At 70.8% G+C, this 111643-nt stretch carries 104 protein-coding genes, 4 tRNA genes and 6 pseudogenes (1 of these 114 cut by a window edge); 42 read left to right on the top strand and 72 right to left on the bottom strand.

What is annotated here, in order from left to right; genetic code table 11:
• The 12 genes from ABD340_RS30355 to ABD340_RS30300 all read right to left on the bottom strand — a co-directional run.
• A protein-coding gene (locus ABD340_RS30355; protein WP_344593563.1) for a hypothetical protein crosses the window boundary here: on the bottom strand, nucleotides 1-1067 show its 5' portion. The gene continues 1 nt to the left of window position 1, outside the view; 1067 of the gene's 1068 nt are visible here — the first part of the coding sequence; it begins with the start codon at nucleotides 1065-1067; only part of the stop codon is in view: it crosses the left edge, with 2 bases visible at nucleotides 1-2.
• Entirely contained in the window at nucleotides 1055-1792 is a 738-nt protein-coding gene (locus ABD340_RS30350; protein WP_344593562.1) for a 4'-phosphopantetheinyl transferase family protein, read from the bottom strand. Before ABD340_RS30350 ends, ABD340_RS30355 begins: the two co-directional genes overlap by 13 nt.
• Nucleotides 1789-2808: an LLM class flavin-dependent oxidoreductase gene (locus ABD340_RS30345; RefSeq protein WP_344593560.1), complete on the bottom strand. Its 1020-nt coding sequence runs from the start codon at nucleotides 2806-2808 to the stop codon at nucleotides 1789-1791. The genes ABD340_RS30350 and ABD340_RS30345 overlap by 4 nt, the downstream gene beginning before the upstream one ends.
• A gap of 4 nt (nucleotides 2809-2812) precedes the next feature.
• Entirely contained in the window at nucleotides 2813-4000 is a 1188-nt protein-coding gene (locus ABD340_RS30340; protein ID WP_344593558.1) for an acyl-CoA dehydrogenase family protein, read from the bottom strand.
• Complete coding sequence (locus tag ABD340_RS30335; RefSeq protein ID WP_344593557.1) at nucleotides 3997-4257, bottom strand: phosphopantetheine-binding protein; 261 nt, start codon at nucleotides 4255-4257, stop codon at nucleotides 3997-3999. The genes ABD340_RS30340 and ABD340_RS30335 overlap by 4 nt, the downstream gene beginning before the upstream one ends.
• Nucleotides 4254-5585, bottom strand: coding sequence for a type III PLP-dependent enzyme domain-containing protein (locus tag ABD340_RS30330; protein ID WP_344593556.1), 1332 nt, complete (start codon nucleotides 5583-5585; stop codon nucleotides 4254-4256). Before ABD340_RS30330 ends, ABD340_RS30335 begins: the two co-directional genes overlap by 4 nt.
• Nucleotides 5582-7168 (bottom strand): class I adenylate-forming enzyme family protein, encoded by a 1587-nt coding sequence (locus ABD340_RS30325; RefSeq protein ID WP_344593555.1) that lies wholly within the window; start codon nucleotides 7166-7168, stop codon nucleotides 5582-5584. Before ABD340_RS30325 ends, ABD340_RS30330 begins: the two co-directional genes overlap by 4 nt.
• On the bottom strand, nucleotides 7165-7446 hold the full coding sequence (locus ABD340_RS30320) for an acyl carrier protein (protein WP_344593554.1): 282 nt from the start codon (nucleotides 7444-7446) through the stop codon (nucleotides 7165-7167). The genes ABD340_RS30325 and ABD340_RS30320 overlap by 4 nt, the downstream gene beginning before the upstream one ends.
• Complete coding sequence (locus tag ABD340_RS30315) at nucleotides 7443-9032, bottom strand: amino acid adenylation domain-containing protein (protein WP_344593553.1); 1590 nt, start codon at nucleotides 9030-9032, stop codon at nucleotides 7443-7445. The genes ABD340_RS30320 and ABD340_RS30315 overlap by 4 nt, the downstream gene beginning before the upstream one ends.
• Nucleotides 9029-10048, bottom strand: coding sequence for a hypothetical protein (locus ABD340_RS30310; RefSeq protein WP_344593551.1), 1020 nt, complete (start codon nucleotides 10046-10048; stop codon nucleotides 9029-9031). The genes ABD340_RS30315 and ABD340_RS30310 overlap by 4 nt, the downstream gene beginning before the upstream one ends.
• 61 nt (nucleotides 10049-10109) lie before the next feature.
• On the bottom strand, nucleotides 10110-11417 hold the full coding sequence (locus ABD340_RS30305) for a methylaspartate mutase (protein ID WP_344593549.1): 1308 nt from the start codon (nucleotides 11415-11417) through the stop codon (nucleotides 10110-10112).
• Entirely contained in the window at nucleotides 11407-11883 is a 477-nt protein-coding gene (locus ABD340_RS30300; RefSeq protein ID WP_344593548.1) for a cobalamin B12-binding domain-containing protein, read from the bottom strand. The genes ABD340_RS30305 and ABD340_RS30300 overlap by 11 nt, the downstream gene beginning before the upstream one ends.
• Before the next feature lie 239 nt (nucleotides 11884-12122).
• Between ABD340_RS30300 and ABD340_RS30295 the strand changes: the two genes are divergently transcribed.
• Entirely contained in the window at nucleotides 12123-13088 is a 966-nt protein-coding gene (locus tag ABD340_RS30295) for a LysR family transcriptional regulator (protein ID WP_344593546.1), read from the top strand.
• Between the two features lie 534 nt (nucleotides 13089-13622).
• On the opposite strand, the gene ABD340_RS30290 is transcribed toward ABD340_RS30295, so the two are convergent.
• Nucleotides 13623-14213: a peptidoglycan DD-metalloendopeptidase family protein gene (locus ABD340_RS30290; RefSeq protein WP_344593545.1), complete on the bottom strand. Its 591-nt coding sequence runs from the start codon at nucleotides 14211-14213 to the stop codon at nucleotides 13623-13625.
• A 304-nt stretch (nucleotides 14214-14517) separates the two neighbouring features.
• A complete protein-coding gene (locus ABD340_RS30285) occupies nucleotides 14518-15252 on the bottom strand; it encodes a hypothetical protein (RefSeq protein ID WP_344593544.1) in 735 nt (244 codons plus the stop codon).
• Nucleotides 15253-15524: 272 nt separating this feature from the next.
• Here ABD340_RS30285 and ABD340_RS30280 point away from each other — a divergent pair, with 272 nt between their 5' ends.
• Nucleotides 15525-19016, top strand: a complete 3492-nt coding sequence (locus ABD340_RS30280; RefSeq protein ID WP_344593542.1) for a protein kinase domain-containing protein — start codon at nucleotides 15525-15527, stop codon at nucleotides 19014-19016.
• A gap of 44 nt (nucleotides 19017-19060) precedes the next feature.
• On the opposite strand, the pseudogene ABD340_RS48130 reads toward ABD340_RS30280, so the two are convergent.
• A pseudogene (locus tag ABD340_RS48130) lies at nucleotides 19061-19171 on the bottom strand (DUF4126 family protein); the annotation flags it as partial.
• 325 nt (nucleotides 19172-19496) lie between these two features.
• On the opposite strand from ABD340_RS48130, the gene ABD340_RS30275 reads away from it, so the two are divergent.
• Nucleotides 19497-19958, top strand: a complete 462-nt coding sequence (locus ABD340_RS30275; protein WP_344593540.1) for a tyrosine-type recombinase/integrase — start codon at nucleotides 19497-19499, stop codon at nucleotides 19956-19958.
• A 25-nt stretch (nucleotides 19959-19983) separates the two neighbouring features.
• On the opposite strand, the pseudogene ABD340_RS30270 reads toward ABD340_RS30275, so the two are convergent.
• From ABD340_RS30270 to ABD340_RS30260, 3 genes and pseudogenes are all read right to left on the bottom strand, one after another.
• Nucleotides 19984-20764 (bottom strand): annotated as a pseudogene (locus ABD340_RS30270) (IS5 family transposase); the annotation flags it as partial.
• 47 nt (nucleotides 20765-20811) lie between these two features.
• A pseudogene (locus ABD340_RS30265) lies at nucleotides 20812-20919 on the bottom strand (IS481 family transposase); the annotation flags it as partial.
• Nucleotides 20920-20950: 31 nt separating this feature from the next.
• Nucleotides 20951-21517 (bottom strand): RBBP9/YdeN family alpha/beta hydrolase, encoded by a 567-nt coding sequence (locus ABD340_RS30260; protein WP_344593538.1) that lies wholly within the window; start codon nucleotides 21515-21517, stop codon nucleotides 20951-20953.
• Between the two features lie 29 nt (nucleotides 21518-21546).
• On the opposite strand from ABD340_RS30260, the gene ABD340_RS30255 reads away from it, so the two are divergent.
• Complete coding sequence (locus tag ABD340_RS30255; protein ID WP_344593536.1) at nucleotides 21547-21927, top strand: MerR family transcriptional regulator; 381 nt, start codon at nucleotides 21547-21549, stop codon at nucleotides 21925-21927.
• Between the two features lie 582 nt (nucleotides 21928-22509).
• On the opposite strand, the gene ABD340_RS30250 is transcribed toward ABD340_RS30255, so the two are convergent.
• Entirely contained in the window at nucleotides 22510-23217 is a 708-nt protein-coding gene (locus ABD340_RS30250) for an HAD-IC family P-type ATPase (protein ID WP_344593534.1), read from the bottom strand.
• A 232-nt stretch (nucleotides 23218-23449) separates the two neighbouring features.
• Between ABD340_RS30250 and ABD340_RS30245 the strand changes: the two genes are divergently transcribed.
• Both ABD340_RS30245 and ABD340_RS30240 read left to right on the top strand, forming a co-directional pair.
• Nucleotides 23450-23773, top strand: coding sequence for an SHOCT domain-containing protein (locus ABD340_RS30245; RefSeq protein ID WP_344593533.1), 324 nt, complete (start codon nucleotides 23450-23452; stop codon nucleotides 23771-23773).
• A 111-nt stretch (nucleotides 23774-23884) separates the two neighbouring features.
• Nucleotides 23885-24469 (top strand): Rv1733c family protein, encoded by a 585-nt coding sequence (locus ABD340_RS30240; RefSeq protein ID WP_344593531.1) that lies wholly within the window; start codon nucleotides 23885-23887, stop codon nucleotides 24467-24469.
• A 568-nt stretch (nucleotides 24470-25037) separates the two neighbouring features.
• Here ABD340_RS30240 and ABD340_RS30235 read toward each other — a convergent pair.
• The 4 genes from ABD340_RS30235 to ABD340_RS30220 form a co-directional block, all read right to left on the bottom strand.
• The gene (locus tag ABD340_RS30235; RefSeq protein WP_344593529.1) at nucleotides 25038-25412 is read right to left on the bottom strand and encodes a CBS domain-containing protein; all 375 of its coding nucleotides are present in this window, start codon (nucleotides 25410-25412) and stop codon (nucleotides 25038-25040) included.
• A gap of 43 nt (nucleotides 25413-25455) precedes the next feature.
• Entirely contained in the window at nucleotides 25456-25659 is a 204-nt protein-coding gene (locus ABD340_RS30230; RefSeq protein ID WP_344593528.1) for a DUF1918 domain-containing protein, read from the bottom strand.
• Nucleotides 25660-25830: 171 nt separating this feature from the next.
• Nucleotides 25831-26685, bottom strand: a complete 855-nt coding sequence (locus ABD340_RS30225; protein ID WP_344593527.1) for a universal stress protein — start codon at nucleotides 26683-26685, stop codon at nucleotides 25831-25833.
• Nucleotides 26686-26850: 165 nt separating this feature from the next.
• Nucleotides 26851-28584 (bottom strand): GAF domain-containing sensor histidine kinase, encoded by a 1734-nt coding sequence (locus ABD340_RS30220; protein ID WP_344593525.1) that lies wholly within the window; start codon nucleotides 28582-28584, stop codon nucleotides 26851-26853.
• 129 nt (nucleotides 28585-28713) lie between these two features.
• Between ABD340_RS30220 and ABD340_RS30215 the strand changes: the two genes are divergently transcribed.
• Nucleotides 28714-29400, top strand: coding sequence for a response regulator (locus ABD340_RS30215; RefSeq protein WP_344593523.1), 687 nt, complete (start codon nucleotides 28714-28716; stop codon nucleotides 29398-29400).
• Nucleotides 29401-29569: 169 nt separating this feature from the next.
• Nucleotides 29570-30019 carry an Hsp20/alpha crystallin family protein gene (locus ABD340_RS30210; RefSeq protein ID WP_344593521.1) on the top strand — a complete coding sequence of 150 codons (450 nt, stop codon included), beginning with the start codon at nucleotides 29570-29572 and terminating at the stop codon, nucleotides 30017-30019.
• Between the two features lie 197 nt (nucleotides 30020-30216).
• Here ABD340_RS30210 and ABD340_RS30205 read toward each other — a convergent pair whose 3' ends face one another.
• From ABD340_RS30205 to ABD340_RS30195, 3 genes are read right to left on the bottom strand one after another with little or no spacing between them, the layout of a single operon-like run.
• Nucleotides 30217-32127 (bottom strand): GNAT family N-acetyltransferase, encoded by a 1911-nt coding sequence (locus ABD340_RS30205; protein ID WP_344593520.1) that lies wholly within the window; start codon nucleotides 32125-32127, stop codon nucleotides 30217-30219.
• A 47-nt stretch (nucleotides 32128-32174) separates the two neighbouring features.
• Nucleotides 32175-32888, bottom strand: a complete 714-nt coding sequence (locus ABD340_RS30200) for a universal stress protein (protein WP_344593518.1) — start codon at nucleotides 32886-32888, stop codon at nucleotides 32175-32177.
• A 36-nt stretch (nucleotides 32889-32924) separates the two neighbouring features.
• Complete coding sequence (locus ABD340_RS30195) at nucleotides 32925-33965, bottom strand: Acg family FMN-binding oxidoreductase (protein WP_344593517.1); 1041 nt, start codon at nucleotides 33963-33965, stop codon at nucleotides 32925-32927.
• A 199-nt stretch (nucleotides 33966-34164) separates the two neighbouring features.
• Between ABD340_RS30195 and ABD340_RS30190 the strand changes: the two genes are divergently transcribed.
• Complete coding sequence (locus tag ABD340_RS30190; RefSeq protein WP_344593515.1) at nucleotides 34165-34719, top strand: flavodoxin domain-containing protein; 555 nt, start codon at nucleotides 34165-34167, stop codon at nucleotides 34717-34719.
• Nucleotides 34720-34825: 106 nt separating this feature from the next.
• Here ABD340_RS30190 and sulP read toward each other — a convergent pair whose 3' ends face one another.
• The 5 genes from sulP to ABD340_RS30165 form a co-directional block, all read right to left on the bottom strand.
• Nucleotides 34826-36529, bottom strand: coding sequence for a sulfate permease (gene sulP / locus ABD340_RS30185; RefSeq protein ID WP_344593513.1), 1704 nt, complete (start codon nucleotides 36527-36529; stop codon nucleotides 34826-34828).
• Nucleotides 36530-36729: 200 nt separating this feature from the next.
• The gene (locus ABD340_RS30180) at nucleotides 36730-37584 is read right to left on the bottom strand and encodes a universal stress protein (RefSeq protein WP_344593512.1); all 855 of its coding nucleotides are present in this window, start codon (nucleotides 37582-37584) and stop codon (nucleotides 36730-36732) included.
• 152 nt (nucleotides 37585-37736) lie between these two features.
• Nucleotides 37737-38150, bottom strand: a complete 414-nt coding sequence (locus tag ABD340_RS30175; RefSeq protein WP_344593510.1) for an OsmC family protein — start codon at nucleotides 38148-38150, stop codon at nucleotides 37737-37739.
• A gap of 40 nt (nucleotides 38151-38190) precedes the next feature.
• The gene (locus tag ABD340_RS30170) at nucleotides 38191-38658 is read right to left on the bottom strand and encodes a Crp/Fnr family transcriptional regulator (RefSeq protein ID WP_344593508.1); all 468 of its coding nucleotides are present in this window, start codon (nucleotides 38656-38658) and stop codon (nucleotides 38191-38193) included.
• A gap of 5 nt (nucleotides 38659-38663) precedes the next feature.
• Nucleotides 38664-39512 carry a universal stress protein gene (locus ABD340_RS30165; protein ID WP_344593507.1) on the bottom strand — a complete coding sequence of 283 codons (849 nt, stop codon included), beginning with the start codon at nucleotides 39510-39512 and terminating at the stop codon, nucleotides 38664-38666.
• 298 nt (nucleotides 39513-39810) lie between these two features.
• Here ABD340_RS30165 and ABD340_RS30160 point away from each other — a divergent pair, with 298 nt between their 5' ends.
• The 4 genes from ABD340_RS30160 (at nucleotide 39811) to ABD340_RS30145 (ending at nucleotide 44942) form a co-directional block, all read left to right on the top strand.
• Complete coding sequence (locus ABD340_RS30160) at nucleotides 39811-40263, top strand: universal stress protein (protein ID WP_344593505.1); 453 nt, start codon at nucleotides 39811-39813, stop codon at nucleotides 40261-40263.
• Nucleotides 40260-42665: a glycoside hydrolase family 65 protein gene (locus ABD340_RS30155; RefSeq protein ID WP_344593504.1), complete on the top strand. Its 2406-nt coding sequence runs from the start codon at nucleotides 40260-40262 to the stop codon at nucleotides 42663-42665. Before ABD340_RS30160 ends, ABD340_RS30155 begins: the two co-directional genes overlap by 4 nt.
• Before the next feature lie 88 nt (nucleotides 42666-42753).
• Nucleotides 42754-43437 carry a CBS domain-containing protein gene (locus ABD340_RS30150; RefSeq protein WP_344593502.1) on the top strand — a complete coding sequence of 228 codons (684 nt, stop codon included), beginning with the start codon at nucleotides 42754-42756 and terminating at the stop codon, nucleotides 43435-43437.
• A gap of 5 nt (nucleotides 43438-43442) precedes the next feature.
• A complete protein-coding gene (locus ABD340_RS30145; protein ID WP_344593501.1) occupies nucleotides 43443-44942 on the top strand; it encodes a bifunctional aminoglycoside phosphotransferase/ATP-binding protein in 1500 nt (499 codons plus the stop codon).
• 99 nt (nucleotides 44943-45041) lie between these two features.
• On the opposite strand, the gene ABD340_RS30140 is transcribed toward ABD340_RS30145, so the two are convergent.
• Nucleotides 45042-45611 carry a hypothetical protein gene (locus tag ABD340_RS30140; protein WP_344593500.1) on the bottom strand — a complete coding sequence of 190 codons (570 nt, stop codon included), beginning with the start codon at nucleotides 45609-45611 and terminating at the stop codon, nucleotides 45042-45044.
• Between the two features lie 308 nt (nucleotides 45612-45919).
• Here ABD340_RS30140 and ABD340_RS30135 point away from each other — a divergent pair, with 308 nt between their 5' ends.
• Nucleotides 45920-46564, top strand: a complete 645-nt coding sequence (locus ABD340_RS30135; protein ID WP_344593498.1) for a CBS domain-containing protein — start codon at nucleotides 45920-45922, stop codon at nucleotides 46562-46564.
• A gap of 195 nt (nucleotides 46565-46759) precedes the next feature.
• Nucleotides 46760-49429 carry an HAD-IC family P-type ATPase gene (locus ABD340_RS30130; protein WP_344593497.1) on the top strand — a complete coding sequence of 890 codons (2670 nt, stop codon included), beginning with the start codon at nucleotides 46760-46762 and terminating at the stop codon, nucleotides 49427-49429.
• 136 nt (nucleotides 49430-49565) lie between these two features.
• Here the strand turns inward: ABD340_RS30130 and ABD340_RS30125 are convergent, their stop codons facing one another.
• The 8 genes from ABD340_RS30125 to ABD340_RS30090 all read right to left on the bottom strand — a co-directional run bounded on the left by ABD340_RS30125 (nucleotide 49566) and on the right by ABD340_RS30090 (nucleotide 56814).
• Nucleotides 49566-50441 carry a universal stress protein gene (locus ABD340_RS30125; protein ID WP_344593495.1) on the bottom strand — a complete coding sequence of 292 codons (876 nt, stop codon included), beginning with the start codon at nucleotides 50439-50441 and terminating at the stop codon, nucleotides 49566-49568.
• Nucleotides 50442-50650: 209 nt separating this feature from the next.
• On the bottom strand, nucleotides 50651-51154 hold the full coding sequence (locus tag ABD340_RS30120) for a hydrogenase maturation protease (RefSeq protein ID WP_344593493.1): 504 nt from the start codon (nucleotides 51152-51154) through the stop codon (nucleotides 50651-50653).
• Nucleotides 51151-52449, bottom strand: a complete 1299-nt coding sequence (locus ABD340_RS30115) for a Ni/Fe hydrogenase subunit alpha (protein WP_344593492.1) — start codon at nucleotides 52447-52449, stop codon at nucleotides 51151-51153. Before ABD340_RS30115 ends, ABD340_RS30120 begins: the two co-directional genes overlap by 4 nt.
• Nucleotides 52433-53230: an NADH-quinone oxidoreductase subunit B family protein gene (locus tag ABD340_RS30110; RefSeq protein WP_344593490.1), complete on the bottom strand. Its 798-nt coding sequence runs from the start codon at nucleotides 53228-53230 to the stop codon at nucleotides 52433-52435. The genes ABD340_RS30115 and ABD340_RS30110 overlap by 17 nt, the downstream gene beginning before the upstream one ends.
• A gap of 27 nt (nucleotides 53231-53257) precedes the next feature.
• The gene (locus tag ABD340_RS30105; RefSeq protein WP_344593489.1) at nucleotides 53258-54058 is read right to left on the bottom strand and encodes an FAD/NAD(P)-binding protein; all 801 of its coding nucleotides are present in this window, start codon (nucleotides 54056-54058) and stop codon (nucleotides 53258-53260) included.
• 18 nt (nucleotides 54059-54076) lie between these two features.
• The gene (locus tag ABD340_RS30100; protein ID WP_344593488.1) at nucleotides 54077-54529 is read right to left on the bottom strand and encodes a universal stress protein; all 453 of its coding nucleotides are present in this window, start codon (nucleotides 54527-54529) and stop codon (nucleotides 54077-54079) included.
• A gap of 94 nt (nucleotides 54530-54623) precedes the next feature.
• Nucleotides 54624-55748, bottom strand: coding sequence for a 4Fe-4S dicluster domain-containing protein (locus ABD340_RS30095; RefSeq protein ID WP_344593487.1), 1125 nt, complete (start codon nucleotides 55746-55748; stop codon nucleotides 54624-54626).
• A gap of 214 nt (nucleotides 55749-55962) precedes the next feature.
• Complete coding sequence (locus ABD340_RS30090; protein WP_344593486.1) at nucleotides 55963-56814, bottom strand: universal stress protein; 852 nt, start codon at nucleotides 56812-56814, stop codon at nucleotides 55963-55965.
• A 320-nt stretch (nucleotides 56815-57134) separates the two neighbouring features.
• Here ABD340_RS30090 and ABD340_RS30085 point away from each other — a divergent pair, with 320 nt between their 5' ends.
• Nucleotides 57135-58478 carry a nicotinate phosphoribosyltransferase gene (locus tag ABD340_RS30085; RefSeq protein ID WP_344593485.1) on the top strand — a complete coding sequence of 448 codons (1344 nt, stop codon included), beginning with the start codon at nucleotides 57135-57137 and terminating at the stop codon, nucleotides 58476-58478.
• 94 nt (nucleotides 58479-58572) lie between these two features.
• Here the strand turns inward: ABD340_RS30085 and nhaA are convergent, their stop codons facing one another.
• The 3 genes from nhaA to ABD340_RS30070 form a co-directional block, all read right to left on the bottom strand.
• The gene (gene nhaA, locus ABD340_RS30080) at nucleotides 58573-59847 is read right to left on the bottom strand and encodes a Na+/H+ antiporter NhaA (protein ID WP_425547476.1); all 1275 of its coding nucleotides are present in this window, start codon (nucleotides 59845-59847) and stop codon (nucleotides 58573-58575) included.
• A 294-nt stretch (nucleotides 59848-60141) separates the two neighbouring features.
• Nucleotides 60142-60948 carry an ABC transporter permease subunit gene (locus ABD340_RS30075; RefSeq protein WP_344593482.1) on the bottom strand — a complete coding sequence of 269 codons (807 nt, stop codon included), beginning with the start codon at nucleotides 60946-60948 and terminating at the stop codon, nucleotides 60142-60144.
• On the bottom strand, nucleotides 60945-61163 hold the full coding sequence (locus tag ABD340_RS30070) for an acyl-CoA-like ligand-binding transcription factor (RefSeq protein ID WP_344593480.1): 219 nt from the start codon (nucleotides 61161-61163) through the stop codon (nucleotides 60945-60947). The genes ABD340_RS30075 and ABD340_RS30070 overlap by 4 nt, the downstream gene beginning before the upstream one ends.
• A 740-nt stretch (nucleotides 61164-61903) precedes the next feature.
• On the opposite strand from ABD340_RS30070, the gene ABD340_RS30065 reads away from it, so the two are divergent.
• Complete coding sequence (locus ABD340_RS30065) at nucleotides 61904-62113, top strand: 3,4-dihydroxy-2-butanone-4-phosphate synthase (protein WP_344593479.1); 210 nt, start codon at nucleotides 61904-61906, stop codon at nucleotides 62111-62113.
• Between the two features lie 138 nt (nucleotides 62114-62251).
• Here the strand turns inward: ABD340_RS30065 and ABD340_RS30060 are convergent, their stop codons facing one another.
• From ABD340_RS30060 to ABD340_RS30030, 9 genes and pseudogenes are all read right to left on the bottom strand, one after another.
• Entirely contained in the window at nucleotides 62252-63661 is a 1410-nt protein-coding gene (locus tag ABD340_RS30060) for a vWA domain-containing protein (protein WP_344593478.1), read from the bottom strand.
• Entirely contained in the window at nucleotides 63658-64815 is a 1158-nt protein-coding gene (locus tag ABD340_RS30055; protein ID WP_344593476.1) for a hypothetical protein, read from the bottom strand. The genes ABD340_RS30060 and ABD340_RS30055 overlap by 4 nt, the downstream gene beginning before the upstream one ends.
• A gap of 50 nt (nucleotides 64816-64865) precedes the next feature.
• Nucleotides 64866-65150 carry a hypothetical protein gene (locus ABD340_RS30050; RefSeq protein ID WP_344593475.1) on the bottom strand — a complete coding sequence of 95 codons (285 nt, stop codon included), beginning with the start codon at nucleotides 65148-65150 and terminating at the stop codon, nucleotides 64866-64868.
• Between the two features lie 449 nt (nucleotides 65151-65599).
• On the bottom strand, nucleotides 65600-65866 hold the full coding sequence (locus ABD340_RS48125; protein WP_425547471.1) for an alpha/beta hydrolase fold domain-containing protein: 267 nt from the start codon (nucleotides 65864-65866) through the stop codon (nucleotides 65600-65602).
• Nucleotides 65867-65908: 42 nt separating this feature from the next.
• Nucleotides 65909-66006: pseudogene (locus tag ABD340_RS48120) on the bottom strand (alpha/beta hydrolase fold domain-containing protein); the annotation flags it as partial.
• A 282-nt stretch (nucleotides 66007-66288) separates the two neighbouring features.
• Nucleotides 66289-66933, bottom strand: a complete 645-nt coding sequence (locus tag ABD340_RS30045) for a TetR/AcrR family transcriptional regulator (RefSeq protein ID WP_344593474.1) — start codon at nucleotides 66931-66933, stop codon at nucleotides 66289-66291.
• Between the two features lie 136 nt (nucleotides 66934-67069).
• Nucleotides 67070-67636, bottom strand: a complete 567-nt coding sequence (locus tag ABD340_RS30040; protein WP_344593473.1) for a nuclear transport factor 2 family protein — start codon at nucleotides 67634-67636, stop codon at nucleotides 67070-67072.
• Between the two features lie 10 nt (nucleotides 67637-67646).
• Nucleotides 67647-68621 carry a TIGR03621 family F420-dependent LLM class oxidoreductase gene (locus ABD340_RS30035; RefSeq protein WP_344593471.1) on the bottom strand — a complete coding sequence of 325 codons (975 nt, stop codon included), beginning with the start codon at nucleotides 68619-68621 and terminating at the stop codon, nucleotides 67647-67649.
• Nucleotide 68622: 1 nt separating this feature from the next.
• Nucleotides 68623-69372, bottom strand: a complete 750-nt coding sequence (locus tag ABD340_RS30030; RefSeq protein WP_344593469.1) for an SDR family NAD(P)-dependent oxidoreductase — start codon at nucleotides 69370-69372, stop codon at nucleotides 68623-68625.
• A gap of 155 nt (nucleotides 69373-69527) precedes the next feature.
• Here ABD340_RS30030 and ABD340_RS30025 point away from each other — a divergent pair.
• From ABD340_RS30025 to ABD340_RS30015, 3 genes and pseudogenes are all read left to right on the top strand, one after another.
• Nucleotides 69528-70363, top strand: a pseudogene (locus tag ABD340_RS30025) (TauD/TfdA dioxygenase family protein).
• Between the two features lie 34 nt (nucleotides 70364-70397).
• Nucleotides 70398-71279, top strand: a complete 882-nt coding sequence (locus ABD340_RS30020) for an SMP-30/gluconolactonase/LRE family protein (RefSeq protein ID WP_344593468.1) — start codon at nucleotides 70398-70400, stop codon at nucleotides 71277-71279.
• A gap of 27 nt (nucleotides 71280-71306) precedes the next feature.
• Nucleotides 71307-71783 (top strand): LLM class flavin-dependent oxidoreductase, encoded by a 477-nt coding sequence (locus tag ABD340_RS30015; protein WP_344593466.1) that lies wholly within the window; start codon nucleotides 71307-71309, stop codon nucleotides 71781-71783.
• On the opposite strand, the gene ABD340_RS30010 is transcribed toward ABD340_RS30015, so the two are convergent.
• Nucleotides 71766-72654, bottom strand: a protein-coding gene (locus ABD340_RS30010) for an IS5 family transposase (protein WP_425547475.1) whose coding sequence is annotated in 2 segments (ribosomal slippage) — nucleotides 71766-72287 and nucleotides 72289-72654 — 888 coding nt in all. Because the reading frame shifts where the segments join, the coding sequence is not laid out codon by codon here. The genes ABD340_RS30015 and ABD340_RS30010 overlap by 18 nt on opposite strands.
• Nucleotides 72655-72673: 19 nt before the next feature.
• Here ABD340_RS30010 and ABD340_RS30005 point away from each other — a divergent pair.
• Nucleotides 72674-73165: an LLM class flavin-dependent oxidoreductase gene (locus tag ABD340_RS30005; RefSeq protein WP_344593666.1), complete on the top strand. Its 492-nt coding sequence runs from the start codon at nucleotides 72674-72676 to the stop codon at nucleotides 73163-73165.
• 174 nt (nucleotides 73166-73339) lie between these two features.
• Here the strand turns inward: ABD340_RS30005 and ABD340_RS30000 are convergent.
• From ABD340_RS30000 to ABD340_RS29985, 4 genes and pseudogenes are all read right to left on the bottom strand, one after another.
• A pseudogene (locus tag ABD340_RS30000) lies at nucleotides 73340-73711 on the bottom strand (transposase family protein); the annotation flags it as partial.
• Between the two features lie 492 nt (nucleotides 73712-74203).
• Nucleotides 74204-75061 carry a hypothetical protein gene (locus tag ABD340_RS29995; protein WP_344593464.1) on the bottom strand — a complete coding sequence of 286 codons (858 nt, stop codon included), beginning with the start codon at nucleotides 75059-75061 and terminating at the stop codon, nucleotides 74204-74206.
• A gap of 645 nt (nucleotides 75062-75706) precedes the next feature.
• Nucleotides 75707-75778: transfer RNA gene (locus ABD340_RS29990), tRNA-Val, on the bottom strand.
• 85 nt (nucleotides 75779-75863) lie between these two features.
• A complete protein-coding gene (locus ABD340_RS29985) occupies nucleotides 75864-76244 on the bottom strand; it encodes a PGPGW domain-containing protein (RefSeq protein WP_344593462.1) in 381 nt (126 codons plus the stop codon).
• Nucleotides 76245-76635: 391 nt separating this feature from the next.
• On the opposite strand from ABD340_RS29985, the gene ABD340_RS29980 reads away from it, so the two are divergent.
• The gene (locus ABD340_RS29980; RefSeq protein ID WP_344593460.1) at nucleotides 76636-77052 is read left to right on the top strand and encodes an SsgA family sporulation/cell division regulator; all 417 of its coding nucleotides are present in this window, start codon (nucleotides 76636-76638) and stop codon (nucleotides 77050-77052) included.
• A 1-nt stretch (nucleotide 77053) separates the two neighbouring features.
• On the opposite strand, the gene sthA is transcribed toward ABD340_RS29980, so the two are convergent.
• Both sthA and ABD340_RS29970 read right to left on the bottom strand, forming a co-directional pair.
• Nucleotides 77054-78463, bottom strand: a complete 1410-nt coding sequence (gene sthA / locus ABD340_RS29975) for a Si-specific NAD(P)(+) transhydrogenase (RefSeq protein ID WP_344593458.1) — start codon at nucleotides 78461-78463, stop codon at nucleotides 77054-77056.
• A gap of 67 nt (nucleotides 78464-78530) precedes the next feature.
• On the bottom strand, nucleotides 78531-79163 hold the full coding sequence (locus ABD340_RS29970) for a TetR/AcrR family transcriptional regulator (RefSeq protein ID WP_344593457.1): 633 nt from the start codon (nucleotides 79161-79163) through the stop codon (nucleotides 78531-78533).
• Nucleotides 79164-79313: 150 nt separating this feature from the next.
• On the opposite strand from ABD340_RS29970, the gene ABD340_RS29965 reads away from it, so the two are divergent.
• The 4 genes from ABD340_RS29965 to ABD340_RS29950 all read left to right on the top strand — a co-directional run bounded on the left by ABD340_RS29965 (nucleotide 79314) and on the right by ABD340_RS29950 (nucleotide 84410).
• Nucleotides 79314-80060 (top strand): SDR family NAD(P)-dependent oxidoreductase, encoded by a 747-nt coding sequence (locus ABD340_RS29965; protein ID WP_344593455.1) that lies wholly within the window; start codon nucleotides 79314-79316, stop codon nucleotides 80058-80060.
• Nucleotides 80061-80063: 3 nt separating this feature from the next.
• Complete coding sequence (locus tag ABD340_RS29960) at nucleotides 80064-80381, top strand: DMT family transporter (protein ID WP_344593454.1); 318 nt, start codon at nucleotides 80064-80066, stop codon at nucleotides 80379-80381.
• Nucleotides 80382-80449: 68 nt separating this feature from the next.
• The gene (gene ppgK, locus ABD340_RS29955) at nucleotides 80450-81400 is read left to right on the top strand and encodes a polyphosphate--glucose phosphotransferase (protein ID WP_344593452.1); all 951 of its coding nucleotides are present in this window, start codon (nucleotides 80450-80452) and stop codon (nucleotides 81398-81400) included.
• A gap of 367 nt (nucleotides 81401-81767) precedes the next feature.
• Nucleotides 81768-84410, top strand: coding sequence for a tetratricopeptide repeat protein (locus tag ABD340_RS29950; protein WP_344593451.1), 2643 nt, complete (start codon nucleotides 81768-81770; stop codon nucleotides 84408-84410).
• Nucleotides 84411-84468: 58 nt separating this feature from the next.
• Here ABD340_RS29950 and ABD340_RS29945 read toward each other — a convergent pair whose 3' ends face one another.
• From ABD340_RS29945 to ABD340_RS29935, 3 genes are read right to left on the bottom strand one after another with little or no spacing between them, the layout of a single operon-like run.
• A complete protein-coding gene (locus ABD340_RS29945; RefSeq protein ID WP_344593450.1) occupies nucleotides 84469-85308 on the bottom strand; it encodes an aminotransferase class IV in 840 nt (279 codons plus the stop codon).
• Nucleotides 85256-86281, bottom strand: a complete 1026-nt coding sequence (locus tag ABD340_RS29940) for a chorismate-binding protein (RefSeq protein ID WP_344593449.1) — start codon at nucleotides 86279-86281, stop codon at nucleotides 85256-85258. Before ABD340_RS29940 ends, ABD340_RS29945 begins: the two co-directional genes overlap by 53 nt.
• Nucleotides 86278-86964 (bottom strand): ArsR/SmtB family transcription factor, encoded by a 687-nt coding sequence (locus ABD340_RS29935; RefSeq protein WP_344593448.1) that lies wholly within the window; start codon nucleotides 86962-86964, stop codon nucleotides 86278-86280. Before ABD340_RS29935 ends, ABD340_RS29940 begins: the two co-directional genes overlap by 4 nt.
• 156 nt (nucleotides 86965-87120) lie before the next feature.
• On the opposite strand from ABD340_RS29935, the gene ABD340_RS29930 reads away from it, so the two are divergent.
• The 3 genes from ABD340_RS29930 to ABD340_RS29920 all read left to right on the top strand — a co-directional run bounded on the left by ABD340_RS29930 (nucleotide 87121) and on the right by ABD340_RS29920 (nucleotide 87397).
• Nucleotides 87121-87192, top strand: a tRNA-Gly gene (locus ABD340_RS29930).
• 26 nt (nucleotides 87193-87218) lie between these two features.
• Nucleotides 87219-87289, top strand: a tRNA-Cys gene (locus ABD340_RS29925).
• A 33-nt stretch (nucleotides 87290-87322) separates the two neighbouring features.
• Nucleotides 87323-87397 (top strand) — tRNA-Val (locus ABD340_RS29920).
• 414 nt (nucleotides 87398-87811) lie between these two features.
• Here ABD340_RS29920 and ABD340_RS29915 read toward each other — a convergent pair.
• The 4 genes from ABD340_RS29915 to ABD340_RS29900 are packed head-to-tail and all read right to left on the bottom strand — an operon-like array spanning nucleotide 87812 to nucleotide 91441.
• Nucleotides 87812-89026: an MmgE/PrpD family protein gene (locus tag ABD340_RS29915; protein WP_344593446.1), complete on the bottom strand. Its 1215-nt coding sequence runs from the start codon at nucleotides 89024-89026 to the stop codon at nucleotides 87812-87814.
• Entirely contained in the window at nucleotides 89023-89562 is a 540-nt protein-coding gene (locus ABD340_RS29910; protein ID WP_344593445.1) for a LeuD/DmdB family oxidoreductase small subunit, read from the bottom strand. Before ABD340_RS29910 ends, ABD340_RS29915 begins: the two co-directional genes overlap by 4 nt.
• A complete protein-coding gene (locus ABD340_RS29905; RefSeq protein ID WP_344593444.1) occupies nucleotides 89559-90803 on the bottom strand; it encodes an aconitase/3-isopropylmalate dehydratase large subunit family protein in 1245 nt (414 codons plus the stop codon). Before ABD340_RS29905 ends, ABD340_RS29910 begins: the two co-directional genes overlap by 4 nt.
• On the bottom strand, nucleotides 90794-91441 hold the full coding sequence (locus ABD340_RS29900; RefSeq protein WP_344593443.1) for an isocitrate lyase/PEP mutase family protein: 648 nt from the start codon (nucleotides 91439-91441) through the stop codon (nucleotides 90794-90796). The genes ABD340_RS29905 and ABD340_RS29900 overlap by 10 nt, the downstream gene beginning before the upstream one ends.
• On the opposite strand from ABD340_RS29900, the gene ABD340_RS48115 reads away from it, so the two are divergent.
• Both ABD340_RS48115 and ABD340_RS29890 read left to right on the top strand, forming a co-directional pair.
• Entirely contained in the window at nucleotides 91330-92073 is a 744-nt protein-coding gene (locus ABD340_RS48115; protein ID WP_425547474.1) for an IclR family transcriptional regulator, read from the top strand. The genes ABD340_RS29900 and ABD340_RS48115 overlap by 112 nt on opposite strands.
• 69 nt (nucleotides 92074-92142) lie before the next feature.
• Nucleotides 92143-92757: an NIPSNAP family protein gene (locus tag ABD340_RS29890; protein ID WP_344593440.1), complete on the top strand. Its 615-nt coding sequence runs from the start codon at nucleotides 92143-92145 to the stop codon at nucleotides 92755-92757.
• A gap of 126 nt (nucleotides 92758-92883) precedes the next feature.
• Here ABD340_RS29890 and ABD340_RS29885 read toward each other — a convergent pair whose 3' ends face one another.
• The 4 genes from ABD340_RS29885 to ABD340_RS29870 all read right to left on the bottom strand — a co-directional run bounded on the left by ABD340_RS29885 (nucleotide 92884) and on the right by ABD340_RS29870 (nucleotide 97125).
• Nucleotides 92884-94221: an MFS transporter gene (locus ABD340_RS29885; RefSeq protein WP_344593439.1), complete on the bottom strand. Its 1338-nt coding sequence runs from the start codon at nucleotides 94219-94221 to the stop codon at nucleotides 92884-92886.
• Between the two features lie 68 nt (nucleotides 94222-94289).
• Entirely contained in the window at nucleotides 94290-95081 is a 792-nt protein-coding gene (locus tag ABD340_RS29880) for an inositol monophosphatase family protein (RefSeq protein ID WP_344593438.1), read from the bottom strand.
• Nucleotides 95078-96619, bottom strand: a complete 1542-nt coding sequence (locus ABD340_RS29875; RefSeq protein WP_344593436.1) for an acyl CoA:acetate/3-ketoacid CoA transferase — start codon at nucleotides 96617-96619, stop codon at nucleotides 95078-95080. Before ABD340_RS29875 ends, ABD340_RS29880 begins: the two co-directional genes overlap by 4 nt.
• Nucleotides 96616-97125: a MaoC family dehydratase gene (locus tag ABD340_RS29870; RefSeq protein WP_344593435.1), complete on the bottom strand. Its 510-nt coding sequence runs from the start codon at nucleotides 97123-97125 to the stop codon at nucleotides 96616-96618. The genes ABD340_RS29875 and ABD340_RS29870 overlap by 4 nt, the downstream gene beginning before the upstream one ends.
• Nucleotides 97126-97360: 235 nt before the next feature.
• Between ABD340_RS29870 and ABD340_RS29865 the strand changes: the two genes are divergently transcribed.
• From ABD340_RS29865 to ABD340_RS29835, 7 genes are all read left to right on the top strand, one after another.
• Nucleotides 97361-98296 (top strand): phosphotransferase enzyme family protein, encoded by a 936-nt coding sequence (locus tag ABD340_RS29865; RefSeq protein ID WP_344593433.1) that lies wholly within the window; start codon nucleotides 97361-97363, stop codon nucleotides 98294-98296.
• Between the two features lie 37 nt (nucleotides 98297-98333).
• Complete coding sequence (locus ABD340_RS29860) at nucleotides 98334-99164, top strand: DeoR/GlpR family DNA-binding transcription regulator (protein WP_344593432.1); 831 nt, start codon at nucleotides 98334-98336, stop codon at nucleotides 99162-99164.
• Complete coding sequence (locus ABD340_RS29855) at nucleotides 99161-100066, top strand: shikimate dehydrogenase (protein WP_344593431.1); 906 nt, start codon at nucleotides 99161-99163, stop codon at nucleotides 100064-100066. Before ABD340_RS29860 ends, ABD340_RS29855 begins: the two co-directional genes overlap by 4 nt.
• Nucleotides 100056-101936 carry a sugar phosphate isomerase/epimerase and 4-hydroxyphenylpyruvate domain-containing protein gene (locus ABD340_RS29850; protein WP_344593429.1) on the top strand — a complete coding sequence of 627 codons (1881 nt, stop codon included), beginning with the start codon at nucleotides 100056-100058 and terminating at the stop codon, nucleotides 101934-101936. The genes ABD340_RS29855 and ABD340_RS29850 overlap by 11 nt, the downstream gene beginning before the upstream one ends.
• Before the next feature lie 99 nt (nucleotides 101937-102035).
• Nucleotides 102036-103484 (top strand): argininosuccinate synthase, encoded by a 1449-nt coding sequence (gene argG, locus ABD340_RS29845; RefSeq protein WP_344593427.1) that lies wholly within the window; start codon nucleotides 102036-102038, stop codon nucleotides 103482-103484.
• A gap of 178 nt (nucleotides 103485-103662) precedes the next feature.
• Nucleotides 103663-104901 carry a PAS domain-containing sensor histidine kinase gene (locus ABD340_RS29840; protein ID WP_344593425.1) on the top strand — a complete coding sequence of 413 codons (1239 nt, stop codon included), beginning with the start codon at nucleotides 103663-103665 and terminating at the stop codon, nucleotides 104899-104901.
• Nucleotides 104902-105118: 217 nt separating this feature from the next.
• Entirely contained in the window at nucleotides 105119-106126 is a 1008-nt protein-coding gene (locus ABD340_RS29835) for a lysylphosphatidylglycerol synthase domain-containing protein (RefSeq protein WP_344593424.1), read from the top strand.
• A 3-nt stretch (nucleotides 106127-106129) separates the two neighbouring features.
• Here the strand turns inward: ABD340_RS29835 and ABD340_RS29830 are convergent, their stop codons facing one another.
• A complete protein-coding gene (locus tag ABD340_RS29830) occupies nucleotides 106130-107002 on the bottom strand; it encodes a helix-turn-helix domain-containing protein (protein ID WP_344593422.1) in 873 nt (290 codons plus the stop codon).
• A gap of 145 nt (nucleotides 107003-107147) precedes the next feature.
• Between ABD340_RS29830 and ABD340_RS29825 the strand changes: the two genes are divergently transcribed.
• From ABD340_RS29825 to ABD340_RS29810, 4 genes are all read left to right on the top strand, one after another.
• Nucleotides 107148-108176: an aldo/keto reductase gene (locus ABD340_RS29825; protein WP_344593420.1), complete on the top strand. Its 1029-nt coding sequence runs from the start codon at nucleotides 107148-107150 to the stop codon at nucleotides 108174-108176.
• Nucleotides 108177-108405: 229 nt separating this feature from the next.
• A complete protein-coding gene (locus tag ABD340_RS29820; protein ID WP_344593419.1) occupies nucleotides 108406-108789 on the top strand; it encodes an STAS domain-containing protein in 384 nt (127 codons plus the stop codon).
• A gap of 146 nt (nucleotides 108790-108935) precedes the next feature.
• Nucleotides 108936-110126, top strand: a complete 1191-nt coding sequence (locus tag ABD340_RS29815) for a family 2 encapsulin nanocompartment cargo protein terpene cyclase (protein WP_344593418.1) — start codon at nucleotides 108936-108938, stop codon at nucleotides 110124-110126.
• A 50-nt stretch (nucleotides 110127-110176) separates the two neighbouring features.
• Complete coding sequence (locus ABD340_RS29810) at nucleotides 110177-111031, top strand: geranyl diphosphate 2-C-methyltransferase (protein ID WP_344593416.1); 855 nt, start codon at nucleotides 110177-110179, stop codon at nucleotides 111029-111031.
• A 147-nt stretch (nucleotides 111032-111178) separates the two neighbouring features.
• Here ABD340_RS29810 and ABD340_RS29805 read toward each other — a convergent pair.
• The coding region (locus tag ABD340_RS29805) for an NADH-quinone oxidoreductase subunit H (RefSeq protein WP_344593415.1) at nucleotides 111179-111643 on the bottom strand (465 nt) is incomplete at its 5' end.

The raw sequence follows: 111643 nt of genomic DNA, 5'->3' as shown, positions 1-111643 counted from the left end.
TACAGGGCGTCGTCGAGTCGCGTACGGAAGTGGTCTTCCAGGTCGGCGACGGCGGTCAGCGCGGCCAGCGCGTCGGGGCGGGGACGGCCACCGGTGGCCACGCGCCGCGCGTTGTAGTGGAGCGCGCGGACGAGCGTCGTCCACGCCGGGACGAGGGTGGAGCCCGCCCATGCGCCCAGCTCACCCAGCGCTCCGTGGCGATCCTGCGGGAGACGAACGTGCGGCAGTGACGCCGCGACCATCTTCCGGTTGCGGGAGGCGACCCAGAAGTCGTTGTTGTGCCGGTAGGTCGCCGGGTCGGTCAGACCGTCCTCCAGCCAATTCTCCAGGGCGTCGAAGGCCGCCCGGCCGCACGCCCAGCCGTGCGCCGCGACCCGCGGGTCGGCGATCCGCGCCCGCGCGGTGCGGGCGAGCATGACGGCGGCGAGGTCGGCGGTACCCGGGACGTGCCGTCCGGTGAGCTCGAGCCACTGCCACGGGCGCCCCTCCGACCACGATGGCCGGTCCCTGCGGTCACCGAGCGCCCAGCGTTCGCGGCTGGCCTGCTCGGGGCCGGGCGGCGGGGGCGACCACGCGTACGCGCCGATCGCCGGGACGGGCACCGAACCGACGAAGCCCGCATGCAGCCCGGCGTCGTCGGTCCACAGGAACCGGTCGTCGACCTCCACCCTGCCCGGCGGCCCCGGCCTGACCAGGAACCAGTGCGGCGCGGGCTCGGCGCCGCCGGTCTCGATCCAGGGCAGGTGCGTGGTGCGGCCGGTGACGATCACCGCACCGGTCTCGCGCGCATGCCGGACGATCGCCTCCGCCGCCTCCTCCGGTCCGGTGGCGCCTCGGCGGTGAAGGTCCACGCGGTACAGCTCGCCGTGGCCGGTCAGCGGCGTGTGGTAGTGGAGGAACTCCATGATCGGCCCCGCGCGCCGGACGCCCAGGAAGAGCTGCGTCCCGAACACGACGACGTCGGGGACGCCGACCGCGCGCAGCAGGCCCGCGGTCGCCGTGCTGTAGCAGGACAGCAGGTCCCCCCGCACGTCGCCGGATTGGGTGGGCTGCGTCATCTCGTGCATCGGCTCTCCTGGAACGTCGTGCCCCGGCGCATCGCCGGGACAGAACTCGTGCGGGCGACGACGACCGGGCGGGTGAGCCAGTCCTGCCCGGACGCTCCCACCCAGGCGAGCGCTCCCGCGTACCCGTCCGGGACGGGCAGCTCCCGCCAGGTCACCCCGTCCAGCTGCCCGAAGGCCGCGTCCTCGACGGCGCCGGAGGACCGGAAACCCGCAAGACCCCGCCCGGTGGCCTTGCACCGCGCCTCCCGCACGGCCCACACGCGCGTGAACTCGCGCCGGGCCCCGGCGGGCGGCAGAGCGTCGATTCGCCGCCGCTCGTCGGGATGCAGCCAGCGCCGGGCGATCCGCTCCCAACCGGGGCGGGGCGCTTGCTGGACGTCCAGTCCCACCCTGCCGCCCACGCCGACCGCGACGCCGACGAGATCGCCGCTGTGCGAGATGTTGAAGTCGACGTCCCAGCGGCTCCCGTCCGGATGGGCCAGGTAGGGGCGGCCGTACGGCTCGCGCCGCACCGCGGGCGGTGCGCGCAGCCCGAGCCGTTCCACCGCCGCCTGCAGGATCGCCGGAAACCCGTCCTCCTGGGCGTCCGGGATTCCGGACGCGCAGAGCAGCACCACCGCCGCCACGTCGGCTGGCGCCACTGCGCCCAGGTCCGCGATGTCGTGCTCGACCGTCGGGGCCGCGCGCGGATGGGCGTCGCCGGCCTGACGCCGTGCCGGGCTCACGCTTCCAGGACCCTCGCCGCGTGCTCGTACTCGGCCGGCTCGTACGGCAGATCGAGCACGACGGTGCGCACGCCCAATTCCCGGTAGGCGTCGAGCGCCGCGGCCACGGTCTTGTACGAGCCGACCAGTTTCGGGCAGTCGATACCGATCCGGCCCGCCCCGTACCAGAGGCACTCGTCACGGAGCGTCCCTGCCTCGGCGAGGTCCAGGTTCGCGCGGTGCTGGGAGGAGGTGACCTGCCGGGCGAACAGGCGGCGGGTGAGCGCGTCCCGCCGGGTGGCCGCGTACCGGCGTTCCGCCGTCTCCCACGCCCGCTCGTCGGTGTCCCGGGCGACGAGGCCGACGATCATGGCGAGGCCCCCGGTCAGGCCCTGCGCCGCCAGCCGGTCGTGTTCGGCGGCGATGTCCGCGCGGGGCTTGGCCATCACCAGGGCGCGGTCGAGCCGGGGCAGGACCGCCGCGCTCTCGGGCGAGCGCGAGCCGGGCGCCAGCACACGCGGCGCCAGCGCGGGGTCCGGGACGGGCTCGGGCGGGGCGGCCCGCAGCCGGTAGCACGGGCCGGAGTGCGGCTCGCCGCGCAGGACGGCCCGCAGCCCGTCGATGAAGTCGGCCATCCGCTCGTACTTGTCGCCCTGAGCCGGTTCGAGACCGAGGGCCTCCAGCTCCGCCGCCTTCGCGCCGGCGACGACGTTCAGGTTGACGCGCCGTCCGTACAGGTGGCACAGCCCCGCGACGGCCCGCGCGGCGATCGCGGGGTGCGCCAGGGCGGGGTTCACCGCCACGATCGGTTCCAGGGTCGTGCTCCCGGCCAGCACGAGCTGCCCCGCGAGCCACGGGTCCAGCGACTGCCAGAAGTCGTAGATGAGCATGGCGGACGCGCCGAGCTTCTCTGCCGCCGCGCAGTGCGCGGCGACCGTCTCCACGTAGACCGCACCCCGATCCGTCTCCCGCGTCTGCGCGCCGAACACGTCGGCGTGGCTCGGGCACACCGTGAACGTCTCCACCCTGCCGCTCATACCGTCACCCCTCGTCCCGGTACAGCGGGCCCGACGCGGCGAACGAGCAGGCGGCGGAGTCCAGCAGGCCGAGTTTCCCGTTCGTGCGCACCAGACGGCGGTTGCCGTACATCAGGCTCGCCGACCGCAGGTCCCGGAAGAGGCGTTCGAGCACCAGGCCGTCGCCCTGCCGGTAGCCGAGGCCGAGCCCGGCGACCTCCAGCAGCCCGTCGGTCACCGCGAAGCAGCGTTCGGACGCCGCCACCTTCACGTTGTTGATCATGATCTGGAAGGCGGGACGGTCCCGTTCGGCGCCGGTGTGCGCCTCGTGCTCGCGCAGGCCCGCGGCCACCATCGCCTCGGCCATGTCCAGGTCGCGGCGGGCCAGTGCGATCCGGTCGAGCGCGTCGTCGTCGCGGCGGATCGAGGGGCCGCCGCCCGCGGGACGGCGCGCGTGGCCGACGACGTGCCGGAGCGCGGCGCGGGCCGCGCCGGTCCACGCCGCCGCCCAGCCGAGATGCCCCAGCGGCGCCATGGTCCGCGCGGCCACGCGGGCGAAGCCGCCGGCGGGATCGATGAGGTGGTCACGGGGGACCTCCACGTCCACGGTCATCGACACGTTGCAGGTGCCGCGCATCCCCAGCATCCGCAGCGGCGCGATCACCTTGGGGTCGGACAGCTCGCGGGGGCAGTGCACGAGTACGACGTCGTCGGCCGCGCCGTTCTCGGTGCGGCGCATCGTCACCAGGAACGCGCCCGCCTGGGCCCCGCCCGACACCACCGGAGCGTCGCGGTGGAAGCGGACGACACCGTCCCGTTCGTCCAGGGCCGCCGTGGCGGTGAGCATGTGGCCGCCCTTGCCCGCCTCGGTGGTGATGGACGCCAGCAGGATCTGCTCGTCGGCGACGGACCGCAGCACACGCGACCGCAGCGGCTCCGGGGCGTACTCGGCCAGCACCGCGACCTGCTGGCAGTGCATGACCCACAGCACCGCCAGGCCCAGGCAACGCCCGCCCAACTCGGCCGCGGCGTGCAGGAAGGCGGCGGTGCCGGCGCCCCCGCCGCCGCAGTCCGCGGGCACCGTGTACGCCATCAGGCCGTGGTCGCGCAGCACGCCGATGCCCCGGCCCTCCGGGTCGCCGGTGGCGTCGATCACCTCGGCCATGTCGGCGAGCCGCGCGGTCGCCCCGGCCAGGTCGGCGCGGATCGTCACGGCTCGGCCCGCCCGGACGCGTGCTCGGATACGACCGCCCAGATGCTGTCGGCGGTCGCGAACACCTCGTCGGTGAACGCCGAGTCGGGGAAGACGAATTCGAACGCGTCCTCCAGGTCCATCACCAGGTCGACGGCCCGCATCGAGTTGAGCCCGAGCCCCCGCAGGTTCGCGGTCGGGGCGATCTGGGAGGTGTCCTGGACCGCCCCCAGATGGCCGAGCAGCACGCGCAGGAACTCCTCACGCCGGTCTGTCATCGCGTCTCCGCCCTTTCGCCGGTGGCCCTATCGCCCGTGGGACTGCCGTTCACGCCGGATGGTGCGGCCTGGACCGGCCGGTACGCCGTCTCCAGCCGCAGGGCCGCCCGGACGCCGCCCGTGTCCACGGCCACCTCGGCCGGCGCGTCCCGGCCGAGGAACGCCACCAGGGCCGCCGTCAGCCCGTACGCGCCCACGTTCGGGACGGCCAGCAGGTCGCCGGGGGCGGCGCCGCGGAGCCTGGCGCGCTGGTTGAGCAGGTCCAGCGCGGTGCACAGCGGCCCGGCCAGCACGGCGTCGCCGTCGTCGTCCTGCCTGCCGTCCCCGGCGGGGACGGCGGCCCGGAGCGGCAGGGGCTCGGCCATGATCGGCGGGACGCGGCGCAGCCCCTGCATGCCGCCGAGTACATTGACGCCGCCGTCGGCGATCACGAACCGGGTGTCCTTGCTGTGCTTGACGTCCTGGACGCGCAGCACAAGCGTGCCGCTGCCACCGGCCAGGTAGCGGCCGGACTCGAACGCCACGACCGGTCCGCCCCGCGCCGGGGACGCCGCCGCGCCCGGGAGACGGGCGAGCAGGCCGGCGAGCCGCCGCGCGAGGCCGGACCAGGCCGGGCGGTCACCGGGCCGCGCGTAGGGGTGGCCGAAGCCGCCGCCGAGGTCGACGATCTCCACGTTCAGCCGCAGCGCCTCCTGCGCGTGCCGGACCGCGTCCACCGCCAGCTCGAACCAGTCCATGAGCCGGTCGGCGTCGTCGATGTTCGTCCCGACGTAGACGTGGTAGCCGACCAGCTCGACCCCGTCGGCGCGGAACCGTTCGGGCCGGTCGCGCACCCACGCGACGTCCGCGCCGAACTGCGACGGCGCGCCGCCCATCGCCAGGCCCGCGCCCCGCGGGTAGGCCGACGGGTTCAGCCGGAGGATGGCCTTGGCCCGCGCCCCGGCCTGCCGCGCGCACAGCCCCAGCCGGGCCAGGTCGGTCGGGGAGTCCACGGAGAAGACCCGCACCCCCCGGGCCAGGGCGTGCGCGAGCTCGGTCTCGGTCTTGGCCGGGCCGGTGTAGAGGCACCGGCGTGCCGGCGCGCCCGCGGCGAGCGCGGTTTCCAGTTCGCCGCGCGAGCAGACCTCGGCCCGCGCCCCGGCGTCCAGCAGCACGCCCACCAGGGGCGGGAACGGGTTGGCCTTGAGCGAGTAGTAGATGCGGCTGCCCGCGGGGACGGAACCCGCCAGCTCGGCGTGGGCCGCCCGTGCCTCGTCGAGGTCGTAGACGTACAACGGGGTGCCGTACTCGGCGGCCAGCTTCCGCAGCGTCCCGGCCGGCACGCTCATACCGATCTCCCCGCGTCGTCGAGGGATTCCGTTTTCCCGAAGCCTCCGGCGGGCTTTCCCGGGGTCGCCACGGCCTTGCCGAGAGCGCGCACCGCCTCGGGGGCGACCTTGCCGTTGCGGTTCAGCGGCAGCCGTTCGACCGGCACGATCAGATCGGGCACCTTGAACCACTCCAGATGCTTCTGCAGTTCGGTCCGCACCCGCAGGGCCGTCAGCTCGGTGACCACCGCGAGGACGGGTGGCTCGTCGCCCCGGGCGCCCACGCAGAACGCCTCCTGCACACCCGGGACCTCCTCCGCCGCCATGGCCACCTCGGTCGCCGACACGCGGAACCCGTTGGACTTGTAGATATCGTCGTCGCGGCCGTGGAAGTACAGGTAACCGTCCTCGTCCAGCCAGCACTGGTCCCCGGTGAACAGCGCCCGCTCGCCGAACGGACCCCAGGCCCGGAACCGCAGCGCGGTGCGCTCAGGGTCGCCCCAGTACCCCAGGGTCACGTGCGGGCCGCGCACGACCAGCTCGCCGAGCTCCCCCGGCGGCAGCGGCCGCCCGTCCGCGTCCACGATCACGCATTCGGTGTCGTCCAGCGGGCGGCCGACCGAGTCCGGCTTGTGCGGCAGTTCCTCCGGCAACAGGATCGATATGCGCTTGCACTCGGTGAGCCCGAACATCAGGTACACGCCGAGGTCCGGATAGCTCGCCCGTAGCCGTCCCAGCAGGTCGGCGGACATCGCCGCGCCCGTGTTGGTGAGGACCCGCAGAGGCGGCAGCGCGTGCGGGGTGCGCCGCGACAGCCGGTCGAGGTTGTGCGCCAGCCCGGGCACTGACGGCAGCACCGTGACCCGGTGCCGGTCGAGGAACGCCAGCAGCCCCGGCCCGGCGTCGGTGCCCTTGCCCCAGACCAGCGCGCAGCCCGACAGCATGCTCAGCAGGATCTGGTAAACGCCGTAGTCGAACGCGAGTGGCAGCACGCACCCGATCACGTCGTCCTCGCGCAGCCGCAGCCGCCGCGCGATCATCTGCGCGGCGAACACCATGTTCGCGTGCGTGCCCGCCACGCCCTTCGGACGGCCGGTCGACCCGGAGGTGTAGAGCACGCTGACCAGGTCCCACGAGACCGGCCGCGCCGCGTACGGCACCGGCTCGAGGGGCCCGTCCCGGGGCGGCGGGGCGGTGAAGCAGGGCAGGTGGGCGATGGGCAGGCCGAGCGCCTCGGCGCATCGCCGGGCCTCGGTGTCGCCGCCCGCCACCACCAGGACGGGCGCGCAGTCGCGCAGCACGTGCCCGGCGGCGTAGCCGGTGGTGTCGCCGTTCATGAGCACGTAGACGGCGCCGAGCCGGGACGCGCCGAACATCACCGCGATGGCGTCGGTGAACTCGTCGATCACCACCACGACGCGGTCGCCGCGCCGCACGCCGGCCCGCCGCAGTCCCGTCTCGGCGGCCAGCGAGGCGTCCCGCAGCTCGCCGAACGTGCCGCTCACCGGCCCGCTGACCAGCGCCGTACGGCCCGGCCAGCGGGCGGCGGCACGGTCGAGCAGGTCGTGCAGGAGCGAGACCTCCGGTTCCGGGCGGACGGTCATGACGGCCCCCTCCCTGCCGCGCGCAGCGCCGGAACGACGAGGACGGAGGCGATGTCGCCGGGCGTGGTGAACGACTCGGGGACGATCAGGTCGTCGGGCAGGACGGTTCCCAGCTCGTCCTCCAGTCGCTCCACGACGGCCGCGAGCGCCAGCGAGTCGAATCCGGGCACCTCGAACAGCGCCGTGCAGGCGGCCAGGGCGGGCTCCTCGCCCAGTACCCCGCGCAGCACCGTCAGGACCAGCCGCAGCGCGGCGTCGTCCTGGGCGTCGGTGGTCATCCGGCCGCACCTCCCACCGCCGAGCGGGCGATCTTCCCAGTGGACGTCACGGGCAGCTCCTCGTGGAACGCCACGGTCACCGGGACCATGTAGGCGGGCACCTGACCGGTGAGCCAGTGCCGCAGCGCGGAATCCCTCGGCGCCGCCGCCGAGCCGTCCGCCACCACGTGCGCCTCCAGGACCGTCCCGTGCTCGGGGTGCGGGACCGGCCGGACGACCGCCTGCGCGATCCCCGGGTGCGCCAGGATCGCGGCCTCCACCTCGCCCAGCTCGACACGGAAGCCCCGCGTCTTGACCATGCCGTCGCGGCGCCCCCGGAACCGCAGCACACCGGCCGCGTCCGCCTCGGCGAAGTCGCCCGTCCGGTAGTAGACGCGGCCGCGTCCGGCGGCGCCGTCGCCGCCGCCGCCGGGCAGGGTGAGCATGGCGTGTGCGGTGCGTTCGGGATCGTGGAGGTAGCCGGGGGTGACGGACGGGCCGGAGACGATCAGCTCGCCCTCGGCCGGGCCGGTGCGCGGCACGCCGTCGTCGCCGAGCAGCCGCACCTCCGTCCCGGGGACGGGCCCGCCGATCGGCATCCGGGTTCCGGCCAGCAGCTCCGGGGTCACATCGGCCCAGGTGACGACGTTGGTCTCGACCGGACCGTAGAGGTTGGCGACGCGCGTCCGCTCCGGCAGCGCCGAGACGAGCGTCCGCAACTGGGGCACGTGGTACTCCTCCCCCGCGTAGAGCAGCCGGCGCAACCGCGGGAGCCCGCTCTCCAGCAGACGGGAGCGACGGGTGAGCGCGTTGAGCGCCGAGGGCACCGCGTACAGCGCCGTGATGTCGCGGTCGCGCAGGAACCGGTAGGCGGCGGCGGGGAACATCACCGTGCGGTCGTCCATCAGGTGCAGGCACGCGCCGGACGTCAACGCCACGTAGATGTCGTAAACCGGCAGGTCGAAGTGCAGCGGGGCGTGCTGCGCCACGCGGTCGCCGGGGCCGAGGGGGAACGCGGCGGCGGCCCAGTCGACGAAGTACCCCGCGTTGACGGCACTGATCATCACGCCCTTGGGCACGCCGGTGGATCCGGACGTGTAGAGGACATACGCCAGTTCGTTGGCGGCGATGTCGGGCGATCCGGCCGCCTCGCGCCGCGCCACGAGCAGATCGCCCACCAGGATCTCCCCGGCCTCCCGCGACCACCCCCCGCCCGCGGGGGCCAGGCCGGTGAGGGCGCCGATGCCCTCGTCCGGCCAGTTCGCGGCGGTGTCGGCGGAGACGAACAGCAGCCGGGGGCCGGCGTCGGCGACGATCCGCCGCCGCCTCGGGGGCGGGGCGTGCGGGTCGATCGGAACGTACGGCACTCCGGCGAGCAGGCAGCCGAGCATCAGCACGATCGCCTGCGGGCTCTTGCGGACGCTCAGCCCCACGCAGTGCCCGGCACCGGCATGCGCGGCGACGACCTCGGCGACCTGCGAGGCCAGCGCGAGGCACTGCCCGTACGTCAGGCTCAGGTCCGTGGCGCCGTCCCGCACGGCGACCGCGCCCGGCCGTTCCCGCGCCGCCTCGGCGAACCGGCGCCCGATGTCGTGAACCGGCCTCATACGCGCTCTCCCTTTTCAGGCGTTCCCGGGGCGGGCAGGCCGGTGACCAGGGCGGTGGCCAACGTCCGCTCGGCCTCGGCGGCGGCGGTGAGCAGGTCCGCGAGGCCGCCCGGGGTGCGCCGGCCCGCGCGCAGACGGCGCAGGGCCAGGTAGGCGAAGCGGTTCACGTCAGACCACCGCGCGACGACCTCCTGGCGGAAGCGTTCGCCGAGTCCCGCGGGGACCGGGGCGCCGGGCTCGGCGGCGAGGTCGTCGAGCCATGTCGCGTACAGGCCCCGGCGGCGTTCGATCGTCCAGCACGCCTCGCAGAACCGGTCGAACGCCGCGGGGTCGACGTCGGCGCGGCAGTGTTCCTCGATGAACGCCTTGTACGGCTCGGACGCCGCCCAGTCCGCGAGCACGGCCAGGTTGAGGTCGAACAGCGCGGCCTGCCGGAGGGCTCCCGGGTCCAGCCGCGGCGGCTCCGGGACGAGGGTGACGAGCCGTGTCGCCGAGTCCCGCTCCAGGCCGGCCGTCAACGCGGCGTCCACGGTCGTCTCCAGGGGACGCGCGTCGCCCCACTCCGTGCGGTTGTCGTAGCCGTCCACCACGCGGAGCGTCGCGGGCGACCCGGTGACGGCGGTGACGACGAAGCTGTGCTCGACGTGCTTGCGGCCCGCGTACGGACACCACGGCAGCAGGTGCGCGTCGGTGACCACCATCGGGGCGCGGCCCAGCGCGAGCGCGCCCTCGCAGGCCGCCGCGAGACCGCCCTCCACGACGCGCTCGGAACGCGGGCGCAGCCCGGTCAGCGCCGCGCATCGCTCCTCCTGCGGCTCGAAGTCCAGGCGGGGCGCCGCCTCGCCGCCCGGCTCGTACGCGAACCACCACTGCGACCCCAGCACGGAACGGACGCCGCCGCCTCCCTGGGCGAGCAGCGCCATCGCCAGCGTCACCTCCCAGCAGTCCAGCAGCCCGGTGTCCAGTCCCGCCTCGGAGAGGACGGAGGCGGTGACGGCCGTGGGGGGACCTTCCATGATCTTTCTCCTGCGCCCGAGAGACGTTCGGTGAACGGTTGAGCGGTCCGGGTGGAACGGGTCATTTCCGCGGCCCGGACGGTGCGTTATCGAATCGTTCGCGTACCCAATGGAGCATTCGCAGCAGTTCGGTGGACTCCGGTGCGGTGCCACTCCCGTCCTGGACGCGCGGCGGGGGTTCCAGCGGCATTCTCCCGACCGACGCCCAACGCAGCCTGCCGTCCCGGTCAAGAAAGGTGCGGGCGCGGTTCCGGTTATCCGGATGAAGGCAATACGGCACGTCAAGGTAACCACGAGAAAAAGCAGAGACGAACGCGGCACCGATATCGTCGGAAAGGTCGAGGACGCATTCCAGGAGCGTCCGCGCCTCGCGGTACACCTCCGTACCCCGGACGACGTCCGGTCCGGGCGCGGGCCGGCGGGGCTCCGGGAGGCGCAGCGCGGCGGCATGGGCCTCCTCCAGCGCCACCACGTTGTCCTCGATGGTCGGGATGCGCGTCGCCTCCGCCCGGGTCTTCAGGATCAGCCGTTCCGCCCGGGTCGCCACCGCGAGCCGCACGCTCTCTTCGAGCAGCGCGGCCGCCCCCCGCGCGGTCCGCGGGAACACCCCCATGTAGGTGTAGAGGACGACATGCCAGTCCAGGTCGCCGAGAAACTCCTCCGCCAGCAGCCGCAGCGCCGCGACGGCCTCGGCGTCCTGGTCGTGGTTCGTCTGCTGCGCGTAGCTCAGCGACACGCTGCGCAGGCCGTGCCACCGGAAGAACAACCCCTCCAGCACGCTCAGCGCGACCGGTAGCGACGGCGGGCAGAGCTGGCCGAGCATGCAGCCGCCGAAGCTCTCCAGATGCGCGCCCGGCGTCCGCGCCAGCAGCTCGCAGGTCGTCCGCCAGTCGCCGATCGCGTCCGCGAGCGGTACCCGGCTGTAGGGCAGGCAATAGGAGACCGGGCCGCCCTCGGTCGCGGTGAGCCCGCAGCGCAGCGCGGTACGGACGATCGCCGACGGCAGCGCCGACCCGTGCCGCACCTGGACGGGGAAGCCGTCGCCCACGACGCCGTCCACGACCGCCAACGTCGCCTGCACGGTATGGGCGACCAGCGGATAGCCGTTGAGGTCGGCGCCCGTGGCGAGCGCGCGGGCCGCCCGGTCGTGCGCGCCGACGCGGGTGTAGCTGTCGAGGGTGATCGTTCCGGCGGCGCACGCGTCGGCGTCGCGCACCGCCAGCAGGCCGCGGCGCATCGCCTCCGGCGACCCGAACCCCATCCTCGGCTGGACCACCAGCCGTCCGGCGCGCGCATGCCCCGCCACGAACCCACCGAACGACGGAACGTACGAGGGCGGGGGCGCCTCCGGCGGCGCTTCAGCGCGCATGCGAATCCGCCGATGCCAGGTGGACGCGGAACCTCTGCAGCGCCTCGTCGCCGACGTACACGCCCGTGTAGCCGAGCGCGGTGAGCTCCGCCACGACCTCGCGATGGTCGGCCCCGCCCGTCGTCAGCATCCCGCCGATGACGACCGGAACGTCCGACAGGCCGGGCACGCGGCGGAACACGGAGATCAGGTCGGCGCCCTCGACCCGCCCGTGCCCGTTCACCGTGCTGATCGCGACCAGGTCCGGCGGGGCGGCACGGCATTCGCTCAGCAGCAGCGCGGCGGGACAGCACGCGCCCAGGTTCCGCACGAAGAAGCCCGCCTCCTCCAGCACGCACTGCAGGACGACCAGTCCCCAGGTGTGCGAGTCGGACGGCGTCGAGGCGACCACGGCGGTCTGCCCGGTCCGGCCGGACGGCCGCGGAGGAGAGGGCGGGACGCCGGTCCGCGCCGTGACCTCAGTCATCGCGGTCCCCGCGCCGCGGCGGCACGGCCCTGATCCGGTGGGCACGTTCCAACGCCGCACTGCAGAAAATCGGCTGGGCATGGAAAACACACTGCAGTGACATTGACAAGGAAACTCCTGCTCCATAACATCCGCTGTCACCACTCGTGGCACATAGCCAACCTGAGTCCGTTGGGCCCAGTCCAACAAAATTTCGCTGGCAGTCCTACAGCAAAGGCTTGTCAGGCCAGGTGAGAGACATGGATCTGGATATGGCCCACGTTCGGGCCTTCGTTAGAGCAGCCGATCGCCTTCATTTCGGGCAGGCCGCAAGGGATCTCTCCCTTTCCCAGCAGGCGCTGTCCGCACGGATCTCCCGGCTGGAGACCGGCCTCGGCGTGAAACTGTTCGTGCGCGGCGCGCGCGGGGTCAGCCTCACCTCCGCCGGACGTCGATTCCTCGCCCCGGCACGGCGGCTTCTCGTCGCGGGCGACCAGGCGGTCGCGTCCGCACGGCCCTCTGTCCGGCCCTTGCGCATGAGCGTCTGGGGCAGCCTGTTCTTCCCTGCGCAGACCATCCGGACCCTCACCGGAGGCGAGGAAGGCCCGCAACTGGAGGCCGGCGTCTGCCGCGACCTCCCGGACGCCGTCGCCGCACTGCGCGACAGCGTGATCAACGTGGCGTTGGGCCGGATCTCTCGCGGGGCGGACATCGCCTCCCTGGCGCGGCGCCTGATCCGGCTCGACGCCATGGCGGTCATCGTCAGCGTCGAACACCCGCTGGCCGAGCATGCCGAACTGACCCCGGACGACCTGCGCGGCACCCCGCTGTGGCTCCCGGCGCCCCTCGAATCGCTCGACTTCCTCCGCCAGTTCGTCGAACGCTTCGGGCTGGACGGCCGGTTCGGAGGCCTCGACCTCGGGCCGTACCACATCCCCTGGTTGCTGCACGAGGAGCCGCGCCAAGCCGCGGTCGTCCCGGCGCACCTGACGTCGCTCGGCGGCTCGTCCCTGCGGCTGATCCCGCTGGTCGACCCCACGCCGCTGTACGGCTCGTCCCTGCTGTGGAGCCCCGACCAGCGGCACGCCGAGTTAGACCGCCTGCTCCGCAGGGTCGACACCGCGATAGAGCAGCACGGCTGGCTCCGCTACGACAAGAACCGCCACTGGCTCCCGCAAGTCGAACAGGCCGACGTAGCGGCCCTGACCACCCCCCGCCACGGATGAGAGACGCACCGCGGCAAAGTAAGGTCCGACCTAGGGTCGCGTGACCACATCGAGGCCACGTGAAGTGTGGGAGCGTACGCGGCCGTCGGTCACACACCCTCACCCTTGATTGCAGATAGTGACGATCAAGAGGGCTCTTCTTGTGACCTCTTCGACAGGACCGCAGCGCACGAACAGGCCTGCCCTCAAGTGGCCCCCCTCACCTACAACCAAGCGATCACAGCCCTGACCATCGCCGAACGCGCCGCGCGTCCTCGACGTCATCAGCCCGCGCCCTGCGGAGCCGCACTCCGCTCGCCAGCACCTCCCCCTCCACCAAACCGAGGACGCCGCTCCCTCCTCGCGCGGTGCCCAGCGGAGGAGGGGAATGGCGACGGCGAGCGGACTTGTCCTTCTTGGGGGTGGGGCGTTTGGCGACCATGCCGGAAGCGTAAAGGCGCGGGCCCGCGCCGGGAGCGTGACCGAGAAGGACGCCGCCGGCGCCCCGTAGCGCACGCCCCGATCCGGGCGGGGTTGCTGCTGGAGGCCAGCGCGCTATCGGACGTTGTAGCCCTGAGAGTTCCAGAACGAGGCCGGGTTCGGGTTGTCCAGGCGTGGGTCGCCGACGCTCTTGGCCGCGTGCGTTCGGCGGCCGAGACGCATCTCGACGTGGGTGTGCGCGCTCGAACGTCTCGACACCCCATGCCACGACTCGTCCGCGATGATCTGCCCGCGGTTGATCGTCCGGCCCACGCGCAGGGAGGACCTTGGAGCGGTGTGCAGGTAGATCACCGTCTTGTTCAGCGAAGCGTTGTAGATGGAGATCGTGGAGAGCCCCGACCTGCCGGTGCGACCGCGCGCAATGTAGATGATCTTGCCGCCGACGAGGGCGTGGACGTCTGATCCGATGCTGCGGGCGATGTCGATGCCCTCGTGCCGTCCGGGGGTGCTGTGGTAGCCGTCGAAGCCGGTGGTGATCCGGCCGCCGCGGGCCTTGTACAGCGCGTACGACATGTTGGTGCGCGCTGACGAGGACGGTGACGCCACGTGCGCGGCGGGCGCGGTCTGCGCCAGGGCGGCGGACGCATGGCCGGCGAGGGCCATGGCCGCCGGGACGGCCGCCAGAGAGATGATCCCCGCAACCATCCGCTTCCTGGTATTGCTGCCCACTATTTCTCTCCTGTCTTTGGACCGCGTCCCCGAGGACTTGATTCGACTGTGCAGGCTTGCCGCTAGAGGCAGACGAAACCGGTGGAGAGCAGGGGCGGCGGAACGAAGCACCATGACTCCCCCCTCGCGACTCTTTGTAATTGAACGGATGCATAACGCTATTGCGGGGTGAGGTGCCGCGCTGTGCTCTCCGGGGTGACCTCCTGGTTCCGCCCACGCCAGTCGGACCGAACTCCGGCGGCCACGGATCTGGGCCGTGACGGCCCCCGGACGGCAGGTATCACCGGCACCGGCCACGAGGGCGCCCGACCGTAGGCAGGACCCGGCTCCGAAGTTCGGAGCCACCAGCGCCGCCCCGCCGTCTCCGGGCGTCGCCGGGCGCCGGGACGCCGCCGGTGTCGGCGTACAGGTCGTGGTAGAGCTCCCGCAGCCAGGTGATGTGCCGGTGGTCGTCGGCGGGGTCCTCCCACCCGTTGATCAGGAGGATCTTCATGATCTTGTCGCGGTGCGGCGTCGCCGTCGCGTCCGGGGCGACGGTGTTGACCCGGCCGCCGAAGGAGAAGAGGTTGGCCATGCCGCCCTGGTAGTCGTAGTCGGTCCGGGTGAGATGGTGGTGCAGGACGTCGATCTGCCGGTCGCTCAGGCGGCGGCGCAGGTAGGCCGACTTGGCCTTCAGCCGCCAGACGGGGCCGGGTTCGCCCGGCGGTCCGGCCAGGGCGGAGGCCAGCCAGGGCTGGTTCCTCACCTGGCGGACCGGGGTGACCGGGACGCCGCGGTTGATCACGGCCAGGTGATCGTCCAGCAGCCGTTCGGCGCCGGACGCGGCGGACACCTGGCCGATCATGCCGAGCGTCCCGAGCCGCCGGCGGTTGAGCTGGAGCTCGCTGTAGAGCCGGGTGGACGGGGAGTCCGGCGCGCTGTTGCGCTCGACCCATTCGCCGTAATTGCGCACCATCCGGGCGAAGGATGCCTTGTCGAACCCGTCCCAGTCCCAGGTGATGGTGAAGCTCAGCACGGTCGGCGGCGGCGCGGGCAGCAGCCGGGCGGGGTCGTCGCCGCGCGCGCCGGGCGTGCGGAACCAGAAGAATCAGTGGGCCTGGCTCCACCGGAGCGGTAGGCGTAGCTCCCCGATCCGGGAAGCCGCGCTCGCCGGACGGGCGGGCGCTCAGGCGGGAAGCTCGCAGGGTCGTTGTTCAAGTGGTCTGTATGCGCGCTGCCGAACAAACAGCCAGACACAAGTGTCTATATGAGATGATCACCGGTTCCACCGGCAGCGCGAGGAGACCCATGGCCGAACCGCTCCACCCCGGCGACCCCCGCCAGCTCGGCTCCTTCTATCTTGACGGACGGCTCGGCGCAGGCGGCCAGGGCGTCGTCTACGAGGGCTACGGGCCCGACGGCGAACGGGTCGCCGTCAAGGCCCTGCACGGGGTCCGCGACCGCGACCGCGAGATGCTCCGCAAGGAGACCTGGGCCTGGCGGAAGGTCGCCGCCTACTGCACCGCGAAGGTCCTGCACGCCGACCTCGACGGCCCGATCCCGTTCGTCGTCAGCGAGCACGTCGCCGGGCCGAACCTCCGGCAGGCCGTCGAGCGCGCCGGGCCGTACGGGCCGGACGAGCTGCGCCGCCTGGCGATCGGGCTGGCCACCGCGCTGGTGGGCGTGCACCGCGCGCGGGTCGTGCACCGCGACCTCAAGCCCGAGAACATTCTGCTGGCCCCGGACGGGCCGCGCCTCATCGACTTCGGGATCGCCCGGATCGAGGAGCAGCCCACCACGACCGGCCTGCTCAAGGGCACCCTGCGGTACATGCCGCCGGAGCGGTACCGGGGCGAGCACGGCGACGCCAAGGTGGACGTGTGGGGCTGGGGCGCGGTCGTCCTGTTCGCCGCGACCGGACGGCACGCCTTCACCGGCGACACCACGCCCGTGATCGCGCGCCAGGTGGAGACCCACCACCCCGACACCTCCGTGCTGGAGGAGCCGCTGCGCTCGCTGGTGACGGCGTCGCTGGCGAAGGATCCGGCCGACCGTCCCGACGCCGAGGACCTGCTCCTCGGCCTGGTCGGAGCGATCGACCTGAAGGAGGCCACCCGCAGGGCCGTCCCCGACGACCGGCCCGAGCCGCCCGAGCCCTCCCGCGCCGAACTCGCGGAGGTCGTGTTCACGGGCCTGGGCGTCCGCGAGCAGGAGGCCGTGCCGCAACTGCTGCTGCGGTTGGTCGCGCCTGGCGAGCGCGCCGAGGACACGCTGCGCTCGGCGCGCCGGGACGAGTTCTCCGACGGCCAGGTCGACGACCGGGTCGTCGACCGCGTCCTGCGCGACTTCACCGGCGCGGGCGTCCTGGTCTGGACGGACGGGACCGTCACGCTGTCCAGCGCCGCGCTCATCCGCGCGTGGCCGAGGCTGCGCGAGTGGGCCGACGGCGAGCGCGCGGGACTAGGCGTCCACCAGGACCTCGTGGACGCCTCCCGGCTCTGGCACGGCCACGGCCGCAAGCGCAGCGACCTCTACCAGGGGACGGCCCTGGAACGCGCCCAGTCGTGGGCCGCGACCGGCCGCCGCCACCTGACCCTCAACCTGGTCGAGCGCGGCTTCCTGGACGCGGCCGCCGCCCTGTCGCTGCGCCGGGGACGGTTGCGCGCGCTGATCAGCATCGGGCTGTCGGTCCTGCTGGTCATCGCGATCGGCGCGGCCGTCGTCGCGATCGACCAGCGGCGGACCGTCGTCGGGCAGCGCGACCGCGCCGCGTCCGCGCAGGTCGCGGGGCTGGCGCAGTCGCTGCGCCGCAGCCGTCCGGACCTGGCGCGCAGGCTCGCCGTCGCGGCCGGGGCGATCGCCGACACCCCCGAGTCGTGGTCGGCGCTGGCCGCGGTCCGGCACCAGGTGGAGCGGCGGTCCGTCCGGCTGCCCGACTTCGACGCGATCTGGTCCGACCTGGACGGCTCCGGACGGCTGCTGGCGGCTGCCGGCGGGAACCAGGCCGGGCTGTGGGAGGCCGACAGCGGACGCAAGGTCGGCTCCTTCCGCGCCGCCGCCAGGGTCGGCGGCGTCGATGTGTCCGACGACGGCAAGACCGTCGCCGTCCAGGTCCTGGACGGGACGGTCGTCATCCTGTCCGCGCCCGGCCTCCGCGTCCGCAACGTGATCCGCTACCAGGCCCAGGGTCTGGTCAACGCGGCCGAACTCCAGCTCAGCCCGGCGGGCACCTACCTGGCGGCGTCCGAGACGGGCGCCAGCCGCAACGGGATCACCGTCTGGGACACGCGCACCGGCCGGCAGGCGTTCCACGACCCGCGCATCACCGGTTTCGTGTCGTTCTCCCCGCAGGAGACGGTGCTGTCGATCAAGTCCCTCAAGACGGTCACCTGGACCGACCTGCGGACCCGCAGAAAGCTCTCCACGCCCGACTTCCACATCGGCGACGAGCCCAGCTTCCAGGCGGTCCGTTTCAGCCCGGACGGTCGGACCGCGGCGCTGCCGGGCAAGAACGGCGTGCGCCTGGTGTCGCTCGACACCAACACCTCCCAGGAGGTGGAGGGCGACAAGGACGTCACGCGGGCGGACCAGACCTTCAGCCACTCGGGCGAGTTCCTGGCGACACAGCTGAATCTGTGGCGGGTGTCGCCGGACGACGGCGTGGTCATGCGCTACCCGACCACGATGGACGAGTGCGCGTCCGGGACCTTCCGGTTCACCGCGGGCGACACCGAACTGCGGTGCACGAGCGGCGACGGCGTGCTGTTCTCCCTCGACGTCACGCGCTACACCCAGCGGCCCGCGAGCGCGCCCGTCGAGTACAACCTGGCGACCTCCAGCCGCGACGGTTCCACGATGGCGGTGCTCAGGGACGACGAGGCCGTCGAGATCTGGTCGACCAGCCCGCTCGCCAAGCGGTTCGAGCTGCCGAAGGAGCGGTTCAGCACGGGATCGGGTCTCAAGCTCAGCCCGAACGGCCGGATGCTGGCGGTCGGGACCGGCATGGGCGACGGAAAGATCGACGTCTGGGACCTGTCGAAGCGGACCCGGATCGGCTCCCTCCCCGGTGCCGTCACCCAGTACTCGGACCCGGTCGTCGAGAACGTGGACTTCGCGCCGGACGGACGGTCGCTCGTCCGGAACCGTCCCGACGACGCGGGCAGGTCCCTGTCCTTCTGGGATCTCTCCCCAATGCGGCAGATCCGGGAGGTGCGCGGGGAGCCGTGGGGGGCGGTGGCGTTCCGTCCGGACGGCGGGGCGGTGCTCTCGGGCCACACGCTCGTGGAGTTCCCGTCCGGGAAGGTGCTGCGGCGCGGCTCGACGGGCCTGGAGGCGGGCCGGTACAGCGCGGACGGGAAGATGGTCTTCGACGGCCCGTCCGAGCTCCGGGCCAGCGTCTCCTTCTACGATCCGGCCACGCTCGCCCGCACGGGGTACGTCCTGCGCACCGGGGACCTCACCCCGACCGGCGGCTACTCCCTGCCCGTGCACGACGCGGGGGACCGGGTGCTGGCCGTCGCCTACGGCGAGTCCGGCTCCGACGGCGAGATCAAGCTGTGGGACCTGCGCACCCGCACCCCGCTCGGCATCCCGTTCACCGGCCACCGCCGCACGGTGCTGGCGATGGCGTTCACGCCGGACGGCCAGTCGCTGGTCAGCGTGGACTCCACCGGCGGGTTCCGCACCCACTCGGTCGGGCCGGGGCTGCTGCGGGCCGAACTCTGCGAAACGACCGGCGCGCTGACGGAGACGGAGTGGAAGGCCAACATCCCCGACGTCCCGTACCGGAAGACCTGCTGACCGGGGTCAGGCGGCGGCGACGCGCCGCCGCCTGATTCGGACGATCACCGCAGCGCCACGGCCGCCAGCACCACCAGTACGGTCAGCGCGAGCACCGGCGCGCTGATCGCGAGCAGGCTCATGCCGACCGCGGCGAGGTCCTCGGCGGTGCTGACGACGGGCGCGCCGGTTTACCGGTAAGGCAGCTGCCACCACACGTCATCTGACATCCGTCCGCCGTCTTCGAGGTGGTCACGACCGGTAGCCATGGCTGGTTCGGTGACTCCTCGTGACCCTGGTTTCGGGGTGCCGGTAAGGCTTGGCGACCGCCGCCGGGACGAATGGGGGCCTCGATGGCGCGGGCCGCCCTGCCCATCGCCGCCTCGGCCCTCATGATCGGCATCCGTACCGAGGAGGCGCGTGCTCTCCAGTGGGATCACGTCGTGGCATGGGTGGACGGCGAGCCCGCGTGGCAGCCGGTGAGCAAGGTCGGCTTCGACCATGACCGGGTTCGCGGTCTACGTCTGGCGTTCCGTGCGTACGCACGGCGACACCAAGACGAAGGGGTCCCGCCGCACGCTGGAACTGCCGGACGAGGCGGTAGATGCTCCCCGCAAGCATCACGCGCGCCAGGCGTCCCAGCGACTCAAGGCCGGAGAGGCGTGGAAGAACACCAACCTCGTCTTCTGCTCCCGGACTAGGACGCCCCTTGATCCCGGGCACGTACGGCGGGGATTCCGGCTGATCACCAAGAAGGCGGACATCGGAGAGAACTGGACTCCCCGGGGACTCCGTCACTCGTTCGTCTCGATCATGAGTGACAGCGGCGTGCCGATCGCCGATCTCGTCGGGCACGCCGGTACGGCGGTCACCGAGAAGGTGTACCGGCACCAACTGAGGCCGGTCATCAACGAGGGTGCCGCCACGATGAACGCCGTCTTCGGTCGGCACAAGTCCGCGTAAGAAGCCATCTCATTTGGTGAGTCGGGCGGTGGCAGATGAGGGTGGCGGCGATGCCGACGAAGGCCGGAAAGTGCTCGGGCTTGCGTTCGTAGCGGCGGTGCAATCGGCGGCAGCCGTTCAGCCAGGACACCGTGCGTTCCACCACCCAGCGGTGTCGGCCCAGCCGGTCGGAGGACTCGATGCCGCGGCGGGCGATGCGCGGGACGATGCCGCGGCTGCGCAGCCAGTGGCGCAGATCGGTGAAGTCGTAGCCCTTGTCACCATGCAGTTTGGCGGGGCGGCGCCGGCGCGGACCGCGCCGCGAGCGAACCGGCGCAATGCCCCGCACCAGGGGCTGCAGCGCCAGCTTGTCGTGGGTGTTGGCCGCCGAGATCCCGACAGACAAGGGCAGTCCGGCACGGTCGGTGAGCAGGTGGATTTCGACCCGGGCTTGCCGCGATCAACAGGATTCGGACCCATCAGCTGCCCCCTTTGCTCGCCCGGACGCTGACCGAGTCGATCGCACACCGCGACCAGTCCAGCTCACCGCGCGCACCCAGCTCGTCCAGCACCAGCCGGTGCAACTTGGCCCAGACCCGCGCGGCGCTCCACTCGGTGAAGCGGCGGTGCGCGGTGGGACCGGACGGGCCGAACACCGGCGGCAACTGCTGCCAGGTGCAACCGGTGGTGGCCACGAAGATGATCGCCGCCAGCACCTCGCGGTCCCCGTACCGGCGCCGGCCACCACCTTGGGGCCGCGTCGGTGCAGGTGGCACCACCCGTTGGAACAGCTCCCACAACTCCTCGGGCACCAACCGTTCGACCATCTCCACGAACGCAGGCTACCGCCACACCACCAAATGAGATGGCTTCTTACCCATTTCGATGCGCAAGCACGTGAAATCCCCATCTCGTCAGCGACGTGTGAGATCGGCCGGGTACGGCACCTCTCCACGAGGCGCCGTCGTCCTTCAACGGACAGGGGGGATTGCCGTGCAGACCAATTTCACCCATTACGACGCGATGGCTGTAAGAACTTCGCCTAGCGAAGTGACGCCGTCAGAAGCAAGGAAGTGACCGGCTCCGGGGACCACTTCTGTGGAGACTCCGAGCAGGCCGGCAAGGCGGTCGGTGTGACCGGGCGGTACGTACGGGTCTGCGTCTGACCGGATGATCGTGAGTCGGCCGATGTGGTTGCTGAGCCCCTCCACCTCACAGCCGTCTCCGATGTAGGAGTCCAGGTCCGGGAGCGCGGGGAGTGGGTCGACGAATCCGGAGACCAGCACGAGCACGCCAAGGTGCCAGGGGCCCGGAAGGGAGCGCAGATAGCGGAGCACGGTCAGACAGCCCAGGCTGTGCGCGACGATGACCGAGTCCTCGTCGGGGGTGCCTACGTCGGCGCGTACGGCTTCCGTCCACTGCGCGGGGTCTGGAGCCAGTGAGTTCGGAAGAGTAGGGATCGTCGTCGGTATGCCGTCTGCTGTGAGCTGCTCAGCAAGCCAGCCAAACCAATGGTCCTCGGGGGACGCGCCGTAACCGTGGATGATCGAGGCACGCCGCTGGGTTGTTCCAGTTGTCATGCCGAAGGACGGTATGGGTTCACGCCAGCGTGAAGGTCAAGTCGACAAGGGGAATCCAGGTGCTGATCAGCGAACTCGCCGAGCTGACTGGTGTGAGCGCGCGGGCACTCCGCCACTACGAGGACTGTGGACTGTTGGTCCCGGCTCGCACCAGCAACGGGTACCGGGATTACGCCGAGTCCGATGTCACGCGTGTTGCGCAGATCCGGACGATGATCTCCGCTGGTTTGGGAACCTCGACCATCCAGAGGTATCTCGACTGCGCTCGCACCGGCGATCACGGCACGTCCCTTGAGCTGTGCCCAGACCTGCGGGCTGAACTGGACTCCTTGGCCAGACGACTTGACGCCAGGCAAGCCGAACTCCGCAAGACACGACGACGATTGAGCAGGCTGTCATCAGTCGGTTGAGACGCGTCAACAACGTCATGGCCAGCAACAACTAGGTCGACGGCCCGTGTGGCTCGAGGCCATACTCACGGGTCCAGATCCCTGCAGCCGGAGCTCTGGTCAGGACCCACGGGGCTCATTGTGACCGATCTGATGGCACCTCGACACGACCTTGAACAGAATGCAGTCGAGAAGTTACCTAGTGTGAGAATATGGAGCGCAACGGTAGTCAAACCATGTGAGCAACGTTCTATGACCACATAGAACGAGGGCCGTACGGCGTCACAGTGACCCCTGCGGTCAGGAGACCCTGCAAATGGATCGGGATCGCAGAGGACGCGGGCTCGCCGGGCCGTCTTCCGTCCAGTCCGATGCGGCGCGGCGAAACGAGCAGCCTCGGCTGTTCACACCAGCCGAGGCGGCGGAGATGCTGCAAGTGCGTGAGTCCTGGCTGCGCAAGAAGGCCAGCGCTCGCGCGATCCCATGCACGTTCATCGGCAACCATACGGACCGCACGATTGCGCAGCTCAGGGGGATAACGGGACGGACGTGCCATGACTCGATCCTCTCAGGGAATCGAGCCTCCATCAGACCCGGGGCGCATCACGCCGCGATACGGCCGAGTTCTGTGTGCCCGCCGGTGGCGAACACGATGCCGACCGCCCGGCCTCCGACGCAGGTGGTGCCCGAGAAGACCAGGTTGGGCTCGCGCAGCAGCGCCAGCCCCTCCTCCGCGGGCGCGGCCACCCGCTCCACCGGCATCGACTCGCCGGTCAGCATCGACAGGTCGACCTCCACCGCTCCCTCGACCAGCCGGGCGTCGGCAGGGATCTTGTCGCCCTCCTCCAGCACCACCAGGTCACCGGGGGCCACCTCGGCGACATCCACCGCCCGCGATTCGCCGTCACGGATGACCTTGGCCCGTTCAGGGAGGTAGGCCTCGAGCGCCTCCACCGCCCGCTCGGCCTGCCGTTCCTGAAGCAGCGCGAACCCGGCGTTCACCATGATCACCGCCAGGATCGCCCACCCCAGAACGGGAATACCGCCTACGAATGCCAGCGCACCCGCGGCCCACAGCAGCAACGCCAGCGGATGGGCCAGCTGCTGGGCCGCCTCACGCGCCAGAGACGTCCGCTCCCGCCGCCGCACCTGGTTGGGGCCGTAGACAGCGAGCCGCCGGGACGCCTCACGCCCGGACAGTCCGCTCGGCCCCGTCCCCAGCTCCTTGCGCAGCAACGGCAGCGGCTCTCGTGGATCAGTGACCTCACCGGTGGCTTCGGTACCCGCCCCGCCCGCGGACCGGGCGGGCACCTGCGCGGAAAAGACAGCGCGTGGAGAACGCTTCATATCTCCAACCTGCGCCCGTCCGTCCGACTGGCAGGAGGGACGAATGCCAGGCCCTTGAAGGGCAAAGGTCCCACCCGAGCCGCACACGCCGACCGCGGACAGGGGCAGCCATGGCCTCTTGGCCTGCTTCGCCGGGACCTTCGGCCCTTTGATGGCACCGGGCGTGGCCGGAGGCTGGAAGCAGAGGAGGTGCGTGATGAATACCTGCTGGTGGGGCTGGGGCCATATGAACGGCGGCTGGTCCGGCTGGATGATGATCTGGAGCCTGTTCGTTCTGATCTTCATCTTGGCCGCCGCGGCGGCCGTCATCACGTTGATCATCAGGGCCGCCGCGCGCCCGCCTCACACCGCCGCTCCTGCGGCCGACCGAGCCGGGCGTGGCGGGGAGCGCGCCCAGGATGTTCTCGCCGAGCGTTACGCCCGCGGCGAGATCGACTCCGACGAGTACCGGGAACGCCTGGCGACACTGACCAGGACGCCCGGTGACCCGGCCCAGGGACGATCCGACGATCCCGGCTGATCACGTCGCCGCCTGGATCCGGGGGCCGGACGGCGCGGCCGAAACCGGAAACGACAGGACTCAGCCAGGGGTCCGGGTTTCATGCCCGGGGTCGTTTCCCCGGAGGTCACGATGAGATCTGATACCGGTTTGGCCCGTGTAGACCGCCTGCGACGTCGCTGCGGTTTTGACCGCAACGAATTGCGTCGTGACGTCGACCGTCGGCAGCGGTCGTTCACCATCGCCCTCGTCGCGCTCTACCTCGGTGCCGCCCCTATCGCCTCCGTGCAACTCTCGGGGGCGGTCTACGAGCACGGGCTTCGTGCCGAGAAGCAGGAGGCGGCCACTCGTTACCAGGTCGTCGCCACCATCATCGACACCGGTCACCAGAGCGCTTCCGGATGGAGCACTCCTCGGGCCGCCTGGGCCGGGCGGGACGGCAGACATCACACCGGCACGATCGACACCTGGCGCGGAGAGGCGGATTCGGGCGAGCGACAACGCATTTGGGTTGATGTGTCCGGCCGTCCGGCGATCCGGCCGAGGGCGCACTCTCAGACGCTCGGCGATGGCTGGAGCACCGCTCTGGGGACGTCCCTCGCGATCGCCGCCGTCCTCTGGGGCATGCAAAGGATCTTCCGCCACCACTGCGATCGCCGCCGCTACAGGGAATGGGACTCCGAGTGGTCGCGGTTCGACAACCGTTCTGCCGGTTGAGCCGGGATCATGAGGGCCTATCGCCCAGCACCGGTCCGATGCGCGGCGAGGTACTCGGTACAACCTCCGATCGTGGCGAGTTCCGGATAGTCCTCCTCCTCGACCCGCTGCCCCGCGTGCTCTCCTCGGCCTCCTCCAGCCAGGCGAAGATCGGTTCCAACTCCTCCTCCAGACCGGCGCGGCGTTCCGACGGGACGGCCGCCGCGGAGCCCGGTGCCCCCGCAGGACGGAAACCGCTGCAGAACGTCGTGGAGTGCCGGCACCGTAACTCCCTGGACTTACCCGCCCGGTCTCCTCATCGTCGGCGTAGCATGCAGGCTGACAGGGCCGGACCACCTTCGCAGGACGAAAGTCCCCTTCACGCGAACGCACGAACAGCGATCATGAATCGCGCGGCAGGTCGCCCGACAGCGCCAGAGCGAGCCAGACGATCGCGCGCATCCGCCACCCGATCCGCCGCTCTGCCCGCAAGACCCGGGTCCCGGCCCCCGGCCTCGGCTGCCGCCCGGTCCGGGGGCGGGCCCAGGCGGTCGGCCTGCAGTGCACCCATCGCGCAGCGCCCGGTCGGCTAAAGGGCCCATGTTTCCAGGGCGAGCAGATCCCGCATCGACACCATGCCGACCAGCCGTCCGCGGTCGTCTACCGGCAGGTGTCGGATGCCCGCCTCCAGCATCCGGCGGGCGACCTCACCCGAGTCCTCGTGCAGGGCCGCCGTCCTGATCTGCGTCGAGGTGTACGCCGCGGCCTCCTGGGAAGCCGGGTCGGCCGCTGCGGCCAGCGCCTCCACCAGGTCCCGTTCGGTAATGATCCCGCCGACCTTCTCGCCGTCGAGCACCGCCAGCGCTCCGACCTCCTTCTCCACCATCCGTCGTGCCACCTCGGGCAGCCGATCGTCTGCCTGGCAGCCGAAGACCATCGGACGATAGACGTTACTGATCAGCATGTTCCCCCCTGTCGGATCGATCGCGTCCCCGCGACGCGACCGCCTACTCCTTCGGTGGCTTGGACGGGTGGTGCTCGACAGTGGCGTCGGAGGCGGGGAAGAACGTGCTCTCGTGGCCGTCGTCCCACCGGACCAGGTACGGCGGTTCCCCATCCCGCCCGTGCACCCCCAGGATCTCGGCTTCGCGGTCGGAGTCGCCCACGTGATGTCCGTGGACGACCAGCCGGTCGCCCTTACTCGCTCGCATGGCGTCCTCCCTGAACGTTCGGTTGAGATCCATCATGGTGCGCCTGGCCGGGGACGACCAGGGACGAAGGTCTGTATTGACACAGGTCCGCGGCCATGTCGCCCGAGGGCCCAGCTCGGCGGCCCTTGTCATTTCCATGATCAGTGTGTGAAGGCAGGCCAAGACGGCATGTCACTTGGCGCGTGCGACGGCGACCGGGCAGTGGGCATGATGGATCACCCCATGGCTGACAGATCCAAGCCAGGGACTCTGGTACCAATGGTGATCGAGCGCGCCCACGACGACCAGGTCGGCGTTGCGAGACGCGTCCGTCAGCGCGGCGACGGGGTGCTCGCGCACGACCTCCTCGATCACCTCGGTGCTCGGTTGCGCCTTGCGCCAAGGCATGAGCCTCTGGAGGACGTCTGAGCGCAGCTTCTCCTCCGCGTCCCTGGCGTCGATCTCCTGCCTCAGGTCGACGAGGGCGTCGCCGATCTGCCAGGCGTGCACCACCCGGACCCGCGCGCTTCGGACGGCCGCGGCCTCGAAGGCGTACCCCAGCGCCACGGCCGGGTCGCCGATCAGGTCGATACCCACGACGATCTCATCGTGCCGGGGCACGGCGTCCCCGCGCACGATCACGACCGGGCAGGCGGCGTGCGCGGCCGCGTGCAGCCCGGTGGAGCCGAGCATCAAGCTGGCGAACCCGCCCAGCCCCCGGTGTCCCACCACCAGCTCGAAGGCCTTCTCGGACCGGTCGTGCAGCGCCGTGGCCGTGCCCTCGGCGACCAGCTCGGTGGTGACATCGATGCCGGGATGGCGCTCCCGGGCCCTGCGCCCGGCCTCGTCGAGGATCCTCCTGCCAGCGGTGTTGACGGCATTCGCCGCATGACTGGACGAGACCAGCGGTAGTTCACGCAAAGCCTTTTCGAGCGAATGCACGATGCGCAACGGACGGTGACGCAGCGCCGCCTCATCGGCTGCCCAGTCGATGGCACGATCAGCACCCGCGGAGGCGTCGGTGCCCACGATGATCGGGTCGGACATCTAGCTCAGCTCCTCAGAAGGTGAGTTGCCAAAACCACAGGGCGAGGCCCTGTCCCTTCAGGCTTGTCGGCCGCACAGTGGATCGCGAACGGCGGCGTGCCCGTCGTGGACGACCCGAGCGCCGGACGGTGACCTCTCCGGCCCTGTTTCAGGTTTCTCGGCCGTTCACCCGGCGTGGTCCGGGTCAAGCAGGACGCGCCATTGCAGGAGGGTGCCGCCCTCCGGACGCCGGCCTGCGTGGAAAGAGCCGCCCAAGATTCTGGCCCGCTGCTCCATGTTGCGCAGGCCGCTGCGGCGGCCGTTCGCCGGGATGCCGACGCCGTTGTCCTCGACCCGCAGGACCAGTTCGCCGCCGCGGGCCTGAACCGTGACCGCGGCCTGCGTGGCGTCGGCGTGCCGGGCGATGTTGGACAGCGCCTCCTGCAGCACGGCCAGCAGGTGTTCGGCGATCTCGTCCGGGATGTCGGTGTCCAGATGCCCGTCGAGGCGTTCGGAGGGCGCGAAGCCGAGGCGCTCGGCGGCGGCGTCGACGATCCTGTGCAGGCGGCTGCGCAGGCTCACCTGATCGTCGGGATCGGCCTGCAGGGCGAAGATGGTGGAACGGATCTGGCGGATGGTGTCGTCCAGGTCGTCGACCGAACGCTGGATCCGGTCGGCCACGTCCCGCCGTTCGGTCAGCTTGATCGCCGACATCAGGGACATCGCGGTGGCGAACACCCGCTGGATCACGGTGTCGTGCAGGTCCTTGGCGATCCGGTCGCGGTCCTCCAGCAGGGCCAGCCGCTCGGCGTCGCGGCGCCGGTCGGCCAGCTCCAGCGCGACCGCGGCCTGGGCGGCGAACGCCTCCAGCAGCCGCTGCGCCGAACCGCTGAACGCCTGCCCGCCGGGCCGGTTGACCATCGACAGCACCCCGCGCGCCGACGCGCCCACCCCCAGCGGCACCACCAGCAAAGGCCCGACCTCCAGATCCACGAACAGCGCGGTTTTCCGGGCGGCCTCCCAGCCCTCCTCCAGCCGCAGCGCCGTCCCGCTGGCATAGACACGCCCGGCGGCGGCTTGATCGATCGGGATCCGCACATTCCTCAACTCGCCGGCGCGGTGGCCGTCGGCCGCCACCACCGTGAACTCCCCGGCATCCGGGTCCGCCAGGGCCACCGCGGCCAGGTCGGCCTCGGCGACCTCCCGAGCACGCTGAGCGACCAGCGCGGTCACCTCACGCGTGCCGGTGCCCGACAGCAGGGCCGTGGAGATCTCCGCCGAGGCCGCCAACCACTGCTCCCGCCGCCGCGCCTCCTCGTACAGCCGGGCGTTCTCGATCGCCACGCCGGCCGCGGTGGCCAGCGCGGTGACCACGGCCTCGTCCTCCTCCTCGAAGTCCCCGCCACCGGCCTTCTCGGTCAGGTACAGGTTGCCGAACACCTCATCCCGCACCCGGATCGGCACTCCCAGGAAGGTGTGCATCGGCGGATGCCCCTCGGGAAAGCCGTGGGACTCGGCATGATCGGCGATCTCCGGCAGCCGCAGCGGACGCGGCTCCTTGATCAGCAGTCCCAGGATCCCGTGCCCGTGCGGCCAGTGCCCGATCGCCTCGATCTCCTCCTCGCCCACCCCGACCGTGATGAACTGGACCAGCCGCTCCCCCTCTTCGCTGATCACGCCCAGCGCCCCGTAGCGGGCGTCGACGAGGGTGGTGGCGGCCTCGGTGATCCGGCGCAGCACCGTCTCCAGATCCAGCTCGCCGCCGATCGAGACCACCGCTTCCAGCAGCGCGTGCACCCGGTCCCGGGTCCCCCGCGCCGCCTCCAGCCGCGACTGGAGCTCGGCCAGCAGCTCGTCCAGCCGCGTCTGCGGCAGGATCACCCCGGCCCGATCCTCACACCCGCGATGCTCCTGCGACACCGCCGGACTCCCTTCCGGAGACGCGGGGACCTAGGTCCTACCGACCGCGGGACCTCCGGCCTTCCTGCCCGGCCGCACAGCCCGCTAACGTCAATTCCATCACCAACCAAGACCAGAGGGAATGGCGCCATGAGCAGCCAAGTCGATACTGGCGACGCGATCCGGGTGTTCCTTCTGGACGATCACGAGGTCGTCCGGCGCGGCGTGGCCGCCCTGCTCTCCGCCGAGGACGACATCGAGATCGTCGGCGAGGCCGGCACCGCCGGACAGGCCCTGGCCCGCATCCCCGCCGTCCGCCCCCACGTCGCCGTCCTGGACGTGCGGCTGCCGGACGGCGACGGCGTCACCGTCTGCCGCGAGATCCGCTCCGCCATTCCCGAGGTCGCCTGCCTCATGCTCACCTCGTTCGACGACGAGACCGCCCTCTTCGACGCCGTCATGGCCGGAGCCGCCGGCTACGTCCTCAAGCAGATTCACGGCTCCGACCTCGTCGGAGCCGTCCGCACGGTCGCCTCAGGCCAGTCCCTTCTCGACCCCCGCTCCACCGCGCGGATGCTGCGGCGCATCCGCGAACGCCAGGAACGCAAAGACCCACTCAAAGCCCTCACCGGCCAGGAACGCCAGATCCTCGAACTCATCGGCGAAGGGCTCACCAACCGCCAGATCGGCGAACGCATGTTCCTGGCCGAGAAGACCGTCAAGAACTATGTCTCCCACCTCTTCGCCAAACTCGGCATGAGCCGCCGCACCCAGGCCGCCGCCTACGCCGCCCAACTCAAGTCGGAAACGCCCGGAAACCAGGACCGCGAGCATTGATTCACCCCCGAACCGGGGTGACACGGCGGGCCAGGTTCACGGCCTGGTCGGGGCACGGCCCGAGGATGGGACCAAAGTCCTTCCGGTCTGGGAAGGGCGGCACTTCCGGATGGTCCTCCCCAGGAGTGGACTGGCAATCGGAGTACCGCTCATACATGGGGAGGTCGAAATGAGCCGACTGGAGCGCCGGGAACCGCGGACGCTGTTCCCCGAACTGCTCGACTGGCTGGAGTCACCGGTCACGGCGCTGCGCCCCGGGCTGGCACAGGCCATCCGCGTCGAGGATTTCGTCGTCGACGACGACTATGTGATCCGCGCGGAGCTGCCGGGCCTGGATCCGGGCAAGGACGTCGAGATCACCGTCACCGGCGGCACGCTGCACATCCACGCCGAGAGGCAAGAGTGGCAAAAGGAGACGCATCGCTCGGAGTTCCGCTACGGGACGTTCAGCCGGTCGCTGGCCCTGCCCGCCGAGATCGACCCTGATGAGATCACGGCGGATTACGACAAGGGCATCCTCACGGTCCGGGTACCGCTGCCGAAGGCCGCCAAGCGGGAGGCCAAGCGGATCACCGTCCAGAACGTGGTCCAAGGGGAGACCGGCACGACGGCCGATTGAATGAAGTCCCGAACCGCCATTGGGGCACCGGGGTTCACGCTCCGGTGTCCCACCGTGTGGTCTTCTCGCCCGCCAACGCAATTCTCCGGAATGCGGCCCTCCGGGGAACGGGCCGCACTCAGCGGAGCCGGCGGAGGAAGGGGTCCCAGACTCGGTTCGGAGCGAGCCGGACACGGGCATCGACGACCATGACGCCGTCATGGCGGACGATCACGGGGTTGAGGTCCAGCTCGGCGAAGGGGCGCGAGCCGCGCGGCCCGGTCGGCCAGCGCCTCGGTATCGACGCCGCCCGCGCCGAACACCACCAGCGGGCCGAAGATCTCTTCCTGGACCAGGCCGCACAGCACCTCCACGCCCTCGGCGGCCATCGCCTGGACCAGCACCCCGTGCAGATCACCGCCGAACCGGTCGGCCGACCCCCGGTAAGCGGCGCGGACGTCGTCCTCGCCCCTTAGGTTCAGCCGTAGTGCTCCAGCGGCGGTCTTGTGCACCACGCCGGGAACATGGGCTTTCAGCGCCACCGCACCACCCGACTCAGCCGCGGCGCGCGCCGCGGCGTCCTCGGAGCCGGCCCAGCGCCATGGAACGGAGGGAAGCCCGTAGGTGTCCAGCAGCCGGTTGGACACGATCGCCACCCGCGGTCCCGCGGGAAGCGGCTGCAGGGCCAGCAGCGCGGCCGTGTCGACGAGATCGCCGAGGTCGTCGGCGGCGATGATCCCGGCCTGCCGGAACAGCGCCCGGCGGGTCACAGCGGGAGTCGCGGCGGCGGCGGTGTGCGAGGCGGCCGCCCGCGTCCCGGCGGCCGAGCGGCCCGCCACCACCGTCAGCAGCGGCATCCGCTCGGCCACCCGGCGCGCCGTGCGGGCGAACTTGCGCGGGTTGCCGAACGACTCCACGTGCACCAGGCCCAGGCGGGTATCAGGGTCGGCCTCCCACCACATGAGCATGTCGTTTCCGCTGACGTCGTACTTGTCGCCCACCGAGGCGAACGAGGACACCCCGATTCCCAGCCGCGACAGGTGATCGAGCAGCGCGATGCCGACTCCGCCGGACTGCACCGCCACGCCCGCCGCGCCGATGTGCGGGCTACCGGCGGCGAAGGTGGCGTTCAGCCGGGAGGCGCCGTCGGCGATGCCCAGGCAGTTGGGGCCCACCAGGCGCATGCCGTGCGTGTGGCAGGCCGCCAGCAGGTCGCGGCCCTGCTCGGCGGTCAATCCGGCGTTGATCACCACCACTGCCCGGGCGCCTCGGCGCCCGCACGCGGCGGCGGTCGGGGCGACGGCCGCGGCCGGTACCGCGATGACGGCCAGATCGGGCGGCTCAGGCAGTTCGGCCGGGGACGCCAGGCAGGGTGCCCCGTCCAGTTCGGTCCCGGCGGCGTGCGGGTTGACCGCGTACACCGCACCGCCGAACCCGCCGGTGCGGATGTTGTGCAGGATCGCCGCCCCGATGGACCCGGGCCTGCGGCCGGCGCCGATCACCGCGATCACCGCCGGGCGCAGCAGCGGTTCCATGCTGGCCACGGCGGCGCGGCACTCCCGTGCGGCCACCGCGTCCAGGTAGTGCTCGTCGGTGTCCAGGTAGCGGTCCCCGCCTTCCAGTGGCAGGGTCGCCTCGATCACCCCGGCGGCGTACCCGCGGCGCGCCGGCAGCCCGGCGGCGGCGAATACCCGCAGCATCGCCGAGTTCTCCGCCAGCACGTCGGCCCGGAACGCGCGGACGCCGCGGGCCCGCGCCCACGACGCGAGATGCTCCAGGAGCAGGGTCCCGACCCCGCGATGGTGCATGCGCTCGGCCACCGCGAACGCGATCTCGGCCTCGTCACCGACACCGGTGCACTCGTACTGCGCCACGCCCACCAACTCTCCCTTCAGCCAGGCGCCCAGCGCGAGGTGATCAGGTCCCGGCTCGCGGCAGACGCCGGCCGCCACCTGATCGACCATCGAGCGGTTCAGCCAGAAGAAGCGCAGGTACAGGCTCTCGGTGGAGAGGCCGGCGTGCAGGGTGCGTACCGCGGCGAGGTCCTCCGGCGTCAACTGCCTGACCTGGACCTGGACGCCATCGGTGAGCAGCGCGAAGACCGGGGCGGTCGGAGCGGACTGTGTCATGGCCACCACTTTCGGGCCTGCTGGCCCGGCCGCACAGTGGCCAAGGGTCACCCACCGGCGGGACCTTCGGCCCCAACGCCTCGTCGCCGGGCGGGCGGCGTCCGGTCGGCGACCACCGGCGTCACCACCACGTCCGGGAAGCGCGCCGACCAGCCCGTGAGGGCCTCCGACAGTTCAATGTCCTCGACCAGCCGCTGATGGGGCGATCCGAACTCCCCGCCGATGGCGTGCACGGCCACCAGCCGCGAGCCGCGCAGCGCCGCCTCTTGGAAGGCCCACTCCAGGAGGTCCGTTTCGGGACGCCGGCCGTCGACGCCGACCACGATCTCCGCGGGGAAAGGGGCGGCCCGCGGCACGACCAGAACCGGGCAGTGCGCGTGCGCGGCGATGTGCAGGCCCACCGAGCCGAACAGCAGCCCTTCGAACCCGCCGACGCCGCGGGCGCCCACGGCGACCAGGGAGGCCCCCTCGCTCTCGGACACCAGCCCGTGCCCAGGCTCCTGGGCGCGCAGGCGAATGGTGATCTCAAGGCCGGGCGACTGCTTCAGCGCGTACTGCCGCGCCTCGTTCAACAGATCCGTCCGCTCGGCCTCGAGATGCTCGTACGCGGTATCGGAAAAGCTGCCGTCCCGCACGAGCAACCGCGAGCAATGGACGAGGCGCAGCGGCAATTCATGCAGGCGGGCATGTTCCACGGCCCAGTCCAGCCCCTGCCACGCATGGGCCGATCCGTCGATACCGACGATGATCGGATATCGCATGGTCCACCTCCTTCCGCGGCCCCATGTACGGTTCGTTCATGTCCCCGGAATCGGTTCCGGTTCCCAGGTGATGACCTCGTCCACGGGGCGCCGGACGGTGGTGAGCTCGGGGCCTTCGGGCACGCCGAGCCGGAGCAGCATCTGCGGGTACTGCCCGTTGCAGAACCGCGCGCGGATGAATTCGCGCAGCTCCGGAACCTCCAGGGCCTGGGTGTGGAACGCCGCCGCCAGTTCCTCCTCCACCGTGGCCCGCAGGAGCATCCGCTGGAGCGCCTGCCCCGCGCGGATCCAGTCGCGCGGCGTGTCGGCCGGCGTGGTGACCAGCATGACCAGTCCGGTCACGAGAGGAGGGCCTTCGGTCTCGGGGCCGTCGTGGACGCCCCAACCGTGGCCGCGTGCGAAGTCGCGGCCCGGGAAGTCCGGATGGGTGTGCGGAGGCGACCCCGGGTAGGCGGTCTCATGGACGCCGTCGGTACGCCTGCTGCCTGGCCGAGGAGCCCAGCGCGCCTCCTCGGCCGCATAGGCGGGATCCAGGCGCTGCAGATGCCCGGCGGCCTGGGTCAGCCCGGCCAGGGCCTGCTGGGTGTGCTCCTCCACGGCCCGGATCAGCCGTGCCCCCTCCTGCTCGGCCTCCAGCTTCAGCGCATCCGGCAGCGACGGCCGGATCTCGGCGGCCCGGAACGCCCCCCGATGCGTCCGCCGCCTCCGGACCGCGTCATAGAGCCGCGGAGCCTGGTCGTCGCCGGAGACCCGGGCGCCCAGGCGGACGTCCGCCAGCAGGTGCGGCCGATCCGGATCGGGCAGCACGCTCACCTCCGGTTCGAAGCCGAGGGCCCTGATCGCGATCCGCAGCGTGAACAGCGCCGCGCCACAGCTGATCAGCATCTCCCTGCCCGCGGGGTCGGCGACCGCGAGCCGCCGGTCGGCGTCGGCGCGCAGGCTGATCCGCGAGCCGCTCACGGCGAAGGCCCACGGCTGGGTGTTGTGCACCGACGGCGCCCACACGGCCGTCTCGACCGCCAGGCGGACGTCCCGCGCCGGCCGGTCCGGCGCGTCCTGCGACCTCGTCCGAACCATGATCACTCCCCCTCACTCGTCCGCCTTCCAGGCGACCACCGCGGCCCCTCGCCCGGCAGAGGCGAAGGTCCGTTCCCCTGGGGGACCTTGGCCATGAAGGGCGCTTGGGACGTTCGCCCCTACCGACCGTTCGCCCGGCCGTATTTGCTTTGAGCAGGGGGAACGGAGCTCCCGAACACACCTTCGGGGAGGTGGTGACATGATCGTGCTGGTGGGATACGCGGGCGCGCACGGATCCACACTTTCCATCGCGGAACGGATCGCCGCCGCTCTGACCGGGCGCGGGATCCGGGTGGACGTCCGCCCGATGGACACGGTCGAGAACGCCGGCATGTACGGGGCCTTCGTCCTCGGCAGCGCCGTTCACGATCAGAAGTGGCTGACGGCGGCCACCGATTTCGTCCTCGGCAATCGCGACGCGCTTGGACGTCGGCCGGTGTGGGCGTTCAGCGTCGGAACGCCCGCGGCACTGCGCGGCCCCTGGCGGCGCATGGCCGGACGGGAGGCCGCCAACATTTCAGCCAGCCTGCAGGAGAGCGTGCGGCTGCGCGGCCACCGCCTGTTCTCCGGGATCATCCGGCGGGAGCACCTCTCCTTCGCCGGGAACCTGATCTTCAGGGTGATGGGCTGCCGGTACGGCGACTACCGGGACTGGGAGGCCATCGACGCCTGGGCGAGCGGCATCGTCCGAGAACTGGCGGAAGGCGACCGGCCCGAGGCCGGACGATCGACGGCGGCGCGCGAGGACCCGTGAACGACCGACGCGGAGAACGGCACGCTCTGCCCAGGAGGCGCCCGACGAAGGTCACTGCCGGGCGCGATGTGAGCCCTGCCGCCGTGAGAATTCCTGCGGAACAGCGCTACCCGGCCGGCGGTGGGTGTTCTCGGGACCACCGTTCGTACGCCGCGACGGCGGTGGGCAGCGTGGGGAAGAGCCGGTCCGCGCCGATCCGGTCGGCGAGCCCGAACGCGCGCAGGTCGTCCATGAGGTCCTGCTTGACGCGGGCCAGCGCGAACACGATGCCGCGGCGCTCCAGTTCCTCGCGCAGCCCTTCCATAGCGTCTAGGCCGGTGATGTCCACCTCGACGTTGGCCTCGACGTTCAGGACGAACCAGCGCACCCCGCCCTCGCCACCGGCGGCGTCGACCGATGCCAGGGCCCGGCGCTTGAAGTCGACGGCGTTGGCGAAGAACAGCGGCGAGTCGTACCGGTAGATCACCAGGCCGGGGATCACCCTCGCCTCCGGATAATCGTCGACATCGTGCATCCCCGCCAGGCCGGGCACCCGCCCCAGGATCGCGTCGTGCGGCCGGGCCACTCGCGCCAGCAGATCCAGGACCGACAGCCCGATCGCGACGAGCACCCCGTAGAGGATGCCGAAGGCGAGGACACCGACCAGCGACGCCAGGGCCAGCACCAGTTCGCTGCGGCGGAACGCCGCGAGCCTGCGGAACCCGGCCACATCGACGAGGCGGGTGGCCGCATAGATCACGATCGCCCCCAGCGTGGCCATCGGGAAGAGCGCCAGCAGCGGGTGCAGGAACAGCAGGACGCACAGCACGCTCGCGAGCGTGACCAGTGAATACACCTGGGTACGGGCCCCGGAGGCGACCGCGATGGCCGTACGGCTTCCGCTGCTGCTCACGGGAAAGCCGTGCACGAGCCCAGCCCCGATGTTCGCCGGTCCCAGCGCCAGGAGTTCCCGGTTGCCGTCGACTTCCTCCCCCGGGGCGGCGAAAGCGCGGGCGGTCAGCACGTTGTCGGTGAACCCCACCAGCAGGACACCGACCGCGGGCAATAGCAAGTCGGGCAGCACGTCCAACGGCGGCACCCCGAGTCTCGGCAGCCCGGCGGGAACCTCACCCACGACCTTGATCCCGGCCCGGTCCAGCCCGAAGACCGCCACCGCGACGGTCGCCAGCAGGACGGCCAGCAGCGGGCCCGGGGCCCGCGGAAACCGCCATTGGACGCCGAAGAGGAACAGCAGGCTCGCCAACGAGACGGCCAGCGTCCCCGCATGGACGTCCTCAAGACCCCGTGCGAAGGACACCACCTCGTCGAGGAAGCCGTATCCCTCCGTCGGGACGCCACTGACCTTCTCCAACTGCCCGACCACCATGACCACGGCGACCCCGGCCATGTAGCCGACCAGGATCGGGCGGGAGAGCAGGTCGGAGGCGAAACCGAGGCGCAGGCACCACGCCCCCAACGCGAGCAGCCCCACCACCAGCGCGAGCCCCGCGGCCAACCCCGCGTACGCGGCGGGGTCTCCCCCTGCCAGCGGAGCGACCACGGTGGCCGTCATCAGGGCGGTCGTGGACTCCGGCCCGACCGAGAGCCGGCGCGAGGAGCCCAGCAGAGCGTAGGCCACCAGCGCGGGGACCATCGCCCACAGGCCGGCCACCGGAGACAGTCCCGCCAGCCCCGCGTACGCCATGACCTGCGGCACCAGATATGCCGCGACCGTGATCCCGGCGAGCACATCGCCGCGCAGCCACGATCGCGGATACCCGAACCCCTGCGGGCCTCCCGCGCCCTTGACCTTGCGCAAGAATCCGATCACCGTCCCGCCCCATGCGCGTGGGCCTTCGGACGGCCCCGCCAGAGGCCGCCCCGAGCGTTCCGGGTGGGGCGCGCCCAGGAACGGCGCCGCTCTCGGGAATCAGTCCTGAGGCAATGGCCCCGGCCTTTCGGGCCATCGAGCGAAGGACGCCAGAAGCCCGGTACTTCACGGAGCCCCCAATGCGCTTGCACGCGCCTACGTCACCTGGTCCGAGCGACGGCGACCGGGCACTGGGCGTGGTGGACCACGCCGTGGCTCACCGATCCGAGCCGGGAGACCTCGAACCGGCGGTGGTCGTGGGCGCCGACGACCACCAGATCGGCCTGGCGGGAGGCATCCGACAGCGCGGTGACGGGATGCTCATGTACGACCTCCTCTCTCACCTCGATACCAGGGTGGGCCTTGCGCCAGGGCGCGTGCGCCTCGACGACCTGCCAACGCAGCTTCTCCTCCACCTCCCTGTCATCGATCGAGCGGCCCAGGTCGGCCAGGGTGTCCCCCAGCCGCCAGGCGTGCAGCACCCGGACCCGGGCTCCGCGCACGGCGGCGGCCTCGAACGCGTACCCGAGCGCCGGGGCCGGGTCGGCGATCAGATCGATGCCGACGACGATCTCACCGTGTCCGGTTCCGGCGTCGCCGCGTACGATCACGACCGGCCCGGCGGCGTGCATCGCCAACCGCAGCCCGGTGGAGCCGAGCATCAGGCCGGCGAACCCGCCCAGACCGCGGTGCCCCACCACCACCTCGAAGGCCCGGCGGGACTGGTCGCGCAGGGCCGTGGCGGTGCTGTCGGCGACCAGTTCGGTGGTCACCTCGACGCCGGGGCGCCGCTCGCGGGCCAGGTGCTCGGCCGCCTCGAGGATCCTCCTCCCGGCCTCGGTGACGGTGTCGGCCACCCGGCTCGGCGCGAACAGCGGCAGCTCGTACAGCCCCTTGTCGATCGAGTGCACGATGTGCAGCGGACGACGGCGCAACGCAGCCTCGCCGACGGCCCACTCGACAGCGCGGTCCGCCCCGGCGGAGGCGTCGGTGCCCACGACGATGGGATCGGACATCTTCCTCAGCTCCTCCACGGAACGACGCGCCAGATCACGCGGGCTGTGATCCGGCCTTTTCAGGTTCGGCCACCGACCGGGGCGCGTTCAGGGGCCTTAGGTCCCGCGATGGCAGCGGATGGTCCCGGGCCGGTGCCTGGACGGTTCGGGCTTCAGAGCGTCTGCTCCGCCACTCCGATGTCGATCTCGATCCGAGGCGGCCTGAGCAGGGTGTTGTGGAGGGCGCAACGTTCGACTGCGGCCTGGAAGCCTGCTTCCTGCGCTTCCGGTAGGCGGACCGGTGGCCGCACCGACAGGTCGATGCGCGCGATGCGAGCCGGAGGGGCCGCGCTCATGGTGAAGCGGGCGCCGGCTTCCAGCCCTTGCGCGGGCAGGCCGTGGGAGGCGAGGTAGCGGCGCCCGTAGTGCGCCGCGCAGGCGGCCAGTCCCGCCACGAACACTTCGACAGGGGTCGGCCCGGCGTCCATGCCGCCCGCCGAGAACGGCTGATCGACGTGGATCAGGTGGTCGCGGATCAAGATGGCGAACGCGTCTTCCTCACGGTGAATCACACTGATGTCGTCCATGGCCTTCCTCCCCAGAACGCGAAGCGCCCGGTGTGAGTGCCTAGGTGCGCTCGGCCGGGTGCGTGTACAGGTCGAGCAGGCGCATCCGGGTGGCCTGCAGGCGGTCGACGATGACCTCGCTGAACCGGCTGGTCAGCTCGTAGGCCATCGCGGGGTCGATCGCGCACAGCGCGCGGACCAGGGGGCCGTCGAACTCGATCGCGCGCACCGGCGCCCGCGCGACCGCTCCGAACCGCCACCGGTAGGGGGCGTGCAGCCAGGACCAGCCCAGCACGGCGCCCGGCCCGAAGGTCTCGATGATGACCGAGCCCCGACCGGGCACGTGCAGATCGAGCGCCACCATCCCCGCCTGCACGATCCAGAACCGGTTGGCGGGGCCGCCCTCGTCGAAGATCCGGTGCCCGGCCGGGAACTCGACCGGCCGGGCCGTGCTCGCCAGCCGATCCAGCGCGGCTCTGGACATGCCGGCGAAGAACGGCTCCCGTGCCAGAGGCGCTTCATCGATCATGGCCATCACCCGCCCGGGACGATCCCGACCGTGCAGGGAGCGTGTTGAAGCATGGCGCCGCTGGTCGCGCCCATCAGCAACGGGTCCAGACCACCGGTCCCCCGGGTGCCGACCACCAGGAGATCGGCCTCGCGGGCCACCTCGAACAGCGCCTCGCGCGGCGGAGTCAGGATCACCGACGCGGACGCCCTGACTCCCGGATACCTGATCCGCCAGGGCTCCACGGCCTGCTCCAGCCGCGTTTCGCTCACCTGCCGCAACTTCTCCTCCTCCGCGAACAGCGCGAGATCGCTCTCGGGCACGGCACTGGGCTCCCAGCAGCCGTGAACGGCACGCAGCTCCCATCCGCGCAGCTCCGCTTGCTGGAACGCGAAGGCCAGGGCCGCCTCGCCCCCCGGCGATCCGTCGACCCCCGCGACGACCCGCCCATGTTCGGTACCCGTCGAACGGACGACCACAACCGGACGGGTGGACCGGGCCGGAAGGCGCAGGGCGGTGGATCCCACCGGCAGCTCCCCCTGCCCGTGCGAACCCACAACGGCCAGCTCGGCGTCCTGCGCCTCATGCATCAGCGCGGCGTAGGCCGGCCCGTCCATCAGGCACTTCCAGACCACCAACGCCGGCGCCGCCCGGCGGGCGATCTCCACCCCGTGATTGAGGAGACGCTCCCCCACCCCCTTGACCCTCGCCATGCCCTCGTAGTCGACGAAGTCGGCGGGGTAAGGCCAGCGCCAGGCATGGAGCACCTTCAAAGGCAGCCCCCGCAGCCGCGCCTCCTCCACCGCCCAGCGCAGCGCGGCCTCGCTCTCATTGGAGCCGTCATAACCGACGAGCACGCATCTCCCCATGGCCATCAGCCCTTCTCTGCCGGCCCCGCCGAACCGGATCTCTCCCTCCCCGGTCTTCCCCCATGGGACAACGAGCCAGGCCAGCGTCCCCAGGGGCGAACGTCCCGAACCGGCGGGACCTGCGCCTACCCCGAGCAGGTGGCCCAGCCGGACGCGACCCCTCGCGCGAAGCGCCAGGCAAGCCCCCGGGCCCCGCGCAAGGGGCAGGCCCCCGTTGGGGCGAAGGTCCCAACGTCCCGGGCCTCTCGGCTCTGTGGCGGTGCGTGCACCGGTGGTGGGGTGGAGGTCGACGAAGGAGGTCTTCATGCAAGTGATGCCCGCTCAGCGATGCGTGATCGTCGGTGTCGACGGCTCACCCAACTCGATGGCCGCCCTGCGCAGGGCCGCCGAGGAGGCCCGGCGCCGGCGCGCCCGGCTCGACGTCGTCCGCGTCCTCGCCCCTGCGGCGGGCACGGGCAGGCTCCCGCGTCCCCTGCGCACGATCATGGAATGGCTGCGGCTGCGCAGCCTGGTCGCCCGCGCGGTCGTCCGTTCCCAGCACCTCACCACCCGGCTGCGCATCGCCTATGGGGACCCCGGGCCGGTCCTGGCCGAGCAGGCGGCGCGCGGCGAGCTGCTGGTGATCGGCGCCCGCAGGCACTCCGAGCACGGCAACCCCTTCGGCGGGACCACTGTTCCCGTCGTCCGCGAGCGCGCCCGCTGCGAGATCATCATCTGCGCCGACCACCGCGTCGGGCTGGGCGGCGACCGGGCATGAGCCGCTGGCTGCTCTCCTATCGCGGGTACGACCCGGAGGCCGAGGGCGTCCGCGAGGCGCTGTGCACGCTCGGCAACGGCTACTTCGCCACCCGAGGAGCCCAGCCGGAGGCCACGGCCGACGGCTTCCACTACCCGGGGACGTACATCGCCGGATGCTATGACCGGCTGGCCTCGACCGTGGTCGGCCGCACCGTCGTCAACGAGGACCTGGTCAACGCGCCGAACTGGCTGCCGCTCACCGTGCGGGTCGAGAACGGCCCGTGGTTGGGGCCCGCCGTCCTGTCCTCCTCTAGCTCCCTGCTGTCCTACCGGCAGGAACTCGATCTACGGCGGGGTGTGCTGACCCGGCTGCTGCGGTTCGCCGACGAAGCCGGGCGGGTCACCCGGATGGCGCAGCGCCGCCTGGTCTCCATGGACGATCCGCACGTCGCGGCGCTGGAGACGACCATCGTCGCCGAGAACTGGAGCGGCCGGCTGGAGATCCGCTCCGCGCTCGACGGCCGCGTGACCAACGCCGGTGTTGACCGCTACCGCCTGCTCAACGGTGCCCACCTCGTCCCTGCCTCGGAGGGCGGGCACCAGAGCGAGACGGTGTGGTTGACCTGCCGCACCGCCACCTCCGACGTCGGGATCGCCGTGGCCGCCCGAACGCGCGTTGACGCCGCGGACAAGCGGACGGCGCACGAGGAGCGCGGGTGGATCGCCCACGACCTCGTCGTGGAAGCCGCGGAGGGCGTCGCCATCACCGTGGAGAAGGTGGCGGCGCTCTACACCTCGCGGGACCGGGCGGTCGAGGAGCCCGGGGAGGCGGCACGGACGCATACCGACCGGGCCACGGGCTTCGATGAGCTGCTGGAACGGCACACCCTGGCCTGGGGGCGGCTCTGGCGCCGCTGCCAGCTCGGCGTGGACCGCGAGGACGTCCAGCGCGTCCTCAACCTGCACATGTTCCACCTGTTGCAGACGGTGTCGGAGCACACGGTCGACCTCGACGTCGGCGTGCCCGCACGGGGTCTGCACGGGGAGGCCTACCGGGGCCATGTGTTCTGGGACGAGCTGTTCGTGCTGCCCTTCCTCACGCTGCGGTTTCCCGAGATCGCCCGCTCGCTGCTGCTGTACCGGTCGCGCAGGCTGCCCGAGGCGCGCTGGGCCGCACGCGAGGCCGGCCACCGTGGCGCGATGTATCCCTGGCAGAGCGGCGGCGACGGGCGCGAGGAGACCCAGCGCCTGCACCTGAACCCGCGCTCGGGCCGCTGGCTGCCCGACCACTCGCACCTGCAGCGGCACGTCGGGCTGGCCATCGCCCACAACGTCTGGCGGTTCTACGAGGCCACCGGCGACGCCGAGTTCCTCGCCGAGTACGGCGCCGAGATGCTCCTGGAGATCGCCCGGTTCTTCGCCGACCTGGCCACCTACAACCGCACCCTCGACCGGTACGAGATCCGCGGCGTCATGGGCCCCGACGAGTACCACGACGGGTACCCCGACCGCGACGAGCCGGGGCTCGACAACAACGCCTACACCAACGTCATGGCCGCGTGGGTACTGTGCCGGGCCCTGGACGTGCTCGCCCTGCTGCCCGGCGACCGTCGCGACGAGCTGCGCGAGCGCCTCGGGCTGACCCGCGAGGAGATCACCCGGCTGGAGGACGTCAGCCGCAAGATGCGGGTCGTCTTCCACGACGGCGTCATCAGCCAGTTCGAGGGCTACGCGAACCTGGAAGAGCTGGACTGGGAGGGCTACCGGCACCGCTACGGCGACATCCGCCGCCTCGACCGCATCCTGGAGGCCGAAGGCGACTCCCCCAACCGCTACAAAGCATCCAAACAGGCCGACGTGCTGATGCTGTTCCACCTGCTCTCGCGCGAGGAGATCGACACCATCCTGGCCCGGCTCGGGCACACCCCCGCCCCGGACCTGATCAACAGGACGACCGCGTACTACCTCCCGCGCACCTGCCATGGATCGACGCTCAGCTCGCTGGTCCACGCCTGGCTGATGGCACGCGTGGACGGCGAGGACGCCTGGCGCCTCTTCATGGACAGCCTGAACAGCGACATCGGCGACAGCCGGCACGGCACCACCGCCGAGGGCATCCACCTGGGGGCCATGGCCGGCACGGTGAACCTCGTCCAGCGCTGCTACGCCGGAATCAGCACGCAGGGCACGGTGCTCCACATCGACCCACGCTTGCCCGCCGGCGTCGGTGAGGTGCGTCTCGGGCTGCGCTACCGCGGGCACTGGGGCATCGACGTGTCCGTCCGCCACGACCGGCTGCGCGTGGCGCTCAACCCCGGCGTCGCCTTCCCGATCGAAGTCGCCTGCGGCGGTGAGACGGCCGTGATCGAGCCGGGCGGATCCTGGGAAACACCCTTGCTCGACGGGCGGCCGGCCGCCTGACCAAGGCCCCCCGGGCCAAGGACCTTCGCCCCTCCAGGCCCGCCTCCCCGCTGCCTAGCGTCGGAACCGGGACAACGGGAGGAACGCCATGCAACGCCGAACGGTCGAGCAGGTCATGACCACACCGGTCATCGCGGTGGTCGAGGAGACCCCTTTCATGGAGATCGCCGAGGCCATGGCCAGGCACTCCATCAAGGCCGTACCGGTGGTCGACCGGGACGGCCGCGTCGTCGGCATCGTCAGCGACGCCGACCTGCTCCACAAGGAGGAATTCAAGGAGCCGGGCGGCCTCGAGCGCCGGCTGTTCGAAGGCCGGCGCCGCCGCTCGGCCCGCGCCAAGGCCGCCGCCACCGACGCCGTCGGGCTGATGACCGCGCCGGTGGTCACCCTGACTCCCGGCATGCCGGTGGCCAAGGCCGCCAGGATCCTGGCGGAGCACGGTTGCAAGCAGGCCCCGGTCATCGACCGCACCGGACGGCTGATCGGCATCGTGACCCGCTCCGACCTGCTCCGCCTCTTCCTGCGCTCCGACGAGGACATCCGCGACGAGATCATCCGTGAGGTCCTCGTCCGCGGGCTGTGGCAGGACCCCTCGCGCATCCACGTCCGCGTGCACGAGGGCGTCGTCGGCCTTTCCGGCCAGTTGGAGACCAAGAGCCTCGTCCCCGTCTGCGTACGGCTCGCCGCCGCCACCGAAGGCGTCGTCGACGTGGTGAACGACCTCACCTTCGTCCACGACGACACCGTGGCCCCGGCCTACCCGGAGGTGTGAGGCAGATGGGACCCGCGCCTCCGGGCGCCGCCATCGCCGAAACCCACTGCGGTGTGGTGTTCTTCGTCGGTGACCGCGCCTTCAAGCTGAAGAAGCCGGTCGACCTGGGCTTCCTGGACTTCCGGGAGCGCCAGGCACGCGAACGGGCCTGCCGTCAGGAGGTCGACCTCAACCGCCGCTTCTCCCCGGACGTTTACCTCGGCGTCGCCGACGTCCACGGCCCCGACGGCACCGTCTGCGACCACCTGGTCGTGATGCGGCGGATGCCCTCCGATCGCCGTCTTTCCACCCTGGTGGCCGCCCGCGTCCCCGTCGACGAGGCGCTGCGCGCCACGGCCCGCACGCTGGCCGCCTGGCACGCCCGAGCCCCGCGGGGGCCGGAGATCTCCGCGGCTGGAAGACGTGACGCGCTGCTGGGCCGCTGGACCGAAAGCTTCGACCAGGTCCGCCCCTTCCACGGCCGGGCCATCGACGCCGCCGAGGCCGCCGAGATCGAGGCACGCGCGCGCGATTTCCTCGCCGGACGGGCCCCGCTGTTCGACGCCCGCATCGCCGACGGCCGCGTCGTCGACGGCCATGGCGATCTGCTGGCCGACGACATCTTCTGCCTGGACGACGGCCCGCGGATCCTGGACTGCCTGGAATTCGACGACCGGCTCCGCAGCCTGGACGGCCTGGACGACGCCACCTTCCTGGCCATGGACCTGGAACGCCTCACCGCCCCCGAACCGGCCGAACGCTTCATGCACTGGTACTGCGAATTCGCCGCCGACCCGGCCCCGCCCTCCCTCCGCCACCACTACGTGGCCTACCGCGCGTTCGTCCGCGCAAAAGTGGCCTGCCTCCGCCACGCCCAAGGCGACCCGAAAGCGGCGGCCGAAGCCGGCACCCTCGCCGAGGTGGCCCTGCGCCACCTGCGCGCCGGCGCCGTCGGGCTCATCCTCGTCGGCGGCCTTCCAGGCACGGGCAAGACCACCCTCGCCGGCGCGATCGCCGACCGGCTCGGCTGCACCCTGCTCAGCAGCGACCGGATCCGCAAGGAACTGGCCGGACTCGCACCTGACGCCCCGGCCACCGCCGCGTACGGCACGGGCATCTACACCTCCGAATGGAGTCGGCGCACCTACGCCGAGTTGACCCGCCGAGCCCGCCGGTTGCTGGGGATGGGCGAGACCGTCGTCCTGGACGCCTCCTGGACCTCCAAGGACCATCGCGATCCCATCACCGGGCTCGCCCATAAGCAACGGGCGGAACTGCACGCTCTGCGCTGCGAGGCACCTTCGGCGGTCACCATCGAACGCCTCCGCACGCGACGGCACCTCATGTCCGACGCCGATAAGCACATCGCCGAAGCCCTGGCAGAATCCGCCGCCCCCTGGCCTGAAGCCGCCACCATCGACAGCAGCGGCCCTCTGGACGAATCTCTCGACCAGGCCCTGGCGATCGTCCGCCCGCACGGCGCCGAACACGTCTGGCACCGCCGCCCCAGAATCTCCCGTGACTGAGTGAGCACCGCTCGTACCGCTCGTACAGACTCTCCCACGCGAAATGACGAAGGGGCGCTCCCAGCTCGGGGACCGCCCCTCCTTCTTGTGGACGGTCGATCACTTGAGCACGGGGAACCGGCGGACGAGGGCGGTCTCGCCCCACCAGCGGCCGAGACCCAGAGTGTTGCCCGCACTGACCAGGGCCAGGCCGACCAGGACGATGGCGTAGATGATGTGGTCGTCCATGAACGGGTTGTTCTCGGGCGGCAGCACCGCGGTCCACATCATGAACAGCAGCAGCGCGCCGGCGGCCGCGGCCGCGCGCATGGCGATGCCCAGGACCAGCGCGGCGCCGATCCCGGCCAGACCGATCATGAACAACCAGTCGGCCCAGGCCTGCCCGGCCAGGTCGTTGTAGAACCCGGCGAACGGCCCCTCGGGCGAGTTCTTCAGGAAACCGGCGGTCGGGCTACCGCCGTCGACCCATGCCTTGGACGCGGGGGTCTCGTGGCCCAGGCCGAACGTCTTGTCCAGGAAAGCCCACACGAACACCCATCCGAGCGCCAGGCGGGCAATCGCCCACACGTAGCGCGCTGCCGGAGTCTCGGTCAGGGGCCGCGGAGTGGTCAGGTGCAAGGCGCGGGACACCCGGTGCCCATCACGGGCCTTGGGGGTTGAGACAGCCATGGTCGCGTCACCTTTCATCGAGATGGCTCATTCGATCCACTCCGAACTCAACACCCCTGGCCACGCCATCAGCAGGAGTCGAAAGCCCGCGATCTCAAGGGCCTTGGTCCCACGTTCAGCCCGGAAGAAAGGGCCGCAGGTTCCACGCCCTCGAAGCGCCCCTGGTCGAGACACCTCCGCGGCAGAGCCCAGATCCGGGGGGCCGGCCGAAATACCCCATCTTCCAGGGCTTTCGCCCCTGACACCAAGTCGAGCCGCAGCAGACTCTGGAGTCGAGACGACTGCCGGCAACCGCGAGGAGAGCGACGATGACCGCGCATGTACCGCTGGAAGAGCGGACCGTGGCCGAGGTGATGACCATGGACCTGCTCACCATCGCCGCCCAGGAGTCGGTGCTGATGGCCTGGGAACTGATGTGCCGGGCGGAGGTCCACCACCTGCCCGTGGTGGACGTCGAGGGCGGCTTCCTGGGCGTCGTGGACGCCGAGACGCTCACCGCCTCCTGGGAAGCCGCCGGGCCGCACAGGGCGCGCAAGCCCATCACCGCATTGCTCGACGAGCGCTCGAAGGCGTCCGTGCGCCCGGCCGCGCCCGTCCCGGAGGCGGCCCGCTCGATGCTGGAATCGGGCCGCGACCACGTCGCCGTCACCGACTCCCGCGGCGCCCTGGTGGGCCTGCTCACCGCACGTGACCTCATCAACGAACTGGCGGGCGCGGCGCGTCACAAGACCGCCCAGAAATCGGGCATGCCCTCGCTCTACTGCGTCGAGCCCGTCCTGCCCGCCGAATCGCCGACGGCCACGTCCCGGGCGCGGCGACACGCCCCCGACCCCGCCACGGCGCCGCGCACCGGAGCGGAGGGGCCGACCGAGAGTGGCACCTCCCACCACGGCCAACCGGACGCTCGCACAAGGCGCGGGACGGAGGCCCAAGGTCGGCCCGGCCCGCGGTGAGCACGAAACCTCGACATGACCGTCAAGCGAGACGTCCCCGACGGGCTGCATGATCGTTCGGCGTCGGTGCCGGCGGTCTGAGCCGGGTGGGGGTGTGCGTTCAGGACACGACCGGATAAATCGCCGACCGAGCAGCCGGCGCACGTGGGACTTTCGTCCCTGCAATGCCCGGTACGCGCGAGCGAGGCTGGGAGCGTGAACACGACGACCGTCACCGGCCCGCCGCACCAGTGCACTTATGCCCAGGCCGCTTGGGACCTGGGCACCGATCCCGACCTGGGCGTCTCCTCCGGCGAGGCCGCCGCGCGGTTGGCGCGCCACGGTCCCAACGTGCTGCCGGAGGCCCGGCGGCGCGGGCCGGTGGCACGGTTCCTGCTGCAGTTCCACAGCCCGCTGATCTACGTGCTGCTGGTGTCGGCGGTCATCACCGGCGCACTGGGCGAGCATGTGGACGCCGCCGTCATCCTGGGCGTGGTGATCGTGAACGCGGTCGTCGGGTTCGTCCAGGAGGCACGGGCCGAACGGGCGCTGGCCGCACTGGCCGCGATGACCCGCACGGTCGCCACCGCCGTCCGCGACGGGCGGCCCGCGCGCCTGCCCTCGGAGGAACTGGTGCGCGGCGACCTGGTGCTGCTGGAGGCCGGCGACAGGATCCCCGCCGATCTGCGGCTGGTGCGCACCCGCGAACTCAAGGTGGACGAGTCGGCGCTGACCGGCGAGTCCGCCCCCGTCGCCAAGACCCCGGAGGCGCTGGGCGAGGCGATCCTGGCCGACCGCCGCAACATGGCCCACTCGGGCACGTTCGTCACCTACGGGCGGGGCGCGGGTCTGGTCACGGCGACCGGCGCCGGCACCGAGATCGGGCTCGTGCACCGGCTGGTGGGCTCGGCGACATCCGTGCAGACCCCGCTCACCCGCAAGATCGCCCGTTTCAGCCGGGTGGTGACCGTGGCCATCCTGGCCCTGGCGGCCCTGACGTTCGGGGTCGGGGTGCTGCGCGGGCAGCCCGTCTCGGACATGCTGACCGCCGCGGTGGCCCTGGCCGTGGGCGCCATCCCCGAGGGCCTGCCCGCCGTGGTGACGATCACCCTGGCGTTCGGGGTGGCCCGGATGGTGCGGCGCAACGCCATCGTCCGGCGCCTGCCCGCGGTGGAGACGCTCGGCAGCACCACCGTCATCTGCACGGACAAGACCGGGACGCTGACCCGCAACCAGATGACCGTCACCGGCATCGCCGCCGGCGGCCGCCTCTACGAGGTGACCGGGACCGGCTACGCGCCCCACGGCGAGATCCGCTCCGCCGGCCGGCCCGTCGCCCCGGCCGGGCACCCGGCCCTGCGCGAATGCCTGCTGGCGGGGCTGGCCTGCAACGACGCCCGCATCACCGAGGACGGGGACCACTGGGACCTGGTCGGCGACCCCACCGAGGGCGCCCTGGTCGTCAGCGCCGCCAAGGCAGGGTTCGACCGGGCACCCGGACGCCTCGACACGATCACGTTCAGCTCCGAGCGGCAGTACATGGCCACCCTGCACGAGGACGGCTTGATCTACGCCAAGGGCTCGCTGGAACGCATTCTGGCGATGTCCGACGGCCGGCTCGGAGCGGACGGCGGCATCGAGCCCCTCGACGCGGGGGCCATCACCGAGATCGCCCACGCCTACGGCCGGCAGGCGCTGCGCGTGCTCGCCCTCGCCCGCGCCGAAGCCGATCCCGCGGCCGACCGCCTCACCGAGCCGCCCCGCCTGGTCTTCCTCGGCCTGCTGGCCATGCACGACCCGCCCCGAGAGGAGGCCGCCCGGGCCGTCCGCGCCTGCCGGACCGCCGGGATCCAGGTCAAGATGATCACCGGGGACCACGCCGCCACCGCCCGCGCCATCGGCGAGCGGATCGGGCTGGAGGGCGAGGTCATGACCGGCGCCGACCTGGCCGCCGCCCCGGACGGCGAGCTGCCCGCCGCCGTCGAGCGCACCGCCGTGTTCGCCCGCGTCTCCCCCGCCCAGAAGCTGCGCCTGGTCCAGGCGCTCCAGGCCCGCTCCCACGTCATCGCCATGACGGGGGACGGCGTGAACGACGCGCCCGCCCTCAAGCAGGCCGACATCGGCGTGGCGATGGGACGCGACGGCACCGAGGTCGCCAAGGAGTCCGCCGACATGATCCTCACCGACGACGACTTCGCCTCCATCGAGGCCGCCGTCGAGGAGGGCCGCGGCGTCTTCGACAACCTGGTCAAGTTCATCGTGTGGGCGCTGCCCGCCAACATCAGCCTCGGCCTGGTGCTGGTGGCGGCGATCCTGGCCGGCGGCGAGCTGCCGATCATGCCGGTCCAGGTCCTGTGGCTGAACATGACCGCCGTGCTGGTCCTCGGGCTGCCGTTCGCCGTCGAGCCCCGCGACGAGGACATCATGCGGCGCCCGCCCCGCGACCCCGCCCTCCCGCTCATCACCGGTCGGCTGACCGCCCGCATCCTCCTGGTCTCTGTGATCCTGCTCGCGGGCGCGTTCGGCCTCTTCCACTGGGAGCAGACCCACGACGCCTCCCTGGCCGAGGCCCGCACCATCGTGGTCAACGTCTTCGCGATGACGCTGCTGGCCTACCTGTTCAACTGCCTGTCGCTGGAACGCCCGATGCTGTGGCACGGCATCCGCCGCAACCCGTGGGTCGGCGCAGGCGCCCTCGCCCTCATCGCCATCCAGGCCCTCTACACCTACGTCCCGGCGATGAACGGCCTGTTCCGCTCCGCCCCGCTCGGCCTCGGCGCCTGGGTACACATCGCCGCGGTGGCCGCCCTCGCCTACGCCCTGGTCGAACTAACCAAACGAGCGGCGCGGCCGTCCCCGAGCCCACGTCAGGACCTTCGGCCCTGACGTGTGACGGCGGGCAGCCCAGACGTCTCCAGGAAGGCGGCCCTCGTCTCGGCACCGACCCGGATGGAGCAGACACGGTGAGGCAGCGGTGTCGCCTGGGCGACGCCGCTGTCCCGCGCCGGGCGACGTGCGCCCGCTACGTCCCGGTGGACCGTTCGGGCGCGTGGACCACCGCCACCGGGCAGAGCGCGTGATGGATCAACGCGTAACCGACCGATCCGAGCAGGAGCCCGCGGATGCCGCCCATGCCGCGCGAGCCCACGACGAGCAGGCGGGCACCGGACGACGCGCGTATCAGAACCTCCCGGGGAGCGCCCGTCACGACCTGGGTCTGGACGTCGACGTCCGGGTAGCGCTCGCGCCAGGGGCTCAGGAGCCGCTCCAGCCGCGTCCCGGCGGCTTCGCGGAGGCCTTCGGCATCCACCAGCGGCGGCAGTTCGCCCGGTCGTGCACCCTCCCAGGCGACCATGGCGGTCAGCGGGGCGCCGTGCATGTCGGCTTCGGTCAACGCCAGCGCCAGGGCGTCGTGGGAGGCGGGAGAGCCGTCCACGCCGACCACTACACGGCCCGGCTGCTGCTCGGGCGCGGGCTCGGGTTCGCCGCGGACGACCACCACGGGGCACGCGGCATGCGCGGCCAGGTGAGCGCCGACGGACCCTAGCATGAGCCCGGCGAACCCGCCCCGGCCGTGCGAACCGACCACGATGAGATCGACCTGAGGGCTCACCTCGATGAGCCTGGCCGCCGGCGATCCTCCTTCCAGGAGGGACCTCATCTCGAGATCAGGTGCCGCCTTGCGGACATGTTCGACGCCGCCGTCCAGGGTCTCCTGGGCCACCCTGCGCAGATCCACGACGAGCGGGACCATCGATCCGCCGCCGTAGGGCTCCCACACATGGACCACGGTGAGCGGGACCCCGCGGGCACCGGCCTCGACGGCCGCCCAGTCCAGAGCCCGGCCCCCGGCCTCGGAACCGTCGTAACCGACGACCACACCACCGATCCTGTTCATGCCCCCACCTCCAGATGTCCGGATCGCTCCCCTTCAGCCTTGTGTGCGGTGAAGTCCCGTATCAGGGGGCTTCCGTCCACGACCGCAGTGACCTTCGACCCCAAGGGCACCGCTGGAGACGTTCCGATGGTGAAAGTAGAGAGTGAGGGCACGGAGGTGCGCGATGAACATCTGCTCATTCCTCCCGCACGTCCCTCCGGCGTCACGCCTCATGTGTCGGCCCCGCTGCGATCGGCGGAGCCGCGCGGGGCGAGCAGCGTCTCGATGCGCCGGGCGACGCCTTTGGCGGCCTCCTCCACCTGAGGGGTCAGCCCGGGGCCGAGACCGAAGTCGAGGCCCTCGATCGCGTGGACGCGCAGTCGGCGGGGCATGCGGTCGACGGCCCGTCCCAGGTCGACCGCATGCTCCAGTCCGAGCGCGTGGCTGCTGGCCGCCGGGCCGCTCCCCTCCTGGATCAGCGTTTGCCTGCCCGTTTCTTCCATGTCCATCTCGTGGACGCGGCCGGGATGTGGCGGATCGGCGCGTACGGCGTCGATGACGATGGCAAGGGGTGCTCCGCTCCACAGCTCGATGAGGCGGGCGGGTTCGCCATCGGTCACCGCCAGGGTCGCCGGGACCTTGCCGCGCAACGCCTCGACCACGGCGGGACCGGCGCCGTCATCCCGCCGGAAGGTGTTGCCCACGCCGATGACGACGACATCCTCGGTGATCATGTCCGCTCCACGGTCAGGTCGAGGAAGTGGGTGGAGCAGGAGATGCACGGGTCGTAGTTGCGAATGGCCTGTTCGCACTGGCGTGCCAGGCTGTCGTCGTCCAGATGGAGGCGTCCTCCGACGAAGCGCGCCAGATCGTCCTCGATCGCGTTCTGGTTCTGGGACGTGGGCGGGACGATGCGGGCCGAGGTGATCAGGCCGTTCCCGTCGAGTGCGTAGCGGTGGAACAGGACGCCGCGCGGAGCCTCGCTCACGCCGTGCCCGGTGCCCTCGCGCGGCGGCACCGGCACCGACGGCTTCCCGGGCGGTTCGTAGGAGTCGATCAGCCGGAGCGCCTCGTCGATCGCGTAGACGATCTCGACGGCGCGCACCAGGATGCTCTGGAACGGGTTGCGGCATTCGGCTCCCAGCCCCGCCTGTTCGGCGGCCTCCAGCGCCAGCGGCGACAACCGGTCATGGTTAAGGGAATAGCGCGCCATCGGCCCGGTCAGGTACCGGCCGCCGCCATCGGTGAAGCGGGCGTGCAATGCCGTCGAGTGGGGAACCTGCTCCTCGGTGATGTGCCGCTCGAAGGCGTCCGCCGGGAAGGACCGCCCGGCGCTGCTTTGCAGGACCCCTCGCTCGATGGGGTATCGGTCGGCCGACAACGCCAGGTGCTCGTGATCATGGGTGAAATCGGGGAAGTCGAATTCCGCCGCCCACGCGACGGTGGCCAGGGCATCGTCGAGAGCCCGGCGCAGCGGCTCGGCGAGCGGTGCCAGTTCGCCGGGGGCGGGGACGCGGAAGAAACCGCCGACCCGGACGTTCACCGGGTGGATGGAGCGCCCCCCGATCGTTTCCATCAGGGCGTTGCCGGCCTTCTTCAGCCGCAGCCCGCGCTGGACGAGGTCCCGGTGGTCGCGGGCCATCTCGACCGCGCCCGGGTAGCCGAGGAAGTCGGGCGCGTGCAGCAGGTAGACGTGCAGGGCATGGCTCTCGATCCACTCGCCGCAGTACAGCAACCGCCGCAACTCGTTCAGGCGCCCGTCCAGGGTGACGCCGCAGGCGGCCTCCACGGCCTGGCAGGCGCTCGTCTGGTAGGCGACCGGGCAGATCCCGCAGATCCGGGCGGTGATGTCGGGAGGCTCGGTGTGAGCCCGTCCCCGCAGGAATGCCTCGAAGAACCGGGGCGGCTCGTAGATGTTCAGCCGCACCTCTTCGACCTGCGAGTCCCGGACCCGGACGTACATCGCCCCCTCGCCCTCCACCCGGGCGAGTGCCCCGACGGTGAGGCTGCGGTCATGCCGATGGGTCATCTTCGGACTCCCCGTCCTCGGCGCCTTCGTTGAACGCGGCGACGTTGAAAGTGGACAGCACCCGGTGGGTCTCGTCCTCGGTCATCTCGAGCCAGGGCAGCAGTCCACGCATGTTGGGGCGCACCCCGCTCCAGTTCGGTGAGGGCCCGAAGCAGCCGTAGCAGCCGCGCCCATAGGCCGGGCAGATCGCTCCGCAACCGGCGTGGGTCACGGGTCCCAGACAGGGCGTTCCCTTGGCGACCATGACGCACACATTGCCGCGCCGCTTGCACTCGAAGCAGACACTGTGACCTGGAATGTCGGGCTTGCGGCCGATCAGAAAGGCGGTCAGCACCTCCAGCAACTGCCGCCGGTCGATCGGACACCCCTGCAGCTCGAAGTCGACCTTCACGTGCGCGGCGATCGGCGTCGACCGGTCGAGTGTCGCGATGTACTCGGGCCGGGCGTACACCACCGAGGCGAACTCGCGCACGTCGGCGAAGTTGCGCAGCGCCTGGACGCCGCCGGCGGTCGCGCAGGCCCCGATGGTCACCAGCGTCCGGGAGATCTCCCTGACCTTCCGTATCCGGTCGAGATCCTCCGGAGTCGTGATCGAGCCCTCCACCAGCGACACGTCGTAAGGGCCACCCGTCACACCGCTGGATGCCTCCAAGAAGTGCGCGATCTCGACCTCGCCGGCCAGCTCCAGCAGCTCGTCCTCACAGTTCAGCAGGGTGAGCTGGCAGCCATCGCACGATGCGAACTTCCACACGGCCAGCTTCGGCTTCTCCACGTTCTTCATGGCACCTCCCCCAATGGCCTCGAACACCTAAAGCTCTCGTACGGCCATCAGCGGGACGGCACTCTCGTACGGGACGACCGGGCCGTCGCGGCACAGCAGCAGCGGGCCGAGCTGGCAGTGACCGCACCACGCGACGCCGCACTGCATGTTGCGCTCCAGCGAGACCCGCACGTCGGCGGCCGCTATCCCCCGCGCGACCAGCGCCTCAGCCGTGAAACGCATCATGACCTCCGGACCGCAGACGAAGGCGGCGGCGCCCGCCGGACCGGCCTCGACCCGGTCGGCCAGCGCGGTGATCAGGCCGACATGCCCGGACCAGCGGAAGTCGGCGCGGTCCACCGTGACCTCGACGCGGGCGCCGAGCGAACGCCACCGATCGAGCTCGGCCGTGTAGAGCAGGTCCTCGGGGCTCCGGGCGCCGATCAGCACCGTGATCCGCCCGTAGGAGTCCCGGTCCGCCAGCGCGTGCAGCACGGCGGGCCGCAGCGGCGCCAGGCCGATACCGCCCGCCGCGAACACCACATCGCGCCCTCGCGCCTCCTCGATGCCCCAGGCCGTCCCGAACGGCCCGCGCAGGCCGATCACCCCGCCCATCTCAGTGGCGCACAGGGCCCGGGTGACCGCCCCGACCCCCCGGACCGTCTGCTCGATCCCGGGCAGGACACCGCTCACGGAAATGGGCACGTCCCCGACCCCGAAGGCGTACATCATCGTGAACTGGCCGGGCCTGGGCCGCGCGATCGGCGCGGCGACAGGCTCCAGCCCCAACGTGACGGTGTCGGCCGTGTCCACCCGCCGGGCCGCCACCCGGTACGGAACGGGAGTCATCGCGCCCACCATCGCTCCTCAGCCGGCCTCTCGGGAAAGAACACGCCGCCGATGGGGTACCACCGCTACCGGGCAGCGGGCGCGATGGAGCATCGCGTGGCCGACCGAGCCCGGCAAAAGGCCGGCCGGCCCGCCCGCACCGTGGCTCCCCACCACGACCATGACCGCCCGCCCGGACTCCCTGATCAGAACGTCGGCGGGCTCGCCACCGGCCTGCCCGCCGGAAACCTCAACCTCCGGAGCCGCGGTTCTGGCCCGCCCCAGCGCCCGCTCCACGATCTCCTCGCCGCCGTCGTACATCCACCCCCCGATCGCCGCGATCCGCGGGTTCGACGGGACGTCGAACAGCCAGGGAACGACCACGTGCACGACGCGCAGCGAAGCACTCCTGCGCACGGCCTCCGCGGCCGCCCACCCGACCGCGGCCGGACCGCACTCAGAGCCGTCGGCCCCCACGACGATCTCGCTCATGCCCACGACGCCAGCCTCCGTCCCAGCCCAGGGCCGGGGTCCTTGGTCCCGGACCGGAACACGATGGGCCTCGCCCCCAGGTGAGTGGGACTGCTCATGCGCCGCCGCCCGAGCTCTCCCGTTCCGCGTGAAATACGGCCGCCTCGGCGGTGATGTCTATGCCGACCGGGCACCACACGATGCAACGGCCGCAGCCCACGCAGCCCGAGGAACCGAACTGGTCGTACCAGGTGCCGAGCTTGTGGGTCATCCACTGCCGGTACCGGCTGCTCGGCGAGGCCCGCACGCTCCCGCCGTGCAGGTGGGAGAAGTCGAGATCGAAGCAGGACTCCCAGCGCTGCAACCGTTCGGCGTGATCACCGGTCAGGTCGGTGACGTCCTCGGTCGTGGTGCAGAAGCACGTCGGACACACCATCGTGCAGTTGCCGCACGACAGGCAGCGCTGCGCGACCTCGTCCCAGTGCGGGGAGTCGAGGGCGTCCTTCATCAGGTCGTGCAGGTCGGCGGCGGGCATCTCACGCCCCATGTGATCGGCGGCCTCCGCGACCTCCGCGTGCGCCCGTTCCCGGACGTCCTTTCCCGCGGTCTCGCACGGAACCCCTTCCAGCAGCCGCTCCCCCGCGTCCGAACCGGACTCGGCCAGGAACCGCACGGAACCGCCCCCGTCCACCAGCTCGGTGAGCACCACGTCATAGCCGGGACCCGCCCGCGGACCCGTGCCCATGGACGCGCAGAAGCAGGTCTCCCCCGGCTCGGTGCAATTGACCGACACGATGAAGACCTGCTCGCGGCGCCTCCGGTAGGCGGTATCTGCGTGCTCGCCCCCCATCAGAACCCGGTCCTGGACCAGGATCGCCCGAAGATCACACGGACGCACTCCGAGGAACGCATACCGGGGCGCCTCCTCGGACCGGTCATCGATCTCGAACCCGTCCTCGGTCCGGTCGGCCTGCCACAACCGCACCCTCGGCGCGAGCAGATAGGGCTTCCACGACTGCGGACCCGCCGAGTGCCCGAAAGCCGCACGATCATCCCGCCGCCGCAACCGGTAACCGCCCGGGGCGAGCGTGACACCCCACCCGTACGGAAGATCATCGGACGACCGCAGCTCGTCCAGCATGATCGCCTCGTCTCGGACGGTCGGCCCGACCACGGTGTACCCACCAGCCCGCAGCGCCTCGAAGAGCCCGCGCACGTCCGCCAGCAGCACACCAGGCATGATCGTCAACCCACCTTCCGCTCCAGAACTCTGCTTCCCATCCCACGACCTCTGACACGGCCTTGACCAGGGCCTTTGGGCCCGACCTCCCCGCTCCGCCAGGAACGGCCAGACCCTGTTCCCACAGCGGTGGAGCGGCATAACGGTCGAGCTCCGGGGCTTTCGTCCCTGCCACGACGCCGTCCCGAAGGCGATACCGGCCGCGGAACGGGGCTCAACTCCGCCTGGGCGAATGGGTGACGGCCACGGTGCAGGGCGAGTGCTGCAACAGCGCCGTACTGGTCGCCCCCAGCAGCAACGGACCCACCGTGCCGGTGCCCCGGTCACCCACGACGACCAGATCGGCCCTCTCGGCGGCATGCAGCAGGGCCGTCCGCGGACCCTCCAAGACCAAGGAGGTATCGACCTCGACCCGCGAGTACTTGTGCTGCCACGCTGCGACGGCGCGTTGCAGCGTCGCACCGCACGACCGCGTCAGCTCCTCTTCATCGGCGAACAACGCGAGGTCGGACCCGGCGACCGCACCCGGCTCCCAGCAACCGTAGACCGCCTCCAGCCGCCACCCCCTCAGTGCCGCCTCCTCGAAGGCGAACGCCAGCGCCGCGTCGCTCCCCGCGGAACCGTCGACGCCCACCACGATCCGGCCGTGCGCGGGCTCAGGCCGACGCACGACCATCACCGGCAGGCGAGCGCGCCCGGGCAGTTGCAGGACAGTGGACCCGATCAAGGGTGACCCCTGTTCATGCGAGCCGATCACGATCAGCTCCGCCTCGTACGACTCGTGCATCAAGGCCGCATAGGCCGGACCGTCCGCCAGCCGCTGCCGGACGCGCAGCGACGGCGCCAGATCCCGAGCCTGGTTCACCCCATGCTCCAGCACATGCAGGCCCATCCGCTTCACGATCTCTTCGAGATCGCTGTCGACGTGGCTGATCGGATAAGGCCAGCGCCAGCAGTGGCACACCACCAGCTCGCTACGCCGCAACCGGGCCTCCTCCACCGCCCACCGCAGCGCGTGCTCGCTCTCCTTCGTCCCGTCATAGCCGACCAGCACGCTCGGATACATGGCCCCTCCTCTCCTCACAGAGCGGCGACACATAGCAGGGCTTCGGCGCACGCCGCCCGGCTCCTGCGCGGTGTCATCACTCAAAGGCGCTCTTGATCCCAGGTTCAGGCCGCCACGGCGCGGCAGGTAGAGGCGAACGTCCCGGCCATCACGAGTAGAAGACAGGGGGGATGATCTGGGGCAGGGACCAAAGCCCCTGGTCCCATACGTCCTCCTGGACGACGGTGGAGGAGTGCTGGCGAAAGCTGGAGGAAGCCGCCCCGGCACGCAATGCGTCAAAGGCGTCTCAGGCAAGAACACGATGGCAAGGAACGAGCACGATGACCGGTGGACTGCTCACCGACCTGTACGAGCTCACCATGGCGGCGAGCTACCTGCGCCGCGGCATGACCGGCCCGGCCACGTTCAGCCTGTTCGTCCGTGACCTGCCGCCCGATCGCGGCTATCTCGTCGCCTGCGGGCTGGAGGACTGCCTGACCTTCATGGAGAGCTACCGATTCGCCAAGAAAGAACTAGATTACCTCCGCGAGGAACAGCGCTTTGACCCGGCGACGCTACGGGCACTGGAGAAGCTGCGGTTCACCGGCGACGTCTCGGCCGTTCCGGAAGGTCGGGTGGTGTTCTCTGGAGAGCCCCTGCTGGAGGTGACCGCCCCGATCGCCGAAGCACAACTGGTCGAGACGGCTCTGCTCAACCACCTCACCTTCCAAACCGCCGTCGCCACCAAGGCCGCCCGGTGTGCGCGGGCAGCGGGTGCGGCACGGGTCATCGACTTCTCCTTCCGCCGGACCCAGGGCATCGACGCCGGTCTGGCCGTCGCCAGGGCCTCCTACATCGCCGGTTTCGCCGGCACCAGCAATGTCGAGGCCGCCCGCCGCCACGGCATACCGGCCGTGGGCACCATGGCCCACTCCTTCGTCGAGGCGTTCCCCGACGAGGAGGCGGCCTTCGAAGCGTTCACCGCCGACTTCCCCGACCGCACGACGCTGCTGGTCGACACCTACGACACCCTCGGCGGCGTCCGTACCGCGATCCGCACCGCTCTCCGAGCCGACGGGCCCGGCTCCCTCACCGGGATCCGACTCGACTCAGGAGATCTGGGCGCCCTGTCCGTTCAGGCCCGCCACCTGCTGGACGAGGCGGACATGTCCAGCACCCGCATCGTGGCCAGCGGCGGGCTGGACGAGTACAGCATCGCCGAACTCACCGCCGCTGGGGCGCCGATCGACGTCTACGGCGTCGGCACCAAGATGGGCGTATCCGCCGACGCGCCTTCTCTGGACAGTGCCTACAAGCTGGTGGCCTTCGCGGACCGACCTGTCATGAAACTCTCCACCGGCAAGGCCACCGCCCCCGGCGCCAAACAGGTGTACCGCGGGACGGAAGGCGACGTCATCGCGCTGCGAGACGAACCCGCGCCAGGCGGCAGCCGCCCCCTGCTCGTCCCTGTGATGCGCAACGGCCGCCGGGTCTCTCCAGCCGAGCCCCTCACCAGGTCCCGGGACCGATGCGCCGCCGACATCAACACCCTGCCCGCCCGCGTCACACGGCTCCGCCGTCCGGAAACAGGCGCCGTAGCGCTCAGCCCGCGGCTAGAGCAGACCCGCGACGAGCTCCGCGCGGAACTGCTCTCTCGGGTTCACCGGCTTCGCTCGCACGCGTAATCGAACGCCTGCCCCAACCGGCGAGGAAGAACGACGCGGCCCTGATCCCCTGGGTCGCCGTGACGATGACCGCAGGGCCGTGTCGGCGTGGCGGTCAGCGGTCCTGGTAGATATCGGGAATGCCATCTTGGTCGAGGTCGAGGGTCTCGGCCTCGTGGATGCGGCGGTAGACGCGGTTGCGGACGCGCAGCACCAGCGTGGCCAGGGCGGTGGCGGTGATGGAGGCGGTCAGTACGGCGATCTTCACGTGGTCGTCGGTGACGGAGTCGGTGCCGAAGGCCAGTTCGCCGATCAGGAGGGAGACGGTGAAGCCGATTCCGGCCAGCAGGCCCAGGCCCAGGACGTCGGTCCAGGCGAGTTCCTCGTCGAGGTCGGCGTGGGTGAAGCGCGCCACGAACCAGGTCGCGGCCATGATGCCCAATGGTTTCCCGAGCACCAGGCCGGCGAGCACTCCGATCGCGATCGGGTCACTGAGGGCGGAGGTCAGGCCGTGAAGGCCGCCGAGTGGCACTCCGGCCGCCAGGAGGGCGAAGACGGGTACGGCGACCGCGGCTGACAGCGGGCGGAGGCGGTGCTCGAAGTGTTCGGCCAAGCCGGGGCCGGCGTCGGGGCCTCCGGCCTTGTCACTGCGGACGACGGGGACGGTGAAGGCGAGCAGCACGCCCGCGACGGTGGCGTGCACCCCGGATGCGTGCACGAGGGTCCAGGTGGCGGTGGCCAAGGGGAGCAACAGCCACCAGCTGCGCACCCGGCGCTGCACGAGGAGGGCGAACAGACCGAGCGGGATGAGAGCGCCCAGCAGAGCCGGGAGCGACAGGTGGTCGGTGTAGAAGAGCGCGATGATCACGATGGCGATGAGGTCGTCCACCACCGCCAGTGTCAGCAGGAAGGTGCGCAGGGCGGTGGGCAGGAACCGCCCGATCACCGCGAGGACCGCCAGGGCGAAGGCGATGTCGGTGGCGGTGGGGATCGCCCAGCCCTGCGATGCGCCCGGTCTGCCCCAGGTCAGTGTGAGGTAGATCAGCGCGGGAAGGATCACGCCGCCCACCGCCGCCAGCACCGGCACCAGGGCCCGCCGCACGTCGCGCAGATCGCCGGCGACGAACTCGCGTTTGAGTTCCAGGCCCGCCACGAAGAAGAAGATCGCCAACAGCCCGTCGGCTGCCCAGGTGCCCAGGGAAAGGTCCAGGTGCAGTTCCGCCGGGCCAACGGTGTGGTCGCGAATGGACTCGTACAGGTCCGACCATGGCGAGTTCGCCCAGATGAGAGCGGCGACCGCGGCAGACACCAGCAGGACGCCGCCGACCGTCTCCTGCCGCAGGATGTGGCCGATGCGCTTGGCTTCGGGCCAGGAGCCGCGGCTGAACAGGGCCTTGCTGCGGGCGACCGGGCGGTTGCCGGGTGAGGTATGGCGGCTGGGACGAGTCACCGGGCCCCTTTGAGAAATCGACGCATTACGGACTTCGCCGACCAGGCTTCCCGGCACACCTGAATGCCAGCCTAACAACTCGAGGCGGGTGCTCTTGTGTCCGGGCACTGTCTGAGCGGCCAGGATGCCGCGCGGACTGACGGCTCGGCGCGTTGCCGGCTTCGCTCAAGCGATCGTGGATAGGGGGCGTGGGCCCGGCACGGGCGTGCCGGGCCCAGGTTCAGCCGGCGAAGTTCAGCGGGCTAGGTCGCGGTGGTTCAGCCGCCAAGCGCCGACGGCGATCAATACGGCCGCGACGGCGGCCAGCGCGGCGGCATCGGTGGGGCGTAGGCCGTTCTGGAGAGGCTCGCCGCCGATGTAGTAGTGGAATGGGGTGAGCCGGCGTAGCCAGTCGGCGCCGACCTGGGGGGCGAAGCCGTGCAGGGCGTAGGTGGCGACGCCGAGGCCGGCGGTGATACCGAACACGGTGGGACGGCTTTTGCCGGTGGCGGCGCCGATGCCGGTGGCCAGCGCGCCGAAGAGGATCGCCAGCAACGCCAGGTTGACGGCCTGGGCCGTGAAGCCGCCGATGGTGACGGTGCCGAGTTCGGCGGCGTCGCGGATCGCGAGCATGGCGGCCCAGACGACGGTGGCGATGGCGATCGCGCCGGTGCTCAAGGCGGCGAAACGGTGCAGTAGCAGCCGAGTGCGGCCGACGGGGTGGGCCAGGAGGAGGTCCAAGTAGCCCGATTCCTCGTCGGCGGAGATCATCCGGGCTCCGGTGGCGGCGCCGTAGAAGGTGGCCAGGAGTGGCACCAGTAGGCCGAAGACGGCGCCTTGGAGGTATCCGGCAGCGGAGGAGGCGTCGTCGAGGCCGAAGCCGCGCATCGCTTCGGGGACCGATGCCATGGAATCGGCCGAGATCTGCGGGTAGAAGCTGCCGTACATCAGGGCCAGCAGGCCGGTGGCGAGTGCCCAGACGGTGAAGACTCGCCGGTTGTCGTACACGTCCACCGCAGTCGTGCGACCGTAGCGCCTGGTCAGGGCATTTGTCTCGATCATTTGATGATCACCTCTAGGGCCTCGGCCATCAGGCTCCGCAGGTCTTCCCGGCCTCCGCCGTCCGCTGAGCGGGTGACTGCGGCGGTGGCGGCGGCCAGGCAGGCGCCGGCGGCGACCTGCACCTCGAAGGGGTCTTCGTCCGCCAGGGCCGAGACGATAACCTGCTGGGTGGCGTACTGGCTCTCCCACAGCCGGGATCGGAGCGCGGGGGTCACACAGGAAGGCCGCTCAGACATCACGGACATGGCCGACAGCAGGACTGCGGCGAGCAGTCCCCCGGCCGCTCGCCATCCGGTGTATGTCGGGAACTCATCCAGGCCTCGATACCGACAACCGTGCGGCGCTCGTCCGAACCGGACCGTCCTGGGAACACCTGCTCGGCGACAACCGGCCTAAGCTGCCCGCCAACATTCGGTCACCGAGAGTGATGCCAGGCACCACCTTCGGGTGACCGCATTCCAAGTGGGAGGAAGACGATCTCCCAGATTCCTCCCACCACGGACCTCCTCCACGCGCAACCCCAGCGGTAGGGGGACGAGAGAGACGGCGGCGGCAAGCTCGCCCGTGCGATCACCTCACACCAGGACCGGACGGGTACGCCTTGGAGCCATCGGCAAGGGAGCTGGTGGAACCTATGACCTCTTCGACAGGTCCGAATAGATGCAAGAGGTCTGCTCTCCACGAGAGCAGACCTCTGACCTGGGGTTATGTGGGCGATACTGGGTTCGAACCAGTGACCTCTTCGGTGTGAACACCGTTCGATACTCCCAGCACCCAGCACGAACCGACGTGCTCCCAGCTCAGAGCAACTTCTTCGCTCCAGCACAGAGCACTTCAGAGAAGATCAAGTCTCCTCTGGCCTCCCAGAATTCACAGTCCCACTCCTCACCAACACCCTCACGCACAGTCACCAGCAGTCGAGTTCTAGAAACGTGCGAACAGGCCCAACAAGCCGATGGTGGCCCGCAACCAGGACGCCCGCAGCACCGCCTACACGGTCACGGTCGACGCAAGGACGGTCGACGCAAGGACGGTCGTGACGACCGGCATCAGCGCCACCGACCGCGCCCACACGCTACGGCCTCGCGGATTCTTCAGCCACCGTCGCGGATTTCCTCCGTCACGGGCACATGCCGCCTTACACGCGCGAGCACCGGAGCCTTGACCGACTCTCCCGCGGGGCGGAGCTCGACACCGGTCCACCCGGCAACGTTCACGTCCTGCACCGTGAGCGACTCGGCGGGCTCATCCACGAGTAAGCGCAGGTGGCATGAAGTGACAGAATTCCCGGTGCCCACACCTCTCAGGACTTCAAGACGACGTGTTCGATCCGCTGGGCGCCGCGTTCCAGCACATCCTTCGGCAGAGAGTCCTTCATCGCCTCCATGAAGTGGAAAGTCAGGACTGCGGTGCACAGGGAGGCCCTGTTCTTCGGCTGGATGCACAGGATCGCCGGGTTGTGGGGGCCAGGCCGGTTCACCGCGAGGACGACCTCTATCGTCCCGGAGACGCGCATGTGGTTTCCGAGGCCGGGTTCACGCGACAGGGCGGCTTTGAACCGCGGATCCCCCGTCGTGATGTGCTCCGGGTTGGACGGCCAGATGGCGGCGGCGACCGTTCCGCACTGCGCAGCGACATGGGCGGTCTCCCGGGCGGCCTTGCTCGGGAAGAGGTAACAGGAGGCGTGTGGGTCTTCGACGGTGAGGGCTACCTGGCTCATCTGGTCGGGGTCGGTGAAATCTGGCCCCTCCGGGTATCTCTTCATGACTCTTGCGCCGATGTGGTGCTCCTCGCTCCGGTCGGCGGGCGGTCCGCTGGTGCACACCGCGTTTCCGGACTCTGCGATGAAGCGGGAGACGCCCGTGCCGGACGGGTGATGCGGAACCTCGTACACCGCGGCCTCGGACGGCAACTTCACGCCCTCAGGCAGTCGGACGCTCGACGGCCGCGATGTCTTGTTCCAGCCGCGCCCCTCGTGGCGCAGCGTGCACGGCCGCGTGGTGACGGTCTGGGCCGGGAGGGCGATCCGCCTGGGGTCGGTGGAGCTCGGGACGGTGTACTTGGTCAGCGTCGCGGCCAGTTCGGCGCCGTCCCGGGCGAAGTCCGGTGGGCGGTACCCGGCCGTCGCGGCGATCCGGCCGAGCACGGTCTGGCCCGCGGCGGGGACCTTGTAACCGACGAACCGCAGGTCGATGTCCACGCCGGCGGCCCTGGCGCGGCTCTTGACGCTGCGGCCCAGTGCCGCCGGGTCGCCAGTGCAGGCATCGGTTCCGTGCCCGGTCACCACGATGATGCGGTTGCCCTCGCTGCCCCGGAACGGGAGCCTGCCGGAGAAGTCGTCGATCGCCGCCAGGAGCCCGCTGCCCAGCGTCGCCCTTCCCCGTGTGGTCAGCGCTCGGGCCGCCGCGCCGATCTTCTCGCGGTTCCCCGTCCCGCTGTCCACCAGAGAGCGGGTGTTGTCCCCATTGCCGCACTCGCCGCCGAACCGGCGCAGCGCCAGCGCGTCGCGATCGCTTGCGTTCTGTGCGGCCGAGGCGACCGAACGACGCACCGCCTGGAAATCGGCCTGGTCCGTGACCGACGCGTCGATCAGGAAGGTCGTCCGATGTGCCGGGATCGACCTGACGACATAGACGGCCACGCCCATCGCGACCGACAGGAGCGCGGCCACGGCCAGCACCCACAGCAGCCTCCGTCGACGCCAAGCTGTCATGACCGGCCTCCCGGCGCCGTGGCCCGCAAAGTGTCCAGTGCCTTCTTCAGCTCGTCTGCCTGTTGGTTGTAGGTCACGACCGCGGTGCGGTAGGCGGCGAACTCGCCGTCCCGGGACCCGCCGTCCCGGCTGGCCTCCAGCAAGGCCCGCCCGCTTTCGACCACCCGACGTTGCTGGGAGGAAAGTCGTCTCGCCTTGGCGTGGACGTCGCGTGCCTGGGGCGTGCGGGCCCGGTCCTTGAGGGCCCCCAGCGTCGCCCCGACGTCCACCGAGCCAGCCCGTTCAAGCCGGTCCCCGGCGGCGTCCAGCCGGCCGTCCTCGATGGCGGTCCGGGCTGCCTCCACCTGGCCCACTGCCGGGTTCAGCACGTCGGTGACCTTCTTCGCCTCCTGCAGGACCGGCTGGGTGTTGGTGAACCATTCCAGGGCGGCGGCCAGCCGGGCCGGATCGGCGGCGAACACCGGGGCGTCACCGCGGATCCCCGCGGAGATCTGCCTGAGCCGCTCCCGCTCGGCCGCGGGCACCTGGTATCCGATCACCTTGAAGTCCACCTTCAGACCGGCCGACTCGATCCGGCGGGCGATCTCCCGCTGGACGGTCGCGGGATCCTCCTCGCACGCGTCGGTACCGTGCCGTGTGATCACGATGATGCGGTTGATCCGCGTGGCCCGCTGGTCGGCGCCCCACGCCAGCCGCTTGGAGAAGTCGTTCACCGCCTCGCCGATCCCGCGTACCATCGTCGGCCGCCCTTCCCCGCGCACCTGGCCGACGGTCCGGGAGATCTGCTCGCGGTTGCCGGTACCGAACCCCACCAGTTGCCTGGTGTTGCCCTCGGCACCGCACTCTCCGCCGAAGCCGCGCAATGCCAGCGCGTCATCGTCGGCCGCGTTGCCGACCGCCTTGCGAAGGGACTCGGCGACCTCGGCCGGACCGCCCGAGGCCAAGCTCGTGTCGATGAGGAACTGGGTCTTGTACGCCGGCGCGAACATCGGCCGCACCCACTTCACCAGCACCCATCCGCCGCCGGCCAACAGCGCCAGCACCAGAACCACGAGCAGCGGGGTACGGACACCGGGAGGTACGGCGAGGGTGAACAAGCGCATGTCGCGGCCCGCCTGATAGACGCGCGCCTGGTCGGACGCCTGACCTTCCATCCGTACCGATGGACGTTCCGCGTCAGGCTCCGACGATCGCGGCGCGGTGCTCACTTCTCATTGATCGTCTGGTCGCGACCGGCCTGGTACACCCGGCCTTCACCGGACGCCTCGGCATTCATCTCTACCCTTGCCGGATCCTCCGACGAACCTCTCTTGTCACCGGCGACGATTCCGTAGATCGCCAGAATCAACCCGGCGATCCCCAGCGCCGCACCGACCCATCCCAGGGTGTCGCCCATCCGGAATCCGACCTGCCCCCAGTACACCGCCAGCCCGAGCAGGGAGGCGATCAAGATCCCGGCGCCCGAAAGAATGCAGAGACGAGAATTCATATCGACATTGTCGCCCGTACGGTCGCCCCCCGTACCGCGCGACAACCAAAGCGGTGACCGGAGAACTGACCAGAAACGGCCACTGCTAACACTTTTGATCACGCCTGTCCTGGTTCCGTTTACCGGTGATGAGCTCCGAGACATCAGCGGCAGCGCGCTAGCGCAGATGGGTGACGCCACTGCCCTGCAGAGCGGGGGCCGGGCCCTCCAGGGCGGCGTTGTCCAGAGCACTGAGCAGGGCCCCCCGCCGAGGAACGCCGACCCAAGGTCGCCTCAGGCCTCGCCGGACAGGCCGAGCGCGAGCACATGGAGGGCGATGGCGCCGGCGGCGGCCCGCAGGCGACCTGGGCCTTTGGTTTCCCGCGTCACCGGGCAAACGGCCCTCAAGCGATACGGCTCCCAGCGTCAGACTGTCCGTCGGGCGCCATTGGCACCAAATTTCCACGACGTCACAAGCGGCCACCGTCCCTCACTTTCACGCCGGAACTGGCGTCCGCAGCGATATCAAGAACTGTCCGAAAAACACAGGGCCCCTCACCCTCGGCCATCGTTAGTTCGAAGAACTCACTCGAGGGGAAATCCTTAAACCCGTGGCCCAACGAGGGATAAATGAGCACCTGGCCGGCCAGCGACACCTCGTCTCGAAGCCGGAGGGTGACCGCCGCCGCGAAGTTTCCGCCAGCGCTCTCTCCGACGACGACGTTCGACGGTGGCACCCCGAACCTGGAGGGTGTTGGCGATCGCCCAACGGGTCACAGCCTCGCAGTCGTCCAGTCCCCGCAGGGAAAGGATGTTCGGGTGCAAGGCGGTACTCGACCGATACGATGACCGCTCTCGAGGTGTCGGCGATCTCGCGCCATAGGCCTACCCTCTCCACGGTAGATACGTATGGGGATCCCGGCGGCGACTTCGTCGTCGACGTGCGCGAGTTCCCTGGTGACCGGGAACGGCGACTCCGTGGGGCGGGCGAGTTCTAAAATGTCCTTGAGTGGAACGCGCCGGGCGTTGGTCTTCAGCCAGTCCGCCCCCCAGGGATCGAGCATGCTTTCGTGTGCCACTTCGCCTCCTTGCGTAAGGCGTCGACGGCCGGGTATGCGGTCGGGGGCCGGTAACTCGAAGTCGATAAGGATGGCTCCGGTTACGTGTCGGCTGTATCTTGCTCCGACCCGTGAACCGCGGGTCCAGGGCGTGGTTCATCGCCGTCGGGGGGTTCGACTTGGTCTAGGAAGCGCTCGAAGAATTCGATCGTCTCCGCCAGGGAGGTCTCCATTCCCATGGAGCGCTCAAGGACGACCATCCGGGGAATGCTCGTGACGAGGAAGACCAGCACGTCCGCGGAGACCGGCGCTCCCGCGAACGTGTAGGTCTTGGCCAGTCGGGACACGGCGTCCAGTGCGAGTTCTCGTGCCTGTTCCCCGGCCTGCGCTATCTCGGCCCGGATCTTCTTTCGGTGGTTGGCGACGGCCGTGAGTTCGGCGGTCAGGGCGGCCGCGTTCTTGTTGTTCGCGTAGTTCCAGATGGCGCGCAGGGGACGATCGGTCTTCAGCCCTTGCGTCAGTTGCCGCAGGGTCCGCTCCGAGCGGTCCCGGACCAGGGCCGCGAACAGGTCGTCGAAGGTGGGGAAGTAGTACTGGACGAGCGGGCCGGTCACCCCTGCCTTGGCGCCCAGGGTGCGGTAGGAGATGGCCGCGTACCCCTCCTCGATCAGGAGCTGCTCGGTGGAGTCGAGGATCAGGGCACGGGTCTTGGACTTCTCCGTGCCGACCCGGCGGGTTGTTGCCATCTGCTGCCTCTCACGACGGGAAACGGCCGGGCGCCCGGCGTGGTCCCTTTCCGTCGTGACATGGTAGGCGCTGCCCGGTCAATGGAGCGCACCCCGCACCGGTGCCCGCCCGCTGGGGCCGCCCGGGCTGATCGTCTCACCATCTTTCAACAGGGGTTTTGTCCAGGGTGAGGGGCCGTGCGTACGAGGGATCGGTCCTGTCCCAGGTGCCCTTGATAAAGCCGGTGAAGGCACCTGAGGTAAGGAGCGACGTGTCGCCCTGCATCGTCCATTCGAGGGTGCATCGGCGTAGCGCGATCTTCCATACGCCGTCGCGCCGCTCGACGCGGTCGAGGTAGCGCCCGCCGAAGAGGAAAACGCTCTTGCCGTCGCGGGCGCGCATGGCACCGATGACGTAGCTCTCGCAGTGCGCTTCGTCGCCGTCGATCTCGCAGGTGTGCGTCGTGACGTTGTGCAGGTGGTCGACGAAGACCGACGCGTGGGCCTGATTGGACTGCTCCCCGTATTCGGGGCCGACCGTGACGGACGGGCCGTGCTCATCGATTGCGTCCGGGTGATAGACGCTCGCCATCAGTTCGATGTCGTGACGGTCGTGGCCGCGCGACTGGTTCATGACGCAGTCGAGAATCGCGAGGCGGTCGGTGACGTACCGGAGCTCGCGGCGAAGCTCCTTGAGTTCCTCTTCCACGGACATGGCGGTCATTGCCCCTTTGCTATTGGCCGGTCAGTTTGGCGACGACGGGAGCGAATTCGTCGAGTTGCTTGCGTGGAACGGTGATGTAGTTCACCCCCGTGGTCTCGCGGCGCTCCCGCAGCCGGTCGGTGATCTGCTGGAGTGACCCGGCCAGCACGTTCGGATGGTTCTTCAGCAGTTCCGGCCGCGCCTCGGGGAGGGCGTCGCGGAGCGCGGCGGACCAGCGGTCAACGGTGCCGTCGACGTCGTCGGTGACGGCGAGCAGGTAGGGCGAGCTCTCCAGCTCCAGGTCAGCGAACCGCGCACCGGCGGCGTCGCGGACCAAGGCGTAGCGACGCTGCGCCTCTTCCATCGGCGTCAGCCCAGCGTCGTTCCGAGGGGTCCACCCGACGTTCGCCATGCTGACGATGTCGGCCTCACGCGCGGCGAGGGAGAGGACCCGCTTCTTGGAGCCGCCGATGAGGATGCGCGGACGGGGGCGTTGAACGGGGAGCGGCAGCCCGGCGTAGCCGGTGACCTTGACGTGCTCGCCGTCGATGTCCATCGGCTCGCCCGACCAGTGCGCCTTCACCATTGAGACGACTTCCTCGAGTTTCGAGACACGCCGAGGGGCCTCGTGGAACGGGACGCCCATGGCCTCGTACTCGCCCTGATTGGTGCCGGCGCCGATACCGAACTCCAGGCGGCCGTCGGACAACAGGTCGATCGTCGCGGCTTCTTTCGCCAGCGCGGCAGGTACGTGGTAGTCGATGCAGAAGACGCGGCAGCCGATGCGGAGTGTCGACGTCCACGCTGCGGCGGCGGCCATCGCGGCGATGGGCGCCAGGTGTTGCGGGCGCAGCAGGGTCCGGGCGCTGACAGGCCCGGGGCCGATGTAGTGGTCGGCGAGGAAGAGGGTCGAGTAGCCGCGATCCTCCACCCGGCGGGCGAGGTCACGCCACTCCCCCGCGGACTTCGCCGTGGTCGTCTGGACGGCGAATCGGAAGGGGCGCACGTCAGCCACAGACGTAGCCCCCGTCCACCGGAAGGGCCACTCCAGTGACGAATGACGACTCATCGCTGGCGAGGAAGAGCGCGGCCGCCGCCAGTTCGCTGGACAGTCCCCATCGCTTCATCGGCTGATGGGGCATGACCGCGTCGGCGGGCGGTTCCGGGTGCTGTTCGGCGTCCGGGACCAATCCGGTCCAGGTCATGCCGGGGCAGACGGCGTTGACCCGAACCCCCTGGTCGGCGTAGTCGAGCGCCACCGCCTTGGTCATCTGGATGACACCGCCCTTGGACGCGCCGTACAGCGCGTTCTTGCGCCATCCGACCAGCCCGGCGGCCGACGCGGTGTTGATCACCGAGCCGCCGCCGGTGCGGAGCATCACCGGGATGCCGTGCTTCATCCCGAAGAACACACCTTTGAGGTTCACACCCAGGACCAGGTCGAACGCTTCCTCGGTCTGCTCGGTGACGAGCCGTTTCGGACCGCCGATGCCGGCGTTGTTGAGAAGGATGTCGAGCCCGCCGAAACGGTCCTGCGCCATGGCGACCATCCCCTCCACCTCGGCTTCGACGGAGACGTCGACGTGCAGGGCGACCGCGGCCGCGCCGATCGCGGCCGCGGTCTTCTCCTCATCGCCGCTGATGTCGGCGCAGACCACCTCCGCCCCTTCCGCGGCGAACAGTTCGGCACTCGCGCATCCGATGCCCGAACCGGCACCCGTGACGATCGCGACCTTGCCCTCGAGACGACCTGCCATGACGTCCTTCCCTTCCACGGATGCGACCCGCCGCGGTGGCCGACCCACGACGACACTCCGGCTGTGCGGCGCAAGTAGGAGGCGGACGCAACTCGCACTCGTGTTTTACGAACGTATAATATCGGCGACTGTACCCCGTCGAGTGGGAGGAAGCCATGTCCATCAAGGTCACCCCGTTGACGCCGCATATCGGCGCGGAGATCAGCGGACTCACCGGCCCAGAACTCGCGAACAGGAAAGCGGCCGACGACTGCCGGGCGGCACTGGATCAGCACGGCGTCATCGTGTTCCGGGAGATCGACATCGATGACGGCGATCTCGTCGCCTTCAGCCGCCTGCTGGGCGAGGTGGTCGTACCGAAGTCAACGACCCCGGCGAACACCCCGAGATCGCCAAGATCACCCTCGACCCCGACAAGAGCATCCTGGCCGGCTACCGCCGGGGGAACTTCCTGTGGCACATCGACGGCGCCACCGATGAACTGCCGCAAAAGGGGACGTTGCTCACCGCCCGCGACGTCGACCCCGCCGGTGGCGACACCGAGTTCGCCAACACCTACGCCGCCTACGACGCGTTCTCCGACCAGGAGAAGGCCGAGATCGCCGGCCTGCGGGTCGTCCACAGCTTCGCCGCCGCCCAGCGCATCGCCTACCCAGACGCCACCGACATGCAACGAGCCGAGTGGGAGAAGGTGCCCACGAGGGTGCACCCGCTGGTGTGGACGCGACGGAACGGACGCAAGTCCCTTCTGATCGGGGCGACCGCCGACACGATCGTCGAAAGGCCTCGCGACCGTAGCCGGGAGCTGCTCGACCGCCTGCTCACCTGGGCGACCCAGCCGCAGTTCTCCCTGCGGCACCAATGGCGCCGGGGCGACCTGGTGCACTGGGACAACACCGGGATGCTGCACCGCGCGCTGCCGTTCGAACCGACCTCACGCCGCTTGATGCACCGCACCACGCTGGTCGGACAAGAGTTCGTCAACGCCTGACACGGCGACGGACCGCACCGAGATCGGAGTTTCCATGGTGGACGCGCAAGTCATTGCCGAGCCGAAGATGACGATGGGCGAGGGCCCGCTCTGGGACGTCGACCAGCAGCGGCTCTACTGGATCGACGTGTTCCATGCCACGGTGTATCGCTGCGCCCTGGACGGCGGCGATCTGCAAAGCTGGACCTTTCCCGGGAAGACGCTCTCCTCGCTCGCACTGCGCAAGCAAGGCGGCACCATCGTCACCTCAGGGGGCGGGGTGTACCTGTTCGACCTCGAGTCGCGCGACACGGAGCTGATCTTCGATGCCGGCCGCGGCCCGGGATACGGATTCAACGACTGCACCGTCGATCGCGAGGGGCGGTTCATCACCGGAATGGCCGACGGCGCGCTCACCAAGGCCCTGACCTCTGGACAAGGCGACCTCCCCAGCCCGTCCGGCCACCTCTGCCGCATCGATCCGGACTTGAGCGTCCATGTCATCGGCGACGCCATCGGTGTCACCAACGGCCCGTGCTTCGACCCGGACGGGACCACGTTCTACTGCAACGACAGTGGACTCCGCCGTATCTACGCCTGGAACTACGACCCCGTCACCGGCGCGGCCGCCAACCGGCGCATCGTCACCGAGTTCACCGATGACCAGGCCATTCCCGACGGCGCGACCGTCGATGAAGAAGGCCACCTCTGGGTGGCCGCCTACCACGGCGGCGAGATCCGCAGGTACGCGCCGGACGGCACGCTCGACCGGCGCGTCCCCGTGCCGGCCTCCAGCCCGACCAGCGTGACCTTCGCCAGCCCGGAACTCGACGTCCTCGTCGTGACCTCCCGGGGCGGCGACGCCGAAGACGACGGCCGGATCACCGCCCTCCACGGCCTGGGCGTCCACGGCCTGCCCGGCAACACGTTCGGATGACCTACGCACCACGTCGAAAGGGCCCCCGTGAGGATCGGCCTGACAGGCCGCCCGACGACCACCGAGAAGCTCGTCGAGCAGGCCAAAGCCGCAGAAAAGGACGGCTTCAGTTCCGTCTGGTACGACAGCACGGTCCTCGGCGACCCGCTCGCCGCGATCGCCATCGCGGGACGGGAGACCTCCACGATCGAACTGGGGACCGCGGTCCTGCAGACCTACCCCTGCCACCCCCTCCTCCAGGCCAACCGCGCGGCCGCGGTCGCCGAGACAATGGGCCGCCCCGGCTTCGCCCTGGGCATCGGGCCATCGTACGAACCGCTCGTCACCGGACTGTACGGCTTGTCCTATGACCGCCCTGGCAGCAACACCGAGGAGTACCTCCGCATCCTGAGCGAGCTACTGCGCGGCGAGACGGTCGACTTCGAGGGATCGGAATGGACCGCCCGCGGCGCACGCGTACCGGCGCAGCACCCCGTCCCCGTGCTCCTAGGGCGTGTCCTGTAAGTCTGTGCGGAGCCAAAGGATCGTGGCGGCGATGGTGATCTCGGCGTGGAAGTAGGCCGCCCGCTTGGCGTAGCGGGTGGCCAGGCCGCGGAACTGCTTGAGCCGGTTGAAGCAGCGTTCGACGACATTGCGGCCCGCGTAGATGTCCTGGTCGAACGCGGGCGGCCGGCCGCCGCGGGATCCTTTGGCGCGGCGGCGTGCGATCTGGTCGTCGCGTTCGGGACTGGTGAACGCGATCCCGCGCCGTCGCAGCGCAACGCGGGTCGAGGGGTGGGAGTAGGCCTTGTCGGCGATGACCCGGTCCGGTCGCTTGCGTGGCCGGCCGGGTCCGTCTCGCCGCACGGCGATCGCGTCCAGCAGGGGCAGCAGCCGGGGGTTGTCGCCGGCCTGCCCCGGGGTGAGCAGGATCGACATCGGCAGGCCCCGCCGATCGACGGCCAGGTGGATCTTGCTGGTCAGCCCGCCCCGGGATCGGCCGAGGGCTTCCCCGTCCACGGCGAGGCGTTCGATCCACTCGCTGGTGCAGCCCCCTTTTCCGGGCACCGGCAGCGTGCTGGTGAGCCCGGATGTGGGTGGAGTCGATACTGATCGTCCACTCGATCGCGCCGACGGAGTCGTCCTTGACCACCACCTCCTGCAGGATGCGGTCCCAGGTCCCGTCAGCGGCCCAGCGGCGCAGCCGCTCGTGGGCGGTCTTCCACGGCCCATAACGCTCAGGCAGATCCCGCCAGGGCGCACCGGTGCGCAACTTCCACAGGATCGCGTTGATCACCTGCCGGTGATCGCGCCAGCGACGCCCGTTCCCAGCCACCGCAGGCAGCAACGGCTCGATGCGCGCCCATGCCTTGTCCGTTAACTCACCACGCCCCACCACACGACCATGATCCCCAATACCAGGCCAGAAGCCTGTCCGGACAGCACACCTAGCCGCGCTCGGCCCCCGGCTGCTGCGGATCGCCGGCGAACTGGCCGACGGGGCGGTCCTTTTCATGGCGACGGCGCGGGCCATCGAGACCCACGTCCTGCCCCGGATCCAGGACGCGGCATCCACCGCGGGGCGGCCGGAGCCACGGATCGTCGCCGGTCTGCCGGTGGCGGTGCACGACGACCTCGACGAGGCCCGCGCCGCGACCGCCGCGACGTCGGCCGGCTACCAGAGACTGCCGAACTACCGCCGCATCATGGAGATCGGCGGCGCCAAGAGCCCTGCCGACGCGGCCGTCCTCGGCAATGAGGAAAGCGTGACCCGCCAACTCCAACGCCTCCTCGACGCGGGCGCCACAGACATCCAGGCGTTCGTCGTCCCGGTTGGCCAGAACCGCCGCCGATCCCGGCAACGCACGATGGACCTACTGGCCTCCCTCACAAACGGGCATGATTGATTGCGCATACACCCGTACGGATGAAGGCGTTGAAGTCCAGGCCGACGTCCTTGCTGGGCAGGCGATCGCCGAAACTGTAGCCGGAGATGACGTGGGCTGGCGCCTGAGGGGTGCAGCGCTGGCGCCGAAGGAGCCTCACGAGGGTGCCTGCGGAGCCGGGACGGGCTCTGTGCCAGCTGCCAGGCTCCGGTCGTGCAAGGGCACCAGGGTGCCGTCGACGATGCACACATCTTCTGGGCCGCGGCGCCGGACAGGAGCCAGGGCCAGCAGCGCCGAGAGGGTGTCCACGACGCGGTGGGCGGCGGCATGGGAGATGCCGAACAAAGGCCCGACCTGCCGCAAGGTCAGGTTGGTGCGCCAGTACACCGCCACCAGCAGCACCCGGTCGGACAGCGGCAACGCCCACTGGCGGCCGGGCCGCCGGTCGGCGATCTGCGTACCGCCCCGCTCGGCCACCACACGCACGAGCTCGCGGAACTGTCGTGGCGACAGCCCGGTGAACGGGCCGATCCACTCTTGCTGAGCAGCTGTGATCACCTGACCCACACAGGATCATCGATCAGAGGCGACTCGCGATTACGTGACAGCCCTTAGACAAGTTGTTGGCCGTTTCCGGTAGTGGCAATTTACTCGACGATTGTCCGTACTGCGGCGGGAACCTTAGTGGTTTCGGCTGTCTCTCTTGTGACGTGGAGTTCGTCATGAAGGACGGCAGGTTGGTCGAACGAGGGCTTTCGCGTCACGGTAGCCGTTCCGAACGGCGTTGCGTCGGTTGTGATACACCGATGCAGGGTGGCGGCGAGTTCACTGCGGCCTGGGAAGACGGTGACAACGAGCACCCCTATCTCAGGTGTCCGAGTTGTGGTTACAAGAACATCTTTTAGTCGCTCGCCGCAACCCCGAACGGGACCTCCCGCCAGCCCCTGAACCAACAACCCGGGGCCTGCCCCACGACCGATCAAGCCCGGCGTCGAAGCCCACCGCCCCCTACGCCTCTCACCTGCACGGACGTCCCCTGTCGGCATGCACAGGGTTGGACTACCCGTTGGCTACTGCGTCCTTCAGAAACTGGCGCACTTCGGCAAGGAGATTGGGGATCTCCTCGGCTACGTCCAGCCGGTGCTGGCCGTACACGAGAACATCGTGGGTCAGCAGTTGTCGCTGATCGAAGATCGTTAGAGCATCCGGGTGCGGCTGCTGGTGGACCTGTCCTAGGGCCCGGTCCTCGATGTGCTCGTAGGCGTTGCGGATCTGGTGGAGGGCGGGCCAGCTGGACACCACCTGAGCTGGGACGGGCACTGTGCATCCGACCAGATCCGGAGCCTGACGCACCATGTCGACCGCTCTCCCCAGCGCGACGACGGCCATTTCTACTGCTCCGACTAGGTCGAAGAAGCAACGCCTGATCTGAGGGCCGCCCAGCTCGTCTTGGTTGAGTTGGTTGCGCCGATCCTCCATCACCATCAGCAGCCGGTTCGCGGTGTCGAGGCGGCGCGCAGCGGCCAGCAGGTATCGGGTCCTGGTCGGATCGTGCCCTTGGCCGATACTCAACCAGGTCCACAGCACAGGAGTCAGTGGGACGTGCCCGGATGCGGTCGCGCTTTCCTGGCTGTCGATGTGATCGATATGTACGGTGACGTCCACCAGCTTTAGCTGGTCACCTGGCCGGACGTGGACCCTTTGACCAGTGTCTGGCTCCCCGTGGCGCAGGGTCCGTGCCAGCACTCGACCTGGCTCTGACTTCACCGGAACGATCCGGCAGCTGAACAGGAAGCTCTCTGGCGTGTTGGGAGTGGGGCTGGTATTGAAGCCGATATGTGACAGGGCCTGCATCACGATCAGCTCGTCGCCGTCATACAGCGGTACGCGCTCTGCCTCCGGCTCCCCCGGATCCACCTGCCGGAGAAGAACCCGGGGGCCATCTCTTTCAACCAGCTGTACCCGGGTGGGCTCGCTGACATCCGCCAGGCTGATCGTGCCCAGGAAGGCCAGGGGCGTCCGCGAATCCGCACGCCCCTGGTCGCCTATCGCTGACCTCACGAGGATTCGACCGTCACGTTGCTCTAGAACAACGGCACCAGCAGAACCAGTGGGCTCTCGCTGTGCCGGGTGGTCTCCGATCGCACCCTCGGAGGACACGACATCACCAGCGCTCACGCGACCATCATGACGGACGACCTGCCCAACCCTGAACCGTTTTATTGCCTGCCGGCGACAACCGGCCTAAGCTGCCCGCCAACATTCGGTCACCGAGAGTGATGCCAGGCACCACCTTCGGGTGACCGCATTCGAAGTGGGAGGAAGACGATCTCCCAGATTCCTCCCACCACGGACCTCCTCCACGCGCAACCCCAGCGGTAGGGGGACGAGAGAGACGGCGGCGGCAAGCTCGCCCGTGCGATCACCTCACACCAGGACCGGACGGGTACGCCTTGGAGCCATCGGCAAGGGAGCTGGTGGAACCTATGACCTCTTCGACAGGTCCGAATAGGTGCAAGAGGTCTGCTCTCCACGAGAGCAGACCTCTGACCTGGGGTTATGTGGGCGATACTGGGTTCGAACCAGTGACCTCTTCGGTGTGAACGAAGCGCTCTCCCACTGAGCTAATCGCCCTGGCGGTGGCGCCTTGCGGCGTTCCCGACGTCGAAGACTCTAGCGCATTCCCAGGGGTGTTCGCGCATCGAGGGCGCTGCCCGGGTCACTTCCAGGGGGTGTAGTCCTGGATGTCCCAGGGGAGCGTGAAGTCGTAGACGACGAGGTAGGCCAGGACCGCGGCGCCGGCGAGGAGGCCGCCTATGACGGCCAGGATGGTGTTGCGGCGCTTGGTGCGGGGGTCGAGGGCCTTCTCCTTGGCCTTCTCGGCGGCCGCCTTGGCGCGGTGCAGGGCGCGCTGGGCCCAGGCGAACTCGGTCGCGAGGATGGCCAGGCCGACGATGATGCCCAGGATGCCCGGGCCGGGGGCGACCATCATGACCAGGCCGCCGATCAGGACGGTCACGCCGACGGTGAAGACGCCGATCCGCCAGGTCGTGTTCAGCAGGGCGTTGCGGCGGACGTACTCGCGGTATCTCGCGTACATCCTGGGCTCCTCGGCCGGCCCGGCGGCAGCGGGTGGGGCCGGAACCTCTTTTTCAGGGTTTTTCGCCACGGCTTTACTCTAGGACACCCCGCTGGCCGGTTCGGGCCGTCCACGCCGAGCGGGCAACCATCGAGGCCCTCCCGATCGTCACACATGATGCGTCCCCCTGTCCGCCCGTCAACCCCTACCCCACAGTCGTTTGATCCGTTTTTGCCCAGGTCAGGAGTACTTTTTCCGATTGTGAGATAGGTCACATCCCGCGCCTGAGCTGGAATGTTCCCTCGTGTCGCCGCAGTTAGGCGTCATAGATCGCGGGGATGTCCGTGGGTGGGAGTGAGCCCATCGGAACGCCCCGCGCGCCAGCGGGACCGACGTCTGAAGGAAAGTGGCCATGAACAGCAGCACCACCGTCTCAGCAGAGCTGGGCCTTCGTCTCGTCGTCCCTGACCGCACGACCGTCCCCCTGCTCGCCGGTCTGGAGTACGCGGCCGACGATCCGTATGCCATCCGTATGGCCTTCTACGTCGGTGAGGACGATCCGGTGGAGTGGATCTTCGCTCGGGAGCTGCTCACAGTGGGAATCGTGCGCAAGGTCGGGGATGGCGACGTGGAGGTGTGGCCCGCGGGGCCCGATGACGACACTCTGCACATCGCGTTGTCGTCCCCCTTCGGGAACGCCCTCTTCGAAGCCCCCCTGTCCCCCCTGGCCGATTTCCTGCACCGCACCTACGAGGTGGTGCCGGCCGGACGGGAGACGGAGTACATCGACATCGACGCCGAGCTGGAGAACCTCCTCTGGCCCTCCTGAGTCACTCGCTCAGCCGGGCGATGTGCCGCATCTTGTTCATCGCGTCCAGCGACGCGACCTTGTAGGACTCGGCCAGGGTGGGGTAGTTGAAGACGGCGTTGACCAGGTAGTCGACCGTTCCCCCGCAGCCCATCACGGTCTGCCCGATGTGGACGAGCTCGGTGGCCCCGGTGCCGAAGACGTGCACCCCCAGCAGCCGCCGGTCCTCGGGTGAGACCAGCAGCTTGAGCATCCCGTACGAGTCGCCGATGATCTGGCCGCGCGCGAGCTCCCGGTAGCGGGAGATGCCCACCTCGAAGGGCACCTTGGCCTCGGTCAGCTCGTCCTCGGTCCGGCCCACGAAGCTGATCTCGGGGATGGTGTAGATCCCGATGGGCTGCAGCTCGTGCAGCTCGTGCACGGGCTCGCCGCACGCGTGGTGGGCGGCCAGCCGGCCCTGCTCCATCGAGGTGGCCGCCAGCGACGGGAAGCCGATCACGTCGCCGACCGCGTAGATGTGCGGGACCTCGGTGCGGTAGTGCTCGTCGACCTTGATGCGGCCGCGGTGGTCGGCGGCCAGGCCGGCGGCGGCCAGGCCGAGGCCGTCGGTCATGCCCTGCCGGCCGGCCGAGTACATGACCGTGTCCGCGGGGATCCGCTTGCCGCTCTCCAGGACGGTGATCGCGCCGCGCGCCATCCGTTCGACGGAGGCGACCGTCTCGCGGAAGCGGAAGGTGACGGCCAGGTCGCGCAGGTGGTACTTGAGCGCCTCGACGATCTCCAGGTCGCAGAACTCCAGCATCCGCTCGCGCCGCTCGACCACGGTGACCTTGGTGCCGAGGGCGGCGAACATCGAGGCGTACTCGATGCCGATCACCCCGGCGCCGACCACGACCATGGTCTCGGGGATGCGCTCCATGTTGATGATGCCGTCGGAGTCGATGACCGCGCGGTCATCGAACTCGACGGTGTCGGGGCGGGCGGGCCGGGTGCCGGTGGCGATCACGATGCGGTCCGCGGTGATCTTCTGCTCGCGGTCGTGGTCCGAGCCGCTGCTCACGCCGACCGCGTTCGGCTCCAGGAACCGCCCGGTGCCGGGCATCACGGTGACCCGGTTGCGGGCCAGCTGGCTGCGGATGACGTCGACCTCCCGGCCGATCACGTGCTGGGTGCGCATGCCCAGGTCGGCGACCGTGATCTCGTCCTTGACCCGGTAGCTCTGGCCGTACAGCTCGCGCTGGTTGAGGCCGGTCAGGTACAGGACGGCCTCGCGCAGGGTCTTGGACGGGATCGTCCCGGTATTGATGCAGACCCCGCCGATCATGTTGCGGCGGTCGACGATGGCCACCCGCCGGCCGAGTTTGGCGGCGGCGATGGCCGCCCGCTGGCCGCCGGGTCCCGATCCGAGCACAAGAAGATCGAAATCGTTCACGGCTCCCAGTCTGGCCGGATGTGGGGTGATCCCATAAGGCCCATCGGGCAACGAATACGTACGTTCGTCAGGCGGCGGGTCGAATGCCGTCCAAGAGGGCGTCCAGGCCCGTCTTGATGCGTTCCAGGGACATTCCCTGCGTGTGGCGCTGATAGCGGAAGAGGTTGGCCGCCAAGGGGGCCAGTAGGGCGTCCGCAAGGTAGATGCCGTCGGCGCCGGGACGTATCTGCGTGATGAGCGTCGCCAGGTGGCTCTGATAGAGCGCGTACCAGCCGTCCCGGAAGCGCGCGTCAGCCGAATCCATCTCGGCCGTTTCCAGGAGTTCGGACTGGGCCTCCGTACGGTCGGCGAGGGCGTGCAAGAAGGCCCGCACCCGTTCCAAAGGGGTTGGGCCCGCTCCGTCCGGATCGCCTGGGCCGAGCGGCGGGGGGCCTTGGAGGAAGCCTTCCTGGAATTCGCGTTCGCGGTCGTCGAGCACCGCGTACACGAGCCCCGCCCGGTCGCGGAAGCGCCGGTAGACCGTGCCGACGCCCACTCCGGCGGCGCGGGCGACCTCGTCCATGGACAGCGCCTCGACGCCGCGCGAGGCGAGCAGTTCCGCGGCCGCGGCGAGGATCTTCCGGCGGTTCTCGGCGGCGTCCGCGCGTTCGACCGGGGGGCCGCCGGCGAGCGGCAGTCCGCGCACACCGTTTCCGCTCATCGCGCGCCTCCTCGTCCTGACCAGGCGGTTCTTCCCCGGTCCGAAGCCTATCGAACCGGAGGGTCCTCCACTCCGAGTTGCATCCGGAGAATCCTCCGATTAGCGTGAGGGCTAACCGGAGAAGTTTCCGATTAATCGAGGGGTGGTCAGATGAACACGCCGCTGGAGGGGAAGACGGCCCTGGTGACGGGGGGCGGGCGCGGGATCGGCGCGGCGATCGCGCGCCGCCTCGCCCGGGACGGCGCCGACGTGGCGATCACCTATGTGAGCGCCGCCGACCGCGCCGGCGAGGTCGCCGCCGATATCGAGGCGACCGGACGCCGCGCGCTCGCGCTCCAGGCCGACTCCGCCGATCCGGACGCGGTCGTGGCGGCCGTCGACCGTACGGCAGAGGAGCTGGGACGGCTCGACATCCTCGTCAACAACGCCGGGATCGCCCCGTTCGGCCCGGTGGAGGACGTGACGCCCGAGGAGGTCGACCGGACCTTGGCCGTCCACGTGCGGGCCGTGTTCGTCGCGTCACAGGCCGCCGCGGCCCGGCATCTGCCGGCCGACGGACGGATCATCAGCATCGGCAGTTCGCTGGCCGAGCGAGTGCCGTACGGGGGCTGGACGCTGTACTCGACGAGCAAATCGGCGCTGCTCGGCTTCACCCGCGGCCTGGCCCGCGAACTGGGGCCGCGGGGCATCACGGTCAACGTGATCCAGCCGGGCTCGATCGACACCGAGATGAATCCGGCCCATCTGCCGGAGGCCGAGCAGGAGAAGGAGTTCATCTCGCTGGGCCGGTACGGGCGCGCGGAGGAGATCGCGGCCATGGCCGCCCATCTGGCGGGGCCCGGCGGGAGCTACGTCACGGGGGCCGCGATCCCCGTCGACGGCGGCGTCACGGCCTGAGTCATGCCCTGGATTCTGCTGGTCGTGGCGGCGTTGATGGAGCTGGTGTGGGCGACGGCGCTCAAGCAGTCCGAAGGCTTCACCCGGTTCTGGCCGACCGTCATCGGAGTGCCGGTGTGCCTGCTGAGCGTGGTGGTGCTGACGGTGGCGCTGCGGGACCTGCCCGTCGGGACGGCGTACGCGGTCTGGGTGGGCCTGGGGTCGCTCGGCGTGGCCGTCACCGGGATCGTCGCCCTGGGCGAGAGCGCGTCGGCGCCGCGGGTGCTGTGCCTGGCCCTCATCCTGGTGGGGGTGATCGGCTTGAAGGCGGTGGAGGGCTGACGGTCGCCACTATTATCTATCCGGGTATGTCCCTTTAATTCCCGCCCTGGTGGGGCAGGGGTTATGGCATGGACAGCACGAACACGCGCAGCACCGGCACGCGCGGTAGTGGCGGCGGGGCGGCCGTGGAGGTCCTCGGTATCGATATCGGCGGCACGGGCATCAAAGGGGCGCTGGTGGACCCCGCGAACGGCCGGCTGGTCACCGAACGCTTCCGGATCGACACGCCGCGGCACGCCCAGCCGGACCCCGTGGCGGAGGTCGTGGGCCGGATCGTGCGGCATTTCGAGTGGTCCGGGCCGATCGGCGTGACCTTCCCCGGCGTGGTGTCGGACGGGGTGACGCGGTCGGCCGCCAACGTGTCGAAGAAGTGGATCGACCTGGACGCCCGGGCGCTGTTCACCGAGGCCGCGGGTAAGCCTGTGACGGTGCTGAACGACGCCGACGCCGCGGGCATCGCCGAGATGAGCCATGGCGCCGGGCAGGGGCGCGACGGCACGGTGGTGCTGCTCACGCTCGGCACGGGCATCGGGAGCGCGCTGTTCACCGACGGGGTGCTGGTGCCCAACACCGAGTTCGGCCACATAGAGATCCGCGGCAAGGACGGCGAGACGCGGGCGTCCGCCAAGGTGCGCGTGGACCAGAACCTGAGCTGGGCGAAGTGGGCCGGGAAGCTGTCGGAGTACCTGGCCAGGCTGGAGTTCCTGATCTCCCCGGGGCTGATCATCGTCGGGGGCGGGGTGAGCCGGAAGGCCGACCGCTTCGTACCGCTGATCAAGGGGGTGCGGGCTCCGATCGTGCCCGCCGCCCTCATCAACAACGCGGGCATCGTGGGCGCGGCGATGGCCGCCGCGATCTCTCCCGGGCCCGACGGGCGGTCGCCGCGGCCCGTCCCCGCCCAGACGCCGCCGAAGGCGTCCTCCGGAAAAGGCGTGCGGTCCAGACGCGGGGAAGGCCCGGTGCTCGCGGGCGCCCGAGCCCGCCTCGGCCTGCCTCCGGGACCTCCCGAGAACGCCTGACAGCGGAAAGCTCCGACTCGGCCGCAAAAGCCGCCGAAAAAGCCCACAAGATCGACGTTTCCGCTGTGCATATCGCTCTCGGGCGATCGGATCGCCGACGCCGTCCGCCGAATTCCCGGGCCTGCCGATGAAGCGGTATCTGTCGGTGTCTTCGCAGGTCTGACCGCTTCCGGACGCTGAACGCCGAGCCCGGCCAGGCACGCCCGGGTTCGGCCGCATCCGTGCGGGATAGGCTCCAGCCAAAAAGCCCGGCGGTCACACTCCGGCCTGAAAGGCGGAACCATGCGGATCCGCCTCGCGTCCCATTGACTGATCGGCCGCGCTCGCCAGTGCCCAAGGGCCGACTCGGTAAGGAGGATGCCCCCGGATGGAGCTCGACCGGCTCTTCGATCAGCGGCGCACTTCACCGATCACGGTCAGCGAGGTCTTCGTCGACAGGGCGGGACATATCGAGGCCTTCGACACCGCGGTCCGCGCACTGCGCGACCACGCCCGGCCCGCGGCGTCCGCCCCGCCCCAGCGGCGCAACCTCCTGGTCTTCTACGGGCTGGGCGGCATCGGCAAGACGTCGCTGTCCAAACAGCTGGAACGGCGTTTCCGCGACGGCGAGCACGAGGACGCGGCGTCCCGGCGCCCGGTCTGCCGGATCAACCTGGACGACCAGGCGCTGACCGACCTGGAAACGCTGATCATCATCATCCGCTCGGCGGTCGGCGAGCATCTCGGGCACTGCCCGGCGTTCGACCTCGCGCTGTCGGTCTACTGGCAGCGCTGCCATCCCGGGCTGCCGATGGGGGCCGTCCTGGAGCGCAACTCGGCGCTGCGCCGCTTCAACGGGGCGCTGGAGCTGCCGCGGCAGCTCGACGAGTCGCTGAACGCGCTGCTGGGTCCGGTGCCGCTGGCCGGGCTGGCCCGGCAGGCCACCGGACTGCTGGTCGGCCGGATCCGCGACCGGATCAGGCGGGACCGGCTGCTGACCGAATGCCCGGGCTTCGCCGAGCTGATGGAGACCGAATCACCCCGCGACATGCTGCCGTTCCTGCCCGCGCTGCTCTCCTGGGACCTCGCGCAGCAACACGACGGCGAACCCGTCGAGACCGTCGTGTTCCTGGACACCTTCGAACGGGTGGACGGGCAGCGCCGGGCCCAGGGCGGTCTGGAGGACCAATTCTCCCGGCTCATGTACCTGATGCCCAACGTGCTCTTCGTGATCAGCGGCAGAAACCGGTTGACGTGGGGCGACGGTCATCACGGCGCCATTCATTACACCGGTTCCAATTACTGGCCGGCGCTCGCCGCCGCGCCGCCCTCCCCTTTCACCTCGGCGCAGCGCCGGCTTGCCGGCCTGAGCGACGAGGACGCCGACGGCTATCTGCGGCTCCGGCTGACGCGCGAGGGAGAGGCGGCGATCCCGGAGCCCATCCGGCAGAAGATCATAGACTCCTCGGGAGGCGTCCCCCTCTACCTGGAACTGTCGGCGGAATACTTCGATCAACTCGTGGCAAGCGGGCACTCACCGGACCCGGAAGGATTCGGCGGGACGTTCGCGGAAATGGTTATTCGCGTGATGCGTGATCTGACATTCGAAGAACGGGCGCTGCTGCGCGCCTCGTCCCTGGTCGACCGGTTCGACGCCGATCTGCTGCGCGCGGCGGTGCCGAACGTACGGGACGCGGCCGTCGAGCGGTTCCTCGCACGCCCGATCGTGCAGGTCGAGGATTCTGGATGGCTGCACCGCTCGGTCGACGAGTACATCCGCGACGCCGTCCGCGAGCACGACCCCGAGACCGACGACGCCTGGTCGGAGACCGAGTGGCGGGGCGCCGCCGGCCGCATGGTCGACGATCTGCGCGCCCGGCTCCGCGAGGACGTCAAGGACCCCACCACCGCCGACCCGGCGCGCCTCATCCAGGGCTTCAGCGCGGCCGGCCTGCTCTCGCTGCGCACCGGCCAGGTCCCCGACTGGCTGTACGACATGGCCTACGGGCTGCGGCTGCACCACCACACCGCCGCACTGGAGGCCGTCTCCTCCTGGACGCCGCCCGCCGGGCACCCGCTGGAGGCGTTCGTCCTGACCTGCCAGGGGATGGCCAAGCGCAGCATCGGCGACCGGGAGGCCTCGGCGCGGCTGCTGGAGCGCGCGGCCGCCCACCCGGCCCTCACCCCGTACGCGCGGCTGTTCATCAAGCACCGCTACCTCAAGGCCCTGGAGGAGACCGGACGCTACCGCGAGGCCGAGGAGCTCGCCGTCGAGGTCGCCGCCGCCCCAAGCACGCTGCGGGAGACCGCCGAGAAGGACCTGGCCTGGATCAGCTGGATCCGGGGCGACGGCCGGCGGCTGCTCGCCTGGGCACTGCCCAACCGCGCCTCCTCCGTCGGGTTCCACCGCGCCCAGGCCCTCGACCTGCTCGGCCAGTTCCACATGCTGCAGGGCGACCTGGCCGCCGCCGAGCAGTGCTTCCACGACCTGATCGACGATCCCGAGCTGGAATCCGGCGGCGTGCTGCGCGACACCGGCTGGCGCCACCTCGGGATGGTGCTGGCGCTGCACCGCCCCCTGGACGCCGAGACGGTCCTCGACCGCGCGCTGCGGATCAACCAGGACCTCGGCGTCGGTGTCGGGATCGCGCAGACCTACATCTGGCGGGGCGTCGCCCGCACGGGATCGCAGCCGGCCGCCGACGCGCAGGCGCTCATCGAGCGGGGAGAGGCCCTGCTGGCCGAAAGCCACGGCGCCGCCGACCGCTGGATGGTGCTGCTGGCCCGCACCTTCCTGGCCGCCGTCGACGGCACCGACTCCGAGCTGCTGGACCGGGCGCGGACCCTGATGGACCACGTCCGGGAGCAGGACTGCCATCCGGGGCTGGCGGAGGTCGCGGCACGCTGGCTCGCGGTACGGGACCTGGAGGCGCCGTCGCCCGTCGAGACGGAGTACTGGCTCGACCGCTCCAGCGCCCTCGACTCGTGGGAGTCGGTGCTGCGCGAGCGGCGCGACATGCGCCGCGCCTGACCACGGGCCCCCTGACCACGGGCCCCTGACCACGGGCCCGCCCCATGGGGCCGGCGGGTCAGGGATCCATCAGCTCGGCGGACCGGGCCGCGAAGACCTCCATGACCTTGGTGGTGACCGGCCCGGGCGCGGTGGGCAGTACCGTGCCGTCGACCGCGCGGATCGGCTGCACGTCCCGGGTCGTCGAGGTCAGGAACGCCTCCTCGGCCCGGTAGAGGTCCTCCAGCGGGAGGTCCTCCTCCTCGGCGCCGGACCACTCCAGCACCAGCGCCCGCGTCACGCCCGCCAGGCAGCCCGCCGGCAGCGGCGGCGTGACCAGCCGGCCGCCCCGCACGACGAAGATGTTGCTGCCGGTGCCCTCGCACAGGTTCCCGGCCAGGTTGCCGAAGATCGCCTCGCCGCCGCCGCGCTCCTTGGCGTACGCCAGCGCCAGCGCGTTCTCGGCGTAGGAGGTCGTCTTCAGCCCGCTCAGCGCCCCGCGCTCGTTGCGCGGCCACGGCACCACGGTCACGTCGGCGGTCGCCGGGAACGGCTTCTGCTCCGCGGCGATGATCGACACCGTCGGGCCGGTGCTCCCCCGGTCCGAGCCGAGCGGGCCGACACCGCTGGTGTAGGTGATCCGGATCCGGGCCAGCGGCCACTTCGGCGCCGCCGCCAGCACCTCCAGGGTGCCGTGCGCCAGCGCGTCGTGGTCGGGCTCGGGCAGTCCCAGCCCGGCCGCCGAACGGGCCAGCCTGCGCAGATGCCGGGTGAGCGCGAACGGCTCCCCGTTCGTGACCTTGACCGTCTCGAAGATCCCGTCCCCGACGAGCATGCCGTGGTCGTAGACCGACACCCGCGCCCGGTCAGGATCGAGCAGCTCCCCGTTCAGCCAGATCTTGCCCTGCCCCGCCGTCACCGGCAGCCACCTCCAATAGCCGAGCCGCCTTCAGCTCGGTCTCGCGCCATTCACGGGCCGGCTCGGACCCCCAGGTGATCCCCGCCCCGGTACCGAACCGCAGCAGGCCCTCCTCGGCCCAGAACGTCCGGATCCCGACCGCCAGGGCACCGCGCCGGGAGTCCGCGTCCACCCAGCCGATGGCCCCACAGTACGGCCCGCGGGGAACAGGTTCGAGCTCATCCAGCAGGTCGAGCGCGCTCGACTTCGGAGCACCGGTGACCGAACCGGGAGGAAACGTCGCCTCCAGCAGCTCCGGCCAGCCCTTCCCGGGCGCCGTCCTCGCCCGGACGGTCGACACGAGATGGACCAGGCCGGGGTGCCGCTCGACCGCGCACAGCTCGGGCACCGTCACCGACCCGGCCTCCGCCACCCGTCCCACGTCGTTCCGGACCAGATCCACGATCATCACGTTCTCGGCGCGGTCCTTGGGCAGCAGGTCGTCCTCGGTCCGCCCGGTCCCCTTGATGGGACGCGACTCAACCACGTCCCCGTCCCGCGCCAGATACAGCTCTGGCGAAGCACTCGCCACCTCAAGGCCGGGAACCCGCAACGTCATCGCGTAAGGAGCCGGGTGCCGCTCGCTCAGCCTCAGCCCCAGCCCGGCCATGTCCGCGCCTCGTCCCATGGGCGCGCTCATCACCCGGCACAGGTTGGCCTGATAGACGATGCCCTCGGCGATGGCGTCCCGGATGCGCTGGACCCCACGCACGTAGGCGGCCTCGTCCAACGACGTGTCCCACTCCCCCGGAGCGACCCAACGGCCCCCAGGATGGGCTCCCGGCCCGACTCGGTCGAAGCGGGCGCAGGTCACCTTGCCCTCGTAGGTGACGACGACCGCCCACCAGCCCCGGGACTCCAACGCCCCGAGGTCCGACGTCACATCCGCGAGCCCGGTCGCCAGTATCCCGCCCACATGGGCGAACTCGTTCACGGCAGCACGCACCCGAACGAGTCGGCCAGCCCTTTGTGCCCGGCCTCGGTCACATACAGCTCACGGCCCTTGCCGCGTTCGAGCCACCCCGACTCGATGAACCGGGTCATCAGCGCCGCCCCCAGCGCCCCGTTCAGGTGGGGCCGCCGCTCCGTCCAGTCCAGGCACTCCCCCACGAACCGCCGCCGTGCCTTCCGCAACACGCCGACATCGATTCCCAGCTCGGCGAACCGCTCCTCCCCCTTCGCCGTCACGTCGAACGGCCCTGCCTTCTCTATCAGCCCACCGCCGACCAGCGCCGCGTACAACGCGACGCCCACCTCGCCGGCCAGATGGTCGTAGCAACTGCGCGCCCGGTGCAGCCTCTGCGCCTGCCGCGACTGCCGCAGGCTCCGCACCTCCACCGCCGGGCTGATCCGGCTCAGCGCCTCGATGACCTCCGCCACCTCGGCCCCCGTCAGCCGGTAGTACCGGTGCCGTCCCTGCTTGACCACCGTCACCAGCCCGCCGTCCAGCAGCCGCCCCAGATGCGCGCTCGCCGTCTGGGCGCTCACCCCCGCCGTGCGCGCCAGCTCCCCGGCCGCCAGGGGCCGCCCGTCCAGCAACGCGGTCAGCATCGCCGCCCGCGCCCGATCCGCCATCAGCGCCGCAACCGGCGCGATGTCCGCCTGAAAACCGGTCATAAGTCCGACTTTAGGCGCCGCACGCTTCGACGCCGCTCGAACCGTCCGCGTCACCCGGTTCCGACACCCGGTCTCGAAACCCAGTTTGGGGAAGCGGCCCGGACACGCTAATGTTTTCCCCGTCGCCGCAAGGGGCCCCGGCCCCGAGCAGGACACGCGGAAGTGGCTCAGTGGTAGAGCATCACCTTGCCAAGGTGAGGGTCGCGGGTTCAAATCCCGTCTTCCGCTCTGAGGTGAGGCAACAGTCTCGCTCTGGTGGAGTGGCCGAGAGGCGAGGCAACGGCCTGCAAAGCCGTGTACACGGGTTCAAATCCCGTCTCCACCTCAACCGACCGCGCCCCCGGCGGGGCTCGATCGCGGGCGATTAGCTCAGTGGGAGAGCGCTACCTTGACACGGTAGAGGCCACTGGTTCAATCCCAGTATCGCCCACCACAGTTCCCCAGGTCGGACCATGTGGTCGGACCTGGGGATCTTGCATTCCAGGCCCCATGCCCCGGAACACGACCCGTCCGCGGGTGGCTGTGGACACGGCCGACGCCGGGCATCTGGTGGACCATCCGCTCGCCCGCAGCAGGCCCGCAGCAGGCTCGCCGACGCTCGGCCGGCCCGTCCGGAGGCTCAGCTGGAGGCGGGGCCCGCAGCGTGCAGCTGGGACGATCAGTGCTGGTCACCGGCGCGGATCGGTGAGCTGATCGCCGAGCGGGACGAGGATTGGCCGGAACCCAGACGCCGCTGATGCGGCCGTCAGCGGCCGGGTCGGGACGCACCCCTTTTCTCGGCACGCAGCGGGTCACAACCACCCCGGAACGATCAGGATCGACCAGCTGAGAAGGGGACCGGCGATCACTATCGCGCCCGCGAAGCGGAGCAGGCCGCGCTAGATGTCACGCCGTTCTCCGTCCGGCGCGTTGGCCATCGCGATGGCGCCCCCGGTGGGGAACGGGGAGACGTCGACGATGTCGTCGACCGCGTTTCCGGTCGGCAGCAGCCGTCCCGTCTTCGCCCCGACCGTCCGCGCCCAGTCCATGACGATCTCCGCGCCCCTGCCCGGCATCCGGGAATGGCGAGACCGCCTTCGACCCGGGCCCTGCCCGCGCGGACGGGCACGTGCGCCGTCATCACGGTGCCGGTATTGGTGTTGTGGATCCGGACGGACGTGATCCCCTCGGCCGCCTCGACGAGACCTTCGTCGATGGCGAACGGACCGACGCCGGCGGAGATGTTGCCGCAGTTGCCGGAGTAGACGACCGCGGCACGCTGGATTTCGACCTGCCCGAACGTGTAGTCGGCGCGCGCGGAGCGGGAGATGATCGCGAGCTTGGAGGTGATCGGCCGGGAACCGCCGAGGCCGTCGATCTGCAGCGGATCCGGTGAGCCCATGAGGCGCAGGAGCAGGGCGTCCTGTGCCAGGAAGCCGGGATGGAGGCGCTTGTTCCACGCCCCGTCCGCGAGATACTGCATCGTTCCGGCGGCCTTGCTCAAGGCCAGGCCGAAGGCCGACGACGTCGTGGCGGCGTCGAAGCCGCGCAGCCTCGCCACCACGGCCACGGCACCGAAGATGCCGGAGGCCGCGGTGATGTGGAAACCGCGCTCATAGCTTCGTGCGGTCAGTGCCGCGCCGACCCGGCAGCACACCTCGTACCCGACGGCGACCGCGTCCAGGAACGCCTGTCCTGTCGAGTCGAGTCGTTCCGCCTCGGCCATCGCGGCAGGGAAGATCGCGACTCCGGGGTGGCCGGTCTGCACGCGGTTGGTGTCGTCCATGTCGAGCGAGTGCGCGTGGACGCCGTTGAGCAGTGCCGCGTATGACCAGCTGTAGCCCCGCGTCATGCCGATCGCCGTGGCGGGTCCTTCGCCGGGATCGAGGGCGTCGACGGCCGCTTTGACCGCGGGGCTGCTCTCGGCTCGGATCGCGGCGAAGGCGGCGACTGCGATGTGGTCGAGGAACAGGTCGCGAAGCCGGGGCCTGATCTCGGCCGGAGCGCGGTCCAGGTCCGCCTCGACGACGAACCGGGCGAGCACGTCCGTACTCGACGGTGGTGGAGTTGCCGATGTGGTCATGACGTGCCGGCCTCTCCTTCCGGGGATGGACGCCGATCGGGCGGCGCGGGCAGGTAGCCGTCGTTGACGAGCCGGGGAAGCAGGCCCCCGGCGTCGAGGATGTCGAGCACCAGGGGCGGCAAGGCGGCCCCGTGGAGCCGGGTGCCGTCGCGGTCGAGCCAGCCCTCCGACATGTGCAGCGTGACCTCATCGCTCTCGCGCACCAGATCACGGACGCCGGGCACGGTCAGCGCCGGCGGCCCGTTGTTGATCGCGTTCCTCAGGAACAGCGAGTTGAACTCCTCCGCGACCAGCGCAGCGACACCGAGATGCCGCATCAGGGCGGCGACGGGACGGCTGGAGCCGACACCGAAGTTCCGTCCCGCGACGACGATGTCACCGGCCTCCACCTCCTCGGTCCATCCTGGGCGGAGGTCGTAGAACACGTACTCGGCCGCCTCGGGCACGGGCAGTTTCATCGCGAATCCCGGGTACATCGCGTCGGTGTCGATGCCGTCCCCGAACACCCAAGCCCGGCCGGTGACCCGGTGGTTCACGACAGCACCTCCCGGGGGTCGGTGATCTTGCCGGTGACGGCGGAGAGCGCGACGGTGGCGGTCGAGGCCATGTAGATCTCGGCGTCCGGGCTGCCCATCCGGCCGCGGAAGTTGCGGGTGCTCGCCGTCAGGCACACCTCGCCGTCGCCCAGCAGGCCCATGTGGTAGCCGAAGCAGGCCCCGCAAGTGGAGTTGGTGACCACCGCGCCGGCGTCGATCAGGGTACCGACGTAACCCTTCCGCACGGCGTCCCGGTAGACGGCCTGGGAGGCCGGAGTGACGATCAGCCGCACCCCGGGCGCGACCCGGCGGCCGTCGAGGATCTCGGCGGCGGTCCGCATGTCGTCGAGCTGCCCGTTCGCGCACGAGCCGATGAAGCACTGGTGCACAGCCCGGGCGTCGGCCTCGGAGATCGGGAGCGCGTTCCGGCTGACCTTTCCGGGGCGCGCGACGTGCGGCACCATCGCGCCGAGGTCGATGGTCCGGACATCGGCATAGCCGGCGTCCGCGTCCGGCGCGGCGGGAACGTAGCCGCCGGCGCCGCGCGAGGCGAGGTCATCGGCGCAGCGGCCGTCGAACTCGAACACGGTGAAGTCCGCGGACACCTCGGCGCCCTGGGTGGCGATCGTGCGCCGGTCGCTCATCGGCACCGACGCGAGACCGGGCCCGCCGAACTCCAGGTTCTGGTTGGCGGCGTCGCCGTACGCCCCCGCAATGTGCAGGAAGACGTCCTTGCCCCCGACGGCGGGCGGCAGCTCACCGATCAGCTCGTAGCGGACGGTCGGGCCGACGGTGTACCAGGTCCGTCCGGTGCAAAGGATGGCGATGACCTCGGCCGGACCCAGCCCCCGGGCGGCGGTGTTGTAGGCACCTGCCGCGCAGGTGTGTGAATCCGTGCACGTCAGGACCTGCCCTGGCAGGGCCAAGGCGTTCTCGGCGATCACCTGGTGGCAGATGCCGTGCCGGCCGACGTCGAAGAACCGCTCGATGCCGAACGCGGCCGCGAACTCCCGGGCGCGCGTCCCGGCGTTGGCGTCGGCGAGGGTCGGGGCCGGCACCGCGTGGTCCATGACGATCGCGGTGCGACCGGGATCGGCGATCTTCAGCGGCCGCGTCCAGTTCGTGAACATCAGGTCGATCAGGACGTTCATGTCCACCCGCGCGACCACGGTGTCACCCGCGGCGACGTGGTCCCGTCCGGACGCCCGGGCCAGGATCTTCTCGATCACGGTCATTCCCATGCCGCTCCTTCCGTGCGGTAGCGCCGATCCAGCTCGGTCCACTCGACGAGCCCGACGGCGTCGAAGATCCCGCCCGGTCCCGCGAGGTCACCGAGATCACGGCCGCCCATCCGGGACAGGGCGCCGGCCGCCGCCGCGGCGAACGGCGCGAGCAGGGCCCCGGGGTAGATCGCGATCCGGAACCCCAGCCGTTCCAACCCGGCGTCGTCGATCCGCGGGCTCCGTCCTGAGGGGACGACGTTGAACAGCAGCGGGGCGTCGATCTCGGCGGCGACGCGCTCGATCTCCTCGCTCGATTCCGGCGCCTCGACGAACACCAGGTCCGCCCCCTCGGCGGCGTAGCGTCGCCCCCGGTCGATGGCCTCGTCCATGCCGTGCGGCCCGCGAGCGTCCGTGCGGGCGATGACGACGGTGTCCTTGGTCCGGGCGTCCAGGGCGGCATGCAGCTTGCGGACGAACTCCTCGGTCCCGATGACCCCCTTGTCCGCCAGGTGCCCGCACCGTTTCGAGAACGCCTGGTCCTCCAATTGGATCGCCGCGACATCGGCCCGCTCGTACTCCCGGACCGTCCGCACGACATGCATGGGGTTCCCGTAGCCGGTGTCCGCGTCGGCGATCACCGGCAGCCCGCTCGGCACCACCTACCGCCTGCTCCGCGTCCTGCAGGAGGAGGACTACGCCGAGCGACTCGACGGCGGCGGCTACCGGACAGGCCCCGCCTTCACCGGCTCTGGCCGGCCTGGCCGCTCCCCAGACCCACCTCTTCGCCGCGACTCGTCCGATCCTGCGCAGGCTTGCCGAGGCGACGTCCGAGACCGTCACCCTGCACCAGCGCGCGGGCGACCTCGGCGTCCTGGTGTTCGGGGTGGAGAGCGAGACGCACGCACTGCGCCAGGTGGCGCTCATCGGCGAGGCGAGCCCACTGGTGCGCGGCTGCGGAGGGCACGCGATCCTCGCCCAACTGGAACCGGCGACCGCCGACGCGATCCTCCGCCGTGCCGGCATGACGCCGGCCGAGGCCGACGCGCTCCGCGATCGCCTGGCGACGGTCAACACCCGCGGGCACGCGATGTCGCACGGCGCGAACCATCCCGGCGTACGGGGCATCGCGGCACCGGTCCGATCGCCCCGCCTCGACGCGTTCGCCATGTCCCTGGTCATCTCGGGACCGGACCAGCGATGGACGCCGGAGCGCGCTCTGGAGTTCCTCCCGCCGCTGATCACCGCCGCCGCGGCGGTCGCCGATCACTTCACCGCGATCGCCGCCTGACCGGACGGATCACGTAAGACTGGTGATTCACCACCATTCCCGGCACAATACTTCTCTTGAGGAACGGTCATGCTGTACGAACTGGCGACCCTGTCGTTGCGTCTGCGGGCAGTACCGAAGGCTCTGCCCGGCATCGAGGCCTACACCGGCGAGTCCGGTACGGCCGGAAGGCTGCTCGGCTGCTGGGAAACCGAAATCGGGGAGATTGTGACCCGCCTGCTGGTGCTTCGCGGTTTCGATTCCGCTGCGGAACTGGCCGGAGAACGTCGCCGCGTGCTGTTCGGCTCCGACCCGTTCGGCATCGGCGAATATCTGACGGGAATGAAGCTCGAAACCTACGAGCCCTTCCCGTTTCTCTCCGACGTCACGCCTGGTGAATACGGCGGCGTGTACGAGTTCCGGACCTACGAACTCGCCATCGGCGGGCTGGCGCCGACTATGGCGGGATGGGAGCAAGCCGTACCCGAGCGCACCTCGATGTACCCGCTCACCGTCGCGATGTACGGCCTGGACGGCGTCCCCCGCATCACCCATATCTGGCCTTTCCCCGACCTCAACGCCCGGGCTGCGATCCGCAAGGAATCCTACGACCGTGGCATCTGGCCACCGCCCAATGGGCCGGAGAACATCAAGCGCGCGACATCGACCATCGCCATCCCCACCGCCATATCCTCACTGCGCTGACACCGGCCTGATCGCCGACCTGCGGCGTCTTGAAAGCCGCAGTTCAGCGGTTGATCGACACGGCCTTGACCACGCTGCACGCGGCGACCCGATCGCGGACCAGGGACCGGGCTCTCCGGCGTCAGATCACCCCGGGGCGCGGGCGACCCTTGTCCGGGACTCCTCGGGGCGGTGGATCGCCCGGATCCGCTTGCGCACGGCGACCGTCGTGACCAGCGCGATCGCGCAGACCGCGGCCATGTAGCCGGCCGCCCAGTTCCCGCTCCCGCCGCCGGCGTCGACCAGCCAGGTGGCGATCAGCGGGGTGAGCCCGCCCCCGACCGCGGCGGTGAACTGGTACGCGAAACCCGCGCCGCTGTACCGGAACTCGGTGTCGAACAGCTCGGTGAAGATCGGCTGCTGCACCGCCGCCATCGCGATCTCCGCCGAGGTCAGCACGACCAGGGTGGCGGTGATGATGACCGCGGTGCTGCCGGTGTCGAGGCTCCAGAAGAACGGGAAGGCCAGGCAGACACCGGCGGCTGCACCGAAGACGTACACCCGGTAGTAGCCGTACCGGTCGGCGTACCGCGCGATCAGCGGGACGGTGAACAGCGCCGCCGCCGAGGTGACGATGAGGGCGATGAGCAGCACGTTCTTGTCGACGCCCGCGCTGCTCGTCGCGTAGGCGATGGCGAAGGTCAGCACCATGTAGTTGGCGACGTTCTCGCCGAGCCGCATGCCGACGACGATGAGGAACGACCTCGGGTTCTCCCGCAGCGCCGACCAGAGCGGGACCTTGCGGATCTTGCCGTCCGCCTTGGCCGACCGGAACTCGGGAGTGTCGTCCACGCCGCGGCGGACCCAGTAGCCGACCGCGAGGATGACGACGCTGGCGACGAACGGGATCCGCCAGCCCCAGGACAAAAACGCCGGCTCGGACAGCAGGGTGCTGAACAGGTAGAACGCCCCGGTGGCGGTGAGCAGGCCGATGTAGGCGCCGGTCTGCACGACACTGCCGAAGAACGCTTTGCGATGCGGCGGCGCGGACTCCACCGCCATGAGGGTGGCGCCGCCCCATTCGCCGCCGACGGCGAAGCCCTGGACCGCCCGGAGGATGACGAGCAGGACCGGGGCCGCGACGCCGATCTGCTCGTAGGTGGGCAGCAGGCCGATGAGGGTGCTCGCCCCGCCCATGAGCAGCATCGTCACGACGAGCATCCGCTTGCGGCCGATGCGGTCGCCGAAGTGGCCGAAGAAGATGCTGCCCACCGGGCGGAAGAAGAAGCCGACCGCGAAGGTCGCGAACGCCGCGAGGGTCCCGGCCGTCGGGTCGTCGCCCGGGAAGTAGAGCGGCCCGAACACGAGCGCCGCGGCGGTCCCGTAGAGGAAGTAGTCGTACCAGTCCGCGATGGCCCCGACCATGCTCGCCCGGCCGGCGCGCTTGGCGCCGGCCGGTTCCGCGGCATCGTTGACCTGCTTCATCGTGCTCTCCTTCAGTTCTGGATGGTAATGCCGCAGGCCCGGGGCTTGCGTGGCTCGTGGTGCACCGGTCAGCCTCTGTTGCCGGGCTGCAGGAGAGGGAGTACTCGCCGGCCGAATTGCGGCCAGAGCGCGGGCGCCGAGCTGAGCGTCAGCTCGGGCGTCGGGGTGCCGCCCGGGCCGGTGAGGACGACGCCCGCCTCGGCGGCGATGAGATGGCCGGCCATGACGTCCCAGGGTTTGGTGTCGAGCAGGAGCCCGACGTCGACCCGGCCTGAGGCGAGGTAGGCCAGGTGGAGGGCCGCGGGGTAGCGGCGCAGGTCGCCGACCGCCCGCAGCAGGTGGGGCAGGAGACGTCCGACCCGGTCCCGGGTCTCGGGTGAGGGGTTGAACGTCAGCGCGAGGAGCGCCCGGTCCAGGGCGCTCGTCGTGGAGGCGCGGATGGGCGAGCCGTTGAGGTGGGCTCCGCCCCCGGCGACGGCGGTGAACGTCTCGTCCAGGACCGGGTCGTGGACGACGGCGAGCGCGGTGGCCTCGCCGGGCTCCCGCAGCGCGACGCACACCGACCAGGAGCCGCTTCGGGTGATGTAGTTGCGCGTCCCGTCGATCGGGTCGAGCACCCACCGCCGTCCGCTCGTCCCCGGCAGGTCGGTGCCCTCCTCGCCGAGCACCCCGTCGTCGGGGAATGCCTCCCGCAGCCCGGCCGCGAGGAGGTCCTCGCTGGCGAGGTCGACATCGGAGACCAGGTCGTTGACGTGGGCCTTCGTCCCGTGCACGACGAGCTCGTCACGGCGGGCGAGCTGCAGCTCGCCCGCCTGGCGGGCGAGCCGCACGGCGGTCGGGAGGGCGTCCGCGGCCGTCATCGGCCCGGCCGGTCCGCGAACAGGGCCGGGTCCATCGTGCGCGGCTCACGCGGGATCAGCGGTTCGAAGTCCATCGCGTCGAGGACGTCCTTCCGCACGTCGACACCCGGTGCGACCTCGGTGAGCACCAGGCCGCCGGGGGTGAGCTCGAAGACCGCGCGCTCGGTCACGAAGAGGGCCTCGTGGCCGCGGGCGAGCGCCTGGGCCCCGGAATAGGTGATCTGCTCGACGCGCCGCACCAGCTTGCGGATCTGCCCGTGCCGCTCGATCCGCAGGCCCTCCGGCGTGACCGTGGCGCGCGAGCCCTTGGTGTCGAACGTGCCGCAGAAGACGACCTTGCGGGCGTTCTGGGCGATGTCCATGAACCCGCCCGGCCCGACCGTCAGCCCGCCCAGGCGGGAGACGTTCACGTCCCCGTTCTCGTCCAGCTCGCCGAATCCGAGGAAGGCGATGTCCAGGCCGCCGCCGGCGTAGAAGTCGAACTGGGACGGTCCGTCGATCATGGCGGACGGGCTGCGGGCGTAGCCGAACATCGTCCCGGTGATCAGCGAGCCGCCGTAGGTGCCGTGCTCGACGGTCTGGTAGTACCGCCCGGTCTCGCCCCGGTCGGCGATCATCTTCGCGACGCCCTCGCCGATCCCGACACCGAAGTTGATGATGGCGCCGGCGCGCAGCTCGCGGTGGGCGCGGCGGGCGATCAGCGTGCGGACGTCGAGCGGCGCGGGAGGGGCGAGCGTGATGGGGCCGCGCCGCTCTCCGGAGATCAGCGGGTCGTAGGTCAGGTCGTAGCTCATCCGCTGGTCGGGGTCGACCACGACGGCGTCGACGATCGCGCCCGGGACCCGCACCGACCGGGCCGGCAGCGAGTCGGTGTCGACGGCGGTGCGGACCTGGGCGATGACCGTGCCGCCGCAGTTGTGGGCGGCGAGGGCCGCGGCGTACACGTCGATGTTGGCGGCCTCCTGGTCGAGGCTGATGTTGCCGTCGGCGTCGGCGAAGGAGCCGCGGATGATCGCGACGTCGATCGGGAACGACTTGTAGAACAGCCGCTCCTCGCCGCCGAGGCGCACGACCTCGACCAGGTCCTCGGTGGCCGAGGCGTTCATCCTCCCGCCCTGGTGCCGGGGGTCGACGAAGGTGCCCAGGCCGACATGGCTGATCAGTCCGGGGCGGCCGCCTCCGATCTCCCGGTACAGCTGCATCACGCAGCCGCTGGGCAGGACGTAGGCCTCGATCTTCTCCTCGGCGGCGAGCCGCTGCATCCGCGGCGACCACACCCAGTGGCCGCCGACGACCCGCTTGACCAGGCCCTCGTGCGCGAAGTGGTTGAGTCCCTCGTCCATCTTGTCGCCGATTCCGAGCGCGTGGACGACGGTCAGGCCGCGGGGGGCACCGGTCGTGAGGAAGCGCCGGGACACCGCCCGGAAGGTGTGGGTGGCCTCCATCAGGCCGCCGCCACCGCCGATGAGCGCCACGGTGGCGCCGTCGGGGATCCTCGCGACGGCCTCGTCGGCGGTGGTGAACTTCGGGCCGGTCATGCCGTCCGCCCCGGCGCGCAGGGGTCCGTGCCCTGGTCCTGCTCCTGGTTCGCGCCGGTCGCGTCCGGCCTGCGGGGCACCATCAGCCGGTGCTCCCCGTCGCCGACGACCTCACCGCGCTGGTTCAGCAGCGACACGGCGACGGTGAGGATGCCCATGTGCGGACGGCTGCGCGAGACGCGGGCGGACTCGACACGGAAACGCACTTGCAGCGTGTCCCCGATCCGGATCGGGGCGCGGAAGTTCCAGCTCCAGCCCAGCGCCACCCCCGTCTGGAAGTAACCGGACTGGACCTTGAGCCCGTCGGTCAGCGTCAGGCCCAGCAGGCCGTGGGCGATGCGGCCGCCGAACTCGGTGTCCGCCGCGTAGGTCTCGTCAAGATGCAGCGCGGAGAAGTCCCCCGACACGCCCGCGTAGGTCAGGACGTGGCTCTCGGTGACGGTCACCCGCGGGGTGAGCTGCTCGTCGCCGACGCTGATGTCGTCGTAGTGGCGGCCCGGAGGCATGGCGGTCCTTCCTCGCTTCACGGACGGTGTTAGCTGTACAGACTCTGACATGTTTGGCAGTCTTCATACAAGACGCTTGATATAACTCCAACAAACGTGAGAGTTCAAACAGATGACAGGCCATCTTTGGCGGAACTTCGCCAAAGAATCGACCGAGGAGCGCTATGCTCGGCATCCCGGCCGCCTCGGCGAAGAGGTATCCGGTACCTGCGGCCACGTACGCGACGGACACCCGATGAACACCGACCCCGGCACGGAGGGCGCCTCAGGCGTCCGGCCGTGGAGCAGCGACGCGGACCCGCGCCGCATCGCCACCCGGATCTGCGCCGCGGCGGCCCGGACCGCCGGGTTGCGCCCGACCGACCTGGAGTGGGTGCGGCTCGGCGAGCGCGCGGTGCTGCGGATGGACGCCGACCGCGTGATCGCGCGGGTCGAGCGCCCGGGGGTCACAGCGGACGACGCCGCCCGCGAGATCGCGGTGACCCGGTGGCTCTCGTCCAGCGGGATCCCCGTGACCCACCCGCTCCCCGTGGACCAGCCCGTGGTCGTGGACGACATCGTCGTGACCTTCTGGTACGGCCTCAGCGGACGCCCCGGCACGACCGAGCAACTCGGGCACCTGCTCCGGCGGATCCACGATCTCCAGCCGCCCGCCGAACTCGCCCGGCCCGCCTACCCCTTCCTCCGGCTGAGCGCGCGGATCGAACACGCGGCGGGCCTCACCGAGAGCGACCGCACGGCACTCGCCGGCCTCGTGCGCGCGACGGCCGCCGACTACGCCGGTCTCGGCCCCGTCCTCACACCGGGGTTCGTCCACGGCGACGCCGCCTGCCACAACGTGCTGTCCACCGCGGGCGGGCCGGTCGTGTTCGACTTCGAATACGCCGGGTGGGGTCACCGGGAGTGGGACCTCAGCCAGAACGCCGCCTACCTCGACATCGGCTGGCTCAGCGAGGCGGACTACGCGGCGTTCCACCGTGCTTACGGCCGCGACGTGCGCACCCTCGACGGCTACCCGATCCTGCGCCGGGCCCGGCTCCTGCGCGAGATCACCGGACTGGCCCAGCGGTCCGGCGGCGCGCATGACCCGGCGCTGCGGGCCGAGATCAGCCGCCGGATCACCGATCTCGAAGCAGGCGGCCCACCCAGCCGCTGGCGAAACCGCCCGTGACCCGTTCCATCCCCACGACCGCCCAGGAGGGCCCTCCGTGAACACCGAGTCCGCACCCGACATGCGCTACGACGGCGCGGCGCAGCGGCGCGAGCGCATCCTCGGCCTGGTCCGCAGCGCGGGCTTCCTGCCGGTGGCCGACCTGGCCGAGGAGCTGCGCGTGTCGGAGCAGACCGTGCGGCGCGACCTGCGCAGGCTCGAGGAAGCGGGCGGGCTGAAGGTCGTCTACGGCGGCGCCAGCGCGATCCAGTCGGCGCCCGGCCTCGCGCCTACCGCCCACTTCGCCACCCGCGCCGGACGCAACGCCGCGGCCAAGCGCCGCATCGCCGCACGCGCCGTCGAGCTCGTCGACGACCACGACGCGATCGCCGTCGACAGCGGCACCACCCCGTTCGCCCTCGCCGAGGCGCTCCCCCCGACCTTCGGCGGAACCGTGATCACCACCTCGATCCCGGTGATCCAGCTCCTGCTGCACCGCGAGGACGTGCACGTCATCGGTCTGGGCGGCAATGCCGTCTCCAACCGGGAGGCGTTCGCCGGGCCGATGACCCTGGAGGCCGCCGCGCGGGTCCGCGCCCGGACCATGTTCCTGGGCGCCGAGGCCGCCGACGCCCGCGGCCTGTACATCATCGCCGACGGAAACCCCGACGTGCAGCTGCGGCTGATGGAGAACTCCGACCGATCGGTGCTCCTCATCGACCACACCAAGTTCGAACGACCGGGCCCGGTCCTGCTCACCCCGCTCGACCGGCTCGACGCCGTCGTCACCGACGAGCGCCCGCCCGCCGACATCGAACGCGCGATCCGGGCCGCGGGCGCGGAACTCTACGTCGCCGACTCCCCCACCACCGCAGGGACCCCCGAATGATCGAAACCCGCCGCACCGCCTACCGCGCCGGCCTCGTCGGCGCCGGCATCGGCAACTCGCTCTCCCCCGCGCTGCACGAGCACGAGGCCGCCGCCCTCGGCGTCCCCGGCACCTATGAGCTGCTCGACCTCGACGCCATGAGCCGGGACCCCGCCGACGTCGGCGAGCTGCTCTCCGAAACCCGCGCCGCCGGCTGGCACGGGCTGAACATCACCCACCCCTGCAAGCAGCTGGTCATGCCGCACCTGGACGTGCTCGCGCCGGACGCGGCGGCGATCGGGGCCGTGAACACGGTGGTCTTCGGGCCGCAGGGCACGAGCGGGCACAACACCGACTGGGGCGGGTTCGCCAGGGGCCTCCAGACCGGGTTGCCCGGTGGCCTGGCCGAGGACGACCTCGCCGACGTGGTCCTCCTCGGGGCGGGCGGGGCGGGCGCCGCCGTCGGGCACGCCCTTCTCTCCCTCGGTGCCCGCACCCTGCACGTCGTCGACGCCCAGACCGATCGGGCGGCGCACCTCGCCGGCGCGCTCGCCGCACGATTCCCCGGCCGGACGGTCGATCACGCCGGCACCGGCGAACTCCCCCGGCTCGTCCCCGTCGCGTCCGGGCTGACCCACGCCACTCCCGTCGGCATGACCGGCCACCCCGGGCTCCCCCTTCCCGCGGGCCTCCTCCACCCGGGGTTGTGGGTGGCCGACATCGTCTACCACCCCCTGGAGACCGCCCTGCTCGCCGCGGCCCGTGCCCTCGGCTGCCGCACGCTCAACGGCGGCCGCATGCTCGTCTTCCAGGCGGCCGAGGCCATCGCCCTGTTCACCGGGCGCACACCGGACGCCGACCGGATGCTCGCCCACTTCCACCGGCTGATCGGCCAGAACGAGGCGGGGCGCGATGTCGCCTGACCGTCTGCGCACCGCCATCGCCACCGTCTGCCTGTCCGGCACGCTCGAGCAGAAGCTCCAGGGTGCGGCCGCGGCCGGCTTCGACGGCGTCGAGCTGTTCGAGGCCGACCTGATCGCGAATCCGCTGCCGCCGGGCGAGGTCCGGCTCCGCTGCGCGGACCTCGGCATGACCGTCGACCTCTACCAGCCCTTCCGCGACTTCGACAGTACCGACCCCGGGCGGGCGGCGGCCAACCTTCGCCGGGCGGAGAAGAAGTTCGACGTCATGACCGCCCTCGGGGCCGACACGCTCCTCCTCTGCTCCTCCGTCGCCCCGGACGCCGTGCCCGACGAGCAGCGGCTCGCCGACCAACTGGGCGTCCTCGCCGACCGCGCCGCCGCGCGGGGACTGCGGATCGCCTACGAGGCCCTGGCCTGGGGCACGCATGTCAACACCTACGAGCAGTCGTGGCGCGTCGTCGAACTCGCGGGCCATCCCGCCCTCGGCCTGTGCCTCGACAGCTTCCACGTCCTCTCCCGCGGATCCGATCCAACGGCCATCGCGGGCATCCCCGGCGAGAAGGTCTTCTTCCTCCAACTCGCCGACGCCCCCGCCATGGACATGGACGTACTGCACTGGAGCCGCCACTACCGGCTCTTCCCAGGACAGGGATCCTTCGACCTCGACACCTTCCTGCGGTGCGTCCTGCGGACCGGTTACTCCGGGCCGCTGTCCCTCGAAGTCTTCAATGACGTCTTCCGGCAGGCCGACCCAGGGCCGGCCGCGGTCGACGCGATGCGCTCCCTGCGCATGCTCACCGAGCCCCCGCGCCGCCAACCCCGCCACGTGCTCGACACCGAGGTGCCGGCACCCCCCGAACTCGCGGGCATCGCCTTCGTCGAGATCGGCGTCGACCGCACCGGCGGCCGCGACCTCGCCCAGGCCCTCGAGGCCCTCGGCTTCGCCCGTTCCGGACGGCATCGAACCAAGCCGGTCGACCTCTGGGAGAACGGCGGCGCACGGATCCTGCTCAACCGGGGGGCGCCCCGGCCGCCGGCGATCACGGCGGTGGCCGTCGAGTCCACCGACCCCGAGGCGTCCGCCCGCCGCGCCAGAGCCATGGCCGCACCGGTGCTCCCACGCGAACGGGGACCGGCCGAGGCCGACATCTCCGCCGTCGCCGCCCCGGACGGAACCTCGATGTTCTTCTGCCGGACCGACGTCCGGGCCGGCCCCGGCGACGGGTGGCTCGCCGACTTCGCGCCCGCCCCGGGCGGTGCCGTCGGCCGGGGCGGCGCCGGGCCGCGCTGCGCCGTCGAGCGGATCGACCACATCGGCCTGACACAGCCGTTCGACCACTTCGACGAGGCGACGCTCTTCTACAGATCCGTGCTGGGCCTCGATCCGCAGACCTCAGGAGAGGTCGCCGCGCCGTTCGGCCTCATCCGCACCCGCGCGATGGCGGATCCGGAACGCCGGGTCCGCCTTGCCCTGACCGTCTCGCTGCTCCGGCGCGGCACGTGGGCCCCCGGCGTCGCCGAACCCCAGTACGTCGCGCTGCTGACGAGCGACATCGTCGAGGCGGTCACCGCCGCGCGGGCTCGCGGAGCCCGCATGCTCGACATTCCGGAGAACTACTATGACGATCTCCAGGCCCGGGTCGAACTCCCCGCCGACACGCTCGATTCGCTGCGCGCTCTCGGCATCCTCTATGAAAGCGCCCCCGCGGGCCGGGCCTACCTCCACGCCGGAACCGAACTCCTCGGCGGACGTGTCTTCCTCCAGCTCGTCCAGCGCATCGGTGATCACGACGGCTACGGCTGGGCCGACGCACCGGTCCGCATGGCCGCGCATCGCAGGTTCCGCGACGCGCGGGCGCCCGCCGACTGACCGCGATCACCTGGCCCGACGGGTGCGTCGGGCTTGCCGGACTGTCCAGCATGCGGACTCGGTTTGCATGACCATTCATTAGAGTGCATAGTTGTACCCATGTCCAAGGTGCTCACCTCTCTGCCTGTCGGCGAACGCGTCGGAATCGCCTTCTCCGGCGGCCTCGACACTTCGGTAGCGGTCGCGTGGATGCGCGAGAAGGGTGCAGTGCCGTGCACCTACACCGCCGACATCGGCCAGCACGACGAGCCCGACATCGCCTCGGTGCCGGGCCGCGCCACCGCGTACGGCGCGGAGATCGCCCGGCTGGTCGACTGCCGGGCGGCGCTCGTGGAGGAGGGGCTCGCCGCCCTGGCCTGCGGGGCGTTCCACATCCGGTCCGGCGGCCGCGCCTACTTCAACACCACCCCGCTCGGGCGGGCCGTCACCGGCACCCTGCTGGTGCGCGCCATGCTCGAGGACGACGTGCAGATCTGGGGCGACGGCTCCACCTTCAAGGGCAACGACATCGAGCGGTTCTACCGCTACGGCCTGCTCGCCAACCCGTCCCTGCGGATCTACAAGCCGTGGCTGGACGCCGACTTCGTCAGCGAGCTCGGCGGCCGCACGGAGATGTCGGAGTGGCTGCTGGAGCGCGGCCTGCCCTACCGGGACAGCACGGAGAAGGCCTACTCCACCGACGCCAACATCTGGGGCGCGACGCACGAGGCCAAGGCCCTCGAGCACCTGGACGCGGGCATCGAACTGGTCGAGCCGATCATGGGCGTGCGGTTCTGGGACCCCGCCGTCGAGATCGCCGCCGAGGACGTCACGATCGCCTTCGAGCAGGGGCGGCCGGTGTCGATCAACGGCAAGGAGTTCGCCACCGCCGTCGACCTGGTGCTGGAGGCCAACGCCATCGGCGGCCGGCACGGCCTGGGCATGTCCGACCAGATCGAGAACCGGGTCATCGAGGCCAAGAGCCGGGGCGTCTACGAGGCGCCGGGAATGGCGTTGCTGCACGCGGCGTACGAACGGCTGGTCAACGCGATCCACAACGAGGACACCCTCGCCAGCTACCACAGCGAGGGGCGGCGCCTGGGCCGGCTGATGTACGAGGGCCGCTGGCTCGACCCGCAGGCGCTGATGCTGCGCGAGTCGCTGCAGCGCTGGGTCGGCACGGCGGTCACCGGCGAGGTGACCCTGCGGCTGCGGCGCGGCGAGGACTACTCCATCCTCGACACGTCCGGACCGGCCTTCAGCTACCACCCGGACAAGCTCTCCATGGAACGCACCGAGGACTCCGCCTTCGGGCCGGTCGACCGCATCGGCCAGCTGACCATGCGCAACCTCGACATCGCCGACTCCCGCGCCAAGCTCGAGCAGTACGCCGACCTCGGCATGGTCGGCAGCCCGCACCCGACGCTGATCGGCGCGGCGCAGGCGGCCTCGACGGGGCTGATCGGCGCGATGCCCGCGGGCGGGGCCGAGGCGATCGCCTCCAGCGGGACCGTTCACGGCGACGACGAGCTGCTCGATCACGCCGCGCTGGAGTCCGGCACCGACTGACCGGCCCAGCACCTGACCGGCGCAGTACCCCGCCGGCCGCCCGCGCGACTTCAGCCCGCGCTCGCCGAACTGGTGGCGGCCCACACCTGATCAACACCGGAGGTCAGCACGGGGTCATTTTGCGGCGGAAGAACCGCACATTGCGCCACTATTTACAATAAAAGGGTACGTACCGCGCATGGTCGGGGTCGATTATTCGGCGGTCTTCGAAGCGATGCCGGTGGCATGCGCGATCCTGACGCCGAACCTGGAATTCGCCGCGACCAACTGCGCCTACGAGCGGTTGCTGGGACGCAGCCGCGAGCAGATGGTCGGCCGTGACGCCTTCCTGACGTTCCCCGAAGACCCCGCCGCCCGCGGCACGAGCGAGATCCGGGCCTCGCTCGAGCAGGTGCTGGCCACCGGTGAACCCGACATGGTGACGCTGCAACGCTACGACATCGAGATGCCCGGGCAGCCCGGCGAGCTCCAGGAGCGGTACTGGAACGTGGTGAACTCCCCGGTCCTGGGCCCCGACGGCGAAGTGAAGCTGATCGTCAACCGGGTCGAGGAGGTCACCTCGTTCATCGAGACCCTCCGCCGGGCGGAGGCCCACGGCCAGGAGACCGTCAGCGTGGGCGTGAAGGCGATCGAAGCCGAGCTGTTCGTCAGGGCGCGCGAACTGCAGGACGTCAACCTGCAGCTGCGCCGCGCACAGGTGCGGGAACGCAAGGTCGCCGCACAGCTGCGCGAGGCGTTGCTGCACCAGCAGCAGGCCGTCGCCGACACCTCGCACGATCTGCGCGGCCCGCTGACCGGGCTGCAGACCAGGTTGCAGCTCGCCCTCTCCGACCCCGAGGTCGACTCCCGCCATGTACTGCACGCGGCCCTGCACGACGCGGACCAGCTCGGCGACATCGTCGCCGACCTGCTGGAGCTGGCCCGCCTGGAGGCCGACGTGCCCATCCTCACCGAACCGGTCGACCTGGCCCGGCTGGTGGAGCAGAATCTGGCCGACCACCACCCCTCGGTCACCGTCACCGTCCGCCTGGAGCCGGGCGTCGTCGTGGACGGGTCCCCGGTCCGGCTGTCCCGGCTGCTGGGCAACCTGCTGACCAACGCCGAACGACATGCCCGCACCTATGCCGAGGTGTCGCTCGCCTCCCGCGGCGGCGAGGCCGTCCTGGAGGTCGCCGACGACGGGCCCGGCATCCCCGCCGCCGAGCGCGAAGCGGTCTTCCAGCGCTTCTACCGGCGCGCCGACGCCCGCCGGAGCGACCCCGAGGGCACCGGGCTGGGCCTGCCCATCGCGCGCCAGATCGCCCAGGCGCACGGCGGCACCCTGCGCATCGTCGACCAGCCCAGCGGAACCCGCATGTCCGTTCGCCTCCCCCTGCGGCCCACCGAACAGGCCCCCGGCGAACACGCCCCCTCCTGACGGCCCCGCGCCCAGGACGCCCGATCACTTCGACAGGGCGGCGCCGCCGCGGGCTCCGCCGGCCCGTCCGCCACCGCCGGCACACCCGCGGGTGAGCCCCAGCCGGGATAGGGGTGCTAGCCCCACCATCGACTGACGAGGTCACACCACTGATCTTCAGGGCCGGAACGGGTTGGCTTGAGTCGGGCGGACAACCTGTCGACCAGCGGAGGAAAAGATGAACGTCTGCGGTGACCGCAGGATCCGGGCCGTCGCGTGGGCGCTGGCCGGGATCCTGGTCGTGGTGGGCGTGGGCGTGATGCTGGCCGGCGGCGATGCGGCCGCCACGGTCTCGGGGGCGGCGCGGGCGGCCGCCGACGCGCACTGGGCCGTGGTGCCCGCGGTCACGGCGCTGGTGGTCGCGCACTTCTGGTTCGCCGCCGTGGCGCTGCGCGGCGCCGCCGGGAAGCCCATGCCCCTGCTGCACGCCACCATGGCGCAGTTCACCGGGGCGACGGCGAACAGGATCACCGGCGGCGGGCTGGGCACCGTCGCGGTCAACGCCCGGTACCTGACGGGACGGGGCGTCCCGGCGAGCGAAGCGGTGGCCGTTGCCGGTGTCCTGCAGGTCGGCGGCGCGGTCGCCGACCTGATCCTGTTCGCGATCGTCGTCCCGGTCGCGCTGGCCACCGGCGACCGCGCCCTGCTGTCGGAGGTGCACATCAGCCGCACCATGCTGGTCATCGCCGGCGTCGCCGTCCTGGCGGCCGCGGTGGCGGCGTGGTTCCTGCGCGACAGAATGCGGGGGCCGATCGAGGTCTGCGCGCGGATGCTGCGGCGGCCCGGCGACATGCTGGTGATGATGGCCGCGTCCGCCGCGACCACGCTGATGATGGCGGTCGCGTTCGCGGTGAGCATGCTGGCGGTCCCCGGCGCGGTGACGCCGGCGCAGTTCGGCACGCTGATCGTCGTCTACATGATCGGCGCCGCGGCGGGCGGGGTCGTCCCGGGGCCGGGCGGGCTCGGCTCCACCGAGGCGGCCCTGGTCGCGCTGCTGGCCGCCATCGGCGTCGGGACCGTCGGCGCGCTGTCCGGCGTGCTGATCTTCCGCGCCATCAGCCACTGGGCTCCGGTGCCCATCGGCCTGCTGGCCGCCGGGACCGTCCGCAAGCCGAAGACCGCGACCGTCGCCGCGCTTCCGGTCCGGGAGAAGCAGGACGCGGTGGTGGTCGCGCAGGCCGCCTGAGCCTCAGCGCTCGGCCGGGACCGGGGACGGCCGGTCCCGGTCGCCGCGGCTCTCCAGCGGGACGGTGATGAGGTCGAGCGCCGCCTCGGCGGCCCCGTCCGCCGGAACGTAGACGATCAGTCGCTGCTCGTCGGAGTCGGGCAGTTCGAGGCTCTCGAAGGCCAGCAGCAGCTCGCCCGCGAGGGGATGCGCCCACCGCTCGGTGCCGGTGCGCGCGGGAAGCGCGTCCGGAGCGTCGAAACGGCCGCTGAAGGCGGAGCCCGCGGCCTCGGCCAGCTCTCCGGCGAGGGCCGCGGCGTGCGCGTCGCCGAGCGCCGCCGCGGCCCTGAGGTCGGCGGCGCGCTCATCGGCGACGCGGTCCCAGTCGGGGAACGCGGCCCGCGCGCGGACGTCGGTGAACACGAACCGCGCGAGATTCGGAGCGGCGGCCTCCAGCAGCCCGACCGGCCCGGCGAGCCGCGCGAAGCCGGTCGTGAAGGCGAGCACCCCGCCCAGCCGGTCGACCACCAGCGCCGGAGCCGGCTCGAGCCGGCCGAGCAGCGCCCGCACCGTGGGGCGGACCTCCCGGACGGGCGGCGGCCCGAACTGGCAGACTCCGCCGCTCACGGTCTTGGCCAGGCGGTGCAGGTGGACCCGCTCGTTCTCGGACAGGTTCAGCGTGTCGGCGAGCGTGGTGATGATCTCGATGGAGGGGCGGCGGTCGCGGCCCTGCTCCAGGCGCGTGAGGTACTCCACGCTGATCCCGGCGAGCGTGGCCAGCTCGGCCCGGCGCAGTCCGGGAGTGCGGCGGCGCGGCCCGTCCGGAAGCCCCACGTCGGCGGGCAGAACGGCGCCCCTTCGGGCGCGCAGGAAAGCGCCCAGCTCGTTGTCTCCCATGATCTGGAGTCTAGGCGGCCGAGGGTGGCCCTGGCAGGGCCAGCCTCAGCACGGTCTTCATGGACGGCCTCCCGGGTGGCAGGCTCCGCGGTGAGTCACGCACACCGTGACGATCCACACGGATCTTCAGAAGGGATCTCGTCTCTTGCGCTACCGACTGCTGGGCCGGACCGGCCTGCGGGTGTCCGAGCTGTTCTTCGGAGCGATGGGCTTCTACGAGCACGGCGGCCCCGACGCGGTGAAGGAGTACCGCGCCATGCTCGACGCCTACGCGGACGCCGGCGGCAACGTCATCGACACGGCCACGGCATACGGTGACAGCGAGAGCATCCTCGGCGAACTCCTCGGCGAGCGCCGCGACCGCTTCGTCCTGTCCACCAAGTACACGATCTCCCGCGACCAGGCCGACCCCAACGCCGCCGGCAACCACCGCAAGAACCTCACCCTGTCGCTGGAGAACAGCCTGCGGCGGCTGCGCACCGATTACCTCGACCTGTACTGGGTGCACGTGTGGGACCGCCACACACCGGTCGAGGAGACCATGCGGGCGCTGGACGACGCCGTACGCTCCGGAAAGGTGCTCTACGTCGGCGTCTCCGACGCCCCGGCATGGCTGGTCAGCCGCGCCAACACCCTGGCGGAGTGGCGGGACTGGACGCCGTTCGCGGCCCTGCAGGTGCCCTACAGCCTGCTCCAGCGCGACGTCGAGCGGGAGCTTCTGCCGATGGCCGAGGCGTTCGGGATGAGCGTGGCCGCGTGGGGACCGCTGGCAGGCGGCATCCTGTCCGGGAAGTTCACCGGCCCGGACGGGAAGGGCTCCGCGCCGGCCCCGGACACGCCCACCCGGGTCGACCCCGGCACCCTCACTCCGCGCGACCACGGCGTCGCGCGGGCCGTCCAGGAGGTCGCGGGCGACCTGGGCGCCACCCCGGCCCAGGTGGCGCTCGCCTGGACGCGCAGCCGATACGCCGCCGTCCACCCGATCGTGGGTGCGAGCAATCTCCGGCAGCTCACCGACAACCTGGGCTCGGTCGACGTCGTCCTTCCCGAGGAGGCGGTCCGGCGCCTGGAGGCGGCGGCGGATTTCGAGCGCGGGTTCCCCGCGGACTTCATTTCCGAGTGCGACGCCAGCACGTGGGTGTACGGCGAGGCGGCCGCCAAGCTCGTCGTCTAGTCGCAGGGCCCCGGGGACGGGCACCCGGACAGGGTGTCCGTCCCCTGACGAGCTCCGGGCCGTGCCCGGTCTCGTGGGGGCCGAACGTGCAGTTCACAACGCTTGTGCGGACCGAATGAACCCATCCATAACGGGTAATCGAAGACAACGATGACCCGCTGCACGATGCGAACGTTCAGCCGCCGGGGCCGACACGGCCGACGGCGGTCAAGGAAAGGGAGTGTCCGCGATGAGCACCACTCCGTCGGCGACGCATGATCCGGCCGCGCGACTGTCGATCGACGACCGGCGGGAGGGGCGATGGACGGTGCACAGCGTGAACGGTGAGCTGGACCTGACCACGGCGCACCGCCTGGAGCGCGATGTCATCGCCCGCATCGCCGCCCCACCGCGGGGCCACCCCTCCGACTCCGGCGTGGCCGTGGCACTGGAACTGCCGAACCTGGTCTTCTGCGACTCTTCAGGTCTGAACGCGCTGGTCCGCATCTGGCGCGCGGTGCAACGGGCCGACGGCGAGCTGGTGTTGCTCAATCCGATTCCTCAGCTGTTGCGCATTCTGAAGACCACCGGGCTGGACCAATACCTGGACGTCCGTTTCCGGCTCCCGGAGTGACCGTCCCCGACCGCCGCCCCACAGGCGCACTCGCCTCCCCCAAGCGGCCACACAGTGTCACCTTCCGGTCACCCTGTCGCATGTTGTAGTTACCGTGACGCTGTGAGTAACTGTCTCAGAGTCCCCGACGTCTGAGGCAGGAGAGCATGTTTGAGACACCTGAGGAGATCACGGCCGCGGGCGAGGTGGGCCGGTTGCCGTCCGGTCCCTCGGGGCTGGGAACGTCCGCGGCACGTGTCGCCGACGCGATCCGCCCGGGCGCGACGCCTCCTCCGGCCGGGGATTCGGGCGGCTGCCTGCGCGTCCGCGTTCCGTACCGGCCCCAGGCCGTGCGCATGGGCGGTCCGATCTCACCGGGTTACGCGGAAAGGCAGTGGGGTGACGGGTCGTATTCGCCCCTCTACCTCCCCATGACGGCGCGGATCGACGACGACCTCGCCCGTGCGGTCGACGACCGCCTGGTGGCCTGGGCCGAGCGCGTCGGCATCTACGCGGACCGGTTGGAGGCGTTCCACGCCACCGGGTTCGGGCGGCTGGCCACGCTCGCCCATCCCGACACCGATGACGTCGACCTGCTGCTGCTCGGCGCCCAGGTGAACGCCGCCTGGTGGGCCAGCGACGACTACTACGCCGACGAGAGCGACCTGGGTGCCTCCCCCACGAAGCTCCCACCGCGCCTGGCGCTGGTGATGTCCGCCATGGACGCTCCCCCGCCCGCCGGAAAGTACACCGCGCAACTCGACGAGGCCCTGCGTGCAGACCCCGTTCTTGTCGCGCTGAATTCGGCGACGGCCCACCTGAGACGCCACGCCACTCCCTCGCAGGTCATGCGGATCTGCAATACGACGTCCCAGATGTACGTGAGCTGGACCGCCTACGCCGCCTGGCGGCACCTCAAAGAACTCCCCCCGGTGTGGCGTTATCTCGCGGCCCGGCAGCACGACAGCTTCTACACGTCCATGACCCTGATCGACATCGTGGGCGGCTACCAGCTGGACGCGAACCTCTTCTACGAGCCCCGGGTCCACCGCGCCGTCATGCAGGCCGGGACGGCCGCGGTCATCGTCAACGACCTCCACTCCGTGGAGAAGGAGGCCGCCGACGACCTGCCCGACTGCAATGTCGTCCTGCTGATCGCCGAAGAGGAGGGCTGCTCCCTCCAGGAGGCGATCGAGACGGCGGTGTCGATGCACAACGACTTCGTCCGGGGTTTCGAGGCCAGCCAGCGGGAACTCGCCGGCCTCCCCTCGGCCGAGCTCCAGCGGTTCCTGCACGGCGCACAGGCGTGGATGGCGGGCGGCTTCGAATGGCACAGCTCCACCGACCGCTACAAGTGACGACGGACCTACCGACCCTGTAAGTCCACCCTGAGAAAGGAATACCGGAAATGACCTCCCCCCGTGTGACCCCCGTTCTCGAGAGCCACTACCAGCGCTCGGTCGCCGACTACTGGAACGCCGAGAAGAACCCGGTCAACCTGAGGCTGGGGGACGTTGACGAGATCTACCACCACCACTACGGGATCGGTGAGGTGGACTGGTCGGTCCTCGAAGGACCGGAGGAGACCCGCGAGGAAAGGACCATCAAGGAACTGCACCGGCTGGAGTGCGCCCAGACCGAGTTCCTCATGAGCCACCTCGGCGCCCTCAGTCCCGCCGACCGGGTCCTGGACGCCGGTTCCGGACGCGGCGGCTCCAGCTTCGTGGTCAACGAGCGGTTCGGCTGCGAGGTCGACGGCGTCTCCATCTCCGAGTCCCAGGTCGCCTTCGCCAACGACCAGTCCAAACGGCGTGGCGTGGACGACAGGGTCCGCTTCCATCTCCGCAACATGCTCGACACCGGCTTCGAGACGGGCGCCTTCCAGGCGATCTGGAACAACGAGAGCACGATGTACGTCGAGCTCGGCCTGCTGTTCGCCGAGCACTCCCGGCTGCTGCGCCGCGGCGGCCGGTACGTGTGCATCACCGGCTGCTACAACGACGCCTACGGGCTCCCTTCCCGCGCCGTCAGCCAGATCAACGCGCACTACATCTGCGACGTCCACCCGCGCAGCACCTACTTCAAGGAGCTGGCGAACCACCGTCTGATCCCGGCCGGCGTGGTCGACCTGACCGCGGCGACGATCCCGTACTGGGAGCTGCGCGCCAAGTCCACCCTGACCACCGGCATCGAATCGGCCTTCCTCGACGCCTACCGGAGCGGCAGCTTCCAATATCTCCTCATCGCCGCCGACCGCGTCTGACCGTCGAGGGGCGGCCGGGCCCGGCCCACCGCACCCACCGGTGGTCCATCGGAACCGGTTGACGAGCCGGGTCAGGATCGTACGGGGCCTGACCCGGCTCAACCGTGTCCGTTGATCGTGACCGCGTCGCCGTGCAGAGTGAGCGAGTCAGCTTCGGGCGATCGGCCGGCCGTGGTAGTGGGGGGCGTCCATCGGCGGGACGGGGAACCCGGCCGCCGCGGCAGGGGCCTTCCCGCCCCCGCCCGCGCTCCCGCCGCCCGCGGGCGCCTCGGAGACGGCCTGCTCGTCCTTGCCGCCATCGCCGCGCAGTGTCTCCCACAGCAGCGTGGCCACCAGCACGACCCCGGCCACGATCGCCGCGTACAACGCGATCGCCCGCATGTCATAACCCTCGTTGCGTAGCGCCCGGACCGTGGCCACCAGCAGGATCCAGCCCAGCGAGGCCGGCATCAGCACCTTCCAGCCCAACCGCATCAACTGGTCGTAGCGGACGCGGGGCAGCGACCCGCGCAGCCAGACGAAGAAGAAGATGAACGCCCACATCTTCACCAGGAACCACAACACCGGCCACCAGCCCGCGTTGGCGCCCTCCCACACCGTGGAGATCGGCGC

The organism is Actinomadura vinacea (genome assembly GCF_039532545.1).
Taxonomy (GTDB): Bacteria; Actinomycetota; Actinomycetes; order Streptosporangiales; family Streptosporangiaceae; genus Spirillospora; species Spirillospora vinacea.
The sequence above is the reverse complement of the archived record's forward strand: the minus strand, read 5'-3'. Positions and strand labels throughout refer to the sequence as shown.

Bases quoted from the DNA above. Each gene is read 5' to 3' on its own strand.
- ABD340_RS30165 (WP_344593507.1), bottom strand. From the start codon at position 39,512: ATGGCCATGGGGAGATGCGTGCTCGTCGGTTATGACGGCTCCAATGAG.
- ABD340_RS29880 (WP_344593438.1), bottom strand. From the start codon at position 95,081: ATGACGGCCGCGGACGCCCTCCCGACCGCCGTGCGGCTCGCCCGCCAG.
- ABD340_RS29970 (WP_344593457.1), bottom strand. From the start codon at position 79,163: ATGAGCGGAAACGGTGTGCGCGGACTGCCGCTCGCCGGCGGCCCCCCG.
- ABD340_RS30275 (WP_344593540.1), top strand. From the start codon at position 19,497: ATGACCGGGTTCGCGGTCTACGTCTGGCGTTCCGTGCGTACGCACGGC.
- ABD340_RS30325 (WP_344593555.1), bottom strand. From the start codon at position 7,168: ATGACCGTCCGCCCGGAACCGGAGGTCTCGCTCCTGCACGACCTGCTC.
- ABD340_RS30155 (WP_344593504.1), top strand. From the start codon at position 40,260: ATGAGCCGCTGGCTGCTCTCCTATCGCGGGTACGACCCGGAGGCCGAG.
- ABD340_RS29950 (WP_344593451.1), top strand. From the start codon at position 81,768: ATGGAGCTCGACCGGCTCTTCGATCAGCGGCGCACTTCACCGATCACG.
- ABD340_RS30090 (WP_344593486.1), bottom strand. From the start codon at position 56,814: ATGTATCCGAGCGTGCTGGTCGGCTATGACGGGACGAAGGAGAGCGAG.
- ABD340_RS30235 (WP_344593529.1), bottom strand. From the start codon at position 25,412: ATGCTGATCAGTAACGTCTATCGTCCGATGGTCTTCGGCTGCCAGGCA.
- ABD340_RS30195 (WP_344593517.1), bottom strand. From the start codon at position 33,965: ATGGTTCGGACGAGGTCGCAGGACGCGCCGGACCGGCCGGCGCGGGAC.
- ABD340_RS30075 (WP_344593482.1), bottom strand. From the start codon at position 60,948: ATGATCGAGACAAATGCCCTGACCAGGCGCTACGGTCGCACGACTGCG.
- ABD340_RS30175 (WP_344593510.1), bottom strand. From the start codon at position 38,150: ATGGACGACATCAGTGTGATTCACCGTGAGGAAGACGCGTTCGCCATC.
- ABD340_RS30305 (WP_344593549.1), bottom strand. From the start codon at position 11,417: ATGCGCGCTGAAGCGCCGCCGGAGGCGCCCCCGCCCTCGTACGTTCCG.
- ABD340_RS30160 (WP_344593505.1), top strand. From the start codon at position 39,811: ATGCAAGTGATGCCCGCTCAGCGATGCGTGATCGTCGGTGTCGACGGC.
- ABD340_RS30095 (WP_344593487.1), bottom strand. From the start codon at position 55,748: ATGCCTGGTGTGCTGCTGGCGGACGTGCGCGGGCTCTTCGAGGCGCTG.
- ABD340_RS30215 (WP_344593523.1), top strand. From the start codon at position 28,714: ATGAGCAGCCAAGTCGATACTGGCGACGCGATCCGGGTGTTCCTTCTG.
- ABD340_RS29865 (WP_344593433.1), top strand. From the start codon at position 97,361: ATGAACACCGACCCCGGCACGGAGGGCGCCTCAGGCGTCCGGCCGTGG.
- ABD340_RS30055 (WP_344593476.1), bottom strand. From the start codon at position 64,815: ATGGAAGGTCAGGCGTCCGACCAGGCGCGCGTCTATCAGGCGGGCCGC.
- ABD340_RS30320 (WP_344593554.1), bottom strand. From the start codon at position 7,446: ATGACCACCGACGCCCAGGACGACGCCGCGCTGCGGCTGGTCCTGACG.
- ABD340_RS29815 (WP_344593418.1), top strand. From the start codon at position 108,936: ATGTTTGAGACACCTGAGGAGATCACGGCCGCGGGCGAGGTGGGCCGG.
- ABD340_RS30065 (WP_344593479.1), top strand. From the start codon at position 61,904: ATGGTGGCCCGCAACCAGGACGCCCGCAGCACCGCCTACACGGTCACG.
- ppgK (WP_344593452.1), top strand. From the start codon at position 80,450: ATGGACAGCACGAACACGCGCAGCACCGGCACGCGCGGTAGTGGCGGC.
- ABD340_RS29890 (WP_344593440.1), top strand. From the start codon at position 92,143: ATGCTGTACGAACTGGCGACCCTGTCGTTGCGTCTGCGGGCAGTACCG.
- ABD340_RS30180 (WP_344593512.1), bottom strand. From the start codon at position 37,584: ATGTCCGATCCCATCGTCGTGGGCACCGACGCCTCCGCCGGGGCGGAC.
- ABD340_RS30260 (WP_344593538.1), bottom strand. From the start codon at position 21,517: ATGACAACTGGAACAACCCAGCGGCGTGCCTCGATCATCCACGGTTAC.
- ABD340_RS30060 (WP_344593478.1), bottom strand. From the start codon at position 63,661: ATGACAGCTTGGCGTCGACGGAGGCTGCTGTGGGTGCTGGCCGTGGCC.
- ABD340_RS30335 (WP_344593557.1), bottom strand. From the start codon at position 4,257: ATGACAGACCGGCGTGAGGAGTTCCTGCGCGTGCTGCTCGGCCATCTG.
- ABD340_RS29965 (WP_344593455.1), top strand. From the start codon at position 79,314: ATGAACACGCCGCTGGAGGGGAAGACGGCCCTGGTGACGGGGGGCGGG.
- ABD340_RS30150 (WP_344593502.1), top strand. From the start codon at position 42,754: ATGCAACGCCGAACGGTCGAGCAGGTCATGACCACACCGGTCATCGCG.
- ABD340_RS30230 (WP_344593528.1), bottom strand. From the start codon at position 25,659: ATGCGAGCGAGTAAGGGCGACCGGCTGGTCGTCCACGGACATCACGTG.
- ABD340_RS30210 (WP_344593521.1), top strand. From the start codon at position 29,570: ATGAGCCGACTGGAGCGCCGGGAACCGCGGACGCTGTTCCCCGAACTG.
- ABD340_RS29835 (WP_344593424.1), top strand. From the start codon at position 105,119: ATGAACGTCTGCGGTGACCGCAGGATCCGGGCCGTCGCGTGGGCGCTG.
- ABD340_RS29830 (WP_344593422.1), bottom strand. From the start codon at position 107,002: ATGGGAGACAACGAGCTGGGCGCTTTCCTGCGCGCCCGAAGGGGCGCC.
- ABD340_RS29840 (WP_344593425.1), top strand. From the start codon at position 103,663: ATGGTCGGGGTCGATTATTCGGCGGTCTTCGAAGCGATGCCGGTGGCA.
- ABD340_RS29875 (WP_344593436.1), bottom strand. From the start codon at position 96,619: ATGACCGGCCCGAAGTTCACCACCGCCGACGAGGCCGTCGCGAGGATC.
- ABD340_RS30170 (WP_344593508.1), bottom strand. From the start codon at position 38,658: ATGATCGATGAAGCGCCTCTGGCACGGGAGCCGTTCTTCGCCGGCATG.
- ABD340_RS30125 (WP_344593495.1), bottom strand. From the start codon at position 50,441: ATGAACAGGATCGGTGGTGTGGTCGTCGGTTACGACGGTTCCGAGGCC.
- ABD340_RS30310 (WP_344593551.1), bottom strand. From the start codon at position 10,048: ATGGAAGGTCCCCCCACGGCCGTCACCGCCTCCGTCCTCTCCGAGGCG.
- ABD340_RS30110 (WP_344593490.1), bottom strand. From the start codon at position 53,230: ATGAAGAACGTGGAGAAGCCGAAGCTGGCCGTGTGGAAGTTCGCATCG.
- ABD340_RS29980 (WP_344593460.1), top strand. From the start codon at position 76,636: ATGAACAGCAGCACCACCGTCTCAGCAGAGCTGGGCCTTCGTCTCGTC.
- ABD340_RS30020 (WP_344593468.1), top strand. From the start codon at position 70,398: ATGGTGGACGCGCAAGTCATTGCCGAGCCGAAGATGACGATGGGCGAG.
- ABD340_RS29850 (WP_344593429.1), top strand. From the start codon at position 100,056: ATGTCGCCTGACCGTCTGCGCACCGCCATCGCCACCGTCTGCCTGTCC.
- ABD340_RS29870 (WP_344593435.1), bottom strand. From the start codon at position 97,125: ATGCCTCCGGGCCGCCACTACGACGACATCAGCGTCGGCGACGAGCAG.
- ABD340_RS30105 (WP_344593489.1), bottom strand. From the start codon at position 54,058: ATGACTCCCGTTCCGTACCGGGTGGCGGCCCGGCGGGTGGACACGGCC.
- ABD340_RS29855 (WP_344593431.1), top strand. From the start codon at position 99,161: ATGATCGAAACCCGCCGCACCGCCTACCGCGCCGGCCTCGTCGGCGCC.
- ABD340_RS30245 (WP_344593533.1), top strand. From the start codon at position 23,450: ATGAATACCTGCTGGTGGGGCTGGGGCCATATGAACGGCGGCTGGTCC.
- ABD340_RS30050 (WP_344593475.1), bottom strand. From the start codon at position 65,150: ATGAATTCTCGTCTCTGCATTCTTTCGGGCGCCGGGATCTTGATCGCC.
- ABD340_RS30100 (WP_344593488.1), bottom strand. From the start codon at position 54,529: ATGAGCGAGATCGTCGTGGGGGCCGACGGCTCTGAGTGCGGTCCGGCC.
- ABD340_RS29885 (WP_344593439.1), bottom strand. From the start codon at position 94,221: ATGAAGCAGGTCAACGATGCCGCGGAACCGGCCGGCGCCAAGCGCGCC.
- ABD340_RS30295 (WP_344593546.1), top strand. From the start codon at position 12,123: ATGGATCTGGATATGGCCCACGTTCGGGCCTTCGTTAGAGCAGCCGAT.
- ABD340_RS30200 (WP_344593518.1), bottom strand. From the start codon at position 32,888: ATGCGATATCCGATCATCGTCGGTATCGACGGATCGGCCCATGCGTGG.
- ABD340_RS30040 (WP_344593473.1), bottom strand. From the start codon at position 67,636: ATGACCGCCATGTCCGTGGAAGAGGAACTCAAGGAGCTTCGCCGCGAG.
- ABD340_RS30345 (WP_344593560.1), bottom strand. From the start codon at position 2,808: ATGAGCGGCAGGGTGGAGACGTTCACGGTGTGCCCGAGCCACGCCGAC.
- ABD340_RS29985 (WP_344593462.1), bottom strand. From the start codon at position 76,244: ATGTACGCGAGATACCGCGAGTACGTCCGCCGCAACGCCCTGCTGAAC.
- ABD340_RS30240 (WP_344593531.1), top strand. From the start codon at position 23,885: ATGAGATCTGATACCGGTTTGGCCCGTGTAGACCGCCTGCGACGTCGC.
- ABD340_RS30225 (WP_344593527.1), bottom strand. From the start codon at position 26,685: ATGTCCGACCCGATCATCGTGGGCACCGACGCCTCCGCGGGTGCTGAT.
- ABD340_RS30280 (WP_344593542.1), top strand. From the start codon at position 15,525: ATGGCCGAACCGCTCCACCCCGGCGACCCCCGCCAGCTCGGCTCCTTC.
- ABD340_RS30290 (WP_344593545.1), bottom strand. From the start codon at position 14,213: ATGGTTGCGGGGATCATCTCTCTGGCGGCCGTCCCGGCGGCCATGGCC.
- ABD340_RS30030 (WP_344593469.1), bottom strand. From the start codon at position 69,372: ATGGCAGGTCGTCTCGAGGGCAAGGTCGCGATCGTCACGGGTGCCGGT.
- ABD340_RS29915 (WP_344593446.1), bottom strand. From the start codon at position 89,026: ATGACCACATCGGCAACTCCACCACCGTCGAGTACGGACGTGCTCGCC.
- ABD340_RS30315 (WP_344593553.1), bottom strand. From the start codon at position 9,032: ATGAGGCCGGTTCACGACATCGGGCGCCGGTTCGCCGAGGCGGCGCGG.
- ABD340_RS29935 (WP_344593448.1), bottom strand. From the start codon at position 86,964: ATGACCGGTTTTCAGGCGGACATCGCGCCGGTTGCGGCGCTGATGGCG.
- argG (WP_344593427.1), top strand. From the start codon at position 102,036: ATGTCCAAGGTGCTCACCTCTCTGCCTGTCGGCGAACGCGTCGGAATC.
- ABD340_RS30045 (WP_344593474.1), bottom strand. From the start codon at position 66,933: ATGGCAACAACCCGCCGGGTCGGCACGGAGAAGTCCAAGACCCGTGCC.
- ABD340_RS30120 (WP_344593493.1), bottom strand. From the start codon at position 51,154: ATGATCACCGAGGATGTCGTCGTCATCGGCGTGGGCAACACCTTCCGG.
- ABD340_RS29820 (WP_344593419.1), top strand. From the start codon at position 108,406: ATGAGCACCACTCCGTCGGCGACGCATGATCCGGCCGCGCGACTGTCG.
- ABD340_RS30085 (WP_344593485.1), top strand. From the start codon at position 57,135: ATGACCGGTGGACTGCTCACCGACCTGTACGAGCTCACCATGGCGGCG.
- ABD340_RS30140 (WP_344593500.1), bottom strand. From the start codon at position 45,611: ATGGCTGTCTCAACCCCCAAGGCCCGTGATGGGCACCGGGTGTCCCGC.
- ABD340_RS30300 (WP_344593548.1), bottom strand. From the start codon at position 11,883: ATGACTGAGGTCACGGCGCGGACCGGCGTCCCGCCCTCTCCTCCGCGG.
- ABD340_RS30205 (WP_344593520.1), bottom strand. From the start codon at position 32,127: ATGACACAGTCCGCTCCGACCGCCCCGGTCTTCGCGCTGCTCACCGAT.
- ABD340_RS29960 (WP_344593454.1), top strand. From the start codon at position 80,064: ATGCCCTGGATTCTGCTGGTCGTGGCGGCGTTGATGGAGCTGGTGTGG.
- ABD340_RS30135 (WP_344593498.1), top strand. From the start codon at position 45,920: ATGACCGCGCATGTACCGCTGGAAGAGCGGACCGTGGCCGAGGTGATG.
- ABD340_RS30190 (WP_344593515.1), top strand. From the start codon at position 34,165: ATGATCGTGCTGGTGGGATACGCGGGCGCGCACGGATCCACACTTTCC.
- ABD340_RS29810 (WP_344593416.1), top strand. From the start codon at position 110,177: ATGACCTCCCCCCGTGTGACCCCCGTTCTCGAGAGCCACTACCAGCGC.
- ABD340_RS29905 (WP_344593444.1), bottom strand. From the start codon at position 90,803: ATGGGAATGACCGTGATCGAGAAGATCCTGGCCCGGGCGTCCGGACGG.
- ABD340_RS30330 (WP_344593556.1), bottom strand. From the start codon at position 5,585: ATGAGCGTGCCGGCCGGGACGCTGCGGAAGCTGGCCGCCGAGTACGGC.
- ABD340_RS30145 (WP_344593501.1), top strand. From the start codon at position 43,443: ATGGGACCCGCGCCTCCGGGCGCCGCCATCGCCGAAACCCACTGCGGT.
- ABD340_RS30115 (WP_344593492.1), bottom strand. From the start codon at position 52,449: ATGACCCATCGGCATGACCGCAGCCTCACCGTCGGGGCACTCGCCCGG.